This window comes from Psychrobacillus sp. NPDC058041 (assembly GCF_042885655.1).
GTDB lineage: Bacteria > Bacillota > Bacilli > Bacillales_A > Planococcaceae > Psychrobacillus.
Genome location: NZ_JBHVRO010000002.1, coordinates 115,343 through 230,685 on the forward strand (window position 1 = coordinate 115,343; position 115,343 = coordinate 230,685).

Here is a 115,343-nt window from a genome sequence, read left to right on the forward strand (position 1 = left end):
AGTAGCAACTTCAGCAATGGGGTTAGAATCGATCGTTGCAGATGAAGTCAAAGCATTAGGATATGAGACAACAACGGAAAATGGAAAAGTCTATTTTGAAGGTGATGAGAGAGCAATAGCTAGAGCTAATATATGGTTACGAGTAGCCGACCGTGTAAAAATAGTGGCAGCTCAGTTTCCTGTTAAGACTTTTGATCAGCTTTTTGAAAAAACAAAAGCAGTACAATGGGAAAAGTTTCTACCTGTAGATGCTGCATTTCCTGTTCAAGGGAAATCAGTCAAATCTACTTTATTTAGTGTTCCAGATTGCCAAGCAATTGTAAAAAAGGCTGTAGTAGAACGACTAAAATTAGCCCATAAGCGCATTGGTTTTTTGGATGAATCAGGTGCTACTTATAAACTTGAAATTAGTATTTTAAAAGATATAGCCACCATTACAATTGATACCAGCGGGGCTGGCCTTCATAAACGCGGTTATCGCCAAGATCAAGGGGAAGCACCGTTAAAAGAAACACTTGCAGCTGCTCTTGTGAAAATTTCCAAATGGAACCCAGATCGTCCTTTTGTAGATCCATTTTGTGGTTCTGGAACAATTGCGATAGAGGCTGCTATGATTGGGCAAAATATTGCACCTGGATTTAACAGGGACTTTCACAGTGAAGCATGGTCATGGATGCCTAAGACAATATGGGAGGATGTAAGAGAGGAAGCAGAATCTCTTGCAAATTATGATCAAGATTTACAAATTATTGGTTCTGATATTGATCATAAAATGGTTCAAGTTGCGGAAAAAAATGCATTTGAATCCGGATTTGCAGATATTATTAAGTTTAAACAAATGCAAGCAACTGACTTCTCTACGACATTAACTGATGGTGTCATGATTGGTAATCCTCCATATGGTGAACGAATTGGAGAAGTCGAAGAAATCGAGAAATTAATCAGTGACTTAGGATATATAATGGAAAAATATCCTTCTTGGTCCGTTTACATGTTGTCGTCAATGGAAAACTTCGAACAATTATATGGTAAAAGAGCAACAAAAAAACGAAAACTCTTTAATGGATTTATACGGACAGATTATTATCAATTCTGGGGTAAACGATCTTAATAGAAGATTAATTTTAAAATGATGAGGACAAAAGTCTCAGTCTGACGGAAGGGAATATCTCCTTTCCGTTCTTATTTTATTTTGGAGGAGTTAATATATGAAAAAAGCGTTACCTTTTCAATTATCAAAAGACCGTTCTTTCTTCGAATCATTAGGTGATTGGATGGGAGATGTTTTGTACGATGAGTTACCAGAGAAAGGTTTTGAATGCCGTGATGAACAAATTTTTATGGCATATCAAATTGAAAAAGCGTTGAAAGAAAAGAACGTTTTGTTTGCAGAAGCCGGTGTAGGTACTGGAAAAACAATAGCATATTTATTACCAGCAATTTCATACGCACGTTATACTGGAAAACCTGCATTGATAGCTTGTGCAGACGAGACATTGATTGAACAATTGGTAAAAGAAGCAGGAGATATATTTAAAATACAAAATTACTTAGATATTAAAATTGACGTTCGCTTGGCAAAATCTAGAAATCAGTATTTATGTTTGAAGCGATTAGAAGACGCCCAAAAAGATTTAGACAATGAATATTTCTTAGAGGAAATAGAGGATCTAATTCCTGATTTTGTCTATGGACATTCTTCGCTTCAGCAAATATATCCATATGGGGAGCGTAGTCAATTTCCTCATGTAAGTGATGAAGATTGGCAAAAAGTGAATTATCATCCTACTCAACAATGCATGGTTTGTGACATGAGAAATCGATGTGGCCAAACAATTCATAGACAAAATTACCGAGAGTCGTCAGATTTAATCATTTGTTCTCATGAGTTTTTAATGGAACATATTTGGACGAAAGAATCGAGAATTCGAGAAGGACAACTACCATTACTTCCAGAAGTTTCGATGACAGTATTAGATGAAGGTCATCTATTGGAATTTGCAGCACAAAAGGCACTCACATATGAAGTTCAAAGCGAGACGCTTGTTCGACTATTGGAAAGAATTATGGTCGATGGTATTAGAGAAAAAACATTATATTTAATGGAGCAATTACAAGAAACGCATGATGATATTTTTGGTTTAATCAGAAAAAACAGTAAATCACAAGATAGTGAGCGTATGACTATAAAAAAATCCGATTTACTTATTCAAACATGTAAAAAAGCCATAAAAATCACTGATGACTTACTGGAAGAGTTTGTTTTCGAATCTGAACTATTTACTATTCCAGAATATGAACTTCGAATGGTTGAGGAATTTTTAGAACAATATTCTTTCTCTTTACGATTATTCACAGAAAAAGGGGATGGAGTAGAATGGCTTGAAATTATTGATGGACATGAAACTCTAATCATTATGCCGCGTTTAGTTACAGATATATTAGATGAAAAATTATTCTCTTCTAAAATGCCTATTATTTTTTCTTCTGCCACATTATCTATTCAAAAAGATTTTACGTATATTGCAGACTCTTTAGGAGTTGAAAAATACCAATCATTTTCTGTAGCATCGCCTTTTGATTATGATGAAGTGATGAAAATCTATGTTAATAAAATGGAGCAAGAAAAGAAAACGGACCAAGTTCATAAATTGTTAGAAGAAAAACAACAGACTCTGATTTTATTTAAATCGAAAGCAGCTATGGACCAATTCCGATTTTCAACCGATCCAACAATGGATATAGTGTTTGAAGGAGATCGAGAACTTTCCACAATTGTGAAAGAGTTTCAAAATGGAGACTTTGCTACTCTTTGTTCCTATCATTTATGGGAAGGACTAGATTTACCAGAAAAAGCATTAACGAGAGTCATTATATTTGATTTACCATTCCCACCTGTTGACCCATTATTTGATGCAAAGCGTAAGTTTTCAAATGACCCATATGAGGAAGTTGATTTACCCTTCATGTTATTAAGGCTTCAACAAGGGATAGGAAGGCTTATAAGAACTTCAAATGATTTTGGAGAAATTCATATTCTGATAAATGATGAAGAGGCTAAAACAGAAAATCGTTTTGTGAATATTTTGCCTACATCTATTCAGCGCTAATAAACTTATGGTAAGCTAAAATGGATGGAAAAAGGGGGAAATAATTTTGACAATTGAACAGCAGTTTCTAGACTTTGTAAAAAAGATGGGTGCATACAGGGAAGCACTAGGGGTTTTATACTGGGATATGCGCACTGGTGCACCGAAAAAAGGCATAGATCAACGTTCTGAAGTTGTAGGTGTTCTTGCAACAGATGTTTTTAATCTATCTACATCAGATGATTTAAAACAATTATTAGATGAGTTAGAACCTACGATTGATTCTGCAGATACAGTAACTAAACGTGTATTTGAAGAAGTAAAAAAAGAATATGAATTAAGTAAAAAAATCCCAGCTGATGAATATAAAAAATTTGTAATTCTTCAGTCAAAGTCCGAATCTGTTTGGGAAGAAGCTAAATCTAAAAATGATTGGGATATGTTCAAACCTTATTTAACAGAAATGGTTGAAACGTTAAAGAAATTCGTTGAATTTTGGGGAGTTAAGGATGGTAATCCGTACAATGTCCTTTTAGATCAATATGAACCTGGAATTACTACGGAAATATTGGACTCTGTATTTGGTGACTTAAGAAATCGTATTGTTCCTCTATTGAAGAAAATTTCGGATTCACCAAACCAACCAAAAACAGATTTCTTATTCAAACATTTTGATAAAAAGCAACAAGAAGCATTCAGTTTAGATATACTAAAACAATTAGGCTATGATTTCGATGCTGGTAGACTAGATGAAACAGTTCATCCTTTTGCTACTGGTTTAAATCGTGGAGACGTTCGAATTACAACAAAATATGATGAATCAGATTTCCGTTCTGCCGTATTTGGAACAATTCATGAATGTGGTCATGCACTTTACGAACAAAATGTAGGTGAAGAGCTAACAGGAACTCCTTTATCTGGCGGAGCTTCTATGGGAATTCATGAATCTCAGTCATTGTTTTATGAAAACTTTGTAGGACGAAATCCGAAGTTTTGGGAACAAAACTATGAGAAATTACAAAGTTTTTCTCCTGAGCAATTTGAAAACGTTTCAATGGAAGACTTTTTACGCGCAATTAATGAAGTGAAGCCTTCTTTAATTCGAATAGAAGCTGACGAGCTAACTTATGCACTTCATATAATGATTCGTTATGAAATTGAAAAGGGTTTATTCAATGGAGATTTAAAAGTAGAAGAATTACCAGAGATTTGGAATGCAAAGTATGAGGAATATCTTGGTGTTCGACCAGAGACTAATGCAGAAGGAATTCTACAAGATGTTCACTGGGCAGGGGCAAGTTTTGGTTATTTCCCATCTTATGCTTTAGGATATATGTACGCGTCTCAGTTAAAAGCTGCAATGTTAAAAGATATTCCAAACTTTGATGAGCTATTTGAAAAAGGAGATTTATCTCCAATAAAAAATTGGCTTACACAAAATATTCATCAATATGGAGCAGTGAAAAAACCTCTTGAAATATTAAAAGATGCGACAGGGGAAGGTCTAAACGGCAATTACCTTGCTGATTATTTAGAAGAAAAATATACGAAAATATATCAATTATAAAATATATAAAGATAACTATGCCTTCAAAGCCTAGTTATCTCAGACTGAAGTCAAACTCGATAAAACTGAGTTTGACTTCAGTTTTTTTACAGCATAATTTTTTATGCCATGTACAGGTTGATCTCCGCCCCAGGCGGACATTTCCAGGGGGCAAGTAAACCTCCTAGGAGTCGCCTCCTTCCACTCCAATTAACATTCCTAAAAAGGAAAGGATATACTTCGTCCAATTAATGAACTGTAACTTTCTTTTGTTTATCAAAGCAAGCGGAAACGGAGAAAAAATAGGTAGTATCCACGTATAAAGAAGCGGAGAGGCTTTTTCTGTGTATACATCGGAAGCTATTTCCTTTTTAACAGTTGTTTTCTATCTCTTCTCACCAATCTATCCATCTCCAGTAGTGCACAAGTTGTTTGAAGTGGAAGCGGAGACTTCTGAGTGAGTAGAATCAGATGATGGCTCGCAGGTCATTTTTATTTCCTATAAAAGGGTTTAGTGCGGCGGCATGAGACTCCTGCGGGAATAGCGAGACAGACGAGACCCCGCACGAAGCGAAGCGAAGGAGGAGGCTCGTCGCTCGCCCCGCGGAAAGCGAATGCCAAAGCGCTAAATCCGGGAAGTAGCTATTAATAATTTATATGCAAATTATTAGAATGACACTTTTTCATTGCCCTCAACGCAGTGACAAGGAGATTGAAAGCCATGCCCGTGAAAAGCGTCCGCTATGGCGGAAATCAACGGCATTTCTAAATTACTCTTCTTAAAAGGAACAGGCGTCTTTTTGCCCAATTTTTCCTATAAAATAAAGATCTTGCTTTGTATTTATAACTACTCCGCCTTAGGATGCTTACCTCTAGCTTCTCCAAACTACACAAGAAATTGCGGCAACTTCTATTGAATTCACTTTTATCGACTTCGTTGTTCACGGTGGATATTATAAAATTAGATTCCCTAAAAATGAAAAAGTAGAGGAGGAATATAAACTATTCCACACTCTACTTTTTCAATTCCTTCGTTAGTAACAAGAGGTGATTTTCATTTTACCAGAACTTATATCCAATAGAACCCGGAGGTGCATTTTGAATTATATCGATAACAGGAACTGTATAGGCAAACAATATTAATACAATACAAACAGTCAGCCAAATTTTCCAGTTTTCAAGTGCCATCGGAGTTTTTTCTGCATGCTCTGAAACTTCACCCACTGGGAATTCTGTTTCTCCTTTAGGAGCAAACCATAATAAGTTTGCAACAATATACAGTACTAATACTATACCGATGAAAAGAATTGTTCCTCCAACAGCTTGCGCAATTTGGTAAGGAATCCATTCAGCTGCTTGAGCAGAATCACCGTAAGTAGAAAAAGTAGAACGACGCGGGGCTCCAAGTAATCCAACGATATGCATGGAACCTGACATGATTGACATCCCAACTGTCCATACAATAGCTTGAATTATTGCCAGTCGATTCATTTGTTTCGTAAAGACTCTTCCTGTAAGGTGAGGGATTAGCCAATAGGATGCTCCAAAAAAAGTTAAAACAACTGTAGTTGCCACAGTCAAATGAAAATGACCTGTTACCCAAATCGTATTATGGATTAGTTGGTTCATTTGATGAGAAGCATTTATAATACCACCCGCACCGGCAGGGATAAATGCAACCATTCCGATAAAAGGAACTACAAACCGTGCATCTCCCCATGGTAATTGTTTTACCCATCCAAATAATCCTTTACCACCTAATGCACGTCCACGAGTTTCAAAAGTTGCAAACATCGAGAAAGCAGTTAAAAGGGAAGGAATAACTACCATTAAAGTTAAGACCACCTGCAAAAATTTCCAAAAAGAACTGATTCCAGGTTCAACTAATTGATGATGAAATCCTACTGGAATTGAAAATAAAAGGAACAAAATAAATGATAATCTAGCAAGAGAATCGGAGAAAATTTTTCCACCAATTATTTTTGGAATAACTACATACCAAATCATATATGCTGGTAATAGCCAAAAATAAACAAGAGGATGTCCAAAATACCAAAATAATGTACGTGACAGTAATACATCTACTTTATCAACCCATCCTAAAGACCAAGGAATTAGCTGGAACAAAACCTCAGCAGCCACACCTAAAGAACATATAATCCACATTGTTAAGTTCACAACAACCATAAAAGTAAGAAGGGGACTTGATTGTCCTGGATTAGCCTTACGCCATTCCACATATTTTAAAATTTGACTGGATCCACCTATCCACGAACCAACAATAACAAGTGCTAATCCAACATAAAATATCCAGTGTGCTTGTAATGGTGCATAAAACGTATATAATACAGTTGCTTTATTAAGCAACACCATTGTTGAAGCTGATGCAGTTCCAATCGTCATAGTCCAAAAACCAATCCAGCCTAATAAACGTTGCTTGTCTGTTAATGTTCCGGAAGTTCTGCTTACTGCAGCTATTTGAAAACCAAAAATAAAATATGTTGTTAAAATGAGACCAAGTAAAACACCATGTACAGTTAAAATTTGATAATAATTAATTCCCCAAGGAAGCGTTAATTGACCGGAACGGACTAATGTTTGTAAAAGACCACAGAGACCTCCAATTGCTAATGCAATAAATGCAACATATATATGTGCAAGTGCTAATTTCCCATCTCTCTTATCAACTTTTACAAGCTCTTTTGCTCTTTCTGAAATTGTTGTCATTTTACTCTACCACCTTTAACATGGAAGTCATGGAAGCATGCCCAAGTCCACAATATTCGTTACATAATACTAAGTATTCACCAGCTTTATCGACTGTTGTTACATATTCAGATACATAACCTGGCTCAAGAATCATGTTAATATTTGTACCGGCTACCTCAAAGCCATGCACTACATCTTTTGTAGTTGCAATAAACTTAACTTTTGAGCCTAAAGGAATATCGATCTCAGGAGGATTATAGTAAAATGCCGAAGCAACAAAAACAACTTCATAATCCCAGTCTTTACCTTCTACTTTATGGACACCAGGCTTATTGAATGGCGCAATTTCGTCCACTCTTTCAGGATCAACATACACTTTTGCACTTGGCGGGTGAGAGCCATAATGAAATGCACTAAAACCAACCACAACTAAAAATAATACAAGTGAGCTAACACCAAATATTAACCACCATTTTTCATACTTATGAATATGCATCATTTTAAACCTCCGATTTAATTAAATACAACTTAATTTCTTTCAGATAGAAATCTTTTTAAATTCTGTTTTCAGAAGCGGATAGAATAAATAGAATAACCTATAAAGTGTTATCAATTTTAAACTCGTACCTAATAGAAGTATTTTATTGGAGTTAAAATCGATCAATAAACAAGTAAAAAGCCAAGAACCAAGTAACTAAAATGAATGCACCTAAAAATCCTACAGAATACAATGTACCTTTCAAATCCGGGTTTTTTTCGTGTTTTTTCGACATTTACTAACACCTCCTGGGAAAGAGTTCCTGTGTAATTAATAATAAATAGAAATAGAGTGAGATGATGTGATAAATGTCACAATTGAAGGGGATAATGTGAATTAAATGTGAAGAAAAGAGAAGCGTAAACAAATAAAAAAAGACTTTCTCTAAGTGAAAGTCCCTGTAAGTAATTATTCGTCAATTGTTAAGATTATCATTAAATCACCAATGCCAGATATTTCGACAGGTAGCTTAAAAGCATGCTGGAAGCCAAATAATTTAGTGGTTCCAACAATTACTGTAGGAGGGGTAATGTCGATTTCAACATCATTTCCCGCAACAGAAGTACATAAATTACCTGCAATCATATTTCCTAACTCACCTGTAAACGATTCTAGCATTTCACCTTCTAGTGGCATGCCAAACATAGTAGCACCAATAGATGAGAAGCAATTGGCAGTAGAATCTATAATTATTCGTCCTTTAACATCCCCAATTATCCCTATAAGAACAGCCATTTCTTTTTGCTCAAATGGTTGCACCATTAAAGAAGGGGATTTTATTTCCATCGTAAGAGGGATTACAGATTTTAATGATTGTATTGTTCCATTTAGTATAGTTTGTATGTGTTTTGACTCACTCATTCTTTCCCTCCATCTAGTAAAGATGGCTTAATTTTATCATAAAAGTGATCCTAAATGAATACTTTATGTAGAAAATGTCGAAATACTGTGCTATTATTTAAATGAGAATGAATTTCAAGTTCAATTGAAGGGACGATTCGTATGATTCTTTTATTAATTGCATCAACAATCTTATTATATAGTGGGGTTACAGCTTATGTTTTACGCTCAACAACTCCGCATGCAAAATAACAGTATTAAACATTGATGACTTCATTTGTTCTTCTTTAGGAAAGGCAAATTGAGTCATCTTTTTTTATGCTTATTACAACTTGATAAGTTCAAAAGAATACTTTTGTGTTAAAAAATGTGCTCTTGCGCAAGCTCGTCGCAAAAAATATAAGGAACGCTTTTGCGTTCCTTATATTTTTGCTATGATAGGCATATATTGTCGAATTATAAAGGAGATCTACTTTTAAATGGTTAATATTGAAGAGCTAAATAATATAAAAGAGCAAAATGCATTACTTGCTACTTTGTTTCAACATGATAAAGATGAAGAAAGATATGCAAAAGCAAAATTATTTGCTGATAAACTCGAAAAAGGTACGTTTACAATTGCATTTGCAGGGCATTTCTCAGCTGGTAAATCTAGTATGATCAATGCATTAGTTGATGAAAATTTACTTCCAACAAGTCCGATACCAACTTCCGCAAATATTGTGACTGTACAAAAGACGGTTGAAAATTATGCGCTTGTTCACTTTGTTGACAGAGCACCTGTAAAATTTTCAGGTCATTATGATATTCAATTGGTAAAAAAATACTCAAAAGACGGAAGTAAAGTCTCTCAAATAGAAATTGGTCATTCAGGATCTCGTTTGCCTGAGGGGATAACAGTTATGGATACTCCAGGTGTCGATTCTACAGATGATGCTCATCGAATTTCTACTGAATCTGCACTTCATCTGGCGGATATTGTTTTTTATGTGATGGATTATAATCATGTACAGTCAGAGCTTAATTTTCAATTTACAAAGCAGTTACTTCATTACAACGAAAATGTGTATTTAATAGTGAACCAAGTAGACAAACACCGAGAAGAAGAATTATCGTTTGATGCATTTAAACAGTCAGTATCGAGCGCATTTAAAGCTTGGGCAGTCGAGCCAAAAGATATTTTCTATACATCCTTAAAAGATAAAAATTTCGTACATAATGACTTTTTAAAAGTACAACAAATCGTCCAACATTCAATTCAGAATAAAGAACACTATTTTCTTACTTCTGCAAATGCTACTCTTGAGAAGTTAAAGGATGAACATAAGCAGTTTCTAGAAGATGAAAAGGAAATTTGTTTAGAAACATTTGAAGATCAATTATCAGAAGATGAATGGACTAATAAAGAAGAGATAAAAGAACAATTAAAAATATCTCAAAAGCAGATAGAACTTCAGGATCTAACTCTTTGGAAAAAAGCTTTTGAAGAAAAACGGAAAGATATTTTAGAAAATGCCTCTATAATGCCATATGAAATGCGAGACTCCCTCAAATTATTCGCAGAAAGCATGCAGGGCTCTTTTAAAGTAGGATTTTTAGGAAGCAAAAAGAAAACAGAAGAAGAAAGACTAAGAAGGCTTGAAGAAGCAAGACAATTACTTGAAAAGGTAATATCAACAAACATTACGGTTCATTTGAAACAATTAATGAAAGGCATGTTGAAGGATGTTTCACTGTTAACAACTGAACGAACGAATGAAATAGATGAGAAAGTCTTCGATATCTTTTCTACCTTAATTAGTGAGCCGTTACATGATGGAGCTAGTACAACTGGTGATGCAATTCTACATTATGCAAATCGTGTTCAAGATGCGGTTACACGTTATTTTATTCGAGAAACAGACAGTTGGAAAGATCAAACAATGCGTTTTATGAATGAACATCCAATAGAGGAAACAGAAAAAATTGCTCAAAAAACACAAATTTTAAATGAAAAGATGTTGGCAATTCATACAATAGAAGGAATAGATACAAAACTCCATTCATTTGAACTAGCGATAAAAACGCCAGATTTAGCTCTTAGAAGAGAAAGAGATCAATTAATTGTTGAATGGGAAGAAGAAAGACAAAATTTCCGAAACTCCATTACCGAATACGATCCTTCTTTGGAGGTTAAGGAAAAAAGAATAGAAACAATATCATCCTCTTTGGAAAAGACTGAAGAAGAGATACTACTTTCACCAGTTACTGTTTTAAATCGGGCAAATAAAATTGCGGAAGCATTAAAAGAACTTCCAGCTTTCAAAGAAGCAGCCAATGTGATTAAACGAAAGGCAAAACGAGTAGAAAAGCAGCAATTTACGATTGCTCTATTTGGGGCATTTAGTGCCGGTAAATCAAGTTTTTCAAATGCATTAATGGGAGCAAATGTTTTACCAGTTTCACCGAACCCAACAACTGCTGCTATTAACAAAATTCATCCTGTTTCCGAAAAACATCCGCATAATACTGCAGATGTTACTTTCAAATCGAAGGAACAATTATTAGAAGACGTATCGTTTGCTTATAGTCAACTAGGGATAACCGTTACGTCATTAGAAGAAGCTTATGATCAAGCGAGCATGGTGATGAGCCAAGCTGTGACAGCAGAAGTGCATAAGTCTTTTATTACAGCATTTCATACGGGATATCCAACTTTTCAACATCAGCTAGGAAAAGTCCTTCGAGTTTCTGGTGAAGAGTTTGGAAAGTTTGTTGCAGAAGAATCTAGGAGTTGTTTTGTCGACTTTATTGATTTTTATTATGATTGTGAACTGACGAGACTTGGAGTTACTTTAGTTGATACGCCAGGGGCAGATTCTATTAATGCTCGACATACGGGTGTTGCTTTTGATTATATTCGAAATGCTGATGCTGTATTGTTTGTGACTTATTTTAATCATGCATTCGCGAAAGCGGACCGAGAGTTTCTAATACAGCTTGGGCGAGTAAAAGATGCATTTGAACTAGATAAAATGTTTTTCGTTGTAAATGCAATTGATCTTGCAGATACGGAAGAAGAAGCCAATCTCGTAAAGCAATATGTACAGGGTGAACTTCAACGATTTGGTATTCGATTCCCAAGAGTATATGGGGTTTCTAGTTTACAAGCTTTAAAAGAAAAGATGGACCATATAGGACTACACGAAGGAATGGTGCAATTTGAAAAAGCTTTCCATCGATTTTTGGAAAAGGACTTAAAGCAAATTGCTGTCACCTCCTTAGATGAGGAAGCTATTCGTCAGAAGACAAAATTGTATACTTTAATAGAACAGACGGAAACGAATCTTGCTAGAAAAGATGCAAGGCTAAAAGAATTGCGAGAACAAGAACAAAATATACGTAAGCGTTACGCTAACTCATTGTCTTCAGTTGTCATGAAGGAAGCAAAACAAGAGCTTGAAACGTTGTTATATTATCTATTGCAACGTGTGTACTATCGTTTTAACGAATTTTTTAAAGAGGCATATAATCCTTCATTATTTACGAATACACCTGCTAATACGGCATTAGAAGTAGCGTTAAAAGATATACTTGGCATGCTGCGATTTGATTTAGAACAAGAAATGCGAGTGACTAATTTCCGGGTATTGCAATTTATTCAAAAACAAGTAAAACAGTTGGAAAAAGAAGAATTGCGAGTATTAAAAGATTGGAATGCCAGCTTTACATTTACACCCCATGAGAGTGAAAATCGGAATTTATTACAATTTGTAGGTCCTTTTAATGAAATAGCTAAATTCGAAAACGTCAAATCTTATTTTAAAAATACGAAATCATTCTTCGAAAAAAATGAAAAAGAAAAACTGCGGGATGCTTTGTCTGATCAAACAAAAGTAGAAGCTCAAAGCTATTTGAATAAAGAGCAAGAAAGACTTACTCAATGGGTAGAGCAATATGTCGATGCAGAAACGGAATCTATTCGTTTGAAATGGCTTAATGAATCTATTACACAGATTGATGCGGAGCGTAAATTGTTGGAACAAGAAGCAACTCTTGAAAAATGGAAAGAAATCTACTCAAGTATTACAAAAGAAGGGTGATAATAGGATGAGTAAAGTTTTTATCGATTTGAAAGATTTTGGTGCAAAAAATGTCCGTTATATTGATACTCGTTTTGAGCTTGGAAATGGGGATGCAGGTCGAGTGATGTATGAAGCGGGGCATCTTGAAGGGGCTATCTATTGGGACTTGGAAAAGGATTTGTCCGATATGCAAAGTATATACGGTCGTCATCCTATGATTTCAAAAGATAAAATGACCAACCTTGTAGAGCAAGCGGGACTATTAGTGGATGATTCTATTGTCATTTACGATCAAGGTGGATCACCATTTGCATTAAGAGCATATTTTTTATTAGAATGGGCAGGTTTTTCAAATATTCATGTCCTTCGTGAAGGATATGAAGAAGCAAAAAATGTTCTTCCGGTTTCCGATTTAGTACCAAATTATCCCCATACGAATGTAACGTTGAATTGGAAAGATGAACAATACATTGATATAGAAACGGTTAAGAAAATTGTTGCGGGTGAAATAGAGGCTCAATTAATTGATGCTCGTTCTGCTATTAGATATCGAGGGGAAAATGAGCCAATAGATGCTGTGGCGGGACATATTCCAACTGCTCTAAATTTTGATTGGGAGCAATTAAAACAGAATGGAATGTTTTTGAAACAAGATGCTTTAAAAGAAAAATTGAGTGGTTTAACGGATTTAACAAAGCCTGTTATTGCTTATTGTGGAAGTGGTGTTACTGCTGCGCCATTGTATGGGAGCTTAAAGGAAGCTGGATATGATAACGTTAAATTATATGTTGGTAGTTACAGTGATTGGATAAGAGAGCATGAGGTAGAAACCTCTTTGTAAAAATGCAATTTATATGTAAATCAGAGAAAAGGAAGTCATTTGAGTTCCTTTTCTTATTGATTGAAGAGTAATTTTTTATTTACATATGCCCCATCTTTGTTTGCTATTATTTCGGCATAAGGTACCCCAAAAACTGTGTAGGCGATAACCACTGATGAAATGAGCTCTCCATTTTCTTCATCGATGGATTCAATTTCATATGAAACAATTAAAAGCTGATCTAAAGAGTTATTAAACCTATCGCTAGCCATTTTCATGACGTTCATTGCAATATCTCTGCTACTATTGTCCTCATAATCCAAAAAATTTGTTTCTAAGAAGCTAGAAGGCAAAAATGCTAAAATTCCAATTATTAGCATTGCCAATTTTAAGTATGCATGCCTTTTTTTTTGAGAAATAATTTTTTTGTTCTTCTTATACATATTGAACAACTCCAATTCACATTTTGCATCTTAATCTTGTATCAAAGTAATAGTTAAGTGTATTAGTATATTATTCAATGCCTACTGAAATTAATCCATCAACACTAACCACTATTAGGTAGGGAATACAAAGTGTTGAGAAAGCTACATTAGAACAGCCCATTAAACGAAAAGTGGCAGAATCCATTTATGAGCATCGTCTTTACAGTTCTCGTTGATCCGGACGACGCTCGCGCTATTGTTGGGTGTATTTAGGAGAAATGAAACTTTTCAAAGACATTTAACCGCAAGCGAATTTTGTATCTGTAGTTGGACAGTAACTGAGTAAGAAAATATTATGTTTTTTAGAAAAACAAAATAATATCTTTTTAAAGACATTTTAGGTATAATTAATTGTCGTATGTAAACATTTATAGTATAATAGGCGAATTGTATACGAATGAAATGAGGAATATACATGAAAAAATCGATATATGGTCTAACAAAGGACCAGTTAATAGAGTGGTTATTAGAACGAGGACAGAAGAAATTCCGAGCGGAACAAGTCTGGGATTGGTTATACATTAAAAGAGTACAAAGCTTTGAAGAGATGAATAATGTGAACAAAGAATGTCTTCAAATATTAGAGGATAATTTTGTCATTCAAACATTGAAACAGTCTGTAAAGCAAGAATCTGCGGATGGTACGATAAAATTCTTATTTGAAATGCAAGATGGAAATCTAATTGAAACTGTGTTAATGCGATTTAAATATGGTCTTTCTGTTTGTGTAACAACTCAAGTTGGATGTAATATCGGCTGTAGTTTTTGTGCAAGTGGATTACTTAAGAAAAATCGTGATCTAGATTCTGGAGAGATCGTTGGTCAAATTATGAAAGTACAAGAGCATTTAGATAATTTGAACAAGAACGAACGTGTTAGCCACATAGTGGTTATGGGAATTGGCGAACCATTCGACAACTACACCAATCTAATGAGTTTCTTACGTGTTGTAAACGATCAAAAAGGACTTGCAATTGGAGCTAGACATATCACGGTTTCTACTAGTGGGCTTGCGAAAAAAATTATGGACTTTGCCAATGAAAATATTCAAGTAAATCTTGCGGTATCTTTACATGCGCCAAATGATGAGCTTCGTACACGTATTATGGTGATCAATAAAGCGTTCCCAATCGAAAAAGTAATGGCTGCGGTTGACTATTATTTAGAAAAAACTAACCGACGAATTACATTTGAATACATCCTACTTAGAGATGTAAATGATCATGTGGAAGAAGCGCAACAACTAGCGAAACTTCTTGAAAATAAACGTCATTTATCTTATGTGAACTTGATTCCTTATAACCCGGTAGATGAACATGGCCAATATCAGCGTAGTTCCGAAGAATCTATCGGTGCATTCTTCCAAACATTAAAAAATAAAGGTATTAACTGTGGTGTTCGCATGGAACAAGGTACAGACATTGATGCAGCATGTGGTCAACTTCGAAGTAAACAAATTAAAAAAGAAAAAACTACTGTATAAGAAAATAACATAAATAATATTTTTAATTTATTCTGGCATCGCTTTTAGCGGTGCTTTTTCTTTTGCTCAATTGTATTAAACAAAATACGGGGATTTGAAGGTTTGAGTACAAATAATTAAAGGGAAGTAATTCATTTAATTTTTGTGTTGTTAAAAGTAAAATAAAGGAATAGGGTACATGAAGGAGGTTATTAATGAGTAAAGAGAAGTCGAACTCTCAGATTGTATTGGGATTAGTAGGTGTTTTTACTTTGGTAGTTGTAGTAGGAGTTATTGTATATTTTTTTCGTGGAATTACCCAGGATATAGAATGGCTTAGTATAGATAATGTGGATGTTTCTGAAAATACAATTCTGATTAAAGCTTTTAATCCAAATAGTGGACAAATGATCACTGGTTATGACTATACTACAGAAGACAAAACAGTCTCTATAAAACTTAGGGGAACCTTAGTAAATGAATTGGGGAATTCAATATCCGAGGACAACATCGTTATGAATGGAAATTTCTCGAGTATAGAAAAAATTGTCTTACTAGGGAAATCCAATAAGAGTAAAATAATTTGGAACAAATAAATTAGTAAGCCGCATAACCACCATGGTTTATGCGGCTTTAATAATTTTAGATTCAATGCGTAAATGAGTAGAGTTGGTGAAACTTAAAGAAAGTAAATAGCTTCTAATTATAAAGAAGTACAAAGCATCCGAAATTGTATTTTCAATAAATAATAAACGCATCACCACTATGGCAGATGCTTTTTTCGCCTAATTAAAATGTAAGACACTTAGTTAGTTTCATAAATAGCATTTAATTATTAAAACATAAACAATACTAAATTTATTGATTGGAGCGACAGGTGGCGACTCCATCGGGATTAATGAGAAAGATGAGCCATTACAAACGACGCGAATGCGGCGGTGATGGCTCATCGCTCACCCCGCGGAAACATACTAACATAAGTAGCACAGACCACAGCCATGGTCTGTGCTACTATTTTTTTATAGTAGAAGTGAAGTGAAGTCGAGCGGACGTGGGGATCTTAGAACCCGTAGAAGGAAACCGATTCACTTCACACCCTTATTTGAATCAGTTTAGTATGTTGGATACCTTGCGAAAAAACTGAAATTCGTTAGGTCTGTTTTGCATGCAAATTAGAAAGAGAAAATCCTAATAAAGTAATTAATTTTAAGGTGATTATTGTTAAGTTCCCTTGTTCAGTGTTCATTGTTGCTTGGAGTGCAGGTGCTCGACTCCTGCGGCAATAGCAGATGTTTTTCTGCACCGAAAGCGAAGCGGCAGGTGCATGAGCCTTGAGACCCCGCAGGAAGCGAAGCGAACGAGGAGGCTAAAGCCATGCCCGCGGAAAGCGAGCGCCGGAACGGAAAGCAACAACTCGTTGAATGGATTACTATATTTAATTTGCTTTTTATAGAAATTACTCTTGACTAGAGGTAAGAAAGCATCCGCCTTTAGCGGAAATCATGTTGATTTATGAAGAGTATATTATACATATTCATAGATTTCACTTTATTATTGTTCGTGTTTTATGCTCTAAATTTGAATTATGAAATTGATTCACTTAATAAAGATAAAAGTAAATGATGTAAAAATCAAAACCAAAGTCATCAAACTTTCTTCAATCGACAAATCATTACTGCCTTGTAATTAATTTATCTTGAATGCTTGAACGATTGCGAGTGTTTAAAGTTTCGTGAATCTTTCTGTAAAGGTGCTTGTAACAGGTATTTGCTTCCAGATAGTTGTTTGCATTGTTTTTTTAAGTGACTTGCCTTTTCCGCTAATTCATAAGTAGATAAGACGTTTTTGTTAGTGATTCCAGCGATGGAAATAGTTAGTAATGGGAATCGTTCATCGATGCCATGCCGATTTTTTGAAATAATTCTTCCTTTTAGTAAATCATGTGCATTGTAAAAATGTTCTATGGATGCATCAAAATCTCTAATTATTTTTTCGCAAAATTCATGACTTTTGGAAGATGGTACAATCATGATGAAATCATCGCCACCAATATGTCCTATAAAATCATCAGTTTGGGTATTTTCCTTTAATATTTCAGCTAGTCGCATAATGACCTTATCGCCTTTTTCAAAACCGTAAACATCGTTGTATGGTTTAAAGTTATCGATATCAAAGTAAAGTACGGTATAGTTTATCTGCGAATCAACACATTTTTGCAGTTGTTTTTCAATCATAATGTTACCAGGTAACTCAGAAAGTGGATTTAAATGTTTTGCGTAGTCAATTTCTAGCTGCATACTTTTTTCGAGTAAATCCTTAACGGTAACAACTCCAAAATATTGATCTTCTTTTGTAATGGTAATGAAGTCATATAAATGAATAGGATCACGATTCATCGCTATTTTTGCCACAACATCTATAGGGGTCGCCGCATCTACTTTCATATAGCTCCTATTCATAATTGCGGTGATTGGTTTTGTATTATATAGACTATATCCATACGGCCCGCTAAATTTCAAATGTAGTTTATTTCTCGTAATGACGCCAATTAATTTATCTCCATCTTTTATACAAAAACCGGGTAAGGCATCATTGGCCTCCATTAATTTGCTTACTTTGAAAATAGGGGTATTACTAGAGATTGTTCGTAAAGGAGTCGCAATATGTTCGATGGAAGTATCTGTTAATCGACCAGAGCTAACCATATTTCTTTTTAAACTTTCTTCCTCAATTAACATTTTCAACTCTTCACGTATAGGCAAAATTTCAACATTTGGTTTCTGAATGAAATAACCTTGACCAAAATGGACACCAATTTGGATAAGAGTAAGTAATTCCGCATTCGTTTCAATACCTTCAGCAATAATATGTATTTGTGAATAATTAGCAAATTCACTCAAACTTTTTACTAGAAGTTGCTTTGTTCTATCTTTATCAATATCGCGAATAAGCTTCATATCTAGTTTAATAAAATGTGGTCGAACATCTGTAATGACATTTAATCCAGAATAGCCTGACCCTACGTCATCAATGGCAATTTGGAAAAATTGTTTTTTATAATGATCAACCGTGTTAATAAAGTCCTTTAAATTATTTATTGCTTCTCTTTCAGTGATTTCAAAAACAATGGAATCGGAATCCATATGGAATTTACTTAAAAATTCTTTCGTAAAACCTTGTTTGAACTTAGGGTCATTCATAATATTGGGATTTACATTTAAAAAAAGAATCCCTTTCGCTTTTAATTGATGAGCTTGTTTTAATGCGTTTCCTCTACATAAATTTTCAAGCTCCCAAAGTTGACCGCTTTTCATTGCATAATCAAATAGTTTTTCAGGATTTTGTAAAACAGTATTTTCAGGACCTCGAGTTAATGCTTCATATCCATATATTTGACCACTATGAAGAGAAATAATAGGCTGAAAAACGGTTTGAATTGCTCTTTCTTCTATAATGTATGAAAACAAATCCTGCAAATCATTATCTTCAATTGTCATAATGAAATCCTCCTAAAAACAAACCCAGTAATCTAATCTATAGTATAAATTAGAGAAATGTTGTCAATGTAAATTTAGCGTTAAATTTTCATTACCAATTAAATTTGAAGAAGCTTGTTGCTATAGATTAACAACAGTTGAAAGTTTTTTATATGGTTACTAGAATCTTTGTACAAAAATTAAACTTAAACATAGGATACTTCGTTAGTTTCGAGTGAATTATCTTTTGGGGGAGAAAAAACGAAAAAAAGTGCATCGCTATCTAGGCTGATGCGTTTTTTAGTTGTCTTTGATACGACTAAGGAGGGCATAATACCTTAAATGTTCAAGCAAATGTGAAAGTTCAAGCTTTCATGTTTGTATTGGAGCCTGGCACCTGAAATATTATGTTATTGACTATCTTTCTAATGCAGTGTAACATATCTTTAAATTGACACTTTAACGAGTTGAATCGTTAGTGTAAATGATTTTACTAGGGGGTTTTTATAAAGATGAGAAAAAAAATTAAAAATTTAGCTTTTCTACTAATTGGTGCAGTACTTTTGTTGGCTGCTTGTGGAGGAAATGAAAAGCAAAGTTCTACTGCTAAATCAAATGAAGAAACAAGTTCTAGTAGTGAAACAAAGAAATATAAAATAGGTGTTACACAAATTGTAGAGCATCCATCATTAAATGCTGCATTTGATGGATTTAAAAAAGCTTTGGAAGATGCAGGGATTGATGCTGATTATAAAGTGGAAAATGCTCAAAATGATAATAGTTCAAATACAACGATTGCAAATAATTTAGTGAGCTCTGGTGTTGATTTAATTTTCGCCAACTCAACTCCAAGTGCTCAAGCCGTTGCAAGTGTAACGAAAGATATACCAATTGTATTTACATCTGTTACGGATGCAGTAAGTGCAGAGCTTGTTCAATCGATGGAAAAACCAGGTGGTAATGTAACTGGTACTGTTGATACACAACCTGAAGCAATTCCAAGTACCATAAAATTTTTAAAAGATGAATTAGGTGCAAAAAATGTTGGAATGGTATTTAATGCTGGTGAACAGAACTCACGTGCACAAGTAGATGCAGTGAAAGAGCAAATGAGTGATGTTGGTTTAAATGTAGTGGAAGCTTCTGTATCTACGTCAGCTGAAGTGAAACAAGCAACTGAATCTCTGATCGGCAAAGTAGATTCTTTGTATATTATTACAGACAATACAGTGGTATCTGCTCTAGAGTCTGTTGTTTCTGTTGCAAATGATCACAAGTTACCGATGATGGTTGGTGAGTTTGACTCTGTTAAAAGAGGCGGATTAGGCGCATTCGGATTTGAATATTTTGATATCGGTTATCAAGCCGGTCAAATGGCCGTGAAAATTCTAAAAGGCGAGAGTACTCCAGCAGAATTACCAGTACAATATCCTCAAAATTTACGATTTGTACTAAATAAAGAAACGGCTGATATCCTTGGTCTAGAAGTTAAAGACGAGTGGAATTCGGAATTTGTTAAATAGATAGGGGATTGGTTCTTTATGTTTACAGCTATATTTGGATCTGTTGAGCAAGGAATCATTTATGCAATTATGGCACTCGGAGTATATCTAACGTTCCGAGTGCTAGATTTTCCAGACTTAACTGTAGATGGGAGTTTCGTTACAGGTGCTGGAACAGCTGCTACAATGATTGTATTAGGGTACCACCCTGTTCTTGCAACTTTAACTGCTATTGTTGCTGGATTTATTGCAGGATGCTTAACAGGTTTATTACATACTAAAGGGAAAATAAATCCGTTATTATCAGGAATTTTAATGATGATTGCTTTATATTCTATCAATCTTCGAATAATGGGTTTAACTTCGGAAAATTCGATTGGTCGACCAAATATCCCCCTTTTAAATTCGGAAACTTTGTTTAGCCTATTTTATAGGTGGTGGGGTAAATTAGGAATTGATGAAACAATAAATAGTTTACTAGAAAGTATTGGCGTGCAGTACGTTCCTGGTACATGGGGAACAATTGTTGTAGTAGGTATTATAGTATTGATCATCAAATTAATTGTAGATTGGTTTTTGAAAACAGAAGTTGGTCTTGCCATTCGAGCAACTGGTGACAATAAAAAAATGATTCGAAGCTTTTCCGCGAATACAGACAATTTAGTCATCATAGGATTAGGAATTTCAAATGCACTCGTTGCGCTCTCTGGAGCATTAATTGCACAATATGCAAAGTTCGCAGATATAGGAATGGGCATCGGAATGATAGTAATTGGATTAGCATCCGTAATTATCGGAGAAGCAATTTTTGGAACGAAGACGATAATTCGTACTACGTTAGCTGTTATATCTGGTGCGATTGTCTACCGCATTGTATTAGCACTTGCCCTTCGTATAGATTTATTAGATACAGGGGATATGAAATTAATAACAGCAATAATTGTTATTGCTGCTCTAATATTGCCTCAATACATTGATAAACGACGAGAAAAAAGAAGAAAAGCAAGACGTCATATGCAGCGTACTATTTCCGAAGTTCAAGTCTTAAAGCAGGAGGGGAATGATCTTGCTTAAACTTCAATCGATAAATAAAATCTTTAATGAAGCAACTGCAGATGAGAAAATTGCATTAGATCAAATTAATTTAGAATTAAAAGCTGGAGATTTTGTCACAGTGATTGGAAGTAATGGAGCAGGTAAGTCCACTATGATGAATATGATATCTGGCGCACTCACACCTGACTTTGGAAAGATAGTAATAGATGGTAATGACGTTTCTAAATTACCTGAGTATAAAAGGTCTCAGTATATCGGTCGAGTTTTTCAAGATCCTATGGCAGGAACTGCGCCTTCGATGACGATAGAAGAAAATCTTGCACTTGCATTTTCGAGAAATAAAAAGCGTGGATTAAAAATCGGTGTGGATAAAAAGAGAAGAGAGTTTTTTATTCAATCACTTGAGAAGTTGCACTTGAATTTAGATACTCGTTTAAATGCAAAAGTAGGTTTGTTGTCCGGGGGAGAAAGGCAGGCACTTTCACTTTTAATGGCGACATTTACAAAGCCATCTATATTATTATTAGATGAGCATACGGCAGCTCTTGATCCTTCCCGAGCAGAATTAATTACTAATTTAACGAAGCAACTTGTTGAAGAGGATCAACTTACTACGCTTATGGTTACGCATAATATGCAACAAGCTCTAGACCTAGGTAATCGATTAATTATGATGGATAAAGGTCAAATTATTTTAGAAGTTGATGAAGTAGAGAAGAATGGTTTAACAATTGCAAAACTAATGGAAGAGTTTCAACGAATCCGTGGTGAAAAGTTAACAAGTGACCGTACGCTTCTATCTGAATGAAAAAGAGAAAGAACTGTTTCTTAAAGTCTTATTCGACTTAAGAACAGTTCTTTTTTGATTTTAATAAATAGGGCTATCCTTTAAAAAAGGATAGCCCTCAGTATAGATTATGTTAAGCCATTGCTGCTTCGATATTCCCCCAAGGAATTTCCATTACATCGGCAAGACCTTTTCCGTATGCAGGATCAGCTTTGTAGCAATGAATAATGTGACGAACTTTAATATATTCTTCTACACCATTCATATTACGAGCGGTATTTTCAAACAATACTTGTTGTTGTTCTGGACTCATCAAATTGAATAATTTCCCAGGTTGTTCAAAGTAATTATCGTCGTCCTCTCGGAAGTCCCAAATAGAAGCTGCACCATTTATCGCTAGAGGTGGTTCTTTAAATTCAGGTTGTGCTTTCCATTGACCGTAACTGTTTGGTTCGTAGTGAAGTGTTCCTCCTAAGTTACCATCTGTACGCATTGCGCCATCTCTATGGAAAGAGTGAACAGGGCATTTCGGTTGATTGACTGGAATTTGGTGATGGTTAACACCAAGACGATAGCGCTGTGCATCACCATAAGAGAATAATCGCCCTTGTAACATTCTGTCAGGAGAGAAGCTAATACCTGGTACTACATTAGCTGGTGTAAATGCAGCTTGTTCGACTTCTGCAAAATAGTTTTCAGGGTTGCGATTTAGTTCCCATTCACCAACTTCAATTAAAGGGAAATCTTTTTTGTACCAAACTTTTGTTAAATCAAATGGATTATAAGGCATATTATTTGCTTGTTCTTCTGTCATTACTTGAATATACATTTTCCATTTTGGGAAATCACCTTTTTCGATACTTTCAAAAAGATCACGTTGATGACTTTCACGGTCTTTCCCTACAAGAGTCTCTGCTTCTTGATCCGTTAAGTTTTTAATTGGTTGCTGAGATCGCATATGGAATTTTACCCAAACTCGCTCGTTATTAGCATTTATCATACTGAATGTATGGCTTCCAAAACCATGCATATGACGATATGTTTCAGGAATACCACGATCACTCATTACAATAGTCACTTGATGAAGCGCTTCAGGTAATGATGTCCAAAAATCCCAATTGTTATTTGCACTACGCATATTTGTACGTGGATCACGTTTAACTGCATGGTTTAAATCTGGAAAGTTAAGTGGGTCACGGAAGAAGAATACAGGTGTATTATTTCCGACTAAATCCCAGTTTCCTTGGTCTGTGTAAAATCGCATTGAAAATCCACGAATATCACGTTCTGCATCAGCAGCTCCACGTTCACCAGCTACTGTGGAGAAACGTACAAACATTTCAGTTTCTTTTCCAATTTCGGAGAAAATACTTGCTTTTGTATATTGAGTAATGTCATTAGTAACAGTAAATTTACCATATGCTGCCGAACCTTTCGCGTGCATACGACGTTCTGGAATAACTTCTCTATCAAAGTGTGCCAGTTTTTCTAATAACCAAACATCTTGAAGTAATAATGGTCCACGTGGTCCCGCAGACATAGAGTTCTGATTGTCTACTACAGGTGCTCCAGCTGCTGTTGTCAATTTGTTGTTTTCTTGATTCTCTGTCATTGACTATTTCCTCCTAGATTAGAATATTTATAATACAAGAATGATTATATCAAAGTAATAAGTATTTTACTAGGAATGAAATATAAAAGTTTTCGACAAAATACCCGATAATCAGTAATAAAAACACTTGTGAGAACTGGTATCACAAGTGTTGTTTAAGTTATATTAAATTAATAAATCGAAAAGAGTACTATCTTTGTTCACTTCTTTATAAGAAAATCCATTCTCAATCATTCGAGAAATTAAGTTGATATAATCATTACTATTTTTCAATTCAATTCCAACTAAGGCAGGTCCACTTTCTTTATTATTTTTCTTAGTATATTCAAATGTTGTAATATCATCGTTTGGACCGAGTACTTTATCAAGAAATTCCCGTAAGGCTCCAGCTCTCTGAGGGAAGCTAACAATGAAATAATATAGAAGTCCTTCATGTATTAATGACTTTTCTTTAATCTCTTGCATTCTACCAATATCATTATTCCCACCACTAATAACGCATACAACAGTTTTACCTTTAATTTGGTGCTGATAATAGTCTAACGCTGAAATAGGAAGTGCCCCAGCAGGTTCAGCAATAATTGCATGTTTATTGTACAAGTCTAAAATAGTTGAACAAACTTTCCCCTCTGGAACGAGCACAATATCATCCAAATATTTTTGACAAATTTCATAAGTGAGACTTCCTGCACATTTAACTGCTGCTCCATCTACAAATTTATCGATTGTTTCAAGAACAAAGGGGCCTTTATTTTCTAAAGCAGCTTTCATACTACCAGCACCAGCAGGTTCTACACCAATAATTTTTGTTTGAGAAGAGAGATTCTTTATATAAGTAGAAATCCCAGAAATTAAACCACCGCCACCAATACTACCGAATACAAAATCTATTGGTTCTTCAATGTCATTCATAATTTCAACAGCAACTGTTCCTTGACCGGCAATGATATCCCGGTCATCAAAAGGGTGGATGAAAATTCGATCTTCTGCTTCCGCGCAGGCAATCGCGCTTTGTGCAGAATCATCAAATGTATCGCCAGAAAGTAATATTTCAACAAATTCACGACCAAACATCCTTACTTGGTCAATTTTTTGTTTAGGTGTAGTGAGGGGCATAAAAATTTTGGCCGTTATTCTTAAATGTGCACAAGCATATGCAACGCCTTGTGCATGATTCCCAGCACTTGCACATACCACACCACTCGCTCGAGCCTCATTCTCAATTGACTTAATTTTGTAATATGCTCCACGTAATTTAAAAGAGCGAACATGCTGTAAATCTTCTCTTTTAATATAAACGGTGCAATTGTATTTTTCAGATAAATATTCGTTTTTTTGTAATGGTGTGTGGACCACAACATCTTTTAGGAATTGATGTGCAATTAGCACGTTTTCTACTTGTATCGATTTCACATCTGCTACTTGCATCATGATTTTTCCAACCTCCAATATATTAAATATTTATATATTTTAACACGCCACAGTGGTGAATCGCTACAATAATTTAGAGAATTCGAAATAATGTAACAAATTATGTGTATTTATTTATTACAAAGGTATTACTGGTGCCAGGCACCAGTAATACCTTTGTAATAATAGAAAAGGAGGTTACCGATGATTATGGGTAACCTCCTGTTAGCTATACTTATTTCATACATATGTTTTCAGCTATTTTAACAAAATATTCTGTGCCATATTGTAAAGCATCCTCGTCTACCATAAATTTAGGGTGATGAAGAGGGAAGTCATTACCAAGCTTTTCGTTATAAATGCCGATAAATTGCATAGAACCAGGAGCTTTTTGTAAATAAGCAGAGAAATCTTCTCCACCAAACATTGGTTTATCTTGATGAATAACATATTCTTTCCCAAATACTTCTATTGCTGCGTTTCTAGAGATTGCAACCGTTTCTTTATCATTTATAACTGGATCATATCCATCCATCCAATTAATTTTATAAGATGCTCCGTGTGCCTCTGTAATTCCTTTGACAATCTGATTGACATATTTTTTTGCTTCATTTCGACTTAAATGGTCAAGTGAACGCAATGTACCTCCTATGTATGCAGTTTCAGGAATTACATTTAAAACATTTCCGCTTTGGAAGACAACAACAGATAAAACAGGTACTTGTAATGCAGAAATTTTTCTAGCTACTATTTGTTGAAGGTTAGTTACAACCTCTGCACCAATTACAATTGGATCTATTGTTTTTTCAGGCATTGCAGCATGTCCGCCTTTACCAATAATAGTTATTTCAAAATCATCGATAGCAGCACACCATACGTCATCCTTCATTCCAATTGTTCCTGATTTTAAATATGGGTCTACATGTAATGCGAAAATATGATCTACTCCATCTACTACTCTTTGTTCTACTAATCCAAGAGCTCCGCCAGGACTAACTTCTTCAGCATGCTGAAAGATAAATCGAATTTCTCCGCTAATTTCTTCTATTCTCGTGGAAAGCTCTTTTGCAGCACCTAGTAACATAGCAGTGTGTGTATCATGCCCACAAGCATGCATTACACCTACATTTTTTGATTTGAAAGGAACATCTGTTTCTTCTACAATCGGAAGTGCATCTATATCAGCACGGAATGCAATAGAAAGAGGGCTCTCGGTTACTTTTTTACCTTTTAATACTGCTAGAACGCTTGTTTTTGTTGGTCTTGAAACTTCTAAATTAGGAAATGTTTCTAGTAATTCATAAATAAAATTAGATGTTTCAACTTCCTCAAAACCTAATTCTGGATTTTCGTGAATATGTCTTCTCCAGCTAATAATTTCTTCTTTAATTGATTCTTGTTTAATTGCCAATATTATTACCTCCAATAATTAAAATGGACCATATTTTGTGAATTGAGCAAACAATAAAAAAGATACAGAGATAATGACTAAAATACCTACGAATGGGAAAACCATTTTAGTCACTTTGTATACGGAATACCGAATAAAGCTAAAGTTGCCATTAGAACCCCAGAAGTAGGGAGGATAAGGTTGGAAATACCGTCACCCATTGTCCATTACCTGATGGTACTATAAAATTCATACATAATTGAGTGATAAACATTTCCATTTTCCGTCTATCGGAAAGTGTTTTCATTTGATGGAAACGTTTAATTTAAATTATATAGTTGTCTCAAAATTTGTCAATATGTTCAGAAAATATTGAATGCATTATTTTGAAAGTGAATTCAAATTGTTTGCATGGAAGTACTAAGCATAGGACAAGCATAAATTTGTATTCAAGTGGTATACTAAAAAACGTCATAATTCGCTAAGAATATTTCTTAGCAAGAAATAAAATAGATTAGAAACAGAAAGAGGAGATTTACTGATGGCAATTAAAGTAGCAGCAATTATTGGAAGCAACAGAAAAGAATCCTATAACCTAAAGCTAGTAAAATATATGAAAGATCGTTATGCGGATAAATTAGATATTGAAATCGTGTCTATTAATGAAGTAGAAATGTTTAGTGCAGATATTGAAGAAAATCCACCAAAAGGTGCAATGGATTTTAAATTAAAGGTTCGCAATACAGAAGCAGTTTTATTTGCAGTACCAGAGTACAATTTCTCAATTCCAGGTGCATTAAAAAATGCTATAGATTGGATGTCTCGTAGCGGACATGACATGAAAGACAAACCAACTTTTATAGTAGGTTCTTCAATGGGTGTACTAGGAAGTGTACGTGCACAAATGCATTTAAGAGAAATCATTACAAATCCAACATTACAACCAAAATTACTTCCAAATAATGAAGTATATATTGGCGCAATTCATACTAAAATGAATGAGCAAAACGAATTAACGGACGAAGGTACAATCGCTTTCCTTGATCAAGTTGTAAATAACTTTGTTGAATTTTATAACAAAGTAAAATAATTGTTGTATTGAAACAAACAAACATGAAAAACGTGAAATTCACGATTTTCATGTTTGTTTTAGTTTTCACGATTATCACAATTGTTTTGGTGCCAGGCACCTGTTACATACCTGTAACAGATTAATTAAGAAAAATCTCTATTTCATTTGAATAGAGATTTTTCTTTGACTAATTAAACATTTTAAAATATATAGATGTTTTTATTCTATTTATTATTTGTTCATTTTGAAATAATATATTTTCTGCCTCTTCGAGTGTGATTTCCTTGAAACGAATAATTGCTCTTGGTTGTAGCTGGGCAAGACTTGGTAAGTCAGCCGTTATTACTTGACCGATTTTAGGGTATCCTCCAGTGGTCTGTCTATCTGCCATTAGAATGATAGGCTGTCCATTAGGAGGAATCTGAATTGTACCAAAAGTAACTCCTTCGGAAATAAGGTCAAAGTTATTCGATAATGAAATTGGAGTGCCTTCAAGGCGATATCCCATTCGGTCAGACTGTAATGTAACGGAGTATGGATGTTCAAAAAAAGTTTTTTGACTTTCTTTGTCAAACCGATCGAATTCCGTCCCTTTTAACACTCTAATGGTTTGATCTGACTTGAAACTTATCAATTCATTTAAATTAATTGACCAAGAAATAGTATTAGTTTCAATATACTTTTTTATTTCATTATTTAACTTATTTCTGTCTCCAATTGGCAAGATGTCTCCTTTTTGCAAAGCTCTTCCATCAAATCCACCTAATTTTGCTCGAAGATATGTACTTTTACTTCCCATAATTTCAGGAATATTAACTCCTCCAGCGATAGCGACATATGCTCTACATCCTTTAATCGCAGAATTAAATTTTAGGATAGATTTTTTCTTTATAAGAACTGGCCGCCAAATAGGAACAATTATTCCGTCTATTGTAGTCAGAAAGTCACCACCAGTGATAGCGACTACTGTATCTTCATCGAATTGAAGAGTTGCTCCATATAAGGTAATTTCAAGTGCTGCTTCATTCTCTCTATTACCAACTAATAGATTTGCAAGTCTCAATGAATAGATATCCATCGCACCACTAACAATGACACCATACTTTTGTGAACCGAATCTCCCGATGTCTTGAATAGTTGTTAGCAAACCTGAATTTAGTACTCGTACACTCATTACAGCATCCCCTTATTTTTTATGTAATCACTAGGAGAAATAGGAACAAATTGAATTCTGTCCCCTGATTGGAGTAAAGTTGGAGGTGACATATGAGGGAGAAATAAATTAAGCGGCGTTCGTCCAATAATTTGCCAACCTCCAGGAGTTTCTAATGGATAAACTCCTGTTTGTTTACCAGCAATACCTACTGAGCCAGGCTTGATAGATAGTCTCGGTGTTTCTTTTCGAGGGGTAGCTATTCTTTCATCCATCCCCCCCATTAAAGGAAAGCCTGGTGCAAAACCAAGCATATAAACTAAACACTCACTTTCCGAATGAATTCGGATGACCTCTTCTTGTGTCATATTATGATATAGTGCAACATCTTTTAAATCGGGTCCGAATTCTCCTCCGTAACAAACGGGTATGGAGACAAGCCTTGGACTTTCGCTTTTATTAATTTTAAATTGTTTTACTAACTCAATTATATGAGTGCATACTTTTTCGAAAGCGGTAAAAGTTCCTTTTTGCGAAGTATGTACAATGTATGGATTGTAATATATGGTTATATTATTGTAGGCAGGCACCAATTCAATAAACCCCTCAAATGGGTGTTCTGTTAAGAGCTCTGAAAGGTTTTTAACTTTTTTATGTAGAGTAGAATTAATACCTTCACCGAGCCGTACGATTAATGCTGAATCTCCTAGTGGTACTATCTTGACTTCACTATGATGAACGGACATGATAACAGCTCCTAAGTTTTGAAATATATTATGAAAGTTATAAAATCGGATAATAATTATTATAATTCTCTAAAAGTAAATTACAAGACGATCATATTTCAAAATGTTTAAATGAAACAGCGGAATTACTATTATAGAAAAATCATTATGATAGACTTGGTTAAAGTAAAATAATTAAAGTTTCGTAATTCTGAACCGATGCTTTATTATAAATTTATATTAATATTTCATGGGGGAGATGTGTATGTTTAGAGTTGACTTGAATTGTGACCTTGGAGAAAGTTTTGGTCTATACAAATTAGGAGAACAAAAGGACATATTGAAATATGTTACATCTGCTAATATTGCATGTGGGTTTCATGCTGGAGATCCAAGCGTTATGCGAGAAACAGTAAAATTAGCGATAGAAAATGGTGTTAAAATAGGTGCACATCCTGGATTACCTGATTTATATGGATTTGGTAGAAGAGAGATGATGATCACTCCACAAGAAGGATACGATATGGTTGTCTACCAAATAGGTGCATTAAATGGTTTTCTAGAAACTTTTGAAGAACAGATGCAACATGTTAAGCCACATGGAGCATTATATAATATGGCAGCTAAAGATACTATGCTAGCACAAGCAATAGCGCAAGCAGTCTATGATGTTTCTCCTTCATTAATTTTGATTGGATTAGCAAATAGTGAACTAACAACAGCTGGAGAAAAAATTGGCTTACGTACAGCTCATGAGGTATTTGCAGATCGAACATATCAGTCAGATGGAACATTAACTTCTCGTCAACAAAGTGATGCATTAATTACGGATACTAACAAATCCATTAACCAAGTTGTAAAAATGGTAACGGAAGGGAAAATAATATCCCAACAACAATCGGAAGTTTTGGTAAGAGCAGATACAATATGTATTCATGGCGATGGGGGGCACACCGTATCTTTCGCAAAATATATAAGAGAAACTTTAGAGAGTAAAAGAGTAGTAGTTTCTGCATTCTACGATTAGTGTTTGAGTTGGATATAGGGGAAATAGTAGAAAAAGCGAGTTAAAATATTTTTAGTATAATTATATATTTTTAAACAAACATGAAAAACGTGAAATTCACGATTTTCATGTTTGTTTTATTTTTCACGAATTTCACAATTATTATGATTGTTTTGGTGCCAGGCACCTGTAACAATTTTGTAATAAGGACATTCTTTTCATTTCACTCTGCTAGTGTACTAAAGTTTTTGTTTTATTTTTTGTTTTTAGATGGCATAATAATAGCATACTAAAAGTGGGGGCAAGAACATGATTGGAATCATAGATTACGGAGCAGGTAATTTACATAGTGTGTTGAAAGCAATAACTGGATTAGGTTATGAAACCAAACTTGTAACAAAACCAATTAATCATGATGAGTCCATTTCCAAGCTAATACTTCCTGGAGTTGGGAATGCAAAAGTCGCAATGGATGTTTTGAATGAATCTGGTTTGAGTGATTATTTAAGAAATGAAGTTGCAAAAGGAACTCCTTTATTAGGAATTTGTTTAGGAATGCAGCTACTTTTAGAATCTAGTGAGGAAGGCAATGTGGAATGTTTAGGTTTTCTGAAAGGAACGGTTACGGAGTTTAAAGAGGAAACTGAAAAAATTCCACATATGGGTTGGAATCAAGTAAAAGATGTTCAAAACAATTTTTTATTCAACAATATTCCTGATAGCACAGATTTCTATTTTGTTCATTCTTATTTCGCAAAGCCTTTGGAAGAAAAAAATATTCTTGGATTAACAAACTATGGCATAGATTTTGCTAGTGCTATTGGCAATGAACAAGTCATGGGAGTTCAGTTCCATCCAGAAAAAAGCGGAAAGTATGGCATTCAACTATTAGACAATTATTGTAAATAAGGAGTTAACATATATGCTTAGAAAAAGAATAGTTCCAGCAATCGATGTATTGAATGACAAAGCCGTAAAATATGTACAATTCAGAAATCCTACTATAATTGGAGATCCTGCCGAGCTAGGAAAAAAGTACACCGAAGATGGTGCGGACGAATTAATTTATCTAGATACAACTGCTTCACTGAAAAATCAAGATCTTAAAATTGAATGGATTCGAAAAGTAGCAGAGCAAGTTTACATTCCTTTTTCCGTGATAGGTGGAGTGCGAACAGTTAATGATTTTAAAAACCTCCTTCGAGCAGGGGCAGATAAGGTAGGTGTAAACTCTGCAGCAGTACAACGCCCGGAATTGCTTAAAGAAGCCTCAGAAATTTATGGCAAGCAATGTGTTGTTTTAGGATTAGATGCTATGCCGATTTATAATGAAGATCATAAAATTATTCGATGGGAAGTATATACTCATTCCGGTCATGAAAAAACAGGAATGGATGTTGTTGAATGGGCCCAGCAGGCAACAGAACTTGGAGCTGGCGAAATCATTTGTACAAGCATTCATAAAGACGGTATGAAAAATGGTTACGATATAGATCTAATAAAATTACTTTCAGAAAAAGTAAAGGTCCCAATAATCGCTTCTGGTGGTGCTGGAAAAATGGAGCATATTGAAGAAGTATTTACAGAAGGAAAAGCAGATGCAGCACTTGTTGCTTCGATGATCCACTACGGGGATTATACTATTTCTGAAATTAAAACATTTCTACAAGAAAAAAAAATTGATGTTCGTCTCTAATAATATTATAGATAAAAGGAATCGCTAATTGTTGTGATTCCTTTTTAAATAATTTGAATCTTTAAAGAAAGTAATCAGTATCCAATATTAGAAGAAAGTGAACTATTTGTTTATGAATTATACATAATTTATAAAAATCTAATAATGTACAGAACAAAAGGGTAGATTTTTAAATCTACCCTTTGTTCTTATTCGGACACTTTGAGAATTAAGTGGGATGTGAGATTAGTAGTTTCCTAAAAAAGAAGCCCCTACAATGATAAGGAGTATAAATAATACTACGATTAAAGCGAAGTTTGAGTTCGTTCCACCATCTGCATAACTCATATATTTCACCACCCACCATATTGAGATTAAGGGATAAAAGTTTACACCCTTAGAAATATGTTATGTGATAAATTAGAATGAAATTGGACTAATGTGTTATAGATTATGGAATTGTTTATAAATTTTATAGAATTGTTTGTAGTATTGAATATACACTGATCTCCATCCAAATTTCTTTTTCTTTTAGTTAAACTAATAATGAACTAGTAGTAATTATAGGATGTAGCTCTCCATTCATAGCAAAAGAAACTCTTCCTGTTTCTTCGGAAACAACTAGAACTAGAGCGTCACTTTTTTCTGATAAACCTATAGCAGCACGATGCCGTGTTCCCAGTTTTTTTTCACCGACAATTATGTTCGATAAAGGGAGAACATTTGCTGCGGAAAATATTTGGCTATTACGAACTAAAACAGCACCATCATGAAGAGGGTTCCCAGGATAAAAGATTGATTCTAATAATGAATGTGTTAACTTTGCACCTATTACAGTACCTGGCCGAATGAAAGAATCCAGATGGTCCTCTCTTTCAATCACAATTAACGCACCATGTCTTTGATTAGATAGATGTTGAATGGATGTAGAGATATCTAAATATTTATCAGTAAATGGAGACAAATAACAATTTAAATAAAATGATGCTGCCATTCCTTCTGCCTTTTCAAACTGTTCTTTTATAGTAGCAAGTTTCCCTAAAAGACAAAAGTTATCATTGTCTAAAGTTTTTAATCCCATATTAACTTCAATCGATATATTTTCGAGCCCTTTTTTTAACTTTTCTTTTAATGGTGAAAAATCGCAATTATTTTTTTCCATACAAATCTTCCTCTTTCCAATTGATTGAATTATGGTTTAGTTTAACCTAATACCAATGATTAATTCCTTTTGTTTGGGGAAGAAAAAGTTTGTTACGAACCCATTATTTTTCGGAATAACATTTACATCTCTTATATTGGAAAATTTAATAGTTTAGTTCCTATTTTCATTTTTGTTTTCTTTTCTAATGATGATTGATAATAAGAGAGAAGATGTTTATTGAAAATACACTTGAGGAAAAGGCAATCAATTTAATAAATAATATTTAGATCATAAAACACGCAATCAGCATAATTTCCGCTTTCTGCGGGGTGAGTGATGAGCCATCACCGCCGCACCTTGGAAGTGATCACCTTACTTAGATATTTCAAATGGCGAAGTCGGACATCTATAAAGAACTGAGAAATAAAATAGAAACTTAAATGATTTTAAATGAAAGTGTTTCTGCAATAATTTGTAACAAACTTGGAGAAATACTTTTTCAACGACCAACTTTAAATAGTGATTTTTGGAGCTTGCCGTCCTGGAATAATTTAATTTGGAGGGTCACCCGAGGAAGCATTTATTCGTGAAGTTTGGGTAGAGAAGGTTTAATAGTAGCTTCTACTATTTAGATAGGAGTGTTTGGAGCTAGAGATTACAGATTTAGTTATGAATACCATCAAGTTGAATAATTTAGAAGGTGTGTTGAATGATAATCGTCAGCGAAAATCTTGAGATCAATTGATGGAATATCCGCGGGTTTGTTTTTCGTTTCACTGATATGCACGAGTTTGCAAAAAATAGTGAATATTATATTAGGTGATGAAACAGTCTAAATTATGGCTAATATAGAAACAGAATACATCTAAGAGGCTAATAAGATAAGGGAGTCCATTTACTTGGAGATCCCAGTCTCTTATTATATATTTTAAATAATCTCCCAACCGCGCTTTTTTGCGACGCTTCGAAGTTTAGCTTCTGGTCTCACTGCAACTGGGTTACCAACTAGTTCAAGTACAGGGAAATCAGAATAGCTATCACCATATGCATAACTATTTTCCCAGTCTATAGGGTAGCCTTCTAATGCAGATATTATCTTTTTAGTTTTTTGAATGCCATTGACATGTGTAATTCGAGTTTCTGTATCTACTCGGTTTTCTTTATATAATATATCTGTACCAATAATTTGGTCAAAAGAAATTCCTGATGTAACTTGATATAAAAATTGTGTATAGGCACCTGAAACAAGCAATATATGTATGTTTTCTTTTTGATGTCTTTTAAGTCTGGAAACAACTTCTTTATTAAAATCTTTTTGCATTTTTTCTGTTAGTTCTTCAAAAAAAGCATCCATTTCCAGCTCAGATAAACCTTCAAAAACTTCCAAATACAATTGCATCGAAAGCTCTTTCATTTTCGAGGTAGAAAAAAGCTTTAGTTTATTTGCAATATAAGGAGGAACAATGGATCTGTAAAATTTTTTGTATCTCGATTGATAAACCGAATGTTCCTTTAAATGATTCATGAGAAGCTTAAATGTTTCCTCTGCATATAGTGTGCCATCAAAATCGAAAATTGCAACACGCATGTTTTTCACCTTTTCTTTGCATAAATAATTGCTTTATTCTATTATATGTTAAATTGTAAAAGAAACAATGCAGAAAATAAAAACTCGCCCCTAAAGGAATAGGGACGAAATAGAGATTATTGCATTTTATTCATGGCTTGTCCTTGGACAGGAGCAAAAGCATTTAGCAATTCCTGCATGTTTTGTTGATCTAGTTGTGGAACTTGATAATAGTGATGTTTGTTTTGATAAATGGAAAGCTCATAAGCCATTTCAATGCAGTTTGGAATAGAATCTGCAATAACTCTACGAACGACTGGATTCGTTGTTTCTAAAGCTACTGTTGCTTTGGTTGTTGCAGAAGTCTTTGCTGAACCAAGTAAATATCCAGAAATCATTTCATCAGATATTTCGTTAGCATTTTGCATTGGCTTTTTAGGTTGTGATGGCTTCATTCCATAAACAAAATCGTTGCCAGTTTGCATTTTATAACTTGAAGTTGGGTGAGAAGGGTCTTTACCAGTTTTGAAAGATTCGACAATAATATTGTATTCATCCACTCCAAATGTATATTGGCGATCTAGAATACTCAGTAGTTCTTGGTCTTTTACATGGGGGCGAAGTATCGTTTTTAAATTTAATCCAGCTACCACACAAGATAAAAGTTCGTGTACATCAAACAATTCATGTCCACCATGGTTCATTTGTTGAGTAACATTACCAGTTTGCATATTTTGATGAGTTTGACCTTGACTTTGATTTTGTCCAAATGGATTTTGAGTCATTCCAATTTTTCCTCCTTGTAGAAAATGTGATGAATCATCTTCATTAGTTTGGCCATAATCATTTGACATATGCATCACTATTTAGAACACTTCTAACATATTACAAATATATTACATGTGCCTGGCACCGAAACAAACAGAACAAACGTGAAAATTAAAACAGTCATGAATGTATTAACATTCATGACTGTTTCGAAAATATATTAATTTTCAGTGGCTTCGACTAATGAAAAAATAAATGTGAACAAAAAGTGCATAGTCTCTTTTAAAGTAAAGTTCTCTTTAAACTGATCTAAATAATTTAATGGGAGATTAACTTCCCATAAACCATCTTCTCCAGAAAACATTAAGCTATAGTTCATTTTTTCAGAATTGAAATGTTCGTTTAGATAATCACGTAAGGATTGCCCAAACTTCTTTTGAACTGCTAACCCAAACATTGCAGTGTGCACTTCAAATACTTCATCGAATTCTAATGCAATAGCATCAACACCTATGATATCAAAGCTTTCAGATTCCAAAAATAAATATTCATTTTGATTTTCTTTAAAGTATGCTAGCGGAGAATCTAAAAATCCTACTGATTCCTTGGAAATAAGTTCGTCAGTTTCTTTATTGTATCTTTCAATAATCCCATCTGAAAACTGATCAATTTTTTCTTTAATAACTACAGTTTGCCCTTCTTGAAGTAAATTATTTCTTTCGGCATATTCTTTTTCCTCTATAAATAATTCCACTTCATTATTTGTTTCTTCGATTTTTTTCAATAACTTTTTTGATATCATATAAAATTATTCCTCTCTTCTTCTGCAATTTCTTCTGCTATTAGTTGAAGATCATATGCATCTATTAAGAAAATGGAGTAATTTTCTTTTTCAGCATATTTTTCTGCAAGTATTTTTATGTACTTAGGAGAACCTTCATTTTCTTCATCATATACAATAAGAATACCATCCGAATTTCTTAAAAAAAATTTGTTTTTTTCAACGAATTGCCAAGGTGCCTCATACGTTTTTTTTGTAAGGCTTGTTTGAAAATCAGCTTGAAATAGTAAGGCCTGGTATTTTTCTTGTTTAAGTTCGTTCCAATTTTTTTCTTGTTCTAAAAAGGGTGTAATAATAGCGTATTTTAAGTGTGGAAATTCTTCTTTCATTTCCAAAACAAGCTCAGCCGTCCACGATTCGACGCCTTGTTGCCCGCTTAATATAAGCCATTCCAAACCCTCATTGATTAATGCAATTAATTGGTTTTTAATAGCTTTTTTAATAATTGGAATACCGGGGTGAGAATCATTAAATATACCCAACTCATGTGCTTTATAGCCAGTTACTACTAATCGTTTTACCATTTGATATACCTACTTTGTTTAACAACTCACTTTATCATAACATTTTTTCGATGCTATATAAATATTCATCACTTTTAATGAAGAGAAACATAAAAACCGAGTGCAACAGCATTCGGTCTAAGAGAACGACTATTTTACTTAAAATAACTGTAGTTTTTCGATTCGATTAATCGCTTCTATCAATCGATCTTCATCTACTAATAAACCAACGCGGATATATCCTTCGCCAAATGTGCCGAAACCATTTCCAGGTGCAACTGCTACATTCACCTTTTCTAAAAGTAAGTCTGAGAATGTTTCACTAGTGTGACCATTTGGAACAGGTAGCCACGCAAAGAATGAGCCTTGAGGCGCAGTCACATTCCAACCTATTCTAGTACAAGCATCAATTAATGCATTTCTTCTTCTTTCATATAAAGAAACCAACTCGTTCACACATTGCTGGCTTTCGTTAAGAGCTGCTGCAGCGGCAGATTGAATAGCAGGAAAGAGACCAACGAATAAATGATCTTGAATAATATTTATAGCCTCAATCATTTTCGAATTTCCAACTGCAAAACCAACTCTCCAACCAGCCATATTATACGTTTTTGAAAGTGTATACATTTCAATGCCCACATCTTTTGCACCTTCTATTTGTAAAAAGCTGACGGGTTTCTTTCCATCGAATCCTATTCCTCCATATGCAAAGTCATGAACAATGGCAATATCGGATTCCATTGCAAGTGTAACTGTTTCTCCAAAGAATTCTTTCGTTGCAGTTGCTCCAGTTGGGTTATTTGGATAATTTAAATACATTAATTTAGCATCTCTTTTTTGTTCTTCTGTTAATTTACTGTAGTCTGGCAAGTAATTATTTTCTTCCAATAAAGGCATAGTATCGTAACATACATTTGCTAATGAAACACCAGACAAATAATCCGGATAACCTGGATCTGGCAATAACATTAAATCATTTTCATTCATCATCGCTAGCGGTAATTCCACAAGACCAATTTTCGTTCCAAACATAATTGCTACTTCTGTATCTGGGCAAATTTCTACACCATATTCTCTTTTATAAAAATCTGCAGCAGCATGTTTTAATTCATTAATTCCTCGAAATGGGGAGTACTTATGTGACTGTGGATCTGTAGCTGCATCTTGCAAAGCTTTGACGATATGTACTGGTGTCGGTTGATCTGGATTTCCTTGACCTAAGTTAATCACATCTCTTCCTTCCGCGATTGCCCCTGATACCTTTTGAACAAGTGTTGCAAAAAACTGAGTTGGTAAACTTTTTAAACGATTTGAAAATTCCATAGATGATACCTCATTTTCTAAATAGTTGCATAGATTAGTTATACTTTTAATTCCAATTAAAACCAGTAGGTTATCTAAGTGTTGGTAATACTAGCTTTTATTGATTATTTATGAGCGTTTTTCGACCATAAAAAAATTACTGAATACCGAATTGAATACCAAATATCAAAACTTGACGTAGTTCGCGAATTTTTCGGCGGTATTATCTTTCATTTTTTGCGTTACGTGTGTATACACATTCATGGTTGTTTTAATATCAATGTGGCCAATGCGGTCTTGTACATCTTTTATACTTGCTCCTGCTTCAAACAGTAGGGAAGCGTGAGTGTGTCTAAAACCATGAATGGTGATCTCAGGGAAATCATATTTCTTTGTCAATGATTTCAACTGGTGGTTAGGATATACAGTTGAATGGTAGTCATTCATAGCTCTTTTATCTGTGGAAGCTATTATCGGTTGGTTGATTTTATAAGTTGTATTAATACCATATGTCAATAGTAGTTTAGCTTGCGTTTTCTTCCATCTCACTAGTACATCTAAGGTTATATCATCAATGCTTATAACACGCTTAGAATGAAGCGTTTTAGGGGTCTGGACGTATCTAGTAGAATGTTCCGTTTTAGCAAGTGTTTTATTGAATCGAATAGTTTTTTCTTTGAAATCAATGTCTTCCCAAGTTAAAGCTAAAATTTCTCCCTTTCTTCCTCCAGTAAACGCTAGCAACCTAAACAATACATAAACTTTCATTTTTTCATTTTTTTCAATGGTATTCAAGAATAATTCCAATTGCTGCATGGTGTAGTAGTTTTCTAGTGGTTCTGTTTCTTCCACTTTTTGTACAGGCTTTGGCGTAATGATTTTTCGCATTGGATTTTCTGTTATTACCTGTAACACTGTGGCGTAGTCCAACACCATTTTCACATAGTTTCGATAGCTTCTAAAATTTTTGTATTGCTTAGACCATGTGTTTACGACCTTTTGACAATAAGAGGTTGTGATTTTATCAATTATCAAGGATTCAAACTTAGGTAGTATAGCAGATTTGAAATAAACGATAGTTGTATTTACGGTAGAAAGCTTCACTGTATGTCGATAGTTCTCTAACCACAATTCGTAGACTTCTTGAAAAGTCATCTTTTTATGAGTTTTAAAGCCATTTGCTTCTATGTCTATCTCTAATCTAGCAAGTGTGAGCTTTGCTTCCTTTATGGATTTAAAACCACGTCTAGTTGTTCGTTTTGGTTTCCCAGTCACTGGATCAGTACCAAGATATACATTAAACATGTAAGCGGTAGATCCGTCTTTTTTTGTGTACTTTTTTATCGTTGTCATTTTTTTCTCTCCTTGTATGTCCAGGCAAGGGCAATTATGGGAGAGTGTCGAATTTAGCAAAATCATTGGAATTCTAATTAAAAATCTACAATTTTTACTTTTAATTCAGTAACATATAGTGGTTAATGCTCATGTGTGTTGTTCCTTCAATTTCTTGTCCATAATAATAATGGTATCCCCAATTTATTAAAAATTCGTCTAATTTATCTTGTGCGTAACCCTCAACGAAATTTTCAATATGTGTAGGAAGCTTTAATTGATATAACTTGAAATCGTATTGAGGGGAAATGCCAACGTTTAAACTATCAATTTCTTTCTTTTCATCTATCCCGTATTTTACTTCAAGTTGAAAATTAAATTCTTGCATATTTTCTTCATATCTTAGTTTGCAGCGAATATATAATTCAGTTTTGATAGATGAATAGTAATCATATCCGTCCTCATCGTCTTTACCATTTGTTATTTTTTCCATTGTTCCGACCGGTTTTTCAGTTAACACTTCCAATTCTTGAGAAAAGTCTACATAGGTAAACAGGTCACCCGGTTGGCACTTTAGTAATTCGCACAATTCACGTAACGTACCGAACTGTATCCCCGAGCCAATATTATTGTAAAGATTCGAAATAGTTGTTCTCGATAATGTAGTTTGATCTTTTACTTTTTGAATATTAAGCCCTCGTTCAGCCATCAAAACTCTCAAATTACAGTGAATTAAACTCATATCAGCAGTCCCTCTTTTTTCCTTTAGTTTAACCAATAATATCATAACTAATCAAAATAACCAATACACTAATCAAAACAACTTGACAACCAATCAACTCAGTATTATGATTTGTTTATTAAGTGAAACAACCAATGAATTAATCAAAATGAAATAGATATTGGTTGTTTGGGATGGAGGTGCACAAATTTGATTACATTAAAATTTCGTGATGAGTTTAATCGGATAATCGCAAAGGATGGGTTTTCTAAACGTGCTTTTGCACGTAAATGCGGATTATCAGAGTCAACGATTATCCAAATTTCAAACGGAAGACAATCCCCACGACCGGACACCGCTAAGAAAATATGCGATGGATTGCAATTAAATTTTGATGATATTTTTTCGATTAAAGAAAAAACCTGCAACCAAAAAGGAGGTGAGTAAATGAGCAGTATATTTTCATTAGAAACTCAACAATCAATGAAAAATGAAATAGTGCAACAGATCATGAAGACGGTTGAGGTCTTGGTTCAAGAAAAAGGTCAGAAGAGGTATTTACGAGTTTCAGAATGCAGTGAGTACGCTTCCGTTTCACCAGGGACACTCAAAATGTGGATTGAAAAATATAAACTTCCAGTGAGTTGTATCGAAGGTGTTCGCATAATTGATACAAGAGATTTAGATCTTTTCATAGCAAAATTTAAAATTTAAGCTCAGGCAAGGGCGAAAAGTGGGTTGTTAAGTGAAGAGAGTAAATGTTTTCTTATTCGGTCAATCAAAGAAAACAGTTAATGCTTGGCGGCGTAGTCCACAGGAAATAATAGACTAAAGGTTTCATACTTAAAAAAATTGTTAACAGAGTGAACTAACCACATTTACGTGAAAGAAAAGTTTAATTTAACCGAAGAATGTCAAGATTTAGGTGAGTATCGAACGATGCAGCAGCCTAAAACCAAGCTACCACTTTCACGCAATTACTATAAAAGTATTTTGCGTCAAGCCTACCGTGCGATGTGCGGAACAGATACAGAAGAGGTAGGGGGTGTAATGAATGGTTTTAGGAAAGAGACATGAAACCAGAATGATGAAAAGTGCATTACTATATGCAACAAGGTTTGGATGGCAAGTATTCCCCTTACACTGGATAGAAGACGGAAAATGCAGCTGTAAAGGGAAAAAAGTAAATTGTAGACCTGGCAAACATCCTTTGACAAAGAATGGTGTTAAAGACGCTACGTTGGATATAACGATTATTAAAGAATGGTGGAACAAGTGGCCTAAAGCGAATATAGGGGTTGCTTGTGGTGAGATAAGTGGAATATTTGTACTGGACGTAGACATGAATGAAAATGCAGATGGACATGAAACTATACGAGATTTAGAAAATAGTTATGGAGCTATCCCGCATACACCGATGCAGATATCAGGATCAGGTGGAACACACTTTTTTTTCAAGAGTAATAGCAACCTAAAAAATGTGGTTGAATTTCTTCCTGGTCTAGATATAAGAAGTGATGGAGGATACATTATTGTAGCTCCAAGCTCGCATATAAGCGGAAAAGAGTATACGTGGGAAGTAGAAAGTCATGTTCTAGAAACACACATACAGGAAGCTCCAAACTGGCTCGTACAAACAATTATTGATAAAACTGGTAAAAAGTATGACAAGAAACCAGCAAGCTATTATGTTGGCCTTCTACAAGGTGTAGGAGAAGGTATGAGAAACCATTCAACAGCATCATTAATAGGATACTTACTTAGAAAGAACGTAGATGCTGGTATCGCATATGAATTAATAAAAATATGGAATGAAAAAAGATGTGACCCTCCGCAAAGTATGGAGGAATTAACCAAAACATTTATCTCCATATTGAAGAAGGATAGTAGTTGTAGGGAGGAAGGATGGTAGTATGAACGAAATGGAATTTTTAGAAACGAGTTCTGAGTTAGAAAAGCTCATAAACGATTATAGAAAGAAAAATGAACAAAGAAATTATTTCGGAGAGGAAAAAGGAAAAACACTTATTCCAAAGGTATTAGCAGAACATATTATGGAAGAAAACCATTTTATTTATGATGGAAATTTTTTGTATCGTTATGAATTAGGAGTTTACAGAGAAGTATCTGACATAGTAATTAGGAAAAGGTGTATTGAACTTCTAGGCAACCAATTTAAAAAAACATATGGGGATGAAGTTGTTCATTTTATCAAATTGGCTACATATAGAAAAAATGAAGCTGCTAATGCTAGTACAACTTTTATTAATGTGAAGAATGGTTTACTAGAGTGGAAGATTCGTAAATTACACCCGCATTCACCTGAATATTTCAGTACTATTCAACTACCAATTGAATACAATCCTGAAGCTGTTTCTACAAATGTTGATACTTTTATTAGAACTGTTGTTCCGGAAGATACCATACCAATGATCTATGAGTGGTTCGGATATACAATGCTTCCCATGACACGATATGAAAAAGCAGTGATGCTGATTGGTGAAGGCAGTAACGGTAAAAGTAAATTTATAGAATTACTTGAGTATTTTATTGGTACTGAAAACATTTCCAATATTCCATTACAGGATTTAGAACATAATCGCTTCAAACTAGCTCAAATTAATGGGAAATTAGTTAATACTTTTGCTGATATACCAGCTAAAGCACTCGAAAAATCAAGCATATTTAAAACTATTGTAAGTGGTGATAGAACAAGTGCTGAATTTAAAGGAAAAGATAGCTTTAACTTTAAACCATTTGCTCGTCTCATGTTTTCCGCCAATGAACTCCCTAGATCAGCAGATATAACAAATGGATTTTTTAGGAGATGGTTAATCATTCCTTTTGATGTGAAGTTCGGTCCTGGAGGGATAAAAGCAGATCCTTACATAATGGACAAGTTAACAACTGCTGAAGAGTTAAGTGGTTTGTTGAACTATGCATTAGAAGGATTGGGGAGGTTAGAGAAACAAGGCCAATTCAGTTTAAACGAAACTACTAACAATATGCTAGAGCAATATAAATTGGATATAGATAATGTAGCTACTTTTGTGGATGAACAATGCACTATTTCTCCTGAAGTTAAGATAGAAAAAAAACTGTTACACAGCGAGTATAATAACTGGTGCTTTAAAAATGGGTATAAACCAATAACGAGGACTAAATTTTATTCACGAATAAGTAAAGAATACCAAGATGGCGAAAGACAGCACGGCCAACCCCGTACTTTTCAAGGGATTACTCTGGATTAGTAAATATAGGACAATTAAACCGAACCATTTAAGAAGTTAAAGTTCTACCTTACTTGCTCAACGTGTGAAAGTCATTTGAACCACTTGAACCACTCTATTAAAACTCTTTCATATAAAATAATAAATGTTATAAATAAGGAGTATAAAACAATTGGTTCAAATGGTTCAAAAAAAGAAGTGGGTAATTGAACTCTTATTAGATTTTCCCGTAAACCAAAATATAAACGGAGTAGAACAATGCAGCCTTTGAAATACTATATCTTCAATCAGAAGAATTAAGGCCAGGAGCAGGCTATACTTTGAATACTTTGTCTCCCGCTCTACAATTGATTATTTTAGTTACCTTTATATGGATAATGTGCACAGATTAATAGGTTCATTATGAAAGGGGAACTCTCAATATGCAATTAGAGAAAAAAAGAATCGGTCGAAAACCTCTTTACACCTATTGGCTGACTGAAAAAGGATTAAAACAAGTGAATGAATGGTCGGAAGAGGGATTAATTAATAAACAAATTGCTAATAAAATAGGGATAAACGCTGCGACATTGTACGAGTGGCAAGACAGATTTCCCGATTTTGCCGATGCCATTAAGAAGGGCAAGAAGGTTATTGATGAACAAGTAGAAAATTCGTTATTGAAGCGGGCAATAGGTTACAAATACGAAGAGGAAACATGGGGGAAGAATCATGCGGGTGAGATGGTTATAGTAAAACGAATTGTAAAATCACAAGCCCCAGACGTCACTGCACAGATCTTTTGGTTGAAGAATCGTCAACCTGAAAGATGGAGAGAGCGAGTGGAAATCAAAAATGAGCATGAAGGCACAATAAAAGTGGTAATGGGTGATATGGAGAAATGGAGTAAATAATAACACTAGACTAAATAATTGAGAGACAAAGAAAAACACCGACCAATCGTTCTGGGCGGTGTTTTTAAAATGGATAAAATAAAATTTCTTATTTCACTAACAGGCGATATTTTCTGTTATACACTTACATTAATCAAACCACTATGATTATTCTTTGGTGAATTCACTTCCGACGAAACAGGAAATGCTTCCATTAATTCAGCATCATATGGTGCTAATAAACTTTTCAGTTTGTATTTGTCTTGGAGTAACGGATTTAACCAGTCACTTTCATTCTCTCTTTTTATAATGACAGGCATGCGATTATGAATGCCCAACATTAATTCATTCGGCTCGGTTGTAAGTAGGGTACAGGAATGAAGGTTCTCTCCGCTAGGTGACTTCCACGTCTCCCATAACCCTGCAACTGCAAATACTTCATTCGATCTCAATTTGATCCGCATAGGTAATTTCCCTGCATCAGTCGTTTTCCATTCAAAGAAAGAGTCCATCGGTATTAAACAACGTCGTTTTATAAAAGATTGTCTAAAACTAGGTTTGTCATCGACCGTTTCGGATCTGGCGTTAATCATTTTATAACCTATTTTTTCATCTTTAGCCCATGAAGGTACCAGCCCCCATTTTAATTTACCCATTCGATTATGTTCTCCATCACTGATAACTGCAGTAATTGATTGGGAAGGTGCGATATTATAGCTAGGTAGGTAAAGACTCTCCTCCACAGTGATGTCGATATCGAAACGTTCAATTAAAGTATCAAAATTTGCAAATAAAGTATATCTACCGCACAAATTCATCCACCTCTTTGTCTTTTACATTAGTATAAATCGTTCTCCTATATTAGTGGTAATGTGAAGAACAGTAAATTTTCATTGGTAATTTACAACATTGATTCAAATAATAATGGCCAGTTACTTGCTTAATAGAAGTTGATGATTTTTAGAGAAGGTATTTTGAACACTGGTAACGAATTTTTTCTAAAAGGAGGAATTCGTAGGGTATCGTTTACTCTTATTATGTGGAGCATCGCATGGCTAGCAGCAGGCACTAATTAAGCTAATGGGTGCTTTACTTCAAGAAGGAGTAAAACATTTTTTCTTATTCAACTAAAGGAACAGGTTAGTTTAATAAGAGAATTGGAGATTTTATGTCGCATTTGAACCAAGCTGTGATTAGAACTGGTATTGAACTTTTCTTGTTTTCCACTTCGACAACTGAACTAGGTTTTTAAAAGAAAAGTGGTGAACCATTTACATCTGGTTCACCACTCTCAAATCTTATTACGATAAATTTAATTAGTCAAAATTAGTTGAAACCGTATCTATGCCTGGTGTAAAAGAAGCAAATTCTGTTATTTCAAAGATGATAAAAATAGTTCAGGTACAACCTACACTAATAGTTACATTACCGAAAGCTGTAATCTTGCTTACATTTTCCAAAACAAGGATAGAATCATCCATCACTTTTCTTATAACAATCTGGAAAAAGACATTTTTTTCAAAAACTAAATCAAACTAGCTCACCACTACTATTGTTGCTTGACAAAATTAGTAAGTGATGAAGAAGTAGCCGTAGATTAATGAACAGTTCAACAACCGTAGTTTCCTTTAAATAACAAAAAAAGACTAGAACAATATCAGACTTTCCTGACTGATTTGGATCTAGTTTGTAAAGTATGAACGGCAATTTGGTGTTTATTACTCAGTAATTTATTCCAAGCAGGGACTTACCTCGAAGTTATTTTATATCTTAATCGAAAGATTGATATGTATGTAAGGCAATAACCTAAATAATTGTTGTCCTACTTTGAAATTAGAATGGGCAAGCCGTGAGCTAAAACCAAGAAGATTATGTACAAACAAACCAATAGAACTGTATAGTAATATACTTACATATTTTTTATCTCTGTTGTTTCTTTTTTCTTTTTTTATAAAAAGTACGTACTGGACCAACAACCATGAGAACTATTAAGAGAAAGAAAATAACTATTTCTGTTACTTCCATTACCAGAAAAGGTCTAATAGCATTATTAATGGAGGTGTTTAGGTCAAATCCTAAAAGAATGTCCATGCATAGAGAAAAAACAGTTAAAAAGACGAACATCAGAATAGAAATACCGATTATTTTCATTTTTTATCACGCTCCACTAAACGATACTTCTTTTTTGGAAATAAATTTTTTCTATGCTTGCTTTTCTTTTTTTTTGTTCTTAATAAATGCAATCAAAAGTAACAGAATTGGAATAATTACTTGAAGCGGGAGATGCAAATAAAGGGTAATAACATGAAGCCCTTCTTTAACATGTTCAGAAAAATTACTGGCGATTGTTATGGATAGAATCAGGATGGCTAGTCCTAATGGGAAAGCTAATCGTGCGGATTCTTTGACTTTAAATAAATTGGCTGTTCCTACTACAGATGCATAGAGAAACACACACATTTTAAAAAATACACCGATAACCGTTATTAATATAAAATAAACATCTAACCGTTCTAAAAAACCGGCTACTTCAATTGTTTGTATAGTAGAAAGAAGGGGGAAGGGTGAACGGGTAATGTTATTTACACCAAGTACACTAACATTTATGGCCATGACTGAAGCTAATATGAGCCCGCTTAATCCTATTGCTAATAAACCAATTCGTTTCACTTTTTTCGGTCGATTTAAATAGGGGAGGATCATAGCAAATATAATCACCTCACCAAATGGAAAGTACAGGGTTTGAGTAAATGTCGTTTTTATAACAGGTTTGATACCTTCTTCAAGCACAGGTTCTAAATTAGAAATTTGTATTATCCCGGAAAAAACTATTAAAAAAAGACCGCTAAACCCAAGTAAAAAGATTAGAACAAATAGTAATTCACTTGTTCGCGCTAAAACCTCAATACCCTTACGAATTGTATATATAACTAAAAGAACCATCAATGTATTCAAAATAAACAAAGGAGCTTCCCAATAAAAGGATGTAATTAGCATTTCTCCGAAATCCCTCAACACTCTTGCAGAAAGATAGATAAAATAGAGTACGTAAATGAAGGCCAATATTTTTCCAAAAAAACTTCCTATAATTTTTTGTATATATTCAGTAGGAGGTGTGTCTGGATAATAGGAGTAGAGACCATGATAGACCAAATATAAGCAAAAACCACCAACCATACCGATCAAAATAGCAAGCCATGCATCCTGATTTGCTTCTATTGCAATAGGTACCAACAAGGCACTACCAAGTTCAAACAAGACAATTAGAATGAATAGCTGATATGCGCTGATTTTTGCCTTTTCCAATGATTTTTCACTCCATTTCTTGACAATTATTGTTTCATATCTGAAAGATATGAATTAGTTCTATTACCAGAACGTCGTATAAATGCTTCTACCTTCACATTTACCTTTAAGTTTGGAAAATATGTGTCATTCCAATCGTTCTTCATCTTTTTCCATTTTTCTGGATCAGAACGATGAACCACTTCCCCAAATCCAAAAATATCTGATTTGTTTTGCTGCGTTCTTGTAACAGTGTTTGCTAATTGCTTTTTAATTTCTTTTTCTAATTCCTTTTCTATATCCAAAATCTCATAAGGATCTGTTAGATCAATTTGTGACCTTACTTCGCGAATATCACCTTCCGCACGTACATTAACTGTAATGACAGGGAGGTCGTTTGTTGTATCAGCTGAGACTTTTGTTTTTTGACGGACCACGTTGTAAGTCAAGGTGTTTTTCTGTCCTTTCCAGTCTAATATCACATCTGTCTGTTGGATTTTATCCAAGATCCATACTACTCCTCTAGACATCTCACCTTGATACCAGTCAACCAACTTTCCTTCTTTAAAAATGGCCAGTCCGTCAGATTCAAGAGTGGTATCCAGTTCAGACTGTTGAATATTTTCCATCTTTTTTCCTTGTTGGATATCTCCTTTTAAGCTAAATCCGCTAATAACTGTTTCTTTCCCTGCAGAGGTGAGAGTAGTAATAACGTCCTGAAGGGTAACTTCCATACTTTCTCCTCTTGCTCTTTCTGTAGTCTGTAAAGTTCCGGTCACTTTCTCGGCTGGAATCGTATCAATGGCAGTCAAAGATTTAAGAAGATCACCTGCTTTTGTTTGATGGGATATTACAACCCTTGACGTCATTCGAATTTCTGGATCACGTTCAAATGCATCTAAAATATCTGTAATGCCTTCTTCTTTTGCTAACTCCTCACTAATAACAATTAGATTTGCATGTGCGTGATATAGCCTTCTTGAGATTTTAGATGTCGCATGGAAATGTGCTTCCAAAACACTGTCTCCCATAGCTGTGTAAACGGTAACTGTGGGGCTTTGGCCACTTCCTCCACCTTGAAGTCCTCCCGCTACGTTTCTAGGATTGACAAGTTGAATGGTCTTGACATACTTACCCTCTTCATTTTTGTCAATCGCCATGGCAGATATTATCGCTAGTTCATTTAACTCTTTTTGACTCCAACACCCTGAGATGAAAACTGTGCTTGTAATAATCAAGAAAAGAAGAATCCATTTATGATTCATTCCGTTCACCTTTTTCCATGTTAATAGTATTTTTCATAATACGAGTACGAGGAGGCTGTGGTTTCTGATCTTCCCCTTGACTAACCCTGTTTTGGCCGCTCATCAATCGTGGTCTTTTCTTGTAAGCCCAAATTGGTCTTCGGAAAATGGTATCACCTGCTTCCTCACGGATGAATGGTGCAAGAGGTGACATATATGGAACACCGAACGAACGCAGGCTGCATAAGTGAACTATCAGCAGAATAAACACTAGAATAATTCCATAAAAACCAAATGTTGCTGCACTGACCATAAAAATAAATCTAACCAAACGGGCAGATATTGCAACTGCATAGGAAGGGGTCGCAAAACTGGCTATTGCTGTCAAAGAGACTACTATTACCATTGCAGGTGACACAATGCCAGCCTGTATCGCTGCCTGTCCAATGACAAGTGCTCCTACTATAGATATAGTGGAACCCATAGCTTTAGGCATGCGAATGCCGGCTTCTCTTAAAATTTCAAAAGTTATTTCCATTATGAGTGCTTCAATAAATGCTGGAAACGGAACAGATTCCCTTTGTGCAGCAATAATAATAACCAATTTTGTTGGAATCATCTCCTGATGAAAGGTGGTAGCTGCGATGTATATAGCAGGGCCGACAAGGGATATTAAGAAGATCACAATACGTAAAAAGCGAATAGCTGTTGAGATATCAAAACGTTCATAATAATCTTCAACTGATTGAAAAAAATCTAGAAATAGGGCAGGTACCAGCAAAACAAAAGGAGTCCCATTTACAAAAATGGCAATCCTACCTTCTAATAAATTTCCCGCGACACTATCTGGCCTCTCTGTATGATGTATAGTAGGAAAAGTAGTATTTGTTTGATCTTCTATTAGCTGTTCAATATATCCGGATTCTAAGATGCCATCAATGTTTATTCTTTTTAAACGTTTACGTACTTCTTCTATGATTTCATTCTTTGCGATGCCATTTATATACATAATTGAAACTTCTGTATTTGTCATTTTGCCAATATTAATGGACTCAACCCATAAATCTGTATTGTTAATTATTCGACGAACCATAGCTATATTTGTCTCTATTGACTCGTTAAACGCTTCTTTAGAACCTCGAATAGAAACATTTGTAGTAGATTCCTGAACAGACCGTCTCTGTCCACCTTGTGTGCTCGAACAAATCCCTTTGCTTATTCCATCGATGAGAGTAATAGTTTCACCCGACATTAATGCAGTATATAGTTGTTCCCAGTCACTAACTACTTTAATTCCGCCTACAGCAATTACATCTTCGGTAAGAACTTCTAACACGTCTTGTGATATGAACTTTTCATTTAAATTTTGGTTATTCATAATTGAATCGATTACAAAATCGTTAACCAATTGATTGTCAACCAATCCTTTTACATATAAAATAGCCATTTTTATATTGGAATTATGACCAATTTTTAACGGGCGGATAATGATATCTGAACTGTTTCCTGTTTTTTGTTTAATGACTTCAAGATTCTTGGACAAAGAGCTTTCAATGAGGTTGGGTGGTCTATTGTTAGATTGATTTTGATTGTTTATCTCTTGAATCTTTCTATCGTTTTTTTGATTCTTTCGTTTTAAAAATGAAAACATAGCTCAAATACCTTTCTTTTTCAACCCATTTTGTTCAAGATAGAACCTTTTTAAACAAAATGGAAAAAGATTAGTCATGAATAAAAATCCAATGAGAGATTTCTCAGAAAGATTTTAAAACTTTTTTTATAATACACACCATTTAAAAACCTCAATTATACTGAATAAAACCTCATTTTTGGGGTAATATTCAATTGATGAAAAAATTCGGAGGTGGAGGAATGTTTGAAAAAAAATTAGCACTTCATGAAATTTTGGAATTTCATGAAGTAATAAATTTTAAGACAGTATGTTTACTTAAATCTAAAATGATGCAAGGTATCGTTTTTGACCAAGATCTTAAAGCACTAATGGAGAAGGACGTAAAACAATCTATACCAGCTTTAACTGCAATGGTTAAATTATATTCAAATTCTGAGTTAAAATAATCGGAGGTCGGTTCGTATGAATGACTATTTAGATCCTATAAATTCTGTTGGCATGCCTGAACTTACTGATTCAGGTATTGCCCTTGAATTTTTGCTATCAACAAAAACTGGAGTTAGAAATCTTTCAATTGCATTGACAGAAACAGCAACACCTACAATTAGAAAATTATTACAGGAACAACTTGATGTAACCATTGCCTTATATTTCGATATTGCAGATCTCATGATGAAAAAACAATGGTTAAACCCATACGATTTGGAACTTCAAAAACAATTGGATATAAAATCTGCTCAAAATGCAGTAGATATAGCTAATTTAAATCTCTTTCCGGGCGTTACAAACCGGAAAGGAATGTTTCCAAGCCCACCGAAGAAATAATGAATAAAGAAGGAGATTTAAATAATGAAAGCTGTTACTTTTCAAGGTGTTAAAAATGTTCAGGTAAAGAACGTGAAAGATCCAAGCATCCAAAAAGTGGATGATATCATAGTTAAACTGACTACTACTGCCATTTGCGGATCAGACTTACACTTAATTCATGGGATGATACCAAACCTTGGAGAGGATTATGTTATTGGACATGAACCTATGGGAATTGTAGAAGAAGTCGGTAAGGATGTAACGAAAGTTAAAAAAGGGGACCGCGTTATCATCCCATTTAATATAGCATGTGGTCAGTGTTGGTACTGTAATCATGAATTAGAAAGTCAATGTGACAATGCGAATGAAAATGGAGAAATGGGCGCATATTTTGGCTACTCAGACACGACGGGAGGGTTCCCAGGTGGTCAAGCGGAATTTATGCGAGTTCCATATGCTAATTTTACCCCTTTTAAGATTCCAGAAAACAGTGAAGTAGCAGATGAAAGTTTAGTGTTACTTGCAGATGCTGCAAGTACAGCATTTTGGAGTGTAGACAATGCGGGAGTGAAAGCAGGGGATACGGTTGTAATTTTAGGATGCGGTCCAGTTGGTCTGTTAGCACAAAAATTCGCGTGGTTAAAAGGTGCGAAAAGAGTAATTGCAGTTGATTACGTTAGTTATCGTTTAAAACATGCAAAACGTACGAATAACGTGGAGATTGTTAACTTTGAAGATCATGAAAATTGTGGTGAATATTTAAGAGAAATAACACAGGGGGGAGCAGATGTAGTCATTGACTGCGTAGGAATGAGTGGAAAAATGACTCCACTGGAATTTCTTGCATCTGGTCTAAAATTACAAGGAGGAGCAATGGGAGCTCTAGTAATTGCAAGTCAAGCTGTTCGAAAAGGTGGAACAATTCAAATTACAGGAGTTTACGGGGCACGTTATAATGCATTCCCATTAGGTGACATCTTTCAACGAAATGTGAATATTAGGACTGGCCAAGCTCCAGTTATTCACTACATGCCGCATTTATATAATTTAATTGCGGAAGGTAAGGTTGATCCAAGCGATATTGTCACTCATGTACTTCCTTTAGATCAAGCTAAGCATGGCTATGAAGTTTTTGACACCAAAATGGAAGACTGTATAAAAGTTGTGCTAAAACCGTAAATATAGCGGGTTAGTTTTCGAGCATCTCTTATGAGGTGCTTTTTTTTAGGATTTTGGAGAGAATTATAATTGTATTCCTTTATAGAAATTGCACATATGGAATATTATTTAATAAGTGCAATTGATTCAATTGTTAATTTGTTGTTTAAACATGGATTGTCCCATCCAATCACGATAGAAAAAATTATCAAGTACCAGGCATTAAATGAAAATCTCAACATATATAGGTATATTCGTTCGAATTTGATGAGGAGGATATCATGCAACCTATATTACCTATGGAAAAATATTTTGGGCAGTTTGAACTGGTGCATACTTTTTATGGGGCTATGCCTACAGGTGTCAGCGTTTCCGAAACTGGTCGTATTTTTGTTTGCTTTCCGAAATGGGGAGACAACGTTCAATTTACTGTGGCGGAAATTGTTGAGGGTGAATTGCAGCCTTATCCCAGTTTTGAAGCTAATTTGGTTAATACTAGAAATATTACGATGTCTCTCGTCAGTGTCCAAAGTATCGTTGCTGATGGAAGAGGAACACTTTGGGTATTAGACACAGGAGCACCAAATTTTTCTGAACCTATTCAAGGGGGAGCAAAATTAGTTGCTGTTGATTTAAGCACGAATACAATAAGGAGAGTATATACCTTTACAGAAGATGTTGTCTTGCTAACGACTTATTTGAATGATGTCCGTTTGGATTTTCGGGTTGGAAGAGCAGGCTATGCATATATTACGGATTCTTCTTCCAGAGGGACAGGGGGCATTATCGTCGTAGATTTAGAAAGTGGGAACGCGTTTAGACGGTTAAATGGGGCAATATCAACCTCACCTGATCCCTATTTTTTACCGAAAGTAGAAGGTGAAATTTTGATGAATCGAAACCCGGACGGCTCGACTTTCCCATTTAGATTGGCTTCCGATAGTTTAGCAATTTCTTCTGATGGAAAGGTTTTATTTTATGCTCCGCTAACCAGCCGACAGCTGTTCTCGATCTCAACAGAAGCCCTAAGAGACAGAAGGATACAGGACATTAATTTATCCCAATATGTGCAGTATTGGGGGGAAAAAGGCGCTTCTGATGGAATGATCACCGGCGCAAAAGGAACCATTTATGCGGGAGACTATGAAAACAACAGTATCCGAAAGATATTGCCGAATGGCGTAATGGAAACCATCGCACATGACCCTAGAATTTTATGGCCGGATACTTTTTCGATTGGCCCCGATCAATACTTATATGTAATAGTGAATCAATTACATCGGCAGGCGAGATTTCATTATGGAAGAGACCTGCGGAAAAAACCATACAGTTTACTTCGTATGAGAATTGATGAATTCCCTGCTCCTACCTTTTCATAGTAATCTTAAACGAAGGTAGTTATCCCTCATGAGGGAGCTCTTTTTTGTCAGTTAAAATAAGAAACAGGTATCTGTGCAAGAAACGATTCGGATAGTAAACTACAATAAAGGATCTACCATATTCCAAAAACGAACCCTCAGATGAAAAAGAAGCTAAATGGTGAAGTGTGTACGATTATAATCAACTGCTGAATTAAGTTTTGCTGATGGAAATCTGATGTGGTTTGAATATTTTGAACGTAATTATTCATTCTTTTATATAATGTTAGTAAGTAAAGGAGCCACTGTTTTTCGCAGCCATTTCTTAGAATTTGTAATCGAGGAGTAAGAGAGTAGAGGGGGGAAGTAGATATAACCAAAGGAAAAGATCAAAGATTAAGTAAGGATTTAATACTTAAATTTTTTGGAGCTGCCATCGTAGGGACAGTAAAAGCGTGGATTACTACTGGATTATCAGAACCCTCGAAAGTTGTGAAGTAATATACTTAAACAAACGGGGGCGTCGATCCAAAAAAGAATTGATGCCTTTACAGCCTTTAAGATTGTGAAATGTTACACTTAAACTAATGGTGCAGTTTAGTTCAAGAAGGCACTATCCGAAAATAGTGGAATATAATTAAGAAATTTAGGGGTTTACTGATGGATATAAAATTAAGTGCAAAAGTATATAGAATAGGTGTTTCAATAGGTCTTCTAACCACCCAATATTAAATGGGCTCTTCAACTAATGGGGCTAGGGCTTAGTGTAAGAAATTAAACTCACATGACAACTTTTTATAAACTAGTCAGAGAGTATGAAGAAACATTTTAGTTCTACCTATATTTAAGAAGAAACTTATATCACGAATTAGATTTCCACGAATATATATAAAGTCATTTAATTTCTTTTAATAATACTGAGCCTTACTACATTTTAATATGTAGTAAGGCTCTTTAGTTTAAATACATTTTATTTTTACGAACTAATTTTTAGTATACATAATTCGATTTTCAGAAAGTGTTGAGTCAATATCTAAATATTTACTGTCTATTCGCTCTGTTTATCTAGCATTTTTAAAGTGTGGGCAACACTAATAATTGCTTTTACAATAGCTGTATTTGTTATTTTCGAAATTTCTAACGAATGATTAATCGATTATAAGAAATCAATTGGTAGTTTATTTAAGTAACTGAGAGATGAATATCCTGTACCGAAGTCATCTAAAGACACCTTAATTCCTAGTTTTCTTAGTTTTCTAGCTCACCAATTGTAATTTCAATATCATGTAAAGCTACACTTTCTGTAATTTCTAAATTTAAGCGTTCTGTCGGAAAAAGAAGTCGTTGCCAATAAAGTTAGCTATTATTTTAACAAAGGGGCAACCGAATTTCAACAGTTGTTCCTTGATTTTTTTCACTTATGAATGTGATAGTCCCCTTATGCAGACTTATGATCCTTAAACATAACATTAAACCTAAGCCTGTCCCTTTTTCTTTGTTACTAAAAAAAGGTTCCCCCAATTTTTTGAGTCGTTCCTCATTAATTCCAACACCATTATCGATGATCTTTATCAATACATTTGACTTCTCTTTAATGGCTTGGATGTTCACGCAACCTCCATTATGAATTGCTTCAATACTATTTTTAATTAGGTTAATAAGTACTTGTTTGATTTGGTTAATATCGCACCAAATCAGAGGAATGTTTGGTTCAACTTGACTGAATATTTGTACATTTTGTAAGTTTGCCTCTGATTCCATCAGTATCTCAACATCTTTTAGTAGCTTTTTAGGATTAATCTTCTTTATTTGAATATCTTTTGGCTGTGCGAGATTAAGAAACTCTTTAATAATATCCTCAAGACGATTAAACTCATCATAAATGACTTCAAAGAATTCTTGTTTAATTATTCCTTGTTGTAATAGCTGAATAAGGCCTCTTATTGATGTAAGAGGATTTCTTATTTCATGGGCGACACCAGCAGCAAGTTCCCCTACCACAGTTAATTTTTCTGTCTTAGAAAGCTGTTCTTCTGCATTTCTTTTTTCTGTGATATCTCTACCAACCACAATAATATGCTCCGTTTCACCATTTCCTCCAATTACAGGTGTACCCATACACTCCATTAAGATCCAATACCCATTATCATGTAACAAACGAAATTCCACTTGTAAGGGAGATTTCGTTTTGCCAATCTGGTAAAATTTCATTAATAATAATGGAACGTCATCGGGATGTATTCTATCTATTATATTATTGTTAACAACATCTTTTTGGGAAAAACCAATTACTTTTACGTTAGATGGGGATGCATACAAAACATGTCCGTTAATGTCAAATAACATAATTGAGTCAGTCATGTTTTCTGTAATTAAGCGATATTTGTATTCACTTTCTCTCAAAGCTTCCTCGACTTTTTTGCGTTCTGTTATATCTACACATGATCCAATGACTTCTATCACTTCTCCACTTCGTTTTATCGGACGTAAAGCAGCCAAATAAAATATTCCATTAATCATGCTCTCGTACGTAACAAGTTCTTCTCCTTCCCAAGCTCTCTGATAATATTTTGTTTTTTCCATAGCACTTTCAGTTGGAAGAAACTCGTGTACTGTTTTTCCAACCACTTGATTTGGAATTAAACCTAGTCGGTACATTAAATCACCATCACAAAGTGTGTGAATAAATTGACCAGAGATTTTTTTATACTTAAATATCATTCCTTGTTGCAGTCGAACCGTATCTTGAATTTCCTTTTTTGCTATCTGTATTAATTCTTCTGCCCACATTCGATCCTTAATGTCTTGAGAAACTCCATATTCTTTTACAATTTGTTGGATTCCTTGCAATACTTCTTCTAATTCATTTGCAAGTAAGGGTTTACTAAAGAAATAACCTTGTCCTTCGTTACATAGATGCTGTTGCAGAAACACAAGTTGTTCCTTCGTTTCGATACCTTCCGCGACTACGTTCAAGTGTAAATTATGTGCCATTGAAATGATGGTTTTAACAATCGTTTCATCGTTAGGATTGTTATAAAGTCCTCTGACAAACGATTGGTCTATTTTTAATGTATCAATAGGGAATTGTTTTAAATAGTTTAACGAACTAAATCCTGTTCCAAAGTCATCAATGCTTATGCGAACGCCTAATTGCTTAAGCTGCTGTAATGTTGAAATGGTACATTCAATATCCGTTGTCATGCTTTCGGTAATCTCAAGTTCCAGATATTGAGGTTTGAGACCTGTTTCTTTTAGAATAGTGGCTACCAAGTTAACGAAATTGGACTGCGTGAACTGCCTGGCGGATATATTCACAGCCATAACTGTTTTAAACCCTTTTTGTTGCCATGCTTTATTTTGTTTGCATGCAGTATACAAAACCCATTCACCGATAGGTATAATTAATCCGGTTTCTTCAGAAATAGGGATAAATGTTGCAGGTGATATCATTCCACTCTCTGGATGATTCCAGCGGATTAAAGCCTCTACGCCAAGTATATTACCGGTTTTCAAACTGATTTTTGGTTGATAGTGTAACAGGAACTCATCGTGTTCAATTGCTTTATAAAGATCCACTTCCATTTGCAATGGATTGAATTCGTGTTCATTTATCAAGTAAAACTGATAATTGTTTTTACCTGCTTTTTTTGCTTGATACATAGCAAAATCAGCATGTTTAATCAAAGTCTCGACGGTCTCCCCGTTTTCGGGGAAGAGGCTAATACCTATACTTGAAGTATTGAAAATTTCATGATTTTCTATCTTATAAGTACCTGCAAGAACATTAAGAACTCGTTGAGCCACCTTTGAAGCAATTGTTTTATCGGCATCAGATAAAACTATGATAAATTCATCTCCACTATGACGGAAAATGACATCGTTTCGATGTATGGATGACTTTAAACGCTTCGTCACTTCTTTCAACAGAAGATCGCCTGCATTATGTCCTAAAGAATCATTGATTACTTTGAAACGATCAAGATCAATCATTAACACAGCCATGCTCTGTTTCTTCTCAGCGGCACCCGTTAATTCATTTGGAAGACGTGAATGTAACATATTTCGGTTAGGTAGACCTGTTAGATAATCATAAAAGGCTATGCAATCATTGTCTTTTTCAACTTGTTTTGAAATATTTTGTGAAATCCCTAATTTTTCTGTTGCAGTTTTTTGGTCGGTAATATCGAATAAGATACCAAGAGTTAAATCAACTTTTCCTTTCTTGTTTTTTACAATATTGACGCTATTTTGAACCCATCTAATAACCCCATCTGATCGAATAATTCTGTACTCAGTATCAGACGATATACCTGATAATAGCTTTTCTATGTGACTATCAACTAGATTCATATCTTCTGGACAAACGAGATTTTTCCATAATTGAGGATTTTTTTCAAAATCCTTTTGTGTATGTCCATATATTTTGGCAACTTCATTTGAAACCCATAGAGTATTTTTTTTGAAATCCATATACCAAATAGGTGAGCTAACGCTATCAATTACTTTTTTAATGAATTCGATATCTTTATTATTTCTAAATAGATCAGTTATATTATTAATATTCATTTTCATTCCTCATTTATTTATTATAAGTACAAAGGATGCAATCTTCTAAGAGAAGTATTTTTATTAAAAATAGCTTATGTAGCCGAGTTATCATTAAATCTGTTTCTTAGAATTATAAACCCTTTAATTTAGAGGGACAACAAAAAATATTGAATTTTCCGATATTTATATCAATACTATACTTAAAAATCGTTAAACTTCTTAGGTGGTTCTTTTTCTTGTTGAACTAAAGCAGCAGGTTAGTTTAAGAAGGATGTAGAGAAAATAATAAGAATTCAGGATACAAATTATATGAACTTATTTGTTAGAACAGATAATTTAAATGCTCTTCCTTCCATTAAAAAGGGCTGAAACCTAGGATGTAGTTCGACTAATTTTGCAATAAAGTAACATCACAGTTCATTTGTAAGTTGAACTAAACAAAGGCTAGAGCAAAATTCAGACTTTCCCGGCTGAAGAGCTCTAGCATATAAAGCTTATGCAAATATACGTGGATTTAAACCGAAAGGAGGAAATGAAGTTGGCTAACATAAATGATTTTACACAAAAGGAAAAGCAAAATGCATTGGACGAAGCCCGTATAATAATGCAAATGAAAGTATTCAAAATGAAGGATTATGAACGGGTTGCATACTATTCAGAAGAAGATGCAAAGGTATACTATCACAATCTTACTGGGAGTGACATGGGAGACATTGTAGAAGAATTTGAAGGTGAAGTGCCTTTTAGCAATACAGTGTATTAGGATAAAGAAGAAGTTAAAAAATTAGAAGGAAATCCAAAATTTGAGCGAGAAGAAAATAGTCGATTTGGCGATTGTTTTTCAATTCCTTTCTGGGTGGTGTATCAATAACTTTTCCGAACTATATCCAGGTTGCATTGCTACTACAGAAGAATAATTTATTTCATAGTTCGACCATAATGTGTAATAAATGAGAAGGTGCTTATTCAACTAACGGGTGCTTTAATTGAATTAGAATTCTACGAAAAGGACCAGTTTGGTCCTTTTTTCTTTTGGAAAACTATCAATATTTTACAGGTAGATCAAAGTAAGTAATTCCTATACAAAGTCTAAAAGTGTTAAGAAATAGACCATCTTTAATTCACTCGAAATGTATTCCATATTCGAACGAATATTTGTCTAAAAGTTTGTATATAACTAATAGTACAAAACATTACTAACAATTAGACAGAGGAGTGGAATTGTGGGTGAAAAAGTTGGGTATGGTCGCGTTTCTAGTGAAGGTCAAGAATTAACAACACAAATCGAAACTTTAAAAGAAGCAGGATGTGTAAAATTATTCGTCGAGAAAGTAACTGGCACAAGTACAAAGAATCGTATCAAGTTAAAAGAATTACTTGAATATGTTCGTGAAGGAGATACAGTGTTTGTCACGAAAATCGATCGACTAGCTAGAAGCATTATCGACTTAAATAAAATTGTTGCAGAATTAAACGAGACAGGTGTTAGTGTTGTTTTCCTTCGGGACAACATAACGTTTGGAGCAGGTAAGGACAACACAAGTCTAAACAAATTGATGTTCAACATCTTAGGAAGCTTTGCACAATTTGAGCGTGATATTATTGTTGAAAGAACAAGTGAAGGTAGGAAACGAGCAAAGGCAGCAGGGAAACATATGGGCCGTATTGGACAACCTGAAAAGAAAGTACAACAAGCATTAAAATTGATGGGTGCAAGAGAAGCAAACGGTATGACTGTTGCTGATATTGTTAAGCTTACAGGGGTACCGAAGCCAACTATTTATTTGAAAATAAAAGAACAAAAAGTGATTAAAATGTAGAGACCATAGATGTTTATCTGATTAAAGCAAAATGATTAATTTTGAAGATATGAGAAAAGCCCAACCCAACTATAAATATATAGATGGTAAGACACTCGTAGAAATCACAGAGGAGCTTAACTACAGTTCCAGTTACATCTATAAGAAGCATGCCGAGATAGTTAAGACGATTCGATTCGTAAATGAAATAATATTTTCACTTTACTGACACCCAATAGCGTGAATGGTGAGTATTGTAAATTCATTTTATTATAAGAGTATAAAGAACCGTGATAAAGTTCTTTTCTCCCTTTCAAATACCACTTGATGAAAATGTCTGAGTAGTTTTATTTATTTTGGAAAATTAGAAGGACTTTTTTCTTGCTTGTCGAATAGTGACAATTGAAGGGAGAAGATGATGAATGTCTAGAATAAAAAGAGTAGGTTTTAATTTCTTTAAACCTATAACAAGATTAGAAAATAGAAATGAGGTACCAATCAATTTAGCTCCAATATTTGAACACATTAGAGTTCAATATATAGCTGCGCGAGGAAACTCTGGTGCGGGGGATCAAGAGTATAAACATGTCTACACCTACAATTTTGAGCCTGCAAGATTATCTGAAGTAAGCATAGATATCGCAACACAGTATTACCATTTAACCTTTGAAAGGTTAAATTATGCTTTGCCTAATAGGACAACATTACATGGGGATTCAGAAATGCTTGATTTAGATGATGATGAATATATTGGTCATGAGGCTAGTGTTTTGTATGATCCAATAAATCACATTTTAATGATACAAAGGAATAGGGACTCGTTAGGACCTACTGCAATTAGTTCATTCATCGAATCATTAGTGAGTGAGGCAGGGGTTGCTAATAATTTTTCAATTGCAATGATTTCGGATTCAACAGCAAGAAGACGAGCTTTTACGCAAACAGCATATAGAAAAATATCAACTAAAGTGGTTGGTGATAAAGCTATCGGAATCATAGAAAGATTATTTGATCAAAGACCAGAAGGTATAGATAATGTAGAAATTACATTTAACTCACGCCCAGGTAGAGCTGAAGAAATTGACTCAGAATTTTCTGTCCAGTTGCTTGAAGATTATATCGATGATCCGAATGTTCAACGTTTAAGAATTAATTCAAGAGAGCATGAAGAATCACCAGTGGAACCGATTGATTTAATTAATCATAAACTAGAAGCTCACACTACATTTGACTTGGCAGCTGCTAGACAATTAAATGCCTATAGGGTTTTTGAAGATATGGTAAGACTATATGATGTAGAAGAATTTGGAGGTTACAAAAATAAAATACTGAGGATGAACTAAATGCGATTAAGTTACACTTTAATTTTTATTTCTTGTAGTATTTCCATAATCGTAGGCTGTTTAGTATTTTTCTATTTACCTTTATTTAAATTTGATGGATTTGAAAAAGCATTAGAGGGTGTTCTGCTACTATCAAGTATAAGTCTAGGTTTTTATGGTGCTTGTCTAAGTGTTTTAGCGTCTATCTTTAATACTAAAATTGTAAAAGAAATAATGGAAGATGGTAATTACAGAAGTGAATTTATAATTGTTTCTATATTGGCATTAATTTCAGGTTTTCTAACTGTTCTTACCACTATTGTTTATCAAGTCTTGCTAGAAAATGGTACAGTAGTGTTTGTAGCAATGAATATCGTTAATTCTATTTGGATTGCACTGTTTATATTATTTTTGAGTTTTAGCTTGTTGTTCGTTTTGATTTCTTTCTTGATTTTCTTTAAAAATACTGAAGTAATAGATTCAACAAATGTACATTCAGGTCAAGTTCAAAACCCGGAATTTTAATTTAATGACAATCAATTTGATTATCTATATATATTTAAAGGTCACATCCAGTAGGGTGTGGCTTTTTATTATGAAAATTTTTCCGGATGAAGTGAATCCAAAGAAGAAGACATATAAGCTATCCTGTAAATGTCTGTAATGCAAACACTTAATTCAGATGGATATGAAAGAAGAGTAAATCTAAATCATCTCATAAGAGGCGATTATTTTGTCGAAAACGTATATGATCACACTTAAGCACTTCTGTAAAATGATTATTTGTTCATTTTGAATACTTAAGAGTGATGCACATATATAATTTAATAATAATGAATCCACCAACCAACAAGGTAGGTGGATATTTTAATGTTTTATTTTACTATTCACGAAAATGAATTTCTATTTAGGAACTAAGTTTTTTATTAAAGTTCATTATGCGAATACTTTGAGAATATTGTGTAGTAACTTAGAAATATGAGATTTTTCGGGATAATTGTACTATACTAAAAGTATCAATAAACTTATTTCTATTTAGTTAGTACTAGGGGGAACGAGGATGTTTGGACAAAGTCTTGAAAAAATGATAATTGTGGTTGCACCTGATAAATATAAAGCGGTAGCTAGAGAGATGACTCATGAACTTTCAAAATTAGAAAATTGTAATACTGCTTTTTGGACGATCAAACAATTTGAAGATAACGAAATGACAATTGGATCTAAACATTGGGTACTAGCTATAGGTAGTTCAAAAGAAAATAAATTAACTTCCGATTATCTAAATTTTATTGATTTAAAGCATAGAAATGGTGGATTATGCTATGGCTTCGATGGGAATAAAGCAATCATTTTTGCGGATTTCAATAAAATTGATGTTAAAGAAACGATTGAGGTCGCTAAACAATTAGGTTTAATAAGTGGTACAGGTGTAATTACTGGGGTAGTTTCTAGTACATTGGTTACTAGAGGTTTTTTATTTGCTCCTATTTTTCAACTAATTCTCCCTACATTATTCATAACGAAATTTTTCAAAAGGAAGAAGATGATTAAAGAGTTACAGAAAGCCTCGACATCTCTAGTTGCAGATCTATTCTTGAAAGAAGCGGTAGAAGAATGGCTAGTTCCAAAACAAAGGGATAAATCTAAATGACTGAATTTAATAAGGAATTCCATAAGTATATAGAAGCATGGAGTGGCGGTTTTGGTTCTAGTGAAGGGGATATATACATAAAGGAAATCGAAGAAGCGGTCAACAATTCGACAACAATATTCCAAGAATTTATGAATAATAATGAAAATAAAGGAATTAATTACTTAAAAGGAGATGTTGCTGAGTATTGGCATGCAGAAACTTTAAAGATTAACTCTTGGATTAAAGGAGATAAGTCGGTATTTGCTAATGTTCCAAGAAACAGAGGAACGGTTGATGTATCTTATGGAGATACTGGTAATCATTTTGATTCTCAATTAAAGTTTTATAAAAATGCAAAGGAAACTGCTAAAGCAATCAGTAATCCAAAATTTGATGGTTTGGAAAAGATTGTACCGAAAGATCAGTTAGATGAGGTAAAGTCTCATGCCCTTAAATTATCAGCTAGAAATGCAGATATCCGACCGAGTCAAGCTCTACAATATGAGCATACCGCAAAAAATGTAAGTGACAGTCTAAATGTAAATAGAAGTAGCTCCACCCCATTAACAGAACATGAAGCAAAACAACTTGCTATAGACTTAAAAGAAAAAAAATATGATCCACATAAATACGGTTTAGATACACATTCCTTAATAAAGTTTTCTGACATTGCAAGAAAGTCAGGAGAAGTTGCATTCAATGCTGTTCTAATTAGCACAGTAATAAAGGCAGGACCTTACTTTTATGAAATGTTAGTTGAAAGTGTGAATACAGGTGAAATAGATCTGGATAATATTCGTAAAATGGGTGTTGAAGTGGCTTCAGATGCTACTTGGAACGGCTTACGCGCTGGCATTGCTTCTTTTATAACTATAAGTTGTAAATCAGGGTTATTTGGTGAAGTAATGATAAATGTCTCTCCAATTGTTATTGGTGCTGCCACTGTTATGGCTGTAAATTCAATCAAAAATGGAGTTCTTCTATATAAAGGAGAAATCACTCAATCTGAATATGCTGAAAGATGTATTAGAGATACAGTAATTATAAGTTTTGGAGTATTTGGAACAATTGCTGGACAAGCCCTAATACCAATTCCGATTTTAGGTGGACTAATTGGTAACTTTATTGGAGGACTGATGGGAACGGTGATATACCAACAAGGAAATAAATTAATACTAGCCATTGCCATAGAAAAAGGTTGGACATTTTTTAACTTTGTTGATCAGGACTATATTGTACCAGAGTATGTATTGCAACGAGCAGGTTATCATTTATTTGAAACAAAATCTTTTCAAACAGAGTCTTTTTATATTTCGAGCTTCTCAAAAATATCATTTCAAACTAATTCAATAGATATAATACCTCTAAAACGTGGAATAGTTGGAATAAATAAAATAGGTTATACATTATGAGATCAACTCAGGGGGCGTTGATTCAAAAAGGATTAACCTTCTTTTTTGTATTGAACTACCATGCAATTAAGGTAATTTTCTTACATATTTTGTGGTGAAGCATGGCTCCTTGAATGGCTATAGGTCGGGTAAGTTCAAAAAATATATACCCAATTAATTAATTTCAATTTCCAGCATCTATTTTAAATTTGTATGTAAAAAATAGGAGATGTGAACAATTTGTCAAAAGCAAAGAAATATTACGACTTAATACATGTCGAACCGCATGGGTATATACCAAGAATTGGCTTACATCGATTTGGATTAACATTTAAATCAAAAGAACCGCATCATGGAAAAAGTGTTGCAGTTATTCAGATGAATGGATCTAAAGCTGGTCCAAAAGAAAAAAAGAAATGGAAATGTGATTCAACAATTGGGAAAGTACTAAGTTGGTGTTATGAAAATCCTAAAACTCCATTTGAAACAGTCCATTGTCTAAACCTATTTTCATATGTGGATCCACATCCTGAAAACTTAATGTACCTAGATAAAGCAACATTAAATAAAATTGAAAATGATTATTGGATAAAACATGTTTGCGAAAATATTGATTACATTATTCTCGCATACGGAGACTGCAAAGGAATTGATTCTATGATTGTTCAAAATAGAATTAATGATGTATTAGCGTGGTTAGAAAAATATGATTTATATCGTGTAGGAGATTTAACGAAAAAAGGAAACCCAAAACATGGTAGGTCATGGAATTATAGTCCTTTATTAACATTGCATAAAAATAGAAAATTACCTAAAGCGAATATAAGAACAACCGGAAGGGGAAATTTTTAGTGGATTTACAATACAAAGATCAAGCTTTTTATCATGCTGAAGAGTTTGAGTCAATTTACAATTATAGCGATCATTATAAAGTTCGTAACAATCCTACAGTTTGGAAGTATATGAACTTAGAAAAGTTTGAATCTTTATTAAAAAACAAGGCTCACTTTTTTGCGAAACCAAATGCTTTTATTGACCCGCTTGAAGGAAGTTATTCTTTTTGGGATATACAACAATATCCAGGAATAGAACTTCCATTAGTCAGTACAAGAGATTACATGAAGAAGATTCAAGAGTTTTCTGCTATTTCTTGTTGGCATATGAACGACTACGAGTCTGCTGGAATGTGGGATTTATATTTGAGTGGAAAAGATGGAGTTGCTATAAAAACAGATTATGAGAGCTTGATTAACTCAATTACTGATTTGAGATACAAAATTTTCTCTGCAAAATTGCAATATGTTGATTTTCATCACGAAATGACAAGTAAGAATATTTATGACACTTTATTTTATAAAAGAAAATCTTTTTCTCACGAGAGCGAGTTAAGATTAATGATAATACCAAGTAGAATTGACGTTGACTTACTAGAAAATATATTTTTAAACAAACCCCTATCTATTTCAAAATGGGATGGAGAAATTGATAAATTAGAAGAGCAATCCTACAATTTCTCTCACGGGAAAGGAAACTTAGTTTCATGCGATTTACAGACATTAATTAAAGCCATTTATGTCTCTCCAAATAGCTCTGAAGGAGTTGTCGATAAAGTAAAAGAAATAGCAATTCAATATGGAATTTCTCTAAATAAGGTCATACAATCTGATTTATACAAGGACTTTATTTATTAAATAAAAGTTATTTAGAAAAAAGAAGCAAACATACATGATTTCTCATTGAGCATATTTTTTTATGAGTAGCTATAAGAAGGAGTCTAGGGGAATAGCCCAGTTTTCAAAGGACTGGGCATTTTTTACTTTAAATTAAGGTAAGATATCATGGTTTTTAACTTTACCAAGTTTTTCAAGGAATTCATCTAAAGTTTGTTTTCCTTTTTTCGAATTGCATGATCTACAAGCGGGTACAATATTTTCTATTTTGTCTGAACCACCATTTGCAATAGCAATTATATGATCTCTTGTACGTTGTTTTATTCCCGGGGTTTTTGTCATTCGAACACCGCAATAAAAACAAAGATTATCGTGTTTTTTTAAAAGTTCGATCCATTCAGTGAAACTATGTTCTACGACAAGGTTTCTTTCTCTCTTCATCTTGCCTTTACGTATATTGTTTTTTAATTTATCGCTTGTCAGATAGAGGTTTCTCCGTCTTGCTTTCATGTGAGCGGGATCATCCTCTAGTCGATTTCCAGGACCTTTGTAATTCCAATGTTTTTCGTTAGATTGGTCTTTTCCTTTGCATTGTTGAGAACAATATTTTGCATCTTTTCTCCATTTATTGTCATGAATCTTAAACACTTTCTGACACATTACACACTTCTTAATAACAAGATTGGTAATTGCTTTTCCTTGACACCCTTTTGAACAATAGCGCCGTTTTTCAGAATGACTTGGTTTAGTTTTATACTCTTTCTCACAATAAACACATTTCTTAATAACTGGCATTCTAAGCCTCCTTCAGTTTTAAAAAATCGGAAATAAACTAATAATCTATGAAGTATCAATCTTATTTTGCCAAAAGCACCATGTATATTTACGAATTGGCGCTTTTTTGTTTATTTGCAGTAGAACCTACGTTTTACCGAGTTTCTCTTTCTCTACATGTTCTAAGTGGTTTGTTTCAATTTAAACTGCTTTCCCGACTTCATGTAGAATCTGTAAGAATAACGGGGACAACTGAATTAACACATATCCTAATCCTGCCTTCATGATCATATCCCATGCCTTTTCGCTATTGTTAAACATAAACATGAAGCAGGCTCCAACCATTATTACTGAAGCGATAGGAAAGGAAATAGCTACCATTATCTGAATTAACGGATCTAAAACCGTCGCCAACATATTAAGTGAAGCATCAGCAATTAAGCCTGTATTTTCGGGTATAGGTGAAATCATCACTGTGTAAGAAGTGGGTAAAATTGTAGGTGATTGTGCAAGTACGCTTAATGTAGGTTCTACTGGTGCGAATACGGGTATGTTTGTGGAGGAATAAGTTTCAGTTGCTTTTGAAAATCGATGTATTAATAAACCTGCGCTTGCAACAGTTGGAATAATAGCTGCAATAGCTACTGTTTTTTTAGTTGCATAAGCATCCCCTTCTACACGGTGGCTAAAATCCGTGTATTCAGACACAGGGACAGCCAGAATTTTATTCCTTTTCCTAAACATGCTTTTTCCTCCCTCTATTTAATGTCGTCAATTGTATAAATCTTCGTCTTTAAACCCTCACAAGCCTTTTCTAATTGCTTCCTACGGTGTTCTGTCTTAGTTACCCATACAAGTGTTGGATAATATCCATATTGTTTCACAAGGCTTTCTAGAAGGTTTTTGTAACGGATTATTTTCGCTCGATTTTCTTTCATTGTTTGCAAGTTATCTACTTCCAAGAAGTGTTGAAATCCATTTCGTGTAAACATTGCATCGACAATGATAGTAGCTTTACCGTCTGACATTTTGATCTCATTCTTCCAGTCTTTTGGACATTTATAGAAAAGCCAAAATTGATTTCGCATCACGGTGTGCTGCACATGATTTCCTTTCTTTCTTACCTTGTCACAATCCACGTAATCACGCCCGACCTTAGATAGATAATAGATAGTTTGATAGCCGTCACGAATGTTCATAAGATGCTCTGATAAGTTCTGCAAAACATAATTCACATTACGAACCGTGCCTAACTTAAAGTATTGATTAAGTTGATCTCGTGTCATGAAATCAAACTTCTTTAAAAGTAATAATATCTGTTCTTCTCGTTGACTTAATTGTTTCACTATCACGATTTACCTCCTTCTTTTGAATGTGTGGAAGGATAGTAGAGTGAATGATTTCGGGTGTAATTAATGGAGTTTGTAGAACTTCACGTTTATCTGCTGTCTGATAGATGGCTCTACCTCTAATCTGTGGAAGGCTTTCGGCTCCTACTTCATCTAATACAACCCTTGAAGCTGTTGCCGATTGTACTCTAAAGGATAGCTTTGCATCGGAATTCTGTTTTACTTGTCGCGGTATAACGTCACCAGTCGGGTATTGAGTTGCTACAATTAATCTAAACCCTAATCCAGCACCTAAACGGGCAATTTGTGACATGTAAGTTTGGCATTGTTGCTTCAATTTCTTTTCTTCTAAAGTAACTGCTTCAAGCGGATTTAATTCCCCAACTTCATCCACAATTACAAAGTAACGTTCCTTGATATTTGCTTCCTGCACGTTTTTCTTACCTAATAACCTTACTTTCCTTTGTATTTCTCTCATTTGATGATAAGCATTTTCTAAAGTCTTTAACGCTTCTTCTGGCTCGTATGCAAAAGAAATAGTTTGTTTTATTTTTTCATAATCACAAAGCTCAATTCCTCCCTTTAAGTCAATTTGAAAGAAACGGACGTTATCAGGTTCACTTAATAGCAAACTGTTAATTATAACGTTTATTTCGTTGCTTTTACCGTACCTTGTAGCGCCACCTAAAACTAAATGAGGGATTTTTTCGAAGTCATGATATTTAAATTCATTATGCTTACGAGTAATACCAACAGGAACCTTCCAACCTTCACCGATAATAAAAGGCACTTCAGTAGGCAGTGGATTGTCATATACACGAATAATTAACAATCCATCGTAATCAAGTTCAATTTCTTTCGTTTCCGTTAGCTTTTTCTTCCACAGTTCTTTCAGTTGCAGAATGATATTTTTGTCAAAATAAAGCTTCTTTAAATCAGCAAATACAATTCGTTTTCTTCTATTATTTATTCCATCTTGTAAAACATCCATTTTGTTTAAATAATCATTGAAGCTACGTCCAAGCGGAATGCGATATTTATATTCCCAGCCCCAGTCATTCTGTTTCTTTCGAATTAATTGAGTTGTAAGCGTATCTTTACCATCCTTTACATTTAATCCGCTCAGCGAGATAATTCGCTGTATTTTTCCACTTTCATTAGTCGAGAGCCCTTGCTTTTTAACGAAGGCTTTTAAAGCAATTCCACCCATAAAAGTTGTAGTCAGAATTTCAAATATCAATTTACATCTCCTCCTTGAATTGGAATCGCCACGCCACTGGGTTCTCTTACGTAGTAAGAGTTGCAGTAATCGGGAAAATAAAAATCGTTACCAAATGTTAGATATTAAAGGGATTTGTTATTTCCAAGTAGAATGAATGAGGTAGAGATTAAAAATGAAATCAATCAGGAAAGTTATCTAGTTACATAGTATTACAGTGGTTGTAAAAATATGTCTTGTCCTTCAAAATATTTTTACATTCATTGTAACAATGGAGGTATTTAAGTGGTTCGTGAAATAGAGATTAAATTACAACGATTGTTATTAGATCACAAAATGACTTATCAAGAATTATCTAAATTAACTGGGCTATCCACACGAGCTATCTCTGATATGGTAAACAACAAGCAAGAAAGAATATCAAAGGAAGCGATATGCAAAATTGCGGATGTTTTTGAGGTAAAGGATATACGTGAGATAATTGATTTTAAAATGGAAAGCAAATAATGCCTGTCCATTTATAAAAAAAGGAGATTTGATATTTAACATCGAATTTGAAGAGATGGTGGAATAATACATTCTTCATTTCTTCAAATTGGGGTGCATTCTAATGACTATTATCAAAAATGAGTTAGCTGAATGGCTAACTAGCCTATGCGGTACGGATAAAGAATGTGAACAAGATATTAGGTTATTCCTTCGACAGGATAAAACCGTGATTAAAGAAATAAAAATTGAATTTGAAAAAGGTAATATCCAGTTTGTTCAAAGAATAATTACAAAATATTTATCTGAAAGCAATAAAATTATTCGAACATGTAAAGCGTGTGATAAAAAACATTTTATTTCGATTGATGAACTTGAAGGAATGAAGTGTAAAAAATGCAATGAAACGCTTCTTAAAAGAGCAATAGTTGAAGGTAATTCTAAAAAAACAAAAGATAGTGTAAGAAAATGTTTATATTGCAGTAATCCGGTTTCGCCATTGGAAAATGCAATAACTTGTTTTTATCACAGAGATGTTAGCTTTAGTCTTTATGAATAATTTTTTCAAAAAAAATAAGATAAACTTAATTTGAAATTAACTTCAACTTAGGCCAATAAAGCGTCGTAAGAAAAAATAGAAAATCTACCGAGAACGTCTACCCGGCCGTTCTTTTTTATATGCAATGAAAGTAGGTGATGTTATGTGTTAATCGTTACAAATTTTAACCGTAAGAAAACGCAGCATAAGCTAGCATTATTTTATTATTTTTTTACAATAGAGGAGACTCCGATTTAATGTAGAATTGATTAGTAAGAACTATTACTGATTGGAGTATCCCTTTATGAAATTAACAATTGAGTTGGTACCCTCTACTTCTTGGTATAAGAATTTAAGAGATAAATATACACCGTCTGCATGGCAATCAATTGCGAAAGAAGTCCAAAAGAAGGCAAACTTTACTTGTGAAATATGCGGGAGGAAGAAGCCGGAACAACTGAAACGTCTATATTGCCATGAGGTTTGGGCTTATGACGATAAAACTAATACTCAAACATTAGTTGGATTACAATGTCTATGCTTTAGTTGCCATCTAGTAAAACACTTGGGTTATTCACAAATCACAGATGGAATTGATTACGATTCAGTTGTAGAACATTTTTTAACAGTGAATAATTGTACAGAAGAAGAATTTATGGAGGTACAAGAAGAAGCATTTAGAGTATGGAAAGAGCGTAGTGAAATTGAATGGATAATTGATTTTGGAAAATGGGATTAAGCATCTTTGGAACAGGAGACGCAGCATGAGCTAAAGTAATTTTTTTTGTTAATACCAATTTTATATCATGTAACAAGCCCGACCCACTTAAATTGTGGGTGGGGCTTTTTTTATTTGTGCAAAAATAGAATAAATAACTTGTTGCATAAAAAACATATGTTCGCATATACTATAAAAAGGAGGGAACAAGTGTGCGTGTTTTGTTGGAGAAGTATTTCAGTCGTGGTCAAATTATTGAGTTAATGTATCTCTCAAAATCAGGTGAAGTCAGTAAAAGAAGAGTGAAGATAATTAAGATTCACCAGGAGTCATTCCAAGCCTATTGTTTCAGTAGGAATGCCAAACGAACATTTCTAATAGAGAATGTATTAGCACTTGTTCCTGTAAAGCATCGAGAAAGAGGCGTTATATAATGAATAAACGACAAAAGGAAATATTCGAGTTCATTAAAGCTTTTCTGACAGAACATAAATATTCACCTACTGTAAGAGAAATCGGTGAAGATGTTGGGTTGAAATCTTCTTCTACAGTTCATGGACATTTAGATAAAATGAGGGAAAAAGGTTTCATTAATTTTACTAACTCTCGTTCAAGAACGTTGCAGATTTTGCGATGAAAATCGACTATAGTGCATTTCCTGATCGCTCAATTGCTTGCATTGATATGATGAGCTTTTATGCTAGTTGCATGGCAGTATTGCATGATTTAGACCTACGAACAGTACCAATTGCAGTTGTAGGAAATTTAGAACAAAAAGGGTCCGTGGTATTAGCAGCAAGTCCAGCTATGAAAAAACGATTTCGAGTTAAAACCGGTACTCGATTATTTGAAATACCACAACATCCGGAAATCCGATTGTTTGAACCAAAAATGAAATACTTTCTTGATATGTCGATGGCAGTAACTAATATTCTTAGTAAGTATGTGCCGAATGAAGCGGTACATGTGTATAGTGTTGATGAATCGTTTATTGATCTCACTGGTACCGAAAAACTGTGGGGTCCTCCAGAACAAACGATTAAAGAAATTCAAAAAGAAATTTTAGATACTCTGCAGCTACACTCAACTGCGGGCATGGGGCCAAATATGTTAATGTCAAAGCTTGCATTAGATTTAGAAGCAAAGAAAACAGGATTCTCTAAATGGACTTATGAAGATGTTCAAACAAAATTATGGCCAGTTTCTCCATTAAGTGAAATGTGGGGCATCGGTTCGCAGAACGAAAAGACATTAAACGATATGGGAATATTTAAAGTTGGAGACATAGCAAATACTCCACTTGAATTACTTGAAGCTAAATTTGGTGTAATGGGAAATCAATTATATCACCATGCTTGGGGTATTGATTTGTCTGAATTAGGAGCGCCTATCATTTCAAAGCAAATTAGTTACGGAAAAAGCCAAATATTAATGCGAGACTACAACAAAGTCGAGGAAGTGAAGGCTGTCATTCTTGAAATGTGTGAAGATGTTGCAAAACGTGCAAGAGATTCATTTCAAGCTGGACGAACGATCTCACTCGGATTAGGATACAGTAGAAACGCCTTTGGAGGAGGATTTAACAGGTCTAGAACTATTCAGGAAGCAACGAACGACACCATGAAAATTTACAGAGTATGCTTAGATTTATTAAAAGAAAACTATGTGGAAAGACCAGTTCGCCAATTATCAGTAGCCATAACGAAATTAGAAAACGAGCATTCCATGCAGCTTAGTCTTTTCGAAAAACAAAAATGGAAGAAGCGACAACTCGCAACAGCTATGGATAATATTCGAAACAGATATGGATCCGCAGCATTATTAAGAGCCGTATCATACACACCTGCAGGAACCGCAGTTAAACGATCTAAAATGGTTGGTGGACATAAAGGCTAGGGGGGTTGTCTTGATAAAAGATCGAGGTACTAAGAAGTGGACAGCGATGATGTTGCCTGAGCATGTATCATTAATTAGAAAATATAACGAGGAACAAAAGAAAAATCCACGTCCACAACTGGATGAATGGGATCGCGATATCATTCAAGAGAATATTCAAATTGCTATGAGTAGAAATGTTGAGGTAGAAATAAAAACATGGAAAAATGGAGCTTTTATTTGTAGTGTTGGCAAAATAACGTGGATAGATTTAAAGAGGAGAGTGATTGAAATGGAAGACGTATTCCATTCATTTTGCCTTCGATTTGACGATATAGTAGACGTATCTGTATTGGAATAAAGTATAGAGGTGTATTAATATGGACGAAAAAGAACAAAAGTTGAAGGCAGCAGTTGAAGATTTATTTAAAGTGTTGCCTCGAGAGAAAGTATTGGATCTAATTCAACAATTAATTGAGATGCCAGATGAGGATATAAAAGAGTTGATTGAGTATGGACGATTACTAGATGAAAGAGAAACCACCAACCAGTGATATGGAAGGTGGTTTTTATTATTATATAGAAGAAACTATAATGAAAAATGAATTCAAAGTTAGATAAATAAAGATAAATTTTAAAAGTTTATACCCGTGACAGGGCAGAAGAGCTGCTTGGCATATATTTTGGTATGGACAGAAAAAAACGACCAACCTATTTGAAAGGTATGGCTGTTTTTAGTGTAACGGGTAATTGTTTGAGATTGATTAGGAGTGGGGATTTCAAACTCAAATGTGGTTGTTTTTTTCATTGGCAAATAAAATGTTCATGCTTTGTTCATGTTTATATTATAAAATAACCATTTCTGACGGTGGGAAAAATTTATAAACGTTGGTATAACGGCATTTATGACGCCGATTTTGTTGTGTTTTTTGTGTTATTTAATGGGCGGCATGATGTAATAACAAGAAAAACGTTTTTTGATTTATAACATCCGTATTAATTTCAAAAGCATCTCTAATTGAGATGCTTTTTTGCACTAATTCACTTACACATTCCTGTGTATACACCGCCATGTGTTGTTTTTATTAGCACTAAGCCCCAAAACCTGTTTTATCAAGGTTTTGAAGGCTATTAATACAACTATTTGTAGAGTATCTCGATTAACGGTTGTATGCCATCACAAAGATGATCCTAACATTACATTGAATTGGGATAACTTAGAGGCGCTTTGTATGGCTTTCCATCAACAACAAAACTTAAATACTAGTATTTGTATGGAATGATTGAAGTTTGATAGTAAATGGAAATCTAATTCAAATAAATTAAAATCATATCCCCCAGGACCTTTCTTTTCCTCTCTATGGTATTTCATATAAGGAAAATGGTTACTAAAAGTAAGCGAATATAAAAAATAGGTGACTACATAACAACGACAATGAAGAAACCAACCATTTCAGCTGATATGAGGAAACTTAAAATATTATTGAAAGATGTACCAGAAGATAGGCAACCGATAGCGCAAGGGCTATTTTTTGTTGGAGTTAATGACATTTCGTCCGTTCCTTTTATTATACAAAAAACAGCACCTCTAATATAGAGATGCTGCATACATATTAATATAATTACCCTTGCCCAGTTATTGAATACCATTTGAATACCAAACACTTAGTATTCATTAGTATATATTTTGTTATTAATTTTTCTAATCGTTGATTTAAAGCTATTTTGAATTCAGTTGATACAAAGTATTTTTGTCTGTAATAGTTGCATAGATTAGACAAATCTTATAATCTTTTTAGTAATATGTCTATAGGTGGTGGCGAAATGAAAGTTGCATGCGTTCAATTAGATATTGCGTTTGGTAAGCCAAAAGAAAATTTTCACAAGGTAGAAGGAAAAATTAGAGAAGCTGCTTCGTTAGGTGCAAAAATAGTAGTATTACCTGAAATGTGGAATACAGGTTATGATTTAACAAGATTAGATGAAATAGCGGATGTAGAAGGTAACGATACAAAAAAACTTTTTTCCCAGTTGTCGAAGGATCTTAAAATCTACATTGTAGGCGGTTCTGTATCAACTAAAAAAGGAGATAAGTTTTACAATACGATGTATGTTACGAGTGATTCAGGGGACATAATTTCTGAATATAATAAGGCTCATCTATTTAAATTAATGGATGAACATCTTTACTTGGAAGAAGGGAATCAAAAGAACTTATTTTCGATTGAAGGGATGGAAATGGGGGGAATCATTTGTTATGATTTACGCTTTCCAGAATGGACTAGAGTACATGTACTAGATGGAGCAAAAGTTTTATTTATTCCAGCTCAGTGGCCGGATAAACGAATTGATCATTGGAAAACTTTATTGCAAGCAAGAGCAATTGAAAATCAAATATTTATTGTTGCTGTTAACAGAGTTGGAAATGACCCAAACAATTCCTTTAACGGAAATTCTATGGTAATCGCACCTTGGGGAGAAGTTTTATGGGTAGGTGAAAATGAAGAAACTACTCATATTGTAGATCTAAATTTAAACGAAATAGAGGAAGTAAGAAATAGAATACCTGTTTTTCTCGATAGAAGAGAAGTATTATATAAATAATCAAACAAACAAGGGGGAGTATGCTTGATGGAAGAAAATATTCGTGCGATTCAAGATGAGTATCCAGATGATTTTGCATGGTGTTACGGATGTGGAAGATTGAACGAAAATGGTTATCTTTTTCGAACATACTGGAATGGAGAACAAACGGAAACAGTGTATAAACCGAGAGAAGAACATATCGCTATTCCTGGATTTGTATATGGTGGTCTGATTGGTGCACTAGTAGATTGCCATGGGACAGGATCGGCTTCGCTTGCACTACATCGTAAAAATGGATTTGAACCAGGGAGTGGAGAGACTCCACCTCGTTTTGTAACTGGTTCACTACATGTTGATTTCTTAAAACCGACTCCGCAAAACGTAGTTTTAAAAGCAATTGGAACTGTTGAAGAAATTCATCCAAAGAAATGGAAAGTGATAACAGAGGTTTTTGCTGGAGATATACTTTGTGCTAAAGGGGAAGTTATAGCAGTAGTAATGCCTGCAACATTTGCGCAATAATAATATATATTTTTATATTATTTGAATCACTTCATAAATAGCTAGTTTGACCAATATGCCGAACATTCAAGCTATGCAATAATTATATACTCTTATAATTATTGTTTTATTGAATTTTTATTGATTGGAGTGAAAGGCGGCTACTCCAGCGGGAAAAGGCTCGGCCACGCCCGCGGAACGCGTTCGCCTGAAACAGAAATCGACTGTAGCCCTGAAAAGGAAAAGTGAACTGTTAGTAAGAAATCGTTAAAAATATTCGAGTTTATACGTGAGCATTTGAATTATAGGATTTATTTGGCTACGTTAAATAACTTTGTTGATATTAGCTATTTGGTACCAATTTACGATACCTATCAATTATAGAGAACGTACAGTATTTTAATGATGACACTAAAAAGCTAGGGAGGACGTAAGTATGAACTTAACTCCAAAACAACGAACCGTGTTGCTATCATTATCCACTGAATGGATGACACCTACGCAAATTGCAGGGCGGCTTCCAGAAGAATGGGGAAATCTATCCTACGTAAATCAGACGCTTAAAGATTTAATGCTTGTTGGATTGGTGCAAGCTAATCCAGTTATGTTCGGTCTGTTTCGATTAACCACGAATGGCACGAACATTAAGGAGTTAGAATTGGGAGAGAATTAATGAAATCTCGACCACACACAAGGATAAAATTCATTTTATTCGATTTGGTCTAACATAGAAAATTATTTAAAGCACAGGATCAATTATTCCTGTGTTTTTTTCTTTCTAAAAACATATATATAAATTAGCAGGAAGGTGGGGAAAATGTATTTTAAGAAATCTCTGATTATTGTATTCGGAAGTATTTTGGTCGCTATTGGAATAAACTTCTTTTTAGTTCCATTTCATCTATTAGATGGTGGAGGAATTGGGTTAGGGTTAATAATTCATTATTTATTGGACGTAAAAGTGGGACTTGCAATTATATTTATAAGTGCACCAATATTTCTAATTGCTTGGGTGAATTATAGATCATTTTTTTATAATGGAATACATGGAATGCTGATTTCTTCCTTGATAATTGATTTTTTCTATCCTCTTCATAGATTAGGGGAGAAGATAGTACCAAATGGTGTAATTGGAGCATTATGTGGTGGCGTTTTAGTAGGATTAGGAATTGGTTTAATGCTACAATGGGATACTACTATATGTGGAACTGACTTATTAGCACAAATAGTCTCAAAGTTAGTGAAGGTGAATGCAGGCATATGTATTTTTTTTATAGATTTTTTCGTAGTCTTATTAGGGAGCATGATTGTCGATTCTGTTTCAATTTTTCATTCTAGTTTAACTGTAATAATGGTTGGTATAACAACTTCATTTATGGTGAGAAGACAGTACAAAACACCTATACATATCTAAAAGAGAGGAGCAGATATTTTCTACTACTCTCTTTTTCTAATAAACACTTTTAATCTACAACTACAGCTGGTGTTGGTTCAGGAACACGTGATAGTATTATTATTCCAATAACAAATAAAATAATTAAGCTGAAAACACCATAATTAGATTTTCCAGTTATTTGAGTAGTTAACGCAAGTAATAAAGGACCCATAATGGAAGCAAACTTACCAAAAATATTATAAAATCCGAAAAACTCATTCGAATTTTCTTTGGGAATTAGTTTGCCAAAATATGATCTGCTTAATGCTTGGATTCCACCCTGGGATGTAGCGACTAGCATTGCTAGAATCCAAAAATCTACAACTGTTTTTAAGAAGAATGCATATGAGCAAACTATAATATAAATAAATATTCCTACATAAAGCATTTTCTTCTCAGAAAATTTACCTGCAAGTTTGCCAAAAATGATAGAAAAAGGAGCAGCAACTACTTGAGTTACAAAAAGAATGATGAGTAGGTTGTTTGTATCTAATCCTAAATCTGTCCCATAAGCAGTAGACATATTAATAATTGTTCCTACTCCATCAATATAAAAAAAGTATGCTAGTAAAAATAGAAAAAGAGCTCGATATTTTTTAATTTCCTTAAATGTTTTTCCTAAACGCTTAAAGCTTTGAGTAATTTGATTTCCATCTCGTTCTATATAGTGTATTTGATGAACATTTTTTATCATTGGAATCGAAAATACAACCCACCATATTGCAGTAATCATAAATGAAATTCGACTTGCGGTTACACTTGAAATGGGAATTACTTCACTACTAGCAAGCAAAATGATAACAATACTTATTAAAAATGGAATAGTGCTACCGATATATCCTAGACTATAACCTCTTGAAGATACTTCATGCATTCGTTTATCGGTTGTTACATCAACGATAAAACCATCATAAAACACATTTGAACCTGTTGCCCCTAGTGCGGCAATGGTGTAACAAATTAATAAAAGCATCCAATTATCGAATGGTATGAAAGCAAGTAATCCAGTAAATACAACTCCGAGTATAAAGAAAAATGTGAAGAATTTCTTCTTCATTCCACGATAATCTGCAATTGATCCTAAAATTGGACCTAGCATCGCTAAAATAAACGTGAAGATTGCGATAGTATAACCTAAATATGCTGTTGAATTGGCAGCACTTACTCCTGCTGCAGTTGCGGATGACTTATAAAAGATAGGGAAAACAGCTGTAGTAATAATAATTGAATAGGCAGAAGAACCCCAATCATACATAACCCAGCTATTTTCTTGTTTTGTAAATTTACCCATGTTATTTTATTCCCCCCTTGTTAACTCATATTGTACATGAAAGCCATACATTTTGGTTAAATCTCCTTAAAAATTACTTAATTTTAACAATTAATTACTGCTAATTCTAATTCCATTTTTCGAATAAAAAACGGGCTAAAAGAAGAGGTCACTGAAAAAAGGCTATTTCTAAAACAAAAATTCTATCTCTTTTTAGCCCTTGTGAGGAGATAAGATCAAACTCGTGAAACATGATTTGCTTTGGGTATGGCTTGTGTTCATTGTGGAAGCATCCGTCTAAGTGAAATGGCAAATATCGTACTCAACAAAGCTATCTATGTTAGTTCAGCGGTAAAAAATCAAATTATAGAACAGTGGAAATGTTGAGAAGTGATAAGAAAAGACCTCATTTTTGTGAGGTCAATTGCTTAAAGAGATATCTAAATGTTTTTCATATCTTTGCTTTTCAATATTTAGTTTATAAACTCTAATAAAATTTACTTCAAAATCGGGAAATGGTGTCAATTCTTTATCTGCTAATCTCTCCATTTCTTTTAGTTCTTTTTTTGAGAGTCCAGTAGAAATGTTTCCGCCGTCCTGTTCTTTCCCTAGAGTTAAGTGAGGTACAAAGGTATCGAGTTCAAAATACTGTTTTATTAAGTCTTCTGATGGCGAAATCTCTTGTACTATTTTTTGATGCAATTCGTGTAAATTATTTGAGTTAACACTTAAATATAAAATGTTATCTCCAAAATACTTTGGCTTATCTAATGATACTTGAAAAGGCTTGAAATTCTCACATACTTTTTGTACCTTGTCTATCCACTTTTTATCTGGAGTTAATCCCCCTTGTGCTTTCAAAGTTATATGAGGTTCAACACCTAAGTGGTTAATCCATCTACTTTGAAAATGCTCAATTCGTTCTAAATATTCTTTTGGCGGGACAATCCCTATAAAATACTCTACTTTCATTCTTCTACACTCCTATTATTTTCAGTTTTAATAATTTTACTAGAAAATTCAAAACATACAAATGAAAAAAACCACCTAATAAAAGGTGGTTTGATTGAAGATATACTCGATAAAATTGAGTTATCTTAAATTCTATTAAAATTACCACTAATCCGATTTTGCAAAAGTGGAATGAGAAATAACTAAGATTTCAACTAACGCTATTCTCAGATGAATCACACTGAACGACTCCTGAACAGTATGTATTTATAGGTTAATCGCAACTTGTGATACTTCAAAAGCTAAATCCTCATTACCGAATAACTCAAGTATATGGAGTACTGTTTCGGTGTCTACTTGTAAAAAATCTTTTTCGGTTTCTTCCAAAATCCTTATAAGTATTTCATTCTCCACTTGATAGGGGTATGCATTTTTATATAAGGTTAGTGCATCAAGACCATGATTAATACACCACTGTGTAAATAACCGAATCATAATGTTTTCATCTTCTTGATATTGTTGAATTATTTTATCCTTCACTTCTCTTTACTCCCCATTCGTCTATAAGCTCCCAAAGATTGTGAATGATAGAAATTGTCTTTTGTTCTAAAGAGGAGCCATAAAATGCTTCTGAAAAAGCAGGAACAATTTTTTCTAAAAGAAAAGTTCTTGGTTTTTCTTTTGATAACTCTTCGAGAATAAACTCTATAGCTTGTTGTTCATTCTGCTGAAGATTATTCTTCTCATCTAAATAAAATGTCTCTAATTCATCCATAACTTGTTGTTTGGTAATAAGTGAATCCTCTGTTTTTATTTCGAAATTTGCTTTTAATAGAAGGGAATCATTTGTTTTAGCCATATCGTAAATAATAGATTCAATTCGTCTCAAGACAAATCGTATTAATTTTTCAAAAGAAATATCCTCTAGTTTTATCCATGGATGTTGTAATTGTTGAATCATCCCTAGTGTAAGTACTGCACAATCTATTGCCACATTCTTTGTTTTTTCACCGAATACATCCTCTAATCGTTTCGAAAGCCAATTTATTTCTTCTAAATAATTCTTTTTAATGAGGTCTCGGAGTTCTACATCTTGAGAATGAATAATTGATGCAAAAAGAGGGAATAAATTATATTCACGATATATATTCATCCGAATAGACATTTGTTCAATCAATATATTCACATTAGACATATTAGGTTGAGTATGTAAGTCTCTTCTCTTGATCAATGTTTCCTCTCTAGCATTTTCAATTATAGCAATGATACATTCTGTCTTTGACGTAAAATAATTATAAAAAGTACCTTTAGAGATTTTTGCTTCCTCGATAATATCGTGAACAGAAGTAGACCTAAAACCTTTTTCGATAAAGAGTCGTTGTGCTGCTAATAAAACATTTCGTTTTTTTGTATTCATATCATTTAATCACCTTTAGACTAGTAGTATAATTCATATATTAACTGGTATATCAATGTTTATCAAACTTTCTTTAATTAATATAAAATTTATATTTGCTTTTTTTGAACTATGAGTATAAAATAGTCAAAGTGTTATAAAACAGGGTTAAAAAGAAGCTTAATATAGTAGGAGGAACCAATTAATGAAAGAAATGCAACACAAGCCACCGTATGCAATGATTGCAATCCTTTTTGTAGGGGCATTCATTGCGTTTTTGAATAATACGCTACTAAATGTAGCATTACCTACAATAATGAGAGAATTCGATGTGAAGCCATCCGTTGTACAATGGCTGACTACAGGATATATGCTAATAAACGGAATCCTAATTCCAGCTAGTGCATTTTTTGTTCAAAAATTCACGAATAGAAAATTATTTATCACGGCTATGGTCTTTTTTACAGCAGGTACAATATTAGCTGCAGCAGCACCAGCATTTGGATTTTTAATCTTAGCAAGAATGATTCAAGCAGTTGGATCTGCAATGATGATGCCATTATTGATGAATGTTATGTTAACTGCTTTCCCAATTGAACGTCGTGGAGCAGCAATGGGTATGTTCGGATTAGTAATGATATTAGCACCAGCCATTGGCCCAACATTATCAGGATTTATTTTAGAACATTACGAATGGAGAGCTTTATTTGAGCTTATTTTACCATTTGCAGTAATTGTTTTATTATTAGCAATATTTAAGTTGCGAAATATTACTCCTAATCGAGATGTAAAACTAGAAGTATTTTCACTTGTTTTATCAAGTATTGGATTTGGTTCACTTCTTTATGGATTTAGTACTGCAGGAGATAAAGGTTGGGATGCCCCAATCGTATATGGAACAATTATTATTGGATTTATCTCAATCATCCTTTTCGTATGGAGACAATTAAAAGTTGAAGAGCCTTTGCTGAATGTAAGAATTTACAAACACCCAATGTTCGCGTTGTCTTCTGTCATTTCAATTGTTGTATCAGCAGCAATGTTCTCAGGAATGATTTTAACTCCACTATATGTGCAAACAATTAGAGGCATTTCACCATTCCATTCAGGATTATTAATGCTTCCAGGAGCAATTGCTATGGGAATTATGTCACCAATAACAGGTAAACTTTTTGATAAGTATGGCGCACGAATTTTAGCGATTATTGGTCTGACAATTACTACAATTGGAACTTATTTGATGAGTAATTTAGGAATGGAGTCAAGTTATTACTATATTATGTTCATTTATACAATTCGTATGTTAGGTATGTCAATGGTAATGATGCCAATTATGACGAACGGATTAAATCAATTACCTATGAAAATGAATCCGCATGGTACCGCTACGAATAATACATTGCAACAAGTATCAGGAGCGATTGGTTCCGCTATTTTCTTAACGATTATGAACAACAAAATGGAATCAACTGCAAAAGTACTTGCAGCAGATGCAGCTAAAGCAGGGAATATGCCTACTAGCCCAGAAGGTCTTGCTCAATTTAAAATCGATCTTGGTATGAAGGCTATGTTAGAAGGGATAGAACACACTTTCCTTGTCGCTACTTTTGTGACAATCGTTGCTCTAGTTTTATCATTATTTGTAAAGAGAGTAAAAGTGGTAAAAGAAAGCTAAACCGGCGACGGTTTAGCTTTTTTTTAGAATTTATTAAGAAACTCAAATTCGCTACAAGATTACCATAAAAGAGGGAAATGGTACACATATTCATCCTTAAATTACTACTGCAGTAATATTGTAGCCCGATGTTTAGTCCAAAGCACTCAGGAGTGTATAGACAAAACTTTTTAGCTTTTTAGAGTATACAATTTTTGGGGGGATGACGTTTCCAGGGGGGGGGAGTGGCTGCTCCAATTAACAGTCCTAAGAAGGAAAGAACATACTTCGTCCAATTAATGAACTGGTACTTTCTTTTACTTATCCAAATGGCAAGCGGAATCAGATAAAAATAGGTAGTATCTGCTAATAAAGAAGTGAAGAGTTTCCGAAATGGTATCTTCGGAAGCTTTTAAAAGAGTAGAAGAGTATTTTTTCTCTAATTTTCCAAACTAAACGCATCGTGTCTACACAAACTCTAAGATGGCGACGTGTAAACATCCACCAAAAATGACTGAAAAAAATGAATCGTGAAGTGATGTGGTCACGTCACGATTCATTACTCTAACGGTATTTCGTCCAATGCACTTAGGAATTAGTGAGGACAAACTTAAAGGGCGCTTGTGCTTTTCTTACTTATTGTCAATTTCTTCTGTAAGTGTTATTAACTCATCAATTAAAGAACCAATATATACAATAGTATCTCTCAATGGTTTTTCAGTCGTTATATCCACTCCTGCCATTTTAGCAAGCTCTACCGGCGACTTTGTGCCACCAGCCTTTAATACTTCGGTCCACTCATCAACTGCAACTTGACCTTCTTCTAAAACACGTTTAGAAACCTGAGTAGAAATTGTTAAACCAGCACTATATGTGTATGGATATAGCCCCATATAATAGTGAGGCTGTCTCATCCAAGTTAATTCTGCACCTTCTGTAATTTCTACAGCATCTCCCCAAAACTCTTCTAATACACTTCGTTTATAGTCATTTAAAATATGAGCATTCAATGGAAGTCCTTGATCAACACGTTCATAAACTTTCCGTTGATATGCTGCTTCCAACAAATGTGTAACAAAGTTATGATAGTACGTTCTAGCAACTATTGAAGAAATAACCCATCTTTTAAATTTAGGATCATCAGAGTTTTCTAGTAAATGATTTGCAACAAGCATTTCATTCATTGTAGAAGGAGCTTCGATAAAGTATAAAGATGGTCGAGCATTAAATATATTTTGTTCCTTATTTGCGTGATAGAAGTGGCCAGCATGACCTAGTTCATGGGCTAGGACAAATACTTCATTCATTCTGCTTGACCAAGATATAAGGATATATGGATGGTTTCCATATGGACTAGAGCAGAATGCACCAGTCGATTTTCCGGTATTTTGAGCAAAGTCAATCCATCGTTCTTTATAAGAACGGTCGACCATCTCTAAATATTCCTCACCCATCACACCAAGAGCATCTACAATATATTTCTTAGATTCTTCTATAGTTATTTTCGGTTCATAGGAGGGGTCTAGTGATATTTTTAAATCTGCAAAAGTCATTTTGTCTAAACCATGTACTTGTTGAAGTAGTTTTGCATACTTGCGCATATGAGGCGCAAGTTCTTTCATGATTAAATCAATTTGACGATCATATAATGTACGGTCTACCTCTTGATTTAACAATAGATACTCGAATATTGAGTTATATCCTCTTAAATCTGAAGTTGTTTTCTCTATTTGTACATGCATATCATATGTTTTGGCTGTTGTATGTTGATATTCCTTTAGTTTAGTAGAAAAAGCTTTAAATGCAGCACGTCTAACTTCAGTGTCAGACTCAGCTTCCCAATCATTTTCAAACAATACGTAGCTTAGTGGGTAGGAAGTTTCGTTTACTTCAAAATTATTAAAGGATATGTCTAACATTTTCGTTGTGTCATATAATTTATAAGGGCCGTTAAATGTTGAAGAAAAAGCTGCAAGTGTTTTTTCCACTTCCGGATGTAATTGATACTGTTTTTTGATAAGAAGTTTTTGTAAATAATTTTGAAATGATGGGCTATCTTCAATTGCTTTTTGTAGAACCTCATTTGGTAGTTCCACTAACTCACTATTAATAAAAGACATCTTACTACTTACTTTTGCAGAAAGCGTTGCAAACTTACTGCTACGCAGTTGTGCTTCAGTATTCGTTTGGTCGGTACTCAGTGATAAATTAGCGTAAGTTCCACTTGGAACCAGTTTTTCGTAAATAGAAGAATACTCTTTTAATGCACCAATAATTATAGTTGGATTGTCGATTTTCCCTTTAAACTTTTCTTCAAAATCATTTACTTCTTGCTCAATTTCTAATAACAATGTACTAAAATCTTCTTCAGATTCAAACAAATCATTTAAATTCCATGTTTCTTCTAAAGGTACTTCGGATCTAATTGGTAAACTTTTAACCATTCTCATACTCTCCTTTTTATTACGGTTATCGAACTATCTTTTAGTATATCTTTAAATGACAGAAAAGTAAAAACAATCATTTTATAGATATTTTTCAAATAATTACATATTTTATTAGTGAGAATGATAGAAATATCCATTTTTGAATTTAGAAATTTTAAAAAAATATATATCGTAAGTCGTATATTTAGAGAAGCGAACTGTTACTATTCCTAGTAATATCAAGGACTTTAGTGATGAGTCTAAATACTTTTATTATTTAAAGTTAGAAATTTTTAAATTGAAAGAAAAATTAGTATAGACTGAATTTAAACTTTGTTTTACAATGAGATTGTTCTAACTAATAAGTTGATAGTTTCTGAAAAGCTTAAATACAAGAGAAATACAGTAGTATAACTTATATTTTCAGAACTATCAAAATAAAATGGGGGTAAATACATGAAGACAAAGAAATTTGCTTCACTATTCCTTGCAACATCTCTTTTAGCGGGAGTTCTTGCAGGATGTTCAAGTGGAGATGAGGGAAGTAGTTCAAAAGGCGGAGACACGATAAAAATAGGGGCCAACCTTGAACTCTCTGGTGCAGTTGCATCATATGGTTCATCTGAGGCTGATGCTATTGATCTAGCAGTTGAAGAAATCAATGCAGCTGGTGGTATTGATGGTAAAAAAATCGAAATAATTAAAGTAGACAATAAATCAGATGCAGCTGAAGCAACAAACGCTGCTATCAAATTGACAAGTCAAGACAAAGTAACAGCTATTATTGGAGCTGCAACAAGTGGTAACTCAGTAGCACAAGTACAAATTGCAACAGATAGCAAAACACCGATGATTTCACCTTCTGGTACTAGTACAACTGTAACGGTAGGAGAAGACGGTAAAGTGAATCCTTTTACATTCCGTACTGCATTTATTGATCCTTTCCAAGGAACTGTTGCTGCAAACTTCGCTGCGAATAAATTGAAAGTGAAAAATGTAGCGGTATATGCCGATAATGCAAGTGATTATGCTAAAGGTCTTGCTTCTTCTTTCATTAAAGACTTTGAAGCTGCTGGAGGCAAAATTGTTGCAAAAGAATCTTATGTTGCAAAAGATACTGACTTCCGTTCAACACTTACACGTATTAAAGCTGCAAATCCAGACTTCATCTTTATCCCTGGGTATTATGAAGAAGTTGGGTTAATCGTTAAACAAGCTCGTGAATTAGGAATAACGGTTCCATTAATGGGTGCTGATGGTTGGGATTCTCCGACAATCGTTGACTTAGCAGGAGCAAAGGCGTTAAATAATACGTACATTATTACTGCGTATTCATCTGAAGATCCAGATGGTTTAGCGAAATCTTTCGCTGAGAAGTTTAAAGCGAAATATGGTAAAGATCCAAACTCATTTAATGCATTAGGGTATGACACTGTTTACTTACTAAAAGATGCAATTGAACGTGCTGGTTCTTTAGATGGAACAAAAATTAGAGACGCTATTGAATCTACAGATAAACTTGAATTGGTTACAGGATTATATTCTGTTGATGAAAATCATCATCCTATTAAATCTGCTACTATTATTGAGTTTGTTGATGGGAAACAAGTATTTAACACAAAAGTTAATCCATAAGATTAGCAAGTAATATGGGGGGGATAATGCCCCTCCTTTTCTATTTCTAAACTAGTTGAAATTTTGAACAAAGGAGTGAAACATTATGGAATGGATTCAGCAATTGATTAACGGTATTTCACTCGGAAGTATATACGCATTAATCGCACTTGGTTACACGATGGTTTATGGAATTATTAAATTAATTAACTTTGCACATGGTGATGTGTTTATGGTTGGTTCTTTTATTGGGTTTTATTCTATTACTGTATTTGGATTAGGATTTTTTCCAGCACTCATTTTATCGATGACTGCTTGTGCTTTATTCGGTGTTATTATTGAACGTATAGCGTATAAACGTCTAAGAAATGCAACAAGAATTGCCGCACTTATTACTGCAATAGGTGTATCTTTGTTAATTGAATATGGGGTTATTTATGCAAGAGGGGCACAACCTGTAGCGTATCCAGATGTATTCTCAAATCGCTCATTTGAATTTTTAGGTGCTCATATTAGTATTCAATCTATTCTTATTCTCTCGGTTTCTGTTGTATTAATGCTCTTATTACAATTTATCGTGCATAAAACGAAAACTGGTAAAGCGATGAGAGCTGTTTCACATGATACTGAAGCGGCAAAATTAATGGGTATTAATGTTGATAACACAATTTCTGCTACATTTGCAATTGGTTCTGCTTTAGCAGGAGCAGCCGGAGTTATTTTTGGAGTTTATTATACAAAGATTGATCCGCTTATGGGTGTTATCCCAGGAGTAAAAGCTTTTGTTGCAGCTGTCCTTGGTGGGATTGGAATTATACCAGGAGCAATGGTAGGCGGTTTGGTACTCGGAGTTGTTGAAACGGTTGTAAGTGCACTTGGTTTCTCTTTATGGAGAGACGCAGCGGCATTCGTCATTTTAATATTAATTCTGATTTTCAGACCATCTGGAATCTTTGGCAAAAATACACGGGAGAAAGTGTAGGTGGTACATAATTATGAAAAAGTCAAAACAGTTTTGGCCATTTGTTATAGCGGCAGTACTGGTGTATGTAGTTGTTCAAGTTCTTATTGCAAATGGAATGATGAATCAATTTTATTCTAATACACTTATTTTTATTGCCATTAACATAATTTTAGCAATCAGCCTACATTTGGTAATCGGTATCACAGGGCAATTTTCAATAGGGCATGCTGGATTTTTAGCTGTTGGAGCTTATCTGTCTGCCATAGTGACCATGAAACTACATCTTCCATTTATAGTAGCAATTTTAGTTGGTGGTATTGTAGCTGCATTAGCTGGTTTAGTTGTTGGTATTCCAAGTTTAAGATTAAAAGGGGATTATTTAGCAATAGCTACACTTGGTTTTGCTGAAATAATTCGTATTGTTTTCTTAAACATTGACTATGTTGGTGGTGCAGCTGGTATGCAGGTATCCCATTTAACAACATGGACGTATGCATTTGTTTGTTTAGTAATTACAATTATAGTCATTGTAAACTTCACAAATTCACGCCATGGTATAGCAGCAATTTCGGTAAGAGAAAACGAAATTGCAGCAGATGCTATGGGAATTAATACTACTTATTATAAAGTAGTAGCATTTGCATTAGGTTCATTCTTTGCTGGTGTAGCGGGAGCTTTATATGCACATAACTTCTACATAATTCAACCAAGTCAATTCGGCTTCTTGAAGTCGTTTGATATTCTAATTTTCGTAGTACTAGGTGGACTTGGAAGTATTTCAGGAGCAATTCTTTCTGCAATTTTGCTGACAGTTGTTTCTACTTATCTTCAAGGATTTCCGGAGACTCGAATGATTATATATAGTCTTGTATTAATCTTAGTAATGTTATATCGCCCAAAAGGATTAATGGGTACGATGGAAATTACGGATTATTTCAAGCTATGGAGAACGCCAAAAGGAGGCGGTCAACATGGGAAATAAGCCTTTGTTAGAAGTGAAAAATGCAGGTATTCAGTTTGGTGGTTTAAAAGCAGTTCAAAATTTAAATATGGTGCTAAATCAAGGAGAGTTAGTTGGTTTGATTGGACCGAATGGTGCTGGGAAAACAACTAGTTTCAACTTATTAACAGGAGTATATGTTCCTACAGAAGGGGATATTTTGTTCGATGGGGAACGTATCAACGGTTTACCTCCTTATAAAGTTACAAGAAAAGGAATAAGTCGTACGTTTCAAAATATTCGACTGTTTAATGATTTATCTGTATTAGACAATGTTAAAGTTGCCTATCATTCTCTTGCGAAGCATTCTATTTTAAGTTCCGTTTTACGTTTACCTTCTCATTTTAAAGGTGAACAAGAAATGGAAGAAAAATCAATTGAATTTCTTAAAATTTTTAAACTAGACAAATATAAAGATGAACTAGCAAAGAATCTACCATATGGTCAACAACGAAGATTGGAAATTGCTAGAGCATTGGCTGCAGGTCCTCAACTTCTATTATTAGATGAACCTGCTGCTGGTATGAACCCTCAAGAAACGAAAGATTTAATGGATTTAATTGCTTTTATACGCAATAAATTTGAATTAACCATTTTACTTATCGAGCATGATATGAACTTAGTAATGGGTGTTTGTGAAAGAATCTATGTGTTAGATCATGGTCAACTTCTTGCTGAAGGATCACCAGAGGAGATCCGTAACCATCCTAAAGTTATTGAAGCGTATTTAGGGGAGGAAGTCCACGATGACAATGCTTAAAATTGAAAATATTGATGTGTTTTATGGAAATATCCAAGCACTTAGAGATGTCTCAATCGAAGTAAAAGAAGGAGAAATAGTTACTCTTATTGGTGCAAATGGTGCTGGAAAAAGTACTCTATTAAAAACTATTTCAGGATTGCTAAAGCCTAAAAATGGAACAATAGAGTTTTTAAATAAATCTATTTCTGGAAAACAAGCACAAGCTATTGTTAAATCAGGAATCTCACACGTACCTGAAGGTCGTCGAGTATTCGCAAATTTAACGGTTGAAGAGAATTTAGAATTAGGGGCTTTTTTAAGAAAAGACAAAGCTGGCATTCATTCAGATATGCAAAAAGTATATGAAATTTTCCCGAGATTATTAGAGCGAAAAAAACAACACTCTGGTACACTTTCAGGAGGAGAACAACAAATGCTAGCGATGGGTCGTGCAATAATGGCTAAGCCTAAGCTAGTATTATTAGATGAACCATCCATGGGACTTGCTCCATTAATGGTTAAAACCATTTTCGAAGTAATAAAAGATATCAATCAAGATGGAACAACTGTGTTACTAGTAGAACAGAATGCAAATATGGCATTATCAGTTGCAAGTCGTGGTTATGTAATTGAAACAGGGAGAGTAGTACTTTCTGGTTCAGCAAAAGATTTGCAAACAAGTGAAGAAGTACGACAAGCTTATTTAGGTGGACATTAAGCTGTTCACATTAAATAATTTATTTGAAGCTTTCATTAAGTGAAAAAACTTAATGAAAGCTTTTTTCTTGTAGTTCAAATGACATGTTTAGTGGTATAATAGGAAAATATGCATTTTTTTTTGGAGGAACAATGATTAAAACTCTTAGATTTTGGATACTTACTCTTATTTCTTTTTCATTACTTGCAATATTAATCAGTACTTTTTTCTCTAGTTATATAGTCACGAAGAAAAGTCTAATTAATAACTCTTTAGAGCAGAACGAAGTATACTCTTTAAAACTTGCGCAACTAACCCAAGAAGTTTTTGAGTCAATGCAAGCTAATTTAGAAGCAAGAAAACCAGATGTAATTGAAAATATTGATGATCCGATTGAGCTTACTAGAATTCTAGATCAATTATTGATTAGTGGAAAAAACTTTAACTCTCTATCTGTAATAGGAAGCGATGCTGTAGCGATAGCTACTTCACCAAATATAGGAATTGCAGGCAACAAAATTGAATCTCCAGGTGTACTTGAAGCGCTCAGCAAAAAAACTAATATTATTTCAAGCCCCTATAGAGCAGTTACTGGTCGGCTACTAATACTGATTTCAACGCCATTATTCGATGCTCATAATAAATACATAGGAATGTTAAATGGAACTATTTATTTGGAAGAAGATAATTTTATAAAAGAAATTTTAGCAGAGCATTTTAGTGAAGATGGCTCATATGTATTTGTAGTAGATAAAGAAGGAACTTTAATTTACCATCCTGAAAAAAATAGAATTGGGGAAAGTGTAAGAGAAAACAAGGTAGTTCAAAGGTTAATGGAAAAACAAAGTGGAGCGAAAGAAATTTTCAATTCAAAAGGACAACATGTCCTTGCAGGATTTTCGTATATAGATGCTAGTGAATGGGGAGTTGTTTCACAAACGCCATACAAGAGTAGCTTAAATCCTTTAAGTGGTATAATGCAAAAAATGTTTTTCTATACAATGCCCTTTGTCATTGTATTTTATTTTTTAGCTTTCTTGTTATCAGAAAAGCTTGCCTCTCCATTGAAAAATTTAGCTTTATTTACGATGAACTCTAATTCGGAAGAAACATATGAAAAACCTCAGATTTCAACTTGGTATTTCGAAGCAAAACAGCTTACAGAAACGATAGAAAGATATCGCAAGAAACATGAAGAAACATTAGCGGATTTTAAACAGCAATCATTAACCGATTCATTGACTGGTCTAAGAAATAGAAGATACTTAGATTTACTTTTTACAGATCTAATAGAACAAAACAAAGTATTTTCTATTATCATGATTGATATTGACCACTTTAAAAAAGTAAATGACGAGTTTGGACACCAAGCTGGAGATGAGGTATTAAAATTTTTAGCAAATAATATGACATCAGCTACAAATGATAAGGGAGTATGTATTAGACTTGGTGGAGAGGAGTTTCTTATCGTTATTCCAAATTCTCCTGCTAATGTTACCTATGAATTGGCTGAAAAATTAAGAACAGAAATAGAAATGAGTATGCCACCTATAAATAGAAAAATTACAATATCTACAGGAGTAGGTGAATATAAATTAAATCAAGAAAGTATAAGTAGCTTAATGCATCGAGTTGACGAAGCTTTATATGCTGCAAAATCCGAGGGAAGAAATAGAACAGTTATTTCCAAGTAACTATAAACTCTGTTCATTTAAATGGTTTTAGTATAAAAGCTAAAGCCATTTTTCATTGTGCATTGACATTTAAATGAAAATGATTATCATTACTATATAGGTATATATAAGAAAGAAGGGTTAATATGAAAAAGTCTGCTTTTATTTATTCGTTAATTTCAATAAGTATTTTACTTACCGGTTGTGGAAATTCAACAGAAAACTCTAAGACAGAAAATGAATCCGTCGATAATGCGGTTCAACTAAACGATGAACTTGAAAATTATAAAACATTTGCAATTGATCAAATAGATCAATTTGTAACAGAAACTGAAAAGTTTGTAGAGGCTGTAAAAGCTGGAGATATCGAAAAGGCGAAAGAAATTTATCCAAATGCTCGTATGTACTTTGAACGTTCTGAACCAATTGCTGAAAGTTTTGGAGACTTGGATCCACGTATTGATGCGAGACTTGCGGATTTAGAAGATGAAGGGAAATCGGAAAAAGATTGGTCAGGTTATCATAAGATTGAATATGGGCTATGGGTTGAAAACACCACAAAAGGATACGAAGTAGTAGCGGACCAATTATTAAAAGATGCGAAAGAACTTCGGGCTCGTGTTGAAACAGTTGATGTTACGCCAGATTTAATGATTACTGGTGCAGTTGATTTATTAAATGAAGTTTCAACTTCTAAAATATCTGGTGAAGAAGAAATTTATTCTCATACAGATTTATATGATTTCAAAGCGAACATTGAAGGTGCTGAAAAAATATTTACTATCTTAAAAAATAAAATAAATGAAAAAGATGAAAATTTAGTGAAAGAATTAGAACAAAAGTTTATTAATATAAATGAACTGTTAGCGAAATACGAAAATGGTACGGGTGGATATGTTTCTTACGAACAATTAACAAATAAAGACACGAAAGCACTCTCTGAAGCTGTAAATCAATTAGGGGAACCATTAAGTCAAATAGGGATAATCATGGAGTGATTAAGATGGAAACAAAGCAGACAGAATCATTTTTTAATAAAAAAATGAATCGTAGACAAATGCTAAAGTTAACCGGAGTGGGTGCTGCTGGAGTTTTAATAGGTGCTACTGGTTTGGGTACAGTTGCTAATTCGTTAGGATATTCAGTTGTAGAAGATAATTTGTCTGTTTCAAATAAAATTCCTTTTTACGGTAAAAACCAATCTGGTATTATAACAGAAGTTCAACAGCATATTTACTTTGCATCATTAAATGTTATTGTGAAATCAAAAGAAGAATTAAAAGAATTATTTAAAATATGGACTCCATTGGCAGTAAAAATGATGAACGGAGAAGAAACTGGAGAACCAACTAAGAACTATTTAGTCCCGGCCAAAGATACTGGAGAAGCAGTTGGTCTTTCTGCATCAAATTTAACTTTAACTTTTGGTGTTGGACCAACTCTTTTCGAGAAATCAGAACTTGGTTTAAAAAATCTTAAACCAAAAGAATTAGTACAATTACCTCACTTTCCGAAAGACCAGTTAGATGAAAATATTTCTGATGGTGATTTATGCATTCAAGCTTGTGCAGAGGATCCCCAAGTAGCATTTCATGCTGTTCGAAATCTTGTTCGTGCTGCTTCAGGAAAAGTAACGTTAAAATGGACTCAAGCAGGCTTTAATTCATTTCCACAAGGAAATAAAAAAAATACCCCAAGAAATTTATTTGCTTTTAAGGATGGCACTGGGAATCCAAATGTGAAAAATAAGAAAGAAATGAACGAAGTTGTTTGGGTTCAGCCAAATGAATCCGTTTCTTGGATGACTAATGGAACTTATTTAGTGGCAAGAAAAGTTCAGACACATCTAGAAACTTGGGACCGTACATCATTAGGGGAACAGGAAGCAACTTTCGGACGTCATCGAGATACTGGTGCACCACTTGGAAAAAAAGGTGAGCATGATGATATGGAATTATCTCGAAAGGATCATAAAGGTAATCCAATTGTCCCTATAACTTCACATGTTCATCTAGCGAAGCAAGTAAAGGATCGTTTGTTAAGAAGATCATTTTCCTATTCAAGTGGAATAGATCCGAAGACAGGAGTATTTGATGCTGGTTTGTTGTTTATTTCCTTTCAAAAACATCCTAGTCAATTTATTAGAATACAAAATAGTTTGGGGCGCGTAGATAAATTAAATGAATATATTACCCATCGAGGCAGTGCAATTTTTGCTTGTTTCCCTGGTATTCAAAAAGGGAGTTATATCGGTGAATCACTTTTTAAAGCATAAAGTAACTATTATATTATCTATAGTTTGCATATTATTTGTTTTGCGTACTTTGCCTGCTCAAGCTACTACTACAATTGGTGAATTGTATATTACGATTAGTGACGCCATCATGGAATCGAAAAAAGAAGAAAATGCCAAAACGCTAGAAGCACTCGAGTCATTCGAAAAACAATGGACAGAAATGAATTTTTCGGAGAGTGAAGCAGTTAAACAAATTAATAAGGCTTATACCGGAGCATATAATGCTAAAAACTCTAAAGATCGATTGGAATATTTACAAAAACTTGCAAAAGGCTTGGCTGCACTTGAAAAAGAACAAAACCCAGTCGACGAAAAAGCAGAACGAACAAATTTTGGTGTAAAAATTCAACCAGCAATTGATCAAATGAATGACATCATTGCTACTAATGATCAAGATGCTATTTTACTAGGGTACTCTAAATTTTTGGCATCTTGGAAAAAAAATGAACGCCCAGTTAGAGAACTGGATATTGCGAGTTACGGAAAAATAGAAACTCAAGTAGCTTTTATGCGCATTTCGTTAGCGGAAGATGAATTGGATGTAGAGCAACTTCAAGGACAGTTTAATGCATTAATTAAAGCAATAAATGACTTTGTTGCGAATAAAGTAGTGCAGGGTACTACTGGGAATTATTCATTAGCTACACTTATTGGATTATTGAAAGAAAGTAAGGACCAAATTAGTGAAGGATCGTATGATGTAGCCGCTAATGAATTAGTGAAGTTTATTGAAATTTGGCCTAACGTTGAAGGGGATATACGGACGAAAAATGCTGGACTTTATACAAGAATTGAAAGTAATATCCCTCTACTAGTTAGTGACCTTTCAAAAAATACTGTTGATGAAAAAAGAATCACTGAATCAATTAATTCATTTATTAAAGAGATTGAATTAATGCAAACGACTTCTAACTATACGTATTGGGATTCTGCATTAATATTACTTAGAGAAGGTTTAGAAGCGTTACTCATCATTATCGCATTGCTTGCTTTCTTAAAAAAAGCAAACCAAGAAAATCAAAAAAAGTGGATTTATTTAGGTGCATTCGCAGGTTTAGCTGTGAGTGCAATTGCAGCCATTATTCTTTCGACTATCCTGCAATCGGTATCAGCGGGAACAAGTAGAGAAATGATGGAAGGATATGTAGGCTTAGGTGCTGCAGTACTAATGATAGGTGTCGGGGTTTGGTTACATAATAAATCTAGTATTAACTCGTGGAATAAATATATACAAACCCAAATGAATCATGCGATTTCTACCAGCAGTATTTTATCTATGGCCTTTGTTAGCTTCCTTTCTGTATTTAGAGAAGGGGCAGAAACAATTATTTTTTATGCAGGGATTGCTCCTAAAATGTCTACGCTTGAGTTAAGTATCGGTATCCTCATTGCTTTAGTTATTTTAGTTATCTTTGCAGTTGTATTATTGAAAGTAAGCGGGAAAATACCAATTCATCGATTCTTTATCGTTGCGACTATTCTAATCTATATTTTGGCATTTAAAATTATAGGAGTTAGCGTGCACACTTTACAGTTAAGAAATGTATTTTCAATGACAACCGTGGATCATTTACCTGTCATTAGTTCCCTTGGCTTTTATCCAACATGGGAAACCATTGTTCCACAAATCTTATTAATAGGTATCGTTATTTGGAACTTTGTTCGGAAGAAATAAAATTGTATCTTCGGATGCTTTAAGAGTTATATCCAAACCAAAAGCTCATTGACTTCAATTAATTTAAGAGGATGACGGAAATCAATCGCTACTAGATTTCCGAAAATAAAGGGGGAAGTGACGTAGTCACTTCCCCCTAATGTACTTTATGGTAATAATGTAGGTAATGTTTAATCCAAAGCACTCAGGAAAAAGTGAAGACAAGATGCTCCTAAAGGGAGCTTGAGCTTTTCTTATAAGATAAGAAAGTATTTGGATTATCGTCCTGCGGAACCAGTGTTCATAGTTCTTTAAAAAATTAAAAATTACCTCGGATTTTCGTTTCAGGTGGACGCGTTCCGCGGGGGGAGCGATGATCCATCACCGCCGCTACGCGTTCGTTGTGATGGATCATCTGTCTCACTCATCCCGCTGGAGTCGCCACCTTTCACTACAATCCATCAAGTGAATAGTACCTAACAGGAAGAGTTAACTCATCTTATCGCTAAAGAGGATAGAAATAGTTTAAATAAACGTAGTGATATGCATCCGGATAAAATAAAGTTCCCTAACTACTGTTCATAGGATTTAAATGTTATTTATCTTACTGAGTAATTATAAATCGTCCCATGCACTTTGTTGATTGAAGCGGAGGCGGCGACTTCTGCGGGAATAGCAGATGTTTTCTGCACCGAAAGCGAAGCGGCAGGTGCATGAGAAGAAGGCCCCGCAGGAACGTAGAAGAGGGGAGGAAGGCTAAAGGCGCCTCTTCCGAGAGGCAACGCCTTCATGACCAACATCCTGTTGGCCTAGGAGACTGAAGCCAGGCTCGCGAAAAGCGTGCGCCATAGCGAAAATCAACGATATTTCTACGTTACTCTTATTAACAGGACCGGGCGTAGTTTTACTCGGTTTTTCTTATTTGTTTTTTCTCAGGATAAAAAGAACGCCTTCTATTATAAGACCAATGACTAATCCAAATGAAGTATATATAAACAAGGATAGTATCCCAACTAAGTCTCCCCATCCTTCATTACCGGAAATAAAGGAGCGGAAAAGTTCAATAAACCCAAGGAGTAATCCAGCTGTAAAAATATAATAGGCTATTTTTAGTTTATAAAATAAAAAAGCACCTGCAATTGTGCCAACTAAAACAGAAATGATAGCAAATGCAATGAAATTTCTAATGACTAAATCTTGACCCAGTACATATTTAACACCAAGAATTAGTAGGAATAATGATATAATAATAGTGATTCCTGCAACTTTTCCATAATTTCTCTCCAAAATAATCGCCTACTTTCTTATACTTATCATAAAGGATATGAAGCGATATTCCAATATAGTAAACTTCAAAGGAGATACTACAATGACAGAGCATTATTTTCATTTAAAAGCAAACTGGCCAGGAACTCGCAATGATACAGGAGAGATTCAAGCTGAAAATTTGTATACCAAGGTGTCGATTCCAAAGGAAATGGATGGGCCGGGAATAGGTACAAATCCCGACGAGATGCTCCTGGGTGCAGCTGCTACTTGTTATATTATTACGCTTGCTGCGATGATGGAAAGAAGTAATATTTTAAAAGATCAACTATATATGGACTCTACTGCAATTGTTGATGTGACAGGTGGAGTATTTACTTATAAAAAAATCATCCATCGGCCAACAATTGAATTGACTAATAGTAAAGACATGGCTTTAATGGATAAATTGGTTATAAAAGCAGAGCAAACATGTATGATTAGTAAAGCGTTAAGAGGTAACGTAGAAATTGAGCTTGAACCCATTATATTGTTAGCGAATGAATAGTTTCTACTAATTACTATTTATTGTATACTTAAAATATTCAAATACTTATGGAGTGAGGACACTACTATGACTGGTACGATCGCAGTTATTCTTATTTTTTCAGTCCCGATTATTAGGGTAATAACCAAACATTTTGAGAACAAAGAGGTAATGAAAGGAGAAAGAGTGAAAACCGAACTAGAACTTGAGAAGTTAAAATACGACAATTTCGTTATTGAAACGGAAAAAATGAAACTCCAACTAGAACAAATGAGATTAGAATCACCATCTCAAGAAATTAGTAACTTATTGAAATAACAAAACCGCCCAAGAAATTGGGCGGTTATGTGTTTATAAAACATTGTTAAAAACACAATGCATATCTAAGATTGGCCAAAATACTTTTAGATGATTTAGTTGAAACTAAAGGAAAAGGATGAGAAAAAATGAGGGCATTATGGACTGATGGTAATATTTTCACAATGGAATCAGCTGGAGACAAAGTAGAAGCAATATTAGTAGAGGATGGAAAAGTCATTCAAACGGGCTCTAAAGAAGCGTTATTGCCATTTGCAGATAAAGTAAATTCTTTAAATGGCTCATCTATGTATCCAGGTTTTGTTGATAGTCATATTCATCTCATTGGTCATGGTGAAAAGTTAGCATATCTTGATTTATCAACGATTTATTCCATTAAAGAGATAGTGGATCAAGTTGAAGCTCGAGTGATAAAAGGGGAATGGTTCGTTGCCGAAGGGTGGAATGATAATAAACTAATTGAGGAAAGACCAATTACTAATTTAGATTTAGATCATTTAAAAGAAACACCTATTGTTTTAAAAAGAGTATGTAGACATGTACTAGTAGCGAATTCTAAAGCAATCGAGCTTGCTGGAATAACGAAAGAAACTCCTAATCCAATAGGAGGAGTTATTGGAAAAGACAATGAAGGGAATTTGAATGGATTATTTTATGATGAGGCACAACGGTTAATTACTAGTAAAATACCTGCTGTAACTACAGAGTATTTAGTAGAAGTTATTAAGAAGAGTGTTGCGGATTTACAATCGAAGGGATTAACTGGTGTTCATACGGAAGATATGGCATACTACGGAGCGTATACAGTACCTTTACAAGCTTATCGCGAGGTTATTGGTCAAAACTTCCGTACTCATTTATTAAGACATCATGAAGCATTTGAGAAGATGCAGGGGGAGGAACCGACTGACTTTATTGAATTTGGTGCAATGAAAATATTTGTTGATGGATCCTTAGGGGGGCGAACTGCCCTATTATCGGAGGACTATTCAGATGATATAGGAAATAAAGGTGTTTCTGTTCATGAACCTGATAAATTAGAACGATTAGTACAAATAGCTAGAAAATATAATGAAACAATTGCCGTACATGTAATTGGAGATAAAGCCACTGAAATTATTATTAGCTTAATAGAGAAGTATCCTGTACCAGCAGGGAAAAAAGATAGATTAATTCATGTGAATGTTCTACGAAAAGATTTAGTGGCAAGAATGGCGAAATTACCAGTGGTACTTGATCTCCAACCAATTTTTGTACCTTCGGATTTTCCTTGGGTAATTGAAAGACTAGGAAAAGATCGATTAAAATGGGCGTATGCATGGAAAACTTTATTAGATTACGGTTTTGATTGCTCAGGAGGCTCAGATTCTCCGATAGAACTGGCGGACCCTCTTGTAGGAATGGATGCAGCAGTAAATAATAGATTTTTACCTGAACAATCTCTAACAGTATTCGAAGCGATATCTTTATTTACATCTGGGAGTGCAAAAGCAATCGGAAAAGAAAAAGAGCGTGGAAAAATTGCTCAAGGTTTTGATGCGGATTTCACAGTAGTTGATAGAGAGTTAAATGAAACTAGTCTTTTAAAAGCGAATGTAGTAGGAACGATTGTTGCTGGTAAAACAGTTTATGAGAATAAAAATTTTAGAGAATAGTGAAACGAATGATAATATAATACGTATAAAGTATTAACTTATGGAGAGGAGTATGACACAAATGGAAAACACAGGTTTAAAGGTATTACTACATGCAAGCACATGGTTTGCCCCTTTTTTGGTACCATTTATTTTATATTTGGTTGTAGACGACGAAGAAATTAAAAAGCTTTCAATTCAAGCTGTTCTATTCCAATTGGTAATAGGTGCTTTGATTTTTATATCTGCGCTATTAATAATTTTCTTAATCGGTATCCCTATGATAATTATTTTTGGTATAATGGCATTTGTTGTTCCGATTATAGGAATAGTTAAAGCGATTACTGGAAGCACATTTAATTATCCAATTGTAGGTTCTTGGGTAAGATAAAAGGGGAATTTTTATGGCTACAAAAATCGGTATTGATGCAGGTGGAACGTTAACGAAAATAGCTTATTGGGATGAAAAAAAGCAATTACATTTACTAAACTTTCTTTCGTCTAACTTTAAAGCGGTAAAGGATTGGATTGAGTCTAATCATTCGTTAGCGTCCATTTGCCTTACTGGTGGTCGTGCGGAGCAGTTAAAGAAATATCTGCTTTCGCAAAATGATATTCCATATATAGTGGAATTTGACGCTACAATGGCTGGTGTCATGTATCAACTAAAACAAGAAAATATACATTGCGAAAAAGCTATTATCGCAAATATTGGTACAGGGACGTCTATTCATCTGATGAATGGAGAATCCCATCGCCGACTTGGTGGAACTGGAATTGGCGGTGGAACATTAATTGGCTTGGGACAAGTATTAACGGGCATAACCAGTTATGAAGAAATGATAAATCTTTCGAAATCAGGAAGCAGAGAGTTCATAGACATCTTGGTGAGTGATATTTATGAAAGTAATAAACTACCGTTAAATGGGTCACTTACTGCCAGTAATTTTGGTGGGGTTGCTTTAAAATCAACTGAAAATAAAAGTCATGCAGATTACTTATCCGGTTTACAAGGTATTATTGGTGAAGTTGTCGCTTCTTTATGTATCCAAGCAGCTGATGCCCATAACGTGAATCGTGTTATTTATATTGGTTCCACATTAGAAAATAATGATTTACTAAAGAAAATTATCCAAAGTTATACGAATTTAAAAGAAAAAGAACCCATCTTTCTAGAAAAACATGGGTATAGTGGAGCAATTGGTGCATTATTGGAAAGTATTTAAATTGTTTAAGTAAAACTGTTGCATTAATAATAAATGCATGCTATATTTAAAGAGGATTATTTTTGTTCGGTTAGTTAGTAGGTGGCAACACTTTTACTTAACAGTGTTGAGCAAGGATAGTAACACAATGTATGCATAATCGCATACGAGGAGGAAATACACATGGAACAAGGTAAAGTAAAATGGTTTAACTCAGAAAAAGGATTCGGATTTATCGAGCGCGAAGGCGGAGACGACGTATTCGTTCATTTCTCAGCTATTCAAAGCGAAGGTTTCAAATCTCTTGACGAAGGTCAAGAAGTAACTTTTGAAATCGAGCAAGGCCAACGTGGTCTTCAAGCTACTAACGTAGTTAAAGCTTAATTTTAAACCTAAACTTTAACAGACTCTCATTAGAGAGTCTGTTTTTTTGTGTTATGATATGTTATATCATTCGCTAGAGTGGTGATTATATTTAAGGGGTTGAAAAAATGAAGAAGTGGAGAAAAGAAATACTCATACATGCACCAATTGAATACGTTTGGCCATTTTTTTATGGTAGTTTAGAAAAAAAGAAAATAATTTTTCCGAAAGTAATTAATGAAGAATTTATCCATCAAACAGAACAGGTAGTTGGCTCTATTATTAAACAATCGTATCAAATTGGTTCAATAACGGAACATTACGAAATCACAATAAGAAAATACACTAATGAACAAAATTACAAAAAGTTCCAAGAGAATTTTCTGTTGAACAATCGTTTTCGTATGACAATTGATTATGAACTAGAAAGTAAGAATGATACTACTACAAAATTTATATATACATCGTTAAATAAACCTAAGAATCCTTTATTATCCATCTTTCAATTGTTCGGTAGCGACGAGGTAGTACAAAGTTTTATGGAACGTACAAAAGATTCGATTGAAGCAGCATATAAAGAAGAATTTCAAATTGACGCTCTTTGAATGGGTGAAATTGTCCAGACAATTAGACGATTTATATAAAAAAAACTGCCTTTGGTTTAAGGTAGTTTTTTTAGTACAGCTTCTCTTGCTAATGCGTGGGCTGCTTTATTTTGATCGTCTGGAATCCATTTTATAAAAAAGAAGTCAAATGTATCGCTTATCTTTAATATTTTTTCTAAAATAGCAGCAAATTCAGTATTTTTTGCATATCTTTTTTCAACTGCAGCACACACTATTTGTGAATCAGTCCTTGCAGAAACAATTGATGTTGTTAATTTTTGCGCTTCTTCTAAACCTTTTAGAAGTGCTAAAAATTCTGTAGTGTGATTATCATAAATTCCTATATATTCGCTTATTTTAATGTGCTGTCCTTCGCCTTTAATAAATACTCCTATACCACTTGGACCTGGATTTCCTGTTGTTGAACCATCAATATACACTTCAAGCATTATGAACCACCTATTTATAATTTGTTTTCTTTCTCTAATTCTTAGTTTGAACTACAAATAGCACTCTTGCAAACAAAATACATGTAGTAGTAAAATCAAATTTATTATGGTGAGGAGATTTAATTTGAAAAATATTCATTTGATTACTGAAATCGATCATTTATTAGATACCTATTGTGAGGCTTGTTTTATAAAAAGCCTTTTACGTAAAGAAAAAGGGAAGTCAGCAGCGCATAATTTCTGCATTTATTCTTGTACAGTTGGAGAGGATATTCGAGAAATTGGGGAAAAGCTTCACTCTAAATAAAAAAGACCCACGACCTTTCGTCGCGGGAAGAACTATTCCTAACTATTTTTCAGTACGTTTGCAGCTTGAGGTCCGCGGTTACCTTCCACAATTTCAAAAGAAACTTCTTGTCCTTCTTCTAGTGCTCGGTACCCGTCTCCTTGAATACCGGTAAAATGGACGAATACATCTTCTCCATCATTGTATTCGATAAACCCATAGCCTTTTTCGTTATTAAACCATTTTACTTTCCCCTGTTGCATAAACGTTCCTCCCTCAATCCACTAAATATTCGGATAATGGATAGTTAAATCATACATTAAATGACAGTAATCGTCAATAATGTGTCGAATATCATTTGCGTTTTCTGTTATCCCTAATAATGATTTTTCCTATCTAAGTATTCCCATAAATTTAAAAACAAAATCAATTTCTGTTTTTTTATAAAAAAGTAGTACTAATCAATTTAGGGAACTTAAAAAAAAACCTCAATTTTTATTTTTTCTAGTTTCTTGCTCATTTTTATTACCTATATAAGGATTTAGTGCGGCGGCGAATATTATTTGCGACGAGCTTGCGCAGGAGCATGCGACTCCTGCGGGAATAGCGAGACAGACGAGACCCCGCACGAAGCGAAGCGAAGGAGGAGGCAAGTCGCTCGCGCGGAAAGCGAATGCCAGAGCGCTAAACCCGAGAAGTAGTTATTAATAATTTATTTGCAAATGAATGACACTTTTTCAGTCTTCTCTTATCAATTAGCGGTCTTTTTCTATGATATTGTATATAATGAAAAAGATGAATCCGTTTAAGGAGATAGATAGTATGAATACAATAGAGCATTGTGAACAATTGGTAATAGAAGTGTACAAGCATTTTGATGCAAGTCACGACTTTCAACATATAGAGAGAGTGAGAAAAAATGCATTAGAAATATTAGAAACGGTGGAGAATGCTGATAAAGAAGTTGTGGAACTTGCTGTTCTACTTCATGATGTAAGTGATCCAAAATATGCTAAGGATCTAACAAAATCTGAACAAAAACGTATAATCCAACTGTTGAAGCTACCTCAATCAAAAGTAAGTCATATAAACGAAGTGATAAAATCAGTGTCTTTTAATGGTGGAAATGAAGAAGTACCTAAAACAATCGAAGCAAAAATTGTTCGAGATGCAGACCGGCTTGACGCAATAGGAGCAGTTGGAATCGCTCGTACATTTGCTTATGGAGGAGCAAAAGGTAGAAAACTGTATGACGTGAGTGAAACTCCTCGTTCAAATATGACCGTGGAAGAGTATCGTTCAAAGGATACAGCATCTGTTACACATTTCTATGAAAAACTTTTACTACTTTCAAATGGTATGATGACCGAAAAGGGAAAAGCACTTGCAGAAGAAAGACATGCGTTTATGGAGCTCTTTTTACAAAACTTACGAGAAGAAACTGGGGAATTAATATGAGTCATTTAATTATTTCAAATTTAACGAAAACAGTCGGCGAAAAAACACTGTTTGAAAATATATCATTTACAATCAATAACCAAAACAGAGCTGGTTTAATAGGGATCAATGGTACAGGAAAATCAACTTTTCTTTCCATTATTGCTGATCAGCTAGAAGCGGACTCAATTGACCGTGATCATCCAAATAAATACCGAATTGCATATTTAGAGCAACAACCTATTTTTGAGAAAGAAGAAACTGTTCTTCAAGCCGTATTTAGTGGAGATTCACCAATTTTAAAAATAAATCGAGAATATGAAGAGGCATTACTTGCATTAATGGAGGATTCTAATTCAACTGAATTACAAGAGAAATTGATGAACTTACAATCACAAATGGATGATTTACAAGCATGGGACGTAAATGCCCTTGCGAAAACAGCATTAACAAAATTAGGTATAACCCAATTTGAAGACTCCGTATTACATTTGTCGGGAGGTCAACAAAAAAGGGTAGCCCTTGCAAAAGTGTTAATAGAACCAGCTGATTTACTTCTATTAGATGAACCTACTAACCATTTGGACAAAGAGTCTACGGATTGGTTACAGGAGATGTTACAACGAGTAGAAGGGGCTATAATATTTGTTACACATGACCGCTATTTTCTAGATGCAGTCGCTACACATATTTATGAACTTGCCGATAAGACACTCTATACCCATTCTGGAAATTATGCAGATTATTTAGAGTCAAAAGCAATTCGGGAAGAAATGAATGCATCTTCCCAACAAAAATTACAAAATTTGTATCGAAATGAATTGAAATGGATTCGTAGAGGGGCAAAAGCTAGATCTACGAAACAGAAAGCCCGAAAAGATCGTTTTGAAGAAATTGATTCTAAAATTGATCGAAATAATTCCAATCAGAACTTGGAAATGGAATTAGCAACCACTCGACTAGGAAAGCAAGTGCTTGAAGGGAAGTCTATAAGTAAAAGGTTTGCTACGAAAGAAATTGTAAAAGATTTCAACTTTCTTTTACAAGCAGGGGACCGAATAGGAATTGTCGGACCTAATGGAGTAGGCAAAAGCACGGTGTTAAAAATGCTAGCAGGAGAACTTGAAATGGATTCTGGTGAAATTATTGTTGGTTCAACAGTAAAGCTCATGCATTTTACACAACAGTTACCTGAAATGAATGAGCAAACTAGAATGATTGAATATGTCCGTGAATCTTCTAATTTAATTGAAACAGGTTCTGGAGAGAAATTTTCTGCAGCTCAAATGTTAGAACGTTTTTTATTCCCTTTGAATACTCATGGAACCCAAATAGGTAAACTATCTGGTGGTGAGAAAAAACGACTTGTTTTATTAAAAATGCTTATGGAACAGCCGAATGTCTTGTTACTTGACGAACCGACAAATGACTTAGATATTCAAACATTGTCCGTTCTAGAAGACTTTATGGAAACTTTTCCAGGTGTCATTATTACTATTTCCCATGATCGCTTTTTCTTAGATCGTATTGCGAAAAAACTTTGGGTGTTAAGTGGTGATGGATCTGTAAAAGAATGGCTAGGTATATACTCGGATTATCTAGAGGAGCAAAAGATAAACCCTACTAAAGTAGAGGATCTAAAAGTAGAAGTAATCCAAGTAAAACCAGTAAAAGAAAAGAAAAAACTCTCTTATAAAGAACAACGTGAATGGGAAACAATTGGTGATACCATAGAGAAAACAGAACTCCGTATTAGTGAATTAGAAGAAAAGTTATCTAAAGTAGGCTCCGATTTTACATTACTTCAAGAGCTAACTGCACAATTAGATATTGAAAATGAAAAATACGAGCAATTAATCGAACGTTGGTCATATTTAGAAGAAATTACTTCATCTTAATAATTGATTTTCTGGAGGGGATAAAAATGAAAATTGTAACAATTGAGCCAACACCTAGTCCAAATACAATGAAAATAATTATAGATATAGAGCTTCCTTTTGGCAAAAGTCATAATTATAAAAAAGATAACTTAGAAGGAGCTCCTAAAGAAATAAAAGACATTTTAGGAATAGAAGGTGTAAAAGGGGTATATCATGTAGCTGACTTTTTAGCAATTGAGCGAAATGCTAAGTTTTCATGGGAATCCATTTTAGCCTCTGTTGAAAATGTTTTCGGGGCAAAAAATGATGGAGTTTTGAATGAAAAACCTGTAGATCACTATGGAGAAGTATTTGTGCATGTTCAGCAATATAAAGGAATTCCTCTTCAAGTGAAGGTTTTTGACAGCGAAACGGAGTCGAGATATGGATTATCCGAACGATTTATTAATGCTTTAGACGTCGCAATGGAAGGTGACAAAGAAAACTATTTAATGCTTCGTAAATGGGTAGATTTTGGTGTTCGTTATGGAGATCAAAAAGAAATAGGGGAACAATTAGTAAAAGAGCTAGAAGCAACATTTCCAGAAAGTAAACTAAATCAATTAATAGAGAATAGAGACATTTCTACAGAAGATAAGTCGCCAATTCGCGCCCCATTTAAACTAGAACAATTTATGGTTAGTGATTGGGAAGAAAGATTTCAATTATTGAATAATTTAATTAATCCGGAAATGGATGACTTACCGATTTTAGCAAAAGCAGTTCAAGATGAGCAAGTGTCGATACGTCGTCTTGCGACAGTCTATTTAGGATTAATAGAAGACGAAGCAGTTGTTCCTTTATTAGAAATTGCTTTAAAGGATAAAAGTGCTGCAGTAAGAAGAACTGCTGGAGATGCCATGAGTGATCTAGGGTTTGCTCAATTTGCCGAAGCGATGAAAGTTGCTCTTTTTGATAAAAACAAGCTTGTTCGTTGGCGAGCTGCTATGTATTTCTATGAAGTTGGAACGACAGATGCTTTACCAGTATTAAAAGAAGCAATGAATGACAAAGAATACGAAGTTAAATTACAAATTCGAATGGCCATCGCTCGAATTGAGGATGGGGAAGAAGCAAAAGGTTCTGTTTGGAAGCAAATGAACGAAGCTAGAAAATAATAGATATGTGTTAACAATGGGTTAACAATAGCTTTTTTGTGGATTGTGATGTGACTAAGTCACCTCGCGATCCACTTTTTTTTATGCCATTATCAGGTTGATTTCCGTTGTATGCGTTTCAGCCCTAGAAGGAACGCAGTGACGAGGAAACTAAAACCATCCCCCGCGAAAAGTAACAATCTTTCTACGTTTCTACTTAACGAGAAAAATAGTCAAGAACAAACTGTTGAAATTGTTTTGCAGCAGGTGATAAGTAGCGATTCTTCACAACAGCCATTCCAATTGTACGCTCGCACTTTGCATCATTTATGTGCAGTTTAGCTATTTTATTTGAATGAATTTCTCCACCGTCCGGCAGTATTGAAAAGCCAAGCCCAGCTGCAACGAAGCCTGCGACAGTAGCAACTTCATCTCCTTCAAAGGCAACGTTTGGTGTTAACCCCAAATTTTCAAAGATTTCATCCGTTGTTTTACGAAGGGCATATCCTTTCTTCATCGAAATAAAGGATTCATTAGCTATTTCCTTTAAAGAAATACTCTTTTGATTCGCAAGTGGGTGATTATTTTGTATTATAATATAAAGCTCGTCACGCCATAATTCGGTCCATTCAATTTGATTTTCATCTTCCATTGAAGCGAGCAAGCACAGATCTAATTCCCCCGATTTTAGTTGTTGTAATTGCGTATGAGTATGATTTTGTTTAAATTGAAATGTAATATGAGGAAATTGTTTGTGAAAAGCCCTTATAATGTTTGGTACAGTGCTAGTACCAAGCGTATGTAAAAAACCAAGTGATACTTCCCCTTGTTCTGGATTGATTAGTTGTTGAATATCTTCTAGTCCATCGTTCATTTCCTTTATAATCCGATTTACTCTTAGGAGGAACATTTGGCCGTACCGATTTAACACAATCGATCTACCTTGTCTATCGAATAGTGGAACCCCAATCTCTTCTTCTAACCCTGCGATAGAGCGACTTAACGCAGGTTGAGAAATAGAAAGTATTTCAGCTGCACGGGTCATATGTTGTACCTTTGCCATAGTTTGAAAATATTCAAGACGTTGCCATTCCATTTCTTAACCCCCAAGATTCGATTCATGCATTTTATGCATTGTTATAATAAAAATAATAAATTATACATTATGAATCGTCAATGATAGTATAAATTCAATATACTAATGGTTTAGCTAAATAAAGGGGATATAAAAATGAAAGTAGTGGCACCTAAATCTTTTACATTTGAAGGCGGAAAACGAGCAGTATTATTGTTGCACGGTTTTACGGGAAGTACTAAAGATGTAAAGAGATTAGGAGAATATTTACAAAAAAGAGGCTATACATGTCATGCTCCAATGTATAGAGGGCATGGGGGAACTCCAGAAGAGTTATTACAAACTAGTCCAAATGAATGGTGGCAAGACGTTGTTGAAGGATATCATTATTTACTTAATCTAGGTTATGAAGAAATTGCGGTAGCAGGAATATCATTAGGCGGTGTATTCTCCCTAAAAGTTGCAGAAGAATTTCCTGTAAAAGCAGTCGTGTCCATGTGTGCTCCTATTAAACGGAGTAGTACAAATGGGTTATTTGACCGACTATATAACTACGCAAAAATATATAAATTTTTTGAAGGGAAATCAAAAGAAGAAATTATTGAAGAACTGGAAGTACTCAAAAATACACCGAGAGATTCTTTAAATGGTGTTCAATCAATTACTGAAAATACGTGCGAAGAATTACATTCTATTACATCTCCAACCCTTGTTCTTCAAGGAGCACTAGATGATGAAATTTATCAAGAAAGTGCCTCGTTTATCATTGAACAAGTAGAAACAAATGAAAAAGAAATCATTTGGTATGAGGAATCCGGTCATATAATTACTACTGGAAAAGAAAAAGATAAAGTATGTGAAGACGTATATACGTTTTTAAATCAAGTTGAATGGACAGATGTAGTACTACAAAGATAATAAGAACAACACCTTCGATTATGGTGCACTTTGAACAAGTGTTTCAATCGAAGGTTTTTTTGTGTATATAAATAAAAATGAGTAAATAAATGAAAACAAGTGAATAATAGAAGAACTATAGAGAGAAGAGGGAGTTCTATGCAGAAAGAAATGATGAATCAAAAACAAAAAATACAGGAAGAACACCATATAACATATTATTTCACTATTTTATTTATTTTATTTGGAACTCTGTTTGTTCAATATGTATTAAGTAACAAAATGGAGCAAATAAATATCTTTTCAATCTTACTTGCATTGACTTCAGGAGGACTACCTTTCGGAGTTGTTGGTGCTTTCATTGATTTTAAAATATCAGAATACAGGGTAAAGTCCTCATATAAATAGACACGGGTGATATCTGTACAAGTTTTTCTAATTGACTAGAACACATGCTGATGCTTTTACACCGCATCGGATTCTGATTTTCATTTATTGAAATATGTGATAGAAGAGCTTACTTGCGATTCGCTTTTATAACAAAAATCATGATCCCATTTAGTGATTTTCACCATCCTAAACAAATAGTGAACAATATGCCACAGAAGAATATAATAAATATGTGGAGAGGTGGGTGGATATATGAATCAAGAGTTGATTACTCAAGAATTAATAAATGAAGAAGGAACTAGATTTATTGGTAATCTTTTTTCGTTAGCGGGCTCCGTTTTATTTTTAATCGGTACGTTTATTGCAACAGTAGTAACCTATCATGCATATAACAGATTGCGGACACAAGGACAGGGAGGATTAACTTAAAATCGTCTAAGCAAATTTTTTAAGCACCTAGAATGGTGCTTTTTTACATAATTTGGTTACAATAACAAAAAGAAGTATTACTTATCGTTTCTCAAGTAGGTATGGATGTAGTATTCTTAATAATATATCCTGTAGAGGTGGTATTTAAATGAAATTTTTTAAAGTCCTTTTAAGTTTAGTCGTAATTTTCGCTATAATAGGGTTTGCAGCATACTATTTTGTACCCAAACTAGTTGCAGATCAAGTAATGGATAAGGTAGCAGTTGAACTACAAGATAGTGGCCAACTAAAAAATATTAAAGAAGAGATCAATAATGATCCTCAATTACAGGCATTTATTGAGGATGGGAAAAATATAGATAGTAGTAAGCTTCCTTTTCAAACGAAGGAAGAAGCAACTAGAGTATTAATGAAAAAGTTTAATATAAGTGAAATAAAAGAAATCCAATCAAAAGCACAAAATGGAATGTCAACTGAAGAGAAACAAGAAATTTTCAATAAACTCCAAAATAAGTTATCAGATGAAGAAATGCTAGCCCTAAAAGTTCTTGCATATAAAGAATTATCAAAGTAATCAGTAGTAAAAGTTGAAAAACGTGAAAAAATATGAAAATATGATTAGAATAAGGATAGTAAAATGAAGTTGAATGTAAAAGAAAGTAGGAGAATAGATGAACGCGTACGATGAGTATATGAAGCAAGTAGTTAAACCGATGAGAAGTGAACTAACAAATGCAGGGTTTACAGAATTAGTAACCTCTGAAGATGTGCAAGATCATATGGCAAAAGCAGAAGGGGTATCATTAATTGTTATTAACTCTGTGTGTGGCTGTGCAGCAGGTTTAGCTAGACCAGCAGTAGTGGCTGCTGTAAATGAATTAAAGGTGAAACCAGATAACTTAGTTACAGTGTTTGCTGGACAAGATCAAGAAGCTACAGCTACGATGAGAAGTTATTTTGAAGAAGTCCCACCTAGTTCACCTTCAATCGCAATTTGGAAAGATGATCAATTAGCATATTTCATCCCACGGGAACAAATTGAAAGCAATTCTATGGAAACTATTAAGGATCATTTATTTGGTGTGCTTTCACAAATTGTTACTTCATGAGTGCTATTGTAACAACTGCAGGAAGAACGAATGAAAAATTTATTGAATTAGCAAAACAAATAGCAATTGAACTTTCATTGCCCTATTGGAACAGGGAAAAGAAATCCGTGGAAGTTATGCAAGAAAAGTTCGAATCAGATGTGTTAGTGGTAAGTAAGGAAAGATTAGAGTTATACCCATATGGGGTTAAGACTCCATTTTTCTTCCATCCAAACTCCGCTGCTTTTCGACTGAAAAGATTACTTAAAGGGGAACAAGACGTTTTCTTGCAAGCAACGAAGCTGCAAAAAGGAGATCGTTTCTTGGATACAACAGCGGGACTTTGCTCAGATAGTATTATTGCTGCTTATGCCGTCGGAAAAATAGGAATCGTCAACGCTTGTGAAGTAAATAGACTTATTGCATTCATAGTTTCTACTGGATTAAAAAGTTACAAAACGGATTTTCAGGAGCTTCAATCATGCATGCGTAATGTAAATTTGATTCATCAAGATGCGATGGAAGTATTAAACATGGCAGAGTCTAATTCATATGACGTTGTTTATGTTGATCCAATGTTTGAAGAAATTATTGAAGAATCCTCTAATTTTGAATCGCTTCGTAATGTTGGGGAACATAGCTTGCTGACAGAGGAATGGGTGGAAGAAGCGAAACGAGTGGCTAAGAAACGAGTTGTTTTAAAAGCACACTTTCGATCTGAATTATTTCAAAAATTTGGATTTAAGCAATTTGAAAGACAAACATCCAAATTTCATTATGGTATTATAGAAATAACATAATTATATAAAAACGCTTTGCATTAATTTGCAAAGCGTTCTTGTTTTGAATTAGTCAGTAAAGTTAAGAGAAATTAAATATCCTAAAAAGAATAAAAAACCGATTCCAATTACTAAGTTTGCATCCATTATAAATTCTCCTCCTTCAAAAAAACGTGCTGTATGTTTACATTATTTATTGTACAATGAATAATAAGAAGTTGAAACCTTTTGTTCCTAAAAACGTACTATATCATAATGAGTGTTTTAAAATTGGTCAAAAATAGAAGGTGATGAAAAATGAAGAAATGGTTTAAAAAATCCATAATAATAACAGTAGCATTATTAACATTTGGTCTTATTTCTCCTGATCATCTCATTTGGGAGCAATTATTAGATCCAAAAAATCCAGAGAAGTCGTTATTTTCGGATACAGAGTCTATAAGACATGAGCAAGTTTCTTTATTAGAGAAACAGGATTTTAAAGATTCTATTTCAATTGCAGCAAGAGAGCAATCATACATAAAGTTTGGCGAACGAATTGGTCCAGTAATCAGAAATGAGTTCGATGATGTAATTTTTCCACGTATTCAAGAAGTTATTAACACAACAGTTTCTAATACGGAACCAGAAAAGGTAGTAAACTTAGCAATAACTGAGCAACCATCTGGTGAATATCACGAAAAGATTTTTCACATTTATAACAACGATACTAGAAAAGATTTAATACGATTTCATGTAAGAACAGACAAAAAACCTCAAGAAGGTTATTATTTTAATTTTCATTATCACCTTGCTAAGGATAATTATGCAAAGCATTACGCTCTAGGAGAAATTTATTGGTCAAAAAACACACCTCCTAAATGGCTATCCTAAAACAACCAAAACACTCATATAAAAAATGAGTGTTTTTTTGTTTCCTGTTGATATTTCCCATCTCTAATTAGTTAATTTGTTACTTGCGATTAAATCCATATAAAACCCATATACTTCACAACATTTAGAGAACGTACGGCAAAAAGGTAATTAGCTTGATTTTGATTATAGATTATCGTTAATCGGATAAGGTTTATAGGAAGGGGAGATGACTAATAACAATTGCATGAAGTTTATTGTAAAAGAAGGTATGAAACTAAAAACGAATTTCTTGATAAATTAGATGAGTTCCTTTTGAATAATCATATTAATCATGAGAAATACAAAGAGTCAACAGATCTTTCATAAGCTAGTGTTATGTTTTAGGTCATTTTAGGAAGGAAATACTTTCCTTTTGTAGAACATAAGTAGATAGAATGTGAAAATAGTGAAAAACAACAAAAAAATTATAGCAATTGCAAAAGCCAAAATGAAATATTGAACATTATGTATTGGAAGAAGTGAAGAAACTTTCAAGTTTTAAAGGAGATAATTCATAGTAAAATTCATGAATGAATATAAAAAAAAGGGGTGGTACTATGGGGATGGGTGTTCTTATTTTTGTTATATTATCCTTAAGCATTTTTGCATTCTGCATTTTATTAGGTGTAATATATACTTTTGGAAAAAGGGGTAAAAACTTTTTTTAAATTATAAAACCAAAGTGTACATTGTTCAATAATACAACTCTTAAATAGCTATCTTAAACATTTAATGCCCTCTTGTCGTCAAGAGGGCATTTTTTCGTTATAATGAATTCAAGACTAGAAGGTAAAAAAGGGGCTTTACAAATGGAGCAGTATTTAAATTTATGTAGACATATAAAAGACTATGGCTTAATGAAAGAAGATAGGACTGGAACTGGTACTAAAAGTGTATTTGGTTATCAAATGCGTTTTGATTTAGAGAAAGGTTTTCCACTGTGTACTACAAAAAAGATAGCATTTCGTTTAGTAGTGAGTGAGTTATTATGGTTTATTAAAGGTAATACGAATGTCAAAACTTTAATAGAAGCTAATAATCATATTTGGAATGAATGGGCTTTTGAAAAATGGGTGAAAAGTGAAAGTTATGAAGGACCAGATATGACTAATTTTGGAGTTAGAGCTGCTAATGATCCTACATTTAAAAGCATTGTCGATGAACAAATGGAAAAATTTTGTGCAAAAATATTATCAGATGACCAATTTGCTGAGGAATTTGGTGATCTAGGACCAGTTTATGGAAAACAATGGCGTTCATGGCCAGGGCATAACGGAGAAACAATTGATCAACTCAAGAACCTAATTGACCAAATAAAAAATAATCCTGATTCACGTAGACATATCATTACAGCATGGAATCCAGCCGAAGTTGATGAGATGGCTCTTCCGCCTTGTCACTCCTTCATGCAATTTTACGTAGCGAAAGGAAAGCTTTCATGTCAATTGTATCAACGTAGTGCCGATGTTTTTTTAGGAGTGCCATTTAACATTGCATCTTATGCGTTATTAACACATTTAATAGCGAAGGAATGTGATTTAGAGGTTGGAGAATTTGTCCATACTCTTGGTGATGCACATCTATATTCAAATCATATGGAACAAGTGGATACTCAATTAAACCGTAATCCAAAACCACTGCCAACATTAATACTTTCTTCGGATAAAAAATCTATATTTGATTTTGAATTAGAGGATATTTTCCTAGAGGGCTACGACCCACATCCTCGTATAAAGGCACCTATTGCTGTTTAAAATATGACTGGAGGAAGTATAAATGATTTCTTTAATAGTAGCACATGATCCAAACAGGGTAATGGGACTCGACAATAAAATGCCTTGGCATATACCAGGCGATTTAGCCTATTTTAAAAATAAAACGATGAGTAAAGCCATTGTTATGGGTAGGAAAACGTATGAATCCATTGGAAGAGTTCTTCCTGGACGAAAAAATATCATTATTACAAGAAATCCTTCCTATAAAGTGGATGGTGCTGAAGTAGTTAGTTCGATTGAAGAAGCACTAAAAATTGCAGAAAGTTTTCACGAAGAAGTAATGATTATCGGCGGAGAACAAATTTTTAAAGAAGTACTATCAAAAGCGGATCGTCTTTACATTACTTATATTCAAAATGTTTTTGAAGGAGATACATTCTTTCCCCCTTATAATAGTGATGAATGGATACTTGTCGATACTACGGAAGAAATGCAGACAGTTGATGGGATAACTTACTCCTATTTAATTTATGATAAAAAGAAGAAATAAAACCCATTATTGAGATATTGCTAAAAATTTTTCATTAAAATTAGATAATCAAAAG

Annotated in this window: 114 protein-coding genes (1 of these 114 cut by a window edge); 73 read left to right on the top strand and 41 right to left on the bottom strand. The window is 34.0% G+C overall.

All coding sequences use genetic code 11. From position 1 onward, the window contains the following. The 3 genes from ACFVR1_RS03105 to ACFVR1_RS03115 all read left to right on the top strand — a co-directional run. A protein-coding gene (locus ACFVR1_RS03105) for a THUMP domain-containing class I SAM-dependent RNA methyltransferase (protein ID WP_387580238.1) crosses the window boundary here: on the top strand, positions 1–1,111 show its 3' portion. It extends 17 nt beyond the left edge of the window; only the last 1,111 of its 1,128 coding nucleotides appear in the window; its start codon lies beyond the left edge, outside the window; it ends in the stop codon at positions 1,109–1,111. Between the two features lie 97 nt (positions 1,112–1,208). Continuing rightward, positions 1,209–3,110 carry an ATP-dependent DNA helicase gene (locus tag ACFVR1_RS03110; protein WP_387580241.1) on the top strand — a complete coding sequence of 634 codons (1,902 nt, stop codon included), beginning with the start codon at positions 1,209–1,211 and terminating at the stop codon, positions 3,108–3,110. Between the two features lie 46 nt (positions 3,111–3,156). After that, complete coding sequence (locus ACFVR1_RS03115; RefSeq protein WP_387580243.1) at positions 3,157–4,656, top strand: carboxypeptidase M32; 1,500 nt, start codon at positions 3,157–3,159, stop codon at positions 4,654–4,656. Between the two features lie 1,038 nt (positions 4,657–5,694). Here ACFVR1_RS03115 and ACFVR1_RS03120 read toward each other — a convergent pair. The 4 genes from ACFVR1_RS03120 to ACFVR1_RS03135 all read right to left on the bottom strand — a co-directional run bounded on the left by ACFVR1_RS03120 (position 5,695) and on the right by ACFVR1_RS03135 (position 8,743). Next, a complete protein-coding gene (locus ACFVR1_RS03120; RefSeq protein ID WP_387580246.1) occupies positions 5,695–7,362 on the bottom strand; it encodes a b(o/a)3-type cytochrome-c oxidase subunit 1 in 1,668 nt (555 codons plus the stop codon). 1 nt (position 7,363) lies between these two features. Beyond that, positions 7,364–7,840 carry a cupredoxin domain-containing protein gene (locus tag ACFVR1_RS03125; RefSeq protein ID WP_387581213.1) on the bottom strand — a complete coding sequence of 159 codons (477 nt, stop codon included), beginning with the start codon at positions 7,838–7,840 and terminating at the stop codon, positions 7,364–7,366. 154 nt (positions 7,841–7,994) lie between these two features. Beyond that, entirely contained in the window at positions 7,995–8,117 is a 123-nt protein-coding gene (locus ACFVR1_RS03130; RefSeq protein WP_387580248.1) for a cytochrome c oxidase subunit 2A, read from the bottom strand. 173 nt (positions 8,118–8,290) lie between these two features. Next, the gene (locus tag ACFVR1_RS03135; protein WP_387580251.1) at positions 8,291–8,743 is read right to left on the bottom strand and encodes a chemotaxis protein CheX; all 453 of its coding nucleotides are present in this window, start codon (positions 8,741–8,743) and stop codon (positions 8,291–8,293) included. Between the two features lie 458 nt (positions 8,744–9,201). Here ACFVR1_RS03135 and ACFVR1_RS03140 point away from each other — a divergent pair, with 458 nt between their 5' ends. Beyond that, positions 9,202–12,804: a dynamin family protein gene (locus ACFVR1_RS03140; protein WP_387580253.1), complete on the top strand. Its 3,603-nt coding sequence runs from the start codon at positions 9,202–9,204 to the stop codon at positions 12,802–12,804. Positions 12,805–12,811: 7 nt separating this feature from the next. Beyond that, positions 12,812–13,627 carry a sulfurtransferase gene (locus tag ACFVR1_RS03145; RefSeq protein WP_387580256.1) on the top strand — a complete coding sequence of 272 codons (816 nt, stop codon included), beginning with the start codon at positions 12,812–12,814 and terminating at the stop codon, positions 13,625–13,627. Between the two features lie 53 nt (positions 13,628–13,680). Here ACFVR1_RS03145 and ACFVR1_RS03150 read toward each other — a convergent pair whose 3' ends face one another. Beyond that, a complete protein-coding gene (locus ACFVR1_RS03150; protein ID WP_387580258.1) occupies positions 13,681–14,049 on the bottom strand; it encodes a hypothetical protein in 369 nt (122 codons plus the stop codon). Between the two features lie 457 nt (positions 14,050–14,506). On the opposite strand from ACFVR1_RS03150, the gene rlmN reads away from it, so the two are divergent. Next, a complete protein-coding gene (gene rlmN, locus ACFVR1_RS03155; protein ID WP_387580260.1) occupies positions 14,507–15,574 on the top strand; it encodes a dual-specificity RNA methyltransferase RlmN in 1,068 nt (355 codons plus the stop codon). Between the two features lie 194 nt (positions 15,575–15,768). Beyond that, positions 15,769–16,149, top strand: coding sequence for a hypothetical protein (locus ACFVR1_RS03160; RefSeq protein ID WP_387580263.1), 381 nt, complete (start codon positions 15,769–15,771; stop codon positions 16,147–16,149). A gap of 1,095 nt (positions 16,150–17,244) precedes the next feature. Here the strand turns inward: ACFVR1_RS03160 and ACFVR1_RS03165 are convergent. Continuing rightward, positions 17,245–19,050 carry a GGDEF domain-containing protein gene (locus ACFVR1_RS03165; protein WP_387580265.1) on the bottom strand — a complete coding sequence of 602 codons (1,806 nt, stop codon included), beginning with the start codon at positions 19,048–19,050 and terminating at the stop codon, positions 17,245–17,247. Positions 19,051–19,541: 491 nt separating this feature from the next. Between ACFVR1_RS03165 and ACFVR1_RS03170 the strand changes: the two genes are divergently transcribed. From ACFVR1_RS03170 to ACFVR1_RS03180, 3 genes are read left to right on the top strand one after another with little or no spacing between them, the layout of a single operon-like run. Beyond that, positions 19,542–20,552, top strand: a complete 1,011-nt coding sequence (locus ACFVR1_RS03170) for an ABC transporter substrate-binding protein (RefSeq protein WP_387580268.1) — start codon at positions 19,542–19,544, stop codon at positions 20,550–20,552. Between the two features lie 18 nt (positions 20,553–20,570). Beyond that, positions 20,571–21,605, top strand: a complete 1,035-nt coding sequence (locus tag ACFVR1_RS03175) for an ABC transporter permease (protein ID WP_387580271.1) — start codon at positions 20,571–20,573, stop codon at positions 21,603–21,605. Next, complete coding sequence (locus tag ACFVR1_RS03180) at positions 21,598–22,395, top strand: ABC transporter ATP-binding protein (RefSeq protein WP_387580274.1); 798 nt, start codon at positions 21,598–21,600, stop codon at positions 22,393–22,395. The genes ACFVR1_RS03175 and ACFVR1_RS03180 overlap by 8 nt, the downstream gene beginning before the upstream one ends. Positions 22,396–22,507: 112 nt before the next feature. On the opposite strand, the gene ACFVR1_RS03185 is transcribed toward ACFVR1_RS03180, so the two are convergent. The 4 genes from ACFVR1_RS03185 to ACFVR1_RS03200 all read right to left on the bottom strand — a co-directional run bounded on the left by ACFVR1_RS03185 (position 22,508) and on the right by ACFVR1_RS03200 (position 27,007). Continuing rightward, positions 22,508–23,986: a catalase gene (locus tag ACFVR1_RS03185; RefSeq protein WP_387580277.1), complete on the bottom strand. Its 1,479-nt coding sequence runs from the start codon at positions 23,984–23,986 to the stop codon at positions 22,508–22,510. Between the two features lie 165 nt (positions 23,987–24,151). After that, positions 24,152–25,414 (bottom strand): threonine ammonia-lyase IlvA, encoded by a 1,263-nt coding sequence (ilvA, locus tag ACFVR1_RS03190; RefSeq protein WP_387581216.1) that lies wholly within the window; start codon positions 25,412–25,414, stop codon positions 24,152–24,154. A 217-nt stretch (positions 25,415–25,631) separates the two neighbouring features. Beyond that, positions 25,632–26,807 carry an amidohydrolase gene (locus ACFVR1_RS03195; RefSeq protein WP_387580279.1) on the bottom strand — a complete coding sequence of 392 codons (1,176 nt, stop codon included), beginning with the start codon at positions 26,805–26,807 and terminating at the stop codon, positions 25,632–25,634. A 110-nt stretch (positions 26,808–26,917) separates the two neighbouring features. Next, on the bottom strand, positions 26,918–27,007 hold the full coding sequence (locus ACFVR1_RS03200) for a hypothetical protein (RefSeq protein ID WP_387580282.1): 90 nt from the start codon (positions 27,005–27,007) through the stop codon (positions 26,918–26,920). A 320-nt stretch (positions 27,008–27,327) separates the two neighbouring features. Between ACFVR1_RS03200 and ACFVR1_RS03205 the strand changes: the two genes are divergently transcribed. Beyond that, positions 27,328–27,876, top strand: a complete 549-nt coding sequence (locus ACFVR1_RS03205; RefSeq protein ID WP_387580284.1) for an NADPH-dependent FMN reductase — start codon at positions 27,328–27,330, stop codon at positions 27,874–27,876. 169 nt (positions 27,877–28,045) lie between these two features. On the opposite strand, the gene ACFVR1_RS03210 is transcribed toward ACFVR1_RS03205, so the two are convergent. Together ACFVR1_RS03210 and pxpB are read right to left on the bottom strand one after the other, a co-directional pair. Further along, positions 28,046–29,032, bottom strand: a complete 987-nt coding sequence (locus ACFVR1_RS03210) for a 5-oxoprolinase subunit C family protein (protein ID WP_387580286.1) — start codon at positions 29,030–29,032, stop codon at positions 28,046–28,048. Further along, positions 29,032–29,757 carry a 5-oxoprolinase subunit PxpB gene (pxpB, locus tag ACFVR1_RS03215; RefSeq protein ID WP_387580288.1) on the bottom strand — a complete coding sequence of 242 codons (726 nt, stop codon included), beginning with the start codon at positions 29,755–29,757 and terminating at the stop codon, positions 29,032–29,034. The genes ACFVR1_RS03210 and pxpB overlap by 1 nt, the downstream gene beginning before the upstream one ends. A gap of 244 nt (positions 29,758–30,001) precedes the next feature. Here pxpB and ACFVR1_RS03220 point away from each other — a divergent pair, with 244 nt between their 5' ends. The 3 genes from ACFVR1_RS03220 to hisF all read left to right on the top strand — a co-directional run bounded on the left by ACFVR1_RS03220 (position 30,002) and on the right by hisF (position 32,438). Further along, positions 30,002–30,763, top strand: coding sequence for a LamB/YcsF family protein (locus ACFVR1_RS03220; RefSeq protein ID WP_387580291.1), 762 nt, complete (start codon positions 30,002–30,004; stop codon positions 30,761–30,763). Positions 30,764–31,051: 288 nt separating this feature from the next. Beyond that, complete coding sequence (gene hisH / locus ACFVR1_RS03225) at positions 31,052–31,651, top strand: imidazole glycerol phosphate synthase subunit HisH (RefSeq protein WP_387580294.1); 600 nt, start codon at positions 31,052–31,054, stop codon at positions 31,649–31,651. Between the two features lie 13 nt (positions 31,652–31,664). Beyond that, entirely contained in the window at positions 31,665–32,438 is a 774-nt protein-coding gene (gene hisF / locus ACFVR1_RS03230; RefSeq protein WP_387580297.1) for an imidazole glycerol phosphate synthase subunit HisF, read from the top strand. 225 nt (positions 32,439–32,663) lie between these two features. Here hisF and ACFVR1_RS03235 read toward each other — a convergent pair whose 3' ends face one another. The 9 genes from ACFVR1_RS03235 to ACFVR1_RS03275 form a co-directional block, all read right to left on the bottom strand. Next, positions 32,664–32,765, bottom strand: a complete 102-nt coding sequence (locus ACFVR1_RS03235) for a YjcZ family sporulation protein (RefSeq protein ID WP_387580299.1) — start codon at positions 32,763–32,765, stop codon at positions 32,664–32,666. Positions 32,766–32,952: 187 nt separating this feature from the next. Further along, positions 32,953–33,579 (bottom strand): sporulation-specific diadenylate cyclase CdaS, encoded by a 627-nt coding sequence (gene cdaS, locus ACFVR1_RS03240; protein ID WP_387580302.1) that lies wholly within the window; start codon positions 33,577–33,579, stop codon positions 32,953–32,955. 910 nt (positions 33,580–34,489) lie between these two features. Continuing rightward, a complete protein-coding gene (locus ACFVR1_RS03245; RefSeq protein WP_387580305.1) occupies positions 34,490–35,149 on the bottom strand; it encodes an HAD family hydrolase in 660 nt (219 codons plus the stop codon). 116 nt (positions 35,150–35,265) lie between these two features. Further along, positions 35,266–35,913 (bottom strand): spore coat protein, encoded by a 648-nt coding sequence (locus tag ACFVR1_RS03250; protein WP_387580307.1) that lies wholly within the window; start codon positions 35,911–35,913, stop codon positions 35,266–35,268. Between the two features lie 203 nt (positions 35,914–36,116). Next, entirely contained in the window at positions 36,117–36,698 is a 582-nt protein-coding gene (locus tag ACFVR1_RS03255; protein ID WP_387580309.1) for a branched-chain amino acid aminotransferase, read from the bottom strand. Beyond that, complete coding sequence (locus ACFVR1_RS03260; RefSeq protein ID WP_387580312.1) at positions 36,695–37,261, bottom strand: SLOG family protein; 567 nt, start codon at positions 37,259–37,261, stop codon at positions 36,695–36,697. Before ACFVR1_RS03260 ends, ACFVR1_RS03255 begins: the two co-directional genes overlap by 4 nt. A gap of 138 nt (positions 37,262–37,399) precedes the next feature. Further along, entirely contained in the window at positions 37,400–38,563 is a 1,164-nt protein-coding gene (locus ACFVR1_RS03265) for a pyridoxal phosphate-dependent aminotransferase (protein ID WP_387580314.1), read from the bottom strand. A 165-nt stretch (positions 38,564–38,728) separates the two neighbouring features. Next, on the bottom strand, positions 38,729–39,895 hold the full coding sequence (locus ACFVR1_RS03270) for a tyrosine-type recombinase/integrase (protein ID WP_387580317.1): 1,167 nt from the start codon (positions 39,893–39,895) through the stop codon (positions 38,729–38,731). A 100-nt stretch (positions 39,896–39,995) separates the two neighbouring features. Next, entirely contained in the window at positions 39,996–40,616 is a 621-nt protein-coding gene (locus tag ACFVR1_RS03275; RefSeq protein WP_387580319.1) for a helix-turn-helix domain-containing protein, read from the bottom strand. Between the two features lie 189 nt (positions 40,617–40,805). Here ACFVR1_RS03275 and ACFVR1_RS03280 point away from each other — a divergent pair, with 189 nt between their 5' ends. From ACFVR1_RS03280 to ACFVR1_RS03300, 5 genes are all read left to right on the top strand, one after another. Next, positions 40,806–41,042, top strand: a complete 237-nt coding sequence (locus ACFVR1_RS03280; RefSeq protein WP_387580322.1) for a helix-turn-helix transcriptional regulator — start codon at positions 40,806–40,808, stop codon at positions 41,040–41,042. Beyond that, the gene (locus ACFVR1_RS03285; protein WP_387580324.1) at positions 41,043–41,309 is read left to right on the top strand and encodes a hypothetical protein; all 267 of its coding nucleotides are present in this window, start codon (positions 41,043–41,045) and stop codon (positions 41,307–41,309) included. Positions 41,310–41,649: 340 nt separating this feature from the next. After that, on the top strand, positions 41,650–42,507 hold the full coding sequence (locus tag ACFVR1_RS03290; RefSeq protein WP_387580326.1) for a bifunctional DNA primase/polymerase: 858 nt from the start codon (positions 41,650–41,652) through the stop codon (positions 42,505–42,507). Position 42,508: 1 nt separating this feature from the next. After that, the gene (locus ACFVR1_RS03295; RefSeq protein ID WP_387580328.1) at positions 42,509–43,846 is read left to right on the top strand and encodes a DNA primase family protein; all 1,338 of its coding nucleotides are present in this window, start codon (positions 42,509–42,511) and stop codon (positions 43,844–43,846) included. Positions 43,847–44,247: 401 nt separating this feature from the next. Then, positions 44,248–44,718, top strand: coding sequence for a hypothetical protein (locus ACFVR1_RS03300; protein WP_387580330.1), 471 nt, complete (start codon positions 44,248–44,250; stop codon positions 44,716–44,718). A gap of 116 nt (positions 44,719–44,834) precedes the next feature. On the opposite strand, the gene ACFVR1_RS03305 is transcribed toward ACFVR1_RS03300, so the two are convergent. From ACFVR1_RS03305 to ACFVR1_RS03325, 5 genes are all read right to left on the bottom strand, one after another. Further along, entirely contained in the window at positions 44,835–45,509 is a 675-nt protein-coding gene (locus ACFVR1_RS03305; protein ID WP_387580332.1) for an SOS response-associated peptidase, read from the bottom strand. Positions 45,510–46,617: 1,108 nt separating this feature from the next. Beyond that, entirely contained in the window at positions 46,618–46,848 is a 231-nt protein-coding gene (locus tag ACFVR1_RS03310) for a YczF family membrane protein (protein ID WP_387580334.1), read from the bottom strand. A gap of 51 nt (positions 46,849–46,899) precedes the next feature. Further along, positions 46,900–48,003, bottom strand: a complete 1,104-nt coding sequence (locus ACFVR1_RS03315) for a GerAB/ArcD/ProY family transporter (RefSeq protein WP_387580337.1) — start codon at positions 48,001–48,003, stop codon at positions 46,900–46,902. Positions 48,004–48,029: 26 nt separating this feature from the next. Further along, a complete protein-coding gene (locus tag ACFVR1_RS03320) occupies positions 48,030–49,247 on the bottom strand; it encodes a Ger(x)C family spore germination protein (protein WP_387580340.1) in 1,218 nt (405 codons plus the stop codon). Further along, complete coding sequence (locus ACFVR1_RS03325; RefSeq protein ID WP_387580343.1) at positions 49,237–50,877, bottom strand: spore germination protein; 1,641 nt, start codon at positions 50,875–50,877, stop codon at positions 49,237–49,239. Before ACFVR1_RS03325 ends, ACFVR1_RS03320 begins: the two co-directional genes overlap by 11 nt. A 221-nt stretch (positions 50,878–51,098) precedes the next feature. Here ACFVR1_RS03325 and ACFVR1_RS03330 point away from each other — a divergent pair, with 221 nt between their 5' ends. The 4 genes from ACFVR1_RS03330 (at position 51,099) to ACFVR1_RS03345 (ending at position 54,203) form a co-directional block, all read left to right on the top strand. Further along, the gene (locus tag ACFVR1_RS03330; protein WP_387581219.1) at positions 51,099–51,305 is read left to right on the top strand and encodes a spore coat protein; all 207 of its coding nucleotides are present in this window, start codon (positions 51,099–51,101) and stop codon (positions 51,303–51,305) included. 16 nt (positions 51,306–51,321) lie between these two features. Next, entirely contained in the window at positions 51,322–51,684 is a 363-nt protein-coding gene (locus ACFVR1_RS03335) for a spore coat protein (protein ID WP_387580345.1), read from the top strand. Positions 51,685–51,708: 24 nt separating this feature from the next. Continuing rightward, positions 51,709–52,845 (top strand): zinc-dependent alcohol dehydrogenase, encoded by a 1,137-nt coding sequence (locus tag ACFVR1_RS03340; protein WP_387580347.1) that lies wholly within the window; start codon positions 51,709–51,711, stop codon positions 52,843–52,845. Between the two features lie 260 nt (positions 52,846–53,105). Next, positions 53,106–54,203, top strand: coding sequence for an L-dopachrome tautomerase-related protein (locus ACFVR1_RS03345; RefSeq protein ID WP_387580349.1), 1,098 nt, complete (start codon positions 53,106–53,108; stop codon positions 54,201–54,203). A 1,135-nt stretch (positions 54,204–55,338) separates the two neighbouring features. Here ACFVR1_RS03345 and ACFVR1_RS03350 read toward each other — a convergent pair. Continuing rightward, positions 55,339–55,413, bottom strand: coding sequence for a hypothetical protein (locus ACFVR1_RS03350; protein WP_387581221.1), 75 nt, complete (start codon positions 55,411–55,413; stop codon positions 55,339–55,341). A gap of 137 nt (positions 55,414–55,550) precedes the next feature. After that, positions 55,551–58,751, bottom strand: coding sequence for an EAL domain-containing protein (locus ACFVR1_RS03355; protein ID WP_387580351.1), 3,201 nt, complete (start codon positions 58,749–58,751; stop codon positions 55,551–55,553). 520 nt (positions 58,752–59,271) lie between these two features. Between ACFVR1_RS03355 and ACFVR1_RS03360 the strand changes: the two genes are divergently transcribed. The 8 genes from ACFVR1_RS03360 (at position 59,272) to ACFVR1_RS03395 (ending at position 66,569) form a co-directional block, all read left to right on the top strand. Further along, complete coding sequence (locus ACFVR1_RS03360) at positions 59,272–59,496, top strand: hypothetical protein (protein WP_387580353.1); 225 nt, start codon at positions 59,272–59,274, stop codon at positions 59,494–59,496. Positions 59,497–59,956: 460 nt separating this feature from the next. Further along, complete coding sequence (locus ACFVR1_RS03365; protein ID WP_387580355.1) at positions 59,957–60,553, top strand: recombinase family protein; 597 nt, start codon at positions 59,957–59,959, stop codon at positions 60,551–60,553. 401 nt (positions 60,554–60,954) lie between these two features. Beyond that, a complete protein-coding gene (locus tag ACFVR1_RS03370; protein ID WP_387580358.1) occupies positions 60,955–61,875 on the top strand; it encodes a DUF6731 family protein in 921 nt (306 codons plus the stop codon). Beyond that, the gene (locus ACFVR1_RS03375) at positions 61,876–62,379 is read left to right on the top strand and encodes a hypothetical protein (RefSeq protein WP_387580361.1); all 504 of its coding nucleotides are present in this window, start codon (positions 61,876–61,878) and stop codon (positions 62,377–62,379) included. A gap of 535 nt (positions 62,380–62,914) precedes the next feature. Continuing rightward, entirely contained in the window at positions 62,915–63,505 is a 591-nt protein-coding gene (locus ACFVR1_RS03380; protein ID WP_387580363.1) for a hypothetical protein, read from the top strand. Beyond that, complete coding sequence (locus tag ACFVR1_RS03385) at positions 63,502–64,899, top strand: hypothetical protein (protein ID WP_387580366.1); 1,398 nt, start codon at positions 63,502–63,504, stop codon at positions 64,897–64,899. The genes ACFVR1_RS03380 and ACFVR1_RS03385 overlap by 4 nt, the downstream gene beginning before the upstream one ends. Before the next feature lie 219 nt (positions 64,900–65,118). After that, positions 65,119–65,730 (top strand): DUF1643 domain-containing protein, encoded by a 612-nt coding sequence (locus ACFVR1_RS03390; protein WP_387580368.1) that lies wholly within the window; start codon positions 65,119–65,121, stop codon positions 65,728–65,730. Continuing rightward, positions 65,730–66,569, top strand: a complete 840-nt coding sequence (locus ACFVR1_RS03395; protein ID WP_387580370.1) for a DUF2971 domain-containing protein — start codon at positions 65,730–65,732, stop codon at positions 66,567–66,569. The genes ACFVR1_RS03390 and ACFVR1_RS03395 overlap by 1 nt, the downstream gene beginning before the upstream one ends. 132 nt (positions 66,570–66,701) lie before the next feature. On the opposite strand, the gene ACFVR1_RS03400 is transcribed toward ACFVR1_RS03395, so the two are convergent. From ACFVR1_RS03400 to ACFVR1_RS03415, 4 genes are all read right to left on the bottom strand, one after another. Further along, positions 66,702–67,343: an HNH endonuclease gene (locus ACFVR1_RS03400; RefSeq protein WP_387580373.1), complete on the bottom strand. Its 642-nt coding sequence runs from the start codon at positions 67,341–67,343 to the stop codon at positions 66,702–66,704. A gap of 180 nt (positions 67,344–67,523) precedes the next feature. Further along, the gene (locus ACFVR1_RS03405; protein ID WP_387580375.1) at positions 67,524–68,066 is read right to left on the bottom strand and encodes a hypothetical protein; all 543 of its coding nucleotides are present in this window, start codon (positions 68,064–68,066) and stop codon (positions 67,524–67,526) included. A gap of 14 nt (positions 68,067–68,080) precedes the next feature. Next, a complete protein-coding gene (locus tag ACFVR1_RS03410) occupies positions 68,081–68,674 on the bottom strand; it encodes a replication-relaxation family protein (RefSeq protein ID WP_387580378.1) in 594 nt (197 codons plus the stop codon). Then, the gene (locus ACFVR1_RS03415) at positions 68,613–69,911 is read right to left on the bottom strand and encodes an FtsK/SpoIIIE domain-containing protein (RefSeq protein WP_387580380.1); all 1,299 of its coding nucleotides are present in this window, start codon (positions 69,909–69,911) and stop codon (positions 68,613–68,615) included. Before ACFVR1_RS03415 ends, ACFVR1_RS03410 begins: the two co-directional genes overlap by 62 nt. 264 nt (positions 69,912–70,175) lie before the next feature. Between ACFVR1_RS03415 and ACFVR1_RS03420 the strand changes: the two genes are divergently transcribed. The 12 genes from ACFVR1_RS03420 to ACFVR1_RS03475 all read left to right on the top strand — a co-directional run bounded on the left by ACFVR1_RS03420 (position 70,176) and on the right by ACFVR1_RS03475 (position 78,008). Beyond that, positions 70,176–70,397 carry a helix-turn-helix domain-containing protein gene (locus ACFVR1_RS03420; protein WP_387580382.1) on the top strand — a complete coding sequence of 74 codons (222 nt, stop codon included), beginning with the start codon at positions 70,176–70,178 and terminating at the stop codon, positions 70,395–70,397. A gap of 103 nt (positions 70,398–70,500) precedes the next feature. Continuing rightward, complete coding sequence (locus ACFVR1_RS03425) at positions 70,501–70,935, top strand: hypothetical protein (protein ID WP_387580384.1); 435 nt, start codon at positions 70,501–70,503, stop codon at positions 70,933–70,935. 283 nt (positions 70,936–71,218) lie between these two features. Then, complete coding sequence (locus ACFVR1_RS03430) at positions 71,219–71,653, top strand: HNH endonuclease (protein ID WP_387580386.1); 435 nt, start codon at positions 71,219–71,221, stop codon at positions 71,651–71,653. Positions 71,654–71,844: 191 nt separating this feature from the next. Further along, the gene (locus ACFVR1_RS03435) at positions 71,845–72,066 is read left to right on the top strand and encodes a transcriptional regulator (RefSeq protein ID WP_387580387.1); all 222 of its coding nucleotides are present in this window, start codon (positions 71,845–71,847) and stop codon (positions 72,064–72,066) included. Then, positions 72,066–72,269, top strand: coding sequence for a LexA family protein (locus ACFVR1_RS03440; protein ID WP_387580389.1), 204 nt, complete (start codon positions 72,066–72,068; stop codon positions 72,267–72,269). Before ACFVR1_RS03435 ends, ACFVR1_RS03440 begins: the two co-directional genes overlap by 1 nt. Beyond that, on the top strand, positions 72,266–73,528 hold the full coding sequence (locus tag ACFVR1_RS03445) for a Y-family DNA polymerase (RefSeq protein ID WP_387580391.1): 1,263 nt from the start codon (positions 72,266–72,268) through the stop codon (positions 73,526–73,528). Before ACFVR1_RS03440 ends, ACFVR1_RS03445 begins: the two co-directional genes overlap by 4 nt. Before the next feature lie 10 nt (positions 73,529–73,538). Beyond that, a complete protein-coding gene (locus ACFVR1_RS03450) occupies positions 73,539–73,868 on the top strand; it encodes a YolD-like family protein (RefSeq protein ID WP_387580393.1) in 330 nt (109 codons plus the stop codon). Between the two features lie 19 nt (positions 73,869–73,887). After that, a complete protein-coding gene (locus ACFVR1_RS03455; protein WP_387580395.1) occupies positions 73,888–74,061 on the top strand; it encodes a hypothetical protein in 174 nt (57 codons plus the stop codon). 1,270 nt (positions 74,062–75,331) lie between these two features. Beyond that, entirely contained in the window at positions 75,332–76,111 is a 780-nt protein-coding gene (locus ACFVR1_RS03460; RefSeq protein ID WP_387580398.1) for a carbon-nitrogen family hydrolase, read from the top strand. 27 nt (positions 76,112–76,138) lie between these two features. After that, positions 76,139–76,615, top strand: a complete 477-nt coding sequence (locus ACFVR1_RS03465) for a PaaI family thioesterase (RefSeq protein WP_387580400.1) — start codon at positions 76,139–76,141, stop codon at positions 76,613–76,615. A gap of 415 nt (positions 76,616–77,030) precedes the next feature. Then, the gene (locus tag ACFVR1_RS03470) at positions 77,031–77,267 is read left to right on the top strand and encodes a hypothetical protein (RefSeq protein WP_387580403.1); all 237 of its coding nucleotides are present in this window, start codon (positions 77,031–77,033) and stop codon (positions 77,265–77,267) included. Positions 77,268–77,411: 144 nt separating this feature from the next. Continuing rightward, positions 77,412–78,008 carry a YitT family protein gene (locus ACFVR1_RS03475; protein WP_387580405.1) on the top strand — a complete coding sequence of 199 codons (597 nt, stop codon included), beginning with the start codon at positions 77,412–77,414 and terminating at the stop codon, positions 78,006–78,008. Between the two features lie 49 nt (positions 78,009–78,057). On the opposite strand, the gene ACFVR1_RS03480 is transcribed toward ACFVR1_RS03475, so the two are convergent. The 4 genes from ACFVR1_RS03480 to ACFVR1_RS03495 all read right to left on the bottom strand — a co-directional run bounded on the left by ACFVR1_RS03480 (position 78,058) and on the right by ACFVR1_RS03495 (position 81,667). Next, positions 78,058–79,320: an MFS transporter gene (locus ACFVR1_RS03480; protein WP_387580407.1), complete on the bottom strand. Its 1,263-nt coding sequence runs from the start codon at positions 79,318–79,320 to the stop codon at positions 78,058–78,060. A 399-nt stretch (positions 79,321–79,719) separates the two neighbouring features. After that, positions 79,720–80,271 carry a 2'-5' RNA ligase family protein gene (locus ACFVR1_RS03485; protein WP_387580410.1) on the bottom strand — a complete coding sequence of 184 codons (552 nt, stop codon included), beginning with the start codon at positions 80,269–80,271 and terminating at the stop codon, positions 79,720–79,722. 246 nt (positions 80,272–80,517) lie between these two features. Then, the gene (locus ACFVR1_RS03490; RefSeq protein ID WP_387580412.1) at positions 80,518–80,790 is read right to left on the bottom strand and encodes a hypothetical protein; all 273 of its coding nucleotides are present in this window, start codon (positions 80,788–80,790) and stop codon (positions 80,518–80,520) included. After that, positions 80,780–81,667: a TetR/AcrR family transcriptional regulator gene (locus ACFVR1_RS03495; RefSeq protein ID WP_387580414.1), complete on the bottom strand. Its 888-nt coding sequence runs from the start codon at positions 81,665–81,667 to the stop codon at positions 80,780–80,782. Before ACFVR1_RS03495 ends, ACFVR1_RS03490 begins: the two co-directional genes overlap by 11 nt. A 184-nt stretch (positions 81,668–81,851) precedes the next feature. Between ACFVR1_RS03495 and ACFVR1_RS03500 the strand changes: the two genes are divergently transcribed. Next, on the top strand, positions 81,852–83,321 hold the full coding sequence (locus tag ACFVR1_RS03500; protein ID WP_387580417.1) for an MDR family MFS transporter: 1,470 nt from the start codon (positions 81,852–81,854) through the stop codon (positions 83,319–83,321). 611 nt (positions 83,322–83,932) lie between these two features. On the opposite strand, the gene pepF is transcribed toward ACFVR1_RS03500, so the two are convergent. Further along, on the bottom strand, positions 83,933–85,744 hold the full coding sequence (gene pepF, locus ACFVR1_RS03505; RefSeq protein ID WP_387580419.1) for an oligoendopeptidase F: 1,812 nt from the start codon (positions 85,742–85,744) through the stop codon (positions 83,933–83,935). 438 nt (positions 85,745–86,182) lie between these two features. On the opposite strand from pepF, the gene ACFVR1_RS03510 reads away from it, so the two are divergent. The 9 genes from ACFVR1_RS03510 to ACFVR1_RS03550 all read left to right on the top strand — a co-directional run bounded on the left by ACFVR1_RS03510 (position 86,183) and on the right by ACFVR1_RS03550 (position 96,387). Then, positions 86,183–87,361, top strand: a complete 1,179-nt coding sequence (locus ACFVR1_RS03510) for an ABC transporter substrate-binding protein (RefSeq protein WP_387580422.1) — start codon at positions 86,183–86,185, stop codon at positions 87,359–87,361. 85 nt (positions 87,362–87,446) lie between these two features. Next, positions 87,447–88,322, top strand: a complete 876-nt coding sequence (locus ACFVR1_RS03515; RefSeq protein ID WP_387580424.1) for a branched-chain amino acid ABC transporter permease — start codon at positions 87,447–87,449, stop codon at positions 88,320–88,322. A gap of 13 nt (positions 88,323–88,335) precedes the next feature. Next, complete coding sequence (locus ACFVR1_RS03520; RefSeq protein ID WP_387580427.1) at positions 88,336–89,286, top strand: branched-chain amino acid ABC transporter permease; 951 nt, start codon at positions 88,336–88,338, stop codon at positions 89,284–89,286. Next, complete coding sequence (locus tag ACFVR1_RS03525; protein WP_387580430.1) at positions 89,276–90,064, top strand: ABC transporter ATP-binding protein; 789 nt, start codon at positions 89,276–89,278, stop codon at positions 90,062–90,064. The genes ACFVR1_RS03520 and ACFVR1_RS03525 overlap by 11 nt, the downstream gene beginning before the upstream one ends. Beyond that, positions 90,057–90,764, top strand: a complete 708-nt coding sequence (locus ACFVR1_RS03530) for an ABC transporter ATP-binding protein (protein WP_387581223.1) — start codon at positions 90,057–90,059, stop codon at positions 90,762–90,764. Before ACFVR1_RS03525 ends, ACFVR1_RS03530 begins: the two co-directional genes overlap by 8 nt. Positions 90,765–90,895: 131 nt before the next feature. Further along, the gene (locus tag ACFVR1_RS03535) at positions 90,896–92,437 is read left to right on the top strand and encodes a sensor domain-containing diguanylate cyclase (RefSeq protein WP_387580432.1); all 1,542 of its coding nucleotides are present in this window, start codon (positions 90,896–90,898) and stop codon (positions 92,435–92,437) included. 125 nt (positions 92,438–92,562) lie between these two features. Then, on the top strand, positions 92,563–93,414 hold the full coding sequence (efeO, locus tag ACFVR1_RS03540) for an iron uptake system protein EfeO (protein ID WP_387580435.1): 852 nt from the start codon (positions 92,563–92,565) through the stop codon (positions 93,412–93,414). A 5-nt stretch (positions 93,415–93,419) separates the two neighbouring features. Next, positions 93,420–94,691 (top strand): iron uptake transporter deferrochelatase/peroxidase subunit, encoded by a 1,272-nt coding sequence (efeB, locus tag ACFVR1_RS03545; RefSeq protein WP_387580438.1) that lies wholly within the window; start codon positions 93,420–93,422, stop codon positions 94,689–94,691. Then, on the top strand, positions 94,669–96,387 hold the full coding sequence (locus ACFVR1_RS03550) for an FTR1 family iron permease (RefSeq protein WP_387580441.1): 1,719 nt from the start codon (positions 94,669–94,671) through the stop codon (positions 96,385–96,387). Before efeB ends, ACFVR1_RS03550 begins: the two co-directional genes overlap by 23 nt. Before the next feature lie 897 nt (positions 96,388–97,284). Here the strand turns inward: ACFVR1_RS03550 and ACFVR1_RS03555 are convergent. Then, positions 97,285–97,653, bottom strand: a complete 369-nt coding sequence (locus ACFVR1_RS03555; protein WP_387580443.1) for a hypothetical protein — start codon at positions 97,651–97,653, stop codon at positions 97,285–97,287. A gap of 82 nt (positions 97,654–97,735) precedes the next feature. On the opposite strand from ACFVR1_RS03555, the gene ACFVR1_RS03560 reads away from it, so the two are divergent. From ACFVR1_RS03560 to ACFVR1_RS03590, 7 genes are all read left to right on the top strand, one after another. Then, positions 97,736–98,179 (top strand): OsmC family protein, encoded by a 444-nt coding sequence (locus ACFVR1_RS03560; protein ID WP_387580445.1) that lies wholly within the window; start codon positions 97,736–97,738, stop codon positions 98,177–98,179. A 66-nt stretch (positions 98,180–98,245) separates the two neighbouring features. After that, positions 98,246–98,476: a hypothetical protein gene (locus tag ACFVR1_RS03565; RefSeq protein ID WP_387580448.1), complete on the top strand. Its 231-nt coding sequence runs from the start codon at positions 98,246–98,248 to the stop codon at positions 98,474–98,476. Positions 98,477–98,604: 128 nt separating this feature from the next. Continuing rightward, the gene (locus ACFVR1_RS03570) at positions 98,605–100,131 is read left to right on the top strand and encodes an amidohydrolase (RefSeq protein ID WP_387580450.1); all 1,527 of its coding nucleotides are present in this window, start codon (positions 98,605–98,607) and stop codon (positions 100,129–100,131) included. A 61-nt stretch (positions 100,132–100,192) separates the two neighbouring features. Next, positions 100,193–100,501 (top strand): magnetosome magnetite crystal formation protein family, encoded by a 309-nt coding sequence (locus tag ACFVR1_RS03575; protein ID WP_387581226.1) that lies wholly within the window; start codon positions 100,193–100,195, stop codon positions 100,499–100,501. Positions 100,502–100,514: 13 nt separating this feature from the next. After that, positions 100,515–101,336, top strand: coding sequence for a type II pantothenate kinase (coaW, locus tag ACFVR1_RS03580; RefSeq protein WP_387580452.1), 822 nt, complete (start codon positions 100,515–100,517; stop codon positions 101,334–101,336). A 162-nt stretch (positions 101,337–101,498) separates the two neighbouring features. After that, complete coding sequence (locus ACFVR1_RS03585) at positions 101,499–101,699, top strand: cold-shock protein (RefSeq protein ID WP_053589685.1); 201 nt, start codon at positions 101,499–101,501, stop codon at positions 101,697–101,699. A gap of 107 nt (positions 101,700–101,806) precedes the next feature. Then, positions 101,807–102,283 (top strand): SRPBCC family protein, encoded by a 477-nt coding sequence (locus ACFVR1_RS03590; RefSeq protein WP_387580456.1) that lies wholly within the window; start codon positions 101,807–101,809, stop codon positions 102,281–102,283. Positions 102,284–102,339: 56 nt separating this feature from the next. Here the strand turns inward: ACFVR1_RS03590 and ACFVR1_RS03595 are convergent, their stop codons facing one another. Next, a complete protein-coding gene (locus ACFVR1_RS03595) occupies positions 102,340–102,732 on the bottom strand; it encodes a reverse transcriptase-like protein (protein WP_387580458.1) in 393 nt (130 codons plus the stop codon). Between the two features lie 124 nt (positions 102,733–102,856). Between ACFVR1_RS03595 and ACFVR1_RS03600 the strand changes: the two genes are divergently transcribed. Further along, positions 102,857–103,039, top strand: coding sequence for a zinc-finger domain-containing protein (locus tag ACFVR1_RS03600; protein WP_387580461.1), 183 nt, complete (start codon positions 102,857–102,859; stop codon positions 103,037–103,039). A 38-nt stretch (positions 103,040–103,077) separates the two neighbouring features. Here the strand turns inward: ACFVR1_RS03600 and cspD are convergent, their stop codons facing one another. After that, the gene (gene cspD, locus ACFVR1_RS03605) at positions 103,078–103,281 is read right to left on the bottom strand and encodes a cold-shock protein CspD (protein ID WP_387580464.1); all 204 of its coding nucleotides are present in this window, start codon (positions 103,279–103,281) and stop codon (positions 103,078–103,080) included. A gap of 559 nt (positions 103,282–103,840) precedes the next feature. Between cspD and ACFVR1_RS03610 the strand changes: the two genes are divergently transcribed. From ACFVR1_RS03610 to ACFVR1_RS03620, 3 genes are read left to right on the top strand one after another with little or no spacing between them, the layout of a single operon-like run. Continuing rightward, the gene (locus tag ACFVR1_RS03610) at positions 103,841–104,476 is read left to right on the top strand and encodes an HD domain-containing protein (RefSeq protein WP_387580466.1); all 636 of its coding nucleotides are present in this window, start codon (positions 103,841–103,843) and stop codon (positions 104,474–104,476) included. Continuing rightward, positions 104,473–106,353 (top strand): ABC-F family ATP-binding cassette domain-containing protein, encoded by a 1,881-nt coding sequence (locus ACFVR1_RS03615; protein WP_387580468.1) that lies wholly within the window; start codon positions 104,473–104,475, stop codon positions 106,351–106,353. Before ACFVR1_RS03610 ends, ACFVR1_RS03615 begins: the two co-directional genes overlap by 4 nt. Positions 106,354–106,379: 26 nt before the next feature. Continuing rightward, positions 106,380–107,492, top strand: a complete 1,113-nt coding sequence (locus ACFVR1_RS03620; RefSeq protein ID WP_387580471.1) for a conserved virulence factor C family protein — start codon at positions 106,380–106,382, stop codon at positions 107,490–107,492. A 196-nt stretch (positions 107,493–107,688) separates the two neighbouring features. Here ACFVR1_RS03620 and ACFVR1_RS03625 read toward each other — a convergent pair whose 3' ends face one another. Beyond that, positions 107,689–108,567: a LysR family transcriptional regulator gene (locus tag ACFVR1_RS03625; protein ID WP_387580474.1), complete on the bottom strand. Its 879-nt coding sequence runs from the start codon at positions 108,565–108,567 to the stop codon at positions 107,689–107,691. Between the two features lie 135 nt (positions 108,568–108,702). Here ACFVR1_RS03625 and ACFVR1_RS03630 point away from each other — a divergent pair, with 135 nt between their 5' ends. The 9 genes from ACFVR1_RS03630 (at position 108,703) to ACFVR1_RS03670 (ending at position 115,288) form a co-directional block, all read left to right on the top strand. Continuing rightward, a complete protein-coding gene (locus ACFVR1_RS03630; protein ID WP_387580476.1) occupies positions 108,703–109,464 on the top strand; it encodes an alpha/beta hydrolase in 762 nt (253 codons plus the stop codon). Positions 109,465–109,602: 138 nt separating this feature from the next. After that, on the top strand, positions 109,603–109,851 hold the full coding sequence (locus ACFVR1_RS03635) for a hypothetical protein (RefSeq protein WP_387580478.1): 249 nt from the start codon (positions 109,603–109,605) through the stop codon (positions 109,849–109,851). 234 nt (positions 109,852–110,085) lie between these two features. Continuing rightward, on the top strand, positions 110,086–110,262 hold the full coding sequence (locus ACFVR1_RS03640) for a hypothetical protein (protein ID WP_387580480.1): 177 nt from the start codon (positions 110,086–110,088) through the stop codon (positions 110,260–110,262). Positions 110,263–110,410: 148 nt separating this feature from the next. Further along, positions 110,411–110,836 (top strand): hypothetical protein, encoded by a 426-nt coding sequence (locus tag ACFVR1_RS03645; protein ID WP_387580483.1) that lies wholly within the window; start codon positions 110,411–110,413, stop codon positions 110,834–110,836. A gap of 97 nt (positions 110,837–110,933) precedes the next feature. Further along, complete coding sequence (locus ACFVR1_RS03650) at positions 110,934–111,371, top strand: BrxA/BrxB family bacilliredoxin (RefSeq protein ID WP_387580486.1); 438 nt, start codon at positions 110,934–110,936, stop codon at positions 111,369–111,371. Next, positions 111,368–112,150: a class I SAM-dependent methyltransferase gene (locus ACFVR1_RS03655; RefSeq protein ID WP_387580487.1), complete on the top strand. Its 783-nt coding sequence runs from the start codon at positions 111,368–111,370 to the stop codon at positions 112,148–112,150. Before ACFVR1_RS03650 ends, ACFVR1_RS03655 begins: the two co-directional genes overlap by 4 nt. Before the next feature lie 276 nt (positions 112,151–112,426). Then, positions 112,427–113,002: a YpjP family protein gene (locus tag ACFVR1_RS03660; RefSeq protein ID WP_387580490.1), complete on the top strand. Its 576-nt coding sequence runs from the start codon at positions 112,427–112,429 to the stop codon at positions 113,000–113,002. An 830-nt stretch (positions 113,003–113,832) separates the two neighbouring features. After that, positions 113,833–114,777, top strand: a complete 945-nt coding sequence (locus ACFVR1_RS03665; RefSeq protein WP_387580492.1) for a thymidylate synthase — start codon at positions 113,833–113,835, stop codon at positions 114,775–114,777. A 22-nt stretch (positions 114,778–114,799) separates the two neighbouring features. Next, a complete protein-coding gene (locus ACFVR1_RS03670; RefSeq protein WP_387580494.1) occupies positions 114,800–115,288 on the top strand; it encodes a dihydrofolate reductase in 489 nt (162 codons plus the stop codon). Positions 115,289–115,343 lie beyond the last annotated feature (55 nt).

What these genes read in the sequence shown, in the direction of transcription:
- ACFVR1_RS03110 (WP_387580241.1), top strand. Translation starts at nt 1,209, where the DNA reads ATGAAAAAAGCGTTACCTTTTCAATTATCAAAAGACCGTTCTTTCTTC.
- ACFVR1_RS03405 (WP_387580375.1), bottom strand. Translation starts at nt 68,066, where the DNA reads ATGTTTAGGAAAAGGAATAAAATTCTGGCTGTCCCTGTGTCTGAATAC.
- ACFVR1_RS03125 (WP_387581213.1), bottom strand. Translation starts at nt 7,840, where the DNA reads ATGCATATTCATAAGTATGAAAAATGGTGGTTAATATTTGGTGTTAGC.
- ACFVR1_RS03460 (WP_387580398.1), top strand. Translation starts at nt 75,332, where the DNA reads ATGAAAGTTGCATGCGTTCAATTAGATATTGCGTTTGGTAAGCCAAAA.
- ACFVR1_RS03455 (WP_387580395.1), top strand. Translation starts at nt 73,888, where the DNA reads ATGGACGAAAAAGAACAAAAGTTGAAGGCAGCAGTTGAAGATTTATTT.
- ACFVR1_RS03495 (WP_387580414.1), bottom strand. Translation starts at nt 81,667, where the DNA reads ATGAATACAAAAAAACGAAATGTTTTATTAGCAGCACAACGACTCTTT.
- ACFVR1_RS03235 (WP_387580299.1), bottom strand. Translation starts at nt 32,765, where the DNA reads ATGAGTTATGCAGATGGTGGAACGAACTCAAACTTCGCTTTAATCGTA.
- ACFVR1_RS03250 (WP_387580307.1), bottom strand. Translation starts at nt 35,913, where the DNA reads ATGACTCAAAATCCATTTGGACAAAATCAAAGTCAAGGTCAAACTCAT.
- ACFVR1_RS03400 (WP_387580373.1), bottom strand. Translation starts at nt 67,343, where the DNA reads ATGCCAGTTATTAAGAAATGTGTTTATTGTGAGAAAGAGTATAAAACT.
- ACFVR1_RS03375 (WP_387580361.1), top strand. Translation starts at nt 61,876, where the DNA reads ATGCGATTAAGTTACACTTTAATTTTTATTTCTTGTAGTATTTCCATA.
- ACFVR1_RS03355 (WP_387580351.1), bottom strand. Translation starts at nt 58,751, where the DNA reads ATGAATATTAATAATATAACTGATCTATTTAGAAATAATAAAGATATC.
- ACFVR1_RS03255 (WP_387580309.1), bottom strand. Translation starts at nt 36,698, where the DNA reads ATGATATCAAAAAAGTTATTGAAAAAAATCGAAGAAACAAATAATGAA.
- ACFVR1_RS03300 (WP_387580330.1), top strand. Translation starts at nt 44,248, where the DNA reads ATGCAATTAGAGAAAAAAAGAATCGGTCGAAAACCTCTTTACACCTAT.
- pepF (WP_387580419.1), bottom strand. Translation starts at nt 85,744, where the DNA reads ATGGTTAAAAGTTTACCAATTAGATCCGAAGTACCTTTAGAAGAAACA.
- ACFVR1_RS03425 (WP_387580384.1), top strand. Translation starts at nt 70,501, where the DNA reads ATGACTATTATCAAAAATGAGTTAGCTGAATGGCTAACTAGCCTATGC.
- ACFVR1_RS03585 (WP_053589685.1), top strand. Translation starts at nt 101,499, where the DNA reads ATGGAACAAGGTAAAGTAAAATGGTTTAACTCAGAAAAAGGATTCGGA.
- ACFVR1_RS03290 (WP_387580326.1), top strand. Translation starts at nt 41,650, where the DNA reads ATGGTTTTAGGAAAGAGACATGAAACCAGAATGATGAAAAGTGCATTA.
- ACFVR1_RS03265 (WP_387580314.1), bottom strand. Translation starts at nt 38,563, where the DNA reads ATGGAATTTTCAAATCGTTTAAAAAGTTTACCAACTCAGTTTTTTGCA.
- ACFVR1_RS03560 (WP_387580445.1), top strand. Translation starts at nt 97,736, where the DNA reads ATGACAGAGCATTATTTTCATTTAAAAGCAAACTGGCCAGGAACTCGC.
- ACFVR1_RS03645 (WP_387580483.1), top strand. Translation starts at nt 110,411, where the DNA reads ATGAAATTTTTTAAAGTCCTTTTAAGTTTAGTCGTAATTTTCGCTATA.
- ACFVR1_RS03510 (WP_387580422.1), top strand. Translation starts at nt 86,183, where the DNA reads ATGAAGACAAAGAAATTTGCTTCACTATTCCTTGCAACATCTCTTTTA.
- ACFVR1_RS03430 (WP_387580386.1), top strand. Translation starts at nt 71,219, where the DNA reads ATGAAATTAACAATTGAGTTGGTACCCTCTACTTCTTGGTATAAGAAT.
- ACFVR1_RS03345 (WP_387580349.1), top strand. Translation starts at nt 53,106, where the DNA reads ATGCAACCTATATTACCTATGGAAAAATATTTTGGGCAGTTTGAACTG.
- ACFVR1_RS03145 (WP_387580256.1), top strand. Translation starts at nt 12,812, where the DNA reads ATGAGTAAAGTTTTTATCGATTTGAAAGATTTTGGTGCAAAAAATGTC.
- rlmN (WP_387580260.1), top strand. Translation starts at nt 14,507, where the DNA reads ATGAAAAAATCGATATATGGTCTAACAAAGGACCAGTTAATAGAGTGG.
- ACFVR1_RS03575 (WP_387581226.1), top strand. Translation starts at nt 100,193, where the DNA reads ATGGAAAACACAGGTTTAAAGGTATTACTACATGCAAGCACATGGTTT.
- ACFVR1_RS03595 (WP_387580458.1), bottom strand. Translation starts at nt 102,732, where the DNA reads ATGCTTGAAGTGTATATTGATGGTTCAACAACAGGAAATCCAGGTCCA.
- ACFVR1_RS03650 (WP_387580486.1), top strand. Translation starts at nt 110,934, where the DNA reads ATGAACGCGTACGATGAGTATATGAAGCAAGTAGTTAAACCGATGAGA.
- ACFVR1_RS03200 (WP_387580282.1), bottom strand. Translation starts at nt 27,007, where the DNA reads ATGGGTGACGGTATTTCCAACCTTATCCTCCCTACTTCTGGGGTTCTA.
- ACFVR1_RS03530 (WP_387581223.1), top strand. Translation starts at nt 90,057, where the DNA reads ATGCTTAAAATTGAAAATATTGATGTGTTTTATGGAAATATCCAAGCA.
- ACFVR1_RS03380 (WP_387580363.1), top strand. Translation starts at nt 62,915, where the DNA reads ATGTTTGGACAAAGTCTTGAAAAAATGATAATTGTGGTTGCACCTGAT.
- ACFVR1_RS03275 (WP_387580319.1), bottom strand. Translation starts at nt 40,616, where the DNA reads ATGAGTTTAATTCACTGTAATTTGAGAGTTTTGATGGCTGAACGAGGG.
- ACFVR1_RS03440 (WP_387580389.1), top strand. Translation starts at nt 72,066, where the DNA reads ATGAATAAACGACAAAAGGAAATATTCGAGTTCATTAAAGCTTTTCTG.
- ACFVR1_RS03520 (WP_387580427.1), top strand. Translation starts at nt 88,336, where the DNA reads ATGAAAAAGTCAAAACAGTTTTGGCCATTTGTTATAGCGGCAGTACTG.
- ACFVR1_RS03325 (WP_387580343.1), bottom strand. Translation starts at nt 50,877, where the DNA reads ATGTTTTCATTTTTAAAACGAAAGAATCAAAAAAACGATAGAAAGATT.
- ACFVR1_RS03310 (WP_387580334.1), bottom strand. Translation starts at nt 46,848, where the DNA reads ATGAAAATAATCGGTATTTCTATTCTGATGTTCGTCTTTTTAACTGTT.
- ACFVR1_RS03620 (WP_387580471.1), top strand. Translation starts at nt 106,380, where the DNA reads ATGAAAATTGTAACAATTGAGCCAACACCTAGTCCAAATACAATGAAA.
- ACFVR1_RS03535 (WP_387580432.1), top strand. Translation starts at nt 90,896, where the DNA reads ATGATTAAAACTCTTAGATTTTGGATACTTACTCTTATTTCTTTTTCA.
- ACFVR1_RS03590 (WP_387580456.1), top strand. Translation starts at nt 101,807, where the DNA reads ATGAAGAAGTGGAGAAAAGAAATACTCATACATGCACCAATTGAATAC.
- ACFVR1_RS03635 (WP_387580478.1), top strand. Translation starts at nt 109,603, where the DNA reads ATGCAGAAAGAAATGATGAATCAAAAACAAAAAATACAGGAAGAACAC.
- ACFVR1_RS03630 (WP_387580476.1), top strand. Translation starts at nt 108,703, where the DNA reads ATGAAAGTAGTGGCACCTAAATCTTTTACATTTGAAGGCGGAAAACGA.
- ACFVR1_RS03335 (WP_387580345.1), top strand. Translation starts at nt 51,322, where the DNA reads ATGAATGACTATTTAGATCCTATAAATTCTGTTGGCATGCCTGAACTT.
- ACFVR1_RS03525 (WP_387580430.1), top strand. Translation starts at nt 89,276, where the DNA reads ATGGGAAATAAGCCTTTGTTAGAAGTGAAAAATGCAGGTATTCAGTTT.
- ACFVR1_RS03640 (WP_387580480.1), top strand. Translation starts at nt 110,086, where the DNA reads ATGAATCAAGAGTTGATTACTCAAGAATTAATAAATGAAGAAGGAACT.
- ACFVR1_RS03120 (WP_387580246.1), bottom strand. Translation starts at nt 7,362, where the DNA reads ATGACAACAATTTCAGAAAGAGCAAAAGAGCTTGTAAAAGTTGATAAG.
- ACFVR1_RS03480 (WP_387580407.1), bottom strand. Translation starts at nt 79,320, where the DNA reads ATGGGTAAATTTACAAAACAAGAAAATAGCTGGGTTATGTATGATTGG.
- ACFVR1_RS03470 (WP_387580403.1), top strand. Translation starts at nt 77,031, where the DNA reads ATGAACTTAACTCCAAAACAACGAACCGTGTTGCTATCATTATCCACT.
- coaW (WP_387580452.1), top strand. Translation starts at nt 100,515, where the DNA reads ATGGCTACAAAAATCGGTATTGATGCAGGTGGAACGTTAACGAAAATA.
- ACFVR1_RS03260 (WP_387580312.1), bottom strand. Translation starts at nt 37,261, where the DNA reads ATGGTAAAACGATTAGTAGTAACTGGCTATAAAGCACATGAGTTGGGT.
- ACFVR1_RS03270 (WP_387580317.1), bottom strand. Translation starts at nt 39,895, where the DNA reads ATGACAACGATAAAAAAGTACACAAAAAAAGACGGATCTACCGCTTAC.
- ACFVR1_RS03445 (WP_387580391.1), top strand. Translation starts at nt 72,266, where the DNA reads ATGAAAATCGACTATAGTGCATTTCCTGATCGCTCAATTGCTTGCATT.
- ACFVR1_RS03475 (WP_387580405.1), top strand. Translation starts at nt 77,412, where the DNA reads ATGTATTTTAAGAAATCTCTGATTATTGTATTCGGAAGTATTTTGGTC.
- cdaS (WP_387580302.1), bottom strand. Translation starts at nt 33,579, where the DNA reads ATGGAAAAAAATAATTGCGATTTTTCACCATTAAAAGAAAAGTTAAAA.
- ACFVR1_RS03655 (WP_387580487.1), top strand. Translation starts at nt 111,368, where the DNA reads ATGAGTGCTATTGTAACAACTGCAGGAAGAACGAATGAAAAATTTATT.
- ACFVR1_RS03140 (WP_387580253.1), top strand. Translation starts at nt 9,202, where the DNA reads ATGGTTAATATTGAAGAGCTAAATAATATAAAAGAGCAAAATGCATTA.
- ACFVR1_RS03370 (WP_387580358.1), top strand. Translation starts at nt 60,955, where the DNA reads ATGTCTAGAATAAAAAGAGTAGGTTTTAATTTCTTTAAACCTATAACA.
- ACFVR1_RS03515 (WP_387580424.1), top strand. Translation starts at nt 87,447, where the DNA reads ATGGAATGGATTCAGCAATTGATTAACGGTATTTCACTCGGAAGTATA.
- ACFVR1_RS03205 (WP_387580284.1), top strand. Translation starts at nt 27,328, where the DNA reads ATGGCAATTAAAGTAGCAGCAATTATTGGAAGCAACAGAAAAGAATCC.
- ACFVR1_RS03485 (WP_387580410.1), bottom strand. Translation starts at nt 80,271, where the DNA reads ATGAAAGTAGAGTATTTTATAGGGATTGTCCCGCCAAAAGAATATTTA.
- ACFVR1_RS03185 (WP_387580277.1), bottom strand. Translation starts at nt 23,986, where the DNA reads ATGACAGAGAATCAAGAAAACAACAAATTGACAACAGCAGCTGGAGCA.
- ACFVR1_RS03220 (WP_387580291.1), top strand. Translation starts at nt 30,002, where the DNA reads ATGTTTAGAGTTGACTTGAATTGTGACCTTGGAGAAAGTTTTGGTCTA.
- ACFVR1_RS03320 (WP_387580340.1), bottom strand. Translation starts at nt 49,247, where the DNA reads ATGAATCATAAATGGATTCTTCTTTTCTTGATTATTACAAGCACAGTT.
- ACFVR1_RS03670 (WP_387580494.1), top strand. Translation starts at nt 114,800, where the DNA reads ATGATTTCTTTAATAGTAGCACATGATCCAAACAGGGTAATGGGACTC.
- ACFVR1_RS03625 (WP_387580474.1), bottom strand. Translation starts at nt 108,567, where the DNA reads ATGGAATGGCAACGTCTTGAATATTTTCAAACTATGGCAAAGGTACAA.
- ACFVR1_RS03565 (WP_387580448.1), top strand. Translation starts at nt 98,246, where the DNA reads ATGACTGGTACGATCGCAGTTATTCTTATTTTTTCAGTCCCGATTATT.
- ACFVR1_RS03130 (WP_387580248.1), bottom strand. Translation starts at nt 8,117, where the DNA reads ATGTCGAAAAAACACGAAAAAAACCCGGATTTGAAAGGTACATTGTAT.
- ACFVR1_RS03135 (WP_387580251.1), bottom strand. Translation starts at nt 8,743, where the DNA reads ATGAGTGAGTCAAAACACATACAAACTATACTAAATGGAACAATACAA.
- ACFVR1_RS03210 (WP_387580286.1), bottom strand. Translation starts at nt 29,032, where the DNA reads ATGAGTGTACGAGTACTAAATTCAGGTTTGCTAACAACTATTCAAGAC.
- ilvA (WP_387581216.1), bottom strand. Translation starts at nt 25,414, where the DNA reads ATGCAAGTAGCAGATGTGAAATCGATACAAGTAGAAAACGTGCTAATT.
- ACFVR1_RS03165 (WP_387580265.1), bottom strand. Translation starts at nt 19,050, where the DNA reads ATGACAATTGAAGATAATGATTTGCAGGATTTGTTTTCATACATTATA.
- ACFVR1_RS03660 (WP_387580490.1), top strand. Translation starts at nt 112,427, where the DNA reads ATGAAGAAATGGTTTAAAAAATCCATAATAATAACAGTAGCATTATTA.
- ACFVR1_RS03150 (WP_387580258.1), bottom strand. Translation starts at nt 14,049, where the DNA reads ATGTATAAGAAGAACAAAAAAATTATTTCTCAAAAAAAAAGGCATGCA.
- ACFVR1_RS03665 (WP_387580492.1), top strand. Translation starts at nt 113,833, where the DNA reads ATGGAGCAGTATTTAAATTTATGTAGACATATAAAAGACTATGGCTTA.
- ACFVR1_RS03330 (WP_387581219.1), top strand. Translation starts at nt 51,099, where the DNA reads ATGTTTGAAAAAAAATTAGCACTTCATGAAATTTTGGAATTTCATGAA.
- ACFVR1_RS03465 (WP_387580400.1), top strand. Translation starts at nt 76,139, where the DNA reads ATGGAAGAAAATATTCGTGCGATTCAAGATGAGTATCCAGATGATTTT.
- efeO (WP_387580435.1), top strand. Translation starts at nt 92,563, where the DNA reads ATGAAAAAGTCTGCTTTTATTTATTCGTTAATTTCAATAAGTATTTTA.
- pxpB (WP_387580288.1), bottom strand. Translation starts at nt 29,757, where the DNA reads ATGTCCGTTCATCATAGTGAAGTCAAGATAGTACCACTAGGAGATTCA.
- ACFVR1_RS03385 (WP_387580366.1), top strand. Translation starts at nt 63,502, where the DNA reads ATGACTGAATTTAATAAGGAATTCCATAAGTATATAGAAGCATGGAGT.
- hisF (WP_387580297.1), top strand. Translation starts at nt 31,665, where the DNA reads ATGCTTAGAAAAAGAATAGTTCCAGCAATCGATGTATTGAATGACAAA.
- ACFVR1_RS03610 (WP_387580466.1), top strand. Translation starts at nt 103,841, where the DNA reads ATGAATACAATAGAGCATTGTGAACAATTGGTAATAGAAGTGTACAAG.
- ACFVR1_RS03175 (WP_387580271.1), top strand. Translation starts at nt 20,571, where the DNA reads ATGTTTACAGCTATATTTGGATCTGTTGAGCAAGGAATCATTTATGCA.
- ACFVR1_RS03170 (WP_387580268.1), top strand. Translation starts at nt 19,542, where the DNA reads ATGAGAAAAAAAATTAAAAATTTAGCTTTTCTACTAATTGGTGCAGTA.
- ACFVR1_RS03160 (WP_387580263.1), top strand. Translation starts at nt 15,769, where the DNA reads ATGAGTAAAGAGAAGTCGAACTCTCAGATTGTATTGGGATTAGTAGGT.
- ACFVR1_RS03570 (WP_387580450.1), top strand. Translation starts at nt 98,605, where the DNA reads ATGAGGGCATTATGGACTGATGGTAATATTTTCACAATGGAATCAGCT.
- ACFVR1_RS03615 (WP_387580468.1), top strand. Translation starts at nt 104,473, where the DNA reads ATGAGTCATTTAATTATTTCAAATTTAACGAAAACAGTCGGCGAAAAA.
- efeB (WP_387580438.1), top strand. Translation starts at nt 93,420, where the DNA reads ATGGAAACAAAGCAGACAGAATCATTTTTTAATAAAAAAATGAATCGT.
- ACFVR1_RS03340 (WP_387580347.1), top strand. Translation starts at nt 51,709, where the DNA reads ATGAAAGCTGTTACTTTTCAAGGTGTTAAAAATGTTCAGGTAAAGAAC.
- ACFVR1_RS03285 (WP_387580324.1), top strand. Translation starts at nt 41,043, where the DNA reads ATGAGCAGTATATTTTCATTAGAAACTCAACAATCAATGAAAAATGAA.
- hisH (WP_387580294.1), top strand. Translation starts at nt 31,052, where the DNA reads ATGATTGGAATCATAGATTACGGAGCAGGTAATTTACATAGTGTGTTG.
- cspD (WP_387580464.1), bottom strand. Translation starts at nt 103,281, where the DNA reads ATGCAACAGGGGAAAGTAAAATGGTTTAATAACGAAAAAGGCTATGGG.
- ACFVR1_RS03245 (WP_387580305.1), bottom strand. Translation starts at nt 35,149, where the DNA reads ATGCGTGTTGCAATTTTCGATTTTGATGGCACACTATATGCAGAGGAA.
- ACFVR1_RS03295 (WP_387580328.1), top strand. Translation starts at nt 42,509, where the DNA reads ATGAACGAAATGGAATTTTTAGAAACGAGTTCTGAGTTAGAAAAGCTC.
- ACFVR1_RS03500 (WP_387580417.1), top strand. Translation starts at nt 81,852, where the DNA reads ATGAAAGAAATGCAACACAAGCCACCGTATGCAATGATTGCAATCCTT.